Source organism: Variovorax sp. 05T418 (genome assembly GCF_056396385.1).
Genome location: NZ_JBFTLJ010000006.1, coordinates 1 through 115051 on the forward strand (window position 1 = coordinate 1; position 115051 = coordinate 115051).

91 protein-coding genes (1 of these 91 cut by a window edge) are annotated in these 115051 nt (G+C 68.4%); 41 read left to right on the forward strand and 50 right to left on the reverse strand.

Features of this window, described 5'->3' with window-relative positions; all coding sequences use genetic code 11:
• Positions 1-253 precede the first annotated feature (253 nt).
• A complete protein-coding gene (gene pdxR / locus AC1DMS_RS13840) occupies positions 254-1774 on the reverse strand; it encodes a MocR-like pyridoxine biosynthesis transcription factor PdxR (RefSeq protein ID WP_478181195.1) in 1521 nt (506 codons plus the stop codon).
• Between the two features lie 117 nt (positions 1775-1891).
• Between pdxR (AC1DMS_RS13840) and AC1DMS_RS13845 the strand changes: the two genes are divergently transcribed.
• The 3 genes from AC1DMS_RS13845 to AC1DMS_RS13855 all read left to right on the forward strand — a co-directional run bounded on the left by AC1DMS_RS13845 (position 1892) and on the right by AC1DMS_RS13855 (position 4346).
• The gene (locus tag AC1DMS_RS13845) at positions 1892-2314 is read left to right on the forward strand and encodes a nuclear transport factor 2 family protein (protein WP_478181196.1); all 423 of its coding nucleotides are present in this window, start codon (positions 1892-1894) and stop codon (positions 2312-2314) included.
• 26 nt (positions 2315-2340) lie between these two features.
• Complete coding sequence (locus AC1DMS_RS13850; protein ID WP_478181197.1) at positions 2341-3789, forward strand: NAD(P)/FAD-dependent oxidoreductase; 1449 nt, start codon at positions 2341-2343, stop codon at positions 3787-3789.
• A 92-nt stretch (positions 3790-3881) separates the two neighbouring features.
• Positions 3882-4346 (forward strand): N-acetyltransferase family protein, encoded by a 465-nt coding sequence (locus tag AC1DMS_RS13855; protein WP_478181198.1) that lies wholly within the window; start codon positions 3882-3884, stop codon positions 4344-4346.
• A gap of 17 nt (positions 4347-4363) precedes the next feature.
• Here the strand turns inward: AC1DMS_RS13855 and AC1DMS_RS13860 are convergent, their stop codons facing one another.
• Positions 4364-4714, reverse strand: coding sequence for a hypothetical protein (locus AC1DMS_RS13860; RefSeq protein WP_015866628.1), 351 nt, complete (start codon positions 4712-4714; stop codon positions 4364-4366).
• A gap of 254 nt (positions 4715-4968) precedes the next feature.
• Between AC1DMS_RS13860 and AC1DMS_RS13865 the strand changes: the two genes are divergently transcribed.
• Entirely contained in the window at positions 4969-8160 is a 3192-nt protein-coding gene (locus AC1DMS_RS13865; RefSeq protein WP_478181199.1) for an autotransporter outer membrane beta-barrel domain-containing protein, read from the forward strand.
• A gap of 30 nt (positions 8161-8190) precedes the next feature.
• On the opposite strand, the gene AC1DMS_RS13870 is transcribed toward AC1DMS_RS13865, so the two are convergent.
• On the reverse strand, positions 8191-8850 hold the full coding sequence (locus AC1DMS_RS13870; protein ID WP_018907427.1) for an FABP family protein: 660 nt from the start codon (positions 8848-8850) through the stop codon (positions 8191-8193).
• A 48-nt stretch (positions 8851-8898) separates the two neighbouring features.
• Entirely contained in the window at positions 8899-10212 is a 1314-nt protein-coding gene (locus AC1DMS_RS13875) for a hemolysin family protein (RefSeq protein WP_478181200.1), read from the reverse strand.
• A gap of 23 nt (positions 10213-10235) precedes the next feature.
• Here AC1DMS_RS13875 and AC1DMS_RS13880 point away from each other — a divergent pair, with 23 nt between their 5' ends.
• A complete protein-coding gene (locus AC1DMS_RS13880) occupies positions 10236-11087 on the forward strand; it encodes a symmetrical bis(5'-nucleosyl)-tetraphosphatase (protein WP_278881053.1) in 852 nt (283 codons plus the stop codon).
• A 6-nt stretch (positions 11088-11093) separates the two neighbouring features.
• Here AC1DMS_RS13880 and AC1DMS_RS13885 read toward each other — a convergent pair whose 3' ends face one another.
• The gene (locus tag AC1DMS_RS13885) at positions 11094-11810 is read right to left on the reverse strand and encodes a GNAT family N-acetyltransferase (protein WP_478181201.1); all 717 of its coding nucleotides are present in this window, start codon (positions 11808-11810) and stop codon (positions 11094-11096) included.
• A gap of 131 nt (positions 11811-11941) precedes the next feature.
• On the opposite strand from AC1DMS_RS13885, the gene pdxR (AC1DMS_RS13890) reads away from it, so the two are divergent.
• The 7 genes from pdxR (AC1DMS_RS13890) to AC1DMS_RS13920 all read left to right on the forward strand — a co-directional run bounded on the left by pdxR (AC1DMS_RS13890) (position 11942) and on the right by AC1DMS_RS13920 (position 23691).
• On the forward strand, positions 11942-13417 hold the full coding sequence (pdxR, locus tag AC1DMS_RS13890; RefSeq protein WP_478181202.1) for a MocR-like pyridoxine biosynthesis transcription factor PdxR: 1476 nt from the start codon (positions 11942-11944) through the stop codon (positions 13415-13417).
• A gap of 341 nt (positions 13418-13758) precedes the next feature.
• Positions 13759-16134, forward strand: coding sequence for a type VI secretion system Vgr family protein (locus tag AC1DMS_RS13895; RefSeq protein WP_478181203.1), 2376 nt, complete (start codon positions 13759-13761; stop codon positions 16132-16134).
• On the forward strand, positions 16134-17300 hold the full coding sequence (locus AC1DMS_RS13900) for a DUF4123 domain-containing protein (protein ID WP_478181204.1): 1167 nt from the start codon (positions 16134-16136) through the stop codon (positions 17298-17300). The genes AC1DMS_RS13895 and AC1DMS_RS13900 overlap by 1 nt, the downstream gene beginning before the upstream one ends.
• Before the next feature lie 5 nt (positions 17301-17305).
• On the forward strand, positions 17306-20188 hold the full coding sequence (locus tag AC1DMS_RS13905) for a T6SS effector BTH_I2691 family protein (RefSeq protein ID WP_478181205.1): 2883 nt from the start codon (positions 17306-17308) through the stop codon (positions 20186-20188).
• An 11-nt stretch (positions 20189-20199) separates the two neighbouring features.
• Positions 20200-21321, forward strand: coding sequence for an MFS transporter (locus tag AC1DMS_RS13910; protein ID WP_478181206.1), 1122 nt, complete (start codon positions 20200-20202; stop codon positions 21319-21321).
• Positions 21322-21391: 70 nt separating this feature from the next.
• A complete protein-coding gene (locus AC1DMS_RS13915) occupies positions 21392-22519 on the forward strand; it encodes an MFS transporter (protein ID WP_478181207.1) in 1128 nt (375 codons plus the stop codon).
• 47 nt (positions 22520-22566) lie between these two features.
• A complete protein-coding gene (locus AC1DMS_RS13920; RefSeq protein WP_478181208.1) occupies positions 22567-23691 on the forward strand; it encodes a hypothetical protein in 1125 nt (374 codons plus the stop codon).
• A gap of 68 nt (positions 23692-23759) precedes the next feature.
• Here AC1DMS_RS13920 and AC1DMS_RS13925 read toward each other — a convergent pair whose 3' ends face one another.
• The 8 genes from AC1DMS_RS13925 to AC1DMS_RS13960 all read right to left on the reverse strand — a co-directional run bounded on the left by AC1DMS_RS13925 (position 23760) and on the right by AC1DMS_RS13960 (position 31935).
• On the reverse strand, positions 23760-24725 hold the full coding sequence (locus AC1DMS_RS13925; RefSeq protein ID WP_478181209.1) for an ABC transporter substrate-binding protein: 966 nt from the start codon (positions 24723-24725) through the stop codon (positions 23760-23762).
• 29 nt (positions 24726-24754) lie between these two features.
• Complete coding sequence (locus tag AC1DMS_RS13930) at positions 24755-25921, reverse strand: c-type cytochrome (protein ID WP_018905397.1); 1167 nt, start codon at positions 25919-25921, stop codon at positions 24755-24757.
• A gap of 1 nt (position 25922) precedes the next feature.
• A complete protein-coding gene (locus AC1DMS_RS13935; protein ID WP_018905396.1) occupies positions 25923-26717 on the reverse strand; it encodes an ABC transporter ATP-binding protein in 795 nt (264 codons plus the stop codon).
• On the reverse strand, positions 26711-27793 hold the full coding sequence (locus tag AC1DMS_RS13940; RefSeq protein ID WP_478181210.1) for an ABC transporter permease: 1083 nt from the start codon (positions 27791-27793) through the stop codon (positions 26711-26713). The genes AC1DMS_RS13935 and AC1DMS_RS13940 overlap by 7 nt, the downstream gene beginning before the upstream one ends.
• Positions 27790-28803: an ABC transporter substrate-binding protein gene (locus AC1DMS_RS13945; RefSeq protein WP_478181211.1), complete on the reverse strand. Its 1014-nt coding sequence runs from the start codon at positions 28801-28803 to the stop codon at positions 27790-27792. Before AC1DMS_RS13945 ends, AC1DMS_RS13940 begins: the two co-directional genes overlap by 4 nt.
• Before the next feature lie 22 nt (positions 28804-28825).
• Positions 28826-29650: a class II aldolase/adducin family protein gene (locus AC1DMS_RS13950; protein WP_478181212.1), complete on the reverse strand. Its 825-nt coding sequence runs from the start codon at positions 29648-29650 to the stop codon at positions 28826-28828.
• Positions 29651-29799: 149 nt separating this feature from the next.
• Positions 29800-30909 (reverse strand): LLM class flavin-dependent oxidoreductase, encoded by a 1110-nt coding sequence (locus tag AC1DMS_RS13955; protein WP_478181213.1) that lies wholly within the window; start codon positions 30907-30909, stop codon positions 29800-29802.
• A gap of 36 nt (positions 30910-30945) precedes the next feature.
• The gene (locus AC1DMS_RS13960) at positions 30946-31935 is read right to left on the reverse strand and encodes an ABC transporter substrate-binding protein (RefSeq protein WP_478181214.1); all 990 of its coding nucleotides are present in this window, start codon (positions 31933-31935) and stop codon (positions 30946-30948) included.
• A gap of 109 nt (positions 31936-32044) precedes the next feature.
• Between AC1DMS_RS13960 and AC1DMS_RS13965 the strand changes: the two genes are divergently transcribed.
• From AC1DMS_RS13965 to AC1DMS_RS13985, 5 genes are all read left to right on the forward strand, one after another.
• Positions 32045-33280 (forward strand): acyl-CoA dehydrogenase family protein, encoded by a 1236-nt coding sequence (locus tag AC1DMS_RS13965; RefSeq protein ID WP_478181215.1) that lies wholly within the window; start codon positions 32045-32047, stop codon positions 33278-33280.
• Positions 33277-34257, forward strand: a complete 981-nt coding sequence (locus AC1DMS_RS13970) for an ABC transporter substrate-binding protein (protein ID WP_478181216.1) — start codon at positions 33277-33279, stop codon at positions 34255-34257. Before AC1DMS_RS13965 ends, AC1DMS_RS13970 begins: the two co-directional genes overlap by 4 nt.
• Positions 34254-34877, forward strand: a complete 624-nt coding sequence (locus tag AC1DMS_RS13975; protein WP_478181217.1) for a cysteine dioxygenase family protein — start codon at positions 34254-34256, stop codon at positions 34875-34877. Before AC1DMS_RS13970 ends, AC1DMS_RS13975 begins: the two co-directional genes overlap by 4 nt.
• Positions 34874-36499, forward strand: coding sequence for a rhodanese-related sulfurtransferase (locus AC1DMS_RS13980; RefSeq protein WP_478181218.1), 1626 nt, complete (start codon positions 34874-34876; stop codon positions 36497-36499). Before AC1DMS_RS13975 ends, AC1DMS_RS13980 begins: the two co-directional genes overlap by 4 nt.
• 128 nt (positions 36500-36627) lie before the next feature.
• Entirely contained in the window at positions 36628-36849 is a 222-nt protein-coding gene (locus AC1DMS_RS13985; RefSeq protein WP_015866653.1) for a hypothetical protein, read from the forward strand.
• Between the two features lie 15 nt (positions 36850-36864).
• On the opposite strand, the gene AC1DMS_RS13990 is transcribed toward AC1DMS_RS13985, so the two are convergent.
• The 8 genes from AC1DMS_RS13990 to AC1DMS_RS14025 all read right to left on the reverse strand — a co-directional run bounded on the left by AC1DMS_RS13990 (position 36865) and on the right by AC1DMS_RS14025 (position 47150).
• On the reverse strand, positions 36865-38325 hold the full coding sequence (locus tag AC1DMS_RS13990; protein ID WP_478181219.1) for a DEAD/DEAH box helicase: 1461 nt from the start codon (positions 38323-38325) through the stop codon (positions 36865-36867).
• A gap of 131 nt (positions 38326-38456) precedes the next feature.
• A complete protein-coding gene (gene ypfJ / locus AC1DMS_RS13995) occupies positions 38457-39344 on the reverse strand; it encodes a KPN_02809 family neutral zinc metallopeptidase (RefSeq protein ID WP_478181220.1) in 888 nt (295 codons plus the stop codon).
• A 99-nt stretch (positions 39345-39443) separates the two neighbouring features.
• The gene (gene dcd / locus AC1DMS_RS14000) at positions 39444-40010 is read right to left on the reverse strand and encodes a dCTP deaminase (RefSeq protein ID WP_018905384.1); all 567 of its coding nucleotides are present in this window, start codon (positions 40008-40010) and stop codon (positions 39444-39446) included.
• A gap of 82 nt (positions 40011-40092) precedes the next feature.
• Positions 40093-41379, reverse strand: coding sequence for a guanine deaminase (gene guaD / locus AC1DMS_RS14005; RefSeq protein WP_478181221.1), 1287 nt, complete (start codon positions 41377-41379; stop codon positions 40093-40095).
• A gap of 95 nt (positions 41380-41474) precedes the next feature.
• Positions 41475-42575 (reverse strand): BMP family ABC transporter substrate-binding protein, encoded by a 1101-nt coding sequence (locus AC1DMS_RS14010; protein ID WP_478181222.1) that lies wholly within the window; start codon positions 42573-42575, stop codon positions 41475-41477.
• A 108-nt stretch (positions 42576-42683) separates the two neighbouring features.
• Complete coding sequence (locus AC1DMS_RS14015; RefSeq protein ID WP_018905381.1) at positions 42684-45212, reverse strand: penicillin acylase family protein; 2529 nt, start codon at positions 45210-45212, stop codon at positions 42684-42686.
• A 96-nt stretch (positions 45213-45308) separates the two neighbouring features.
• Positions 45309-46115: a helix-turn-helix domain-containing protein gene (locus AC1DMS_RS14020; RefSeq protein ID WP_018905380.1), complete on the reverse strand. Its 807-nt coding sequence runs from the start codon at positions 46113-46115 to the stop codon at positions 45309-45311.
• Positions 46116-46202: 87 nt separating this feature from the next.
• The gene (locus AC1DMS_RS14025; RefSeq protein ID WP_418145864.1) at positions 46203-47150 is read right to left on the reverse strand and encodes a LysR substrate-binding domain-containing protein; all 948 of its coding nucleotides are present in this window, start codon (positions 47148-47150) and stop codon (positions 46203-46205) included.
• Between the two features lie 97 nt (positions 47151-47247).
• Here AC1DMS_RS14025 and AC1DMS_RS14030 point away from each other — a divergent pair, with 97 nt between their 5' ends.
• Entirely contained in the window at positions 47248-48561 is a 1314-nt protein-coding gene (locus AC1DMS_RS14030) for an MFS transporter (RefSeq protein ID WP_478181223.1), read from the forward strand.
• Here AC1DMS_RS14030 and AC1DMS_RS14035 read toward each other — a convergent pair.
• On the reverse strand, positions 48522-49583 hold the full coding sequence (locus tag AC1DMS_RS14035) for an adenosine deaminase (RefSeq protein ID WP_436300576.1): 1062 nt from the start codon (positions 49581-49583) through the stop codon (positions 48522-48524). The genes AC1DMS_RS14030 and AC1DMS_RS14035 overlap by 40 nt on opposite strands.
• A 126-nt stretch (positions 49584-49709) precedes the next feature.
• Between AC1DMS_RS14035 and AC1DMS_RS14040 the strand changes: the two genes are divergently transcribed.
• Entirely contained in the window at positions 49710-50027 is a 318-nt protein-coding gene (locus tag AC1DMS_RS14040; protein WP_478181224.1) for a c-type cytochrome, read from the forward strand.
• Positions 50028-50048: 21 nt separating this feature from the next.
• On the opposite strand, the gene AC1DMS_RS14045 is transcribed toward AC1DMS_RS14040, so the two are convergent.
• Positions 50049-50951 carry a LysR family transcriptional regulator gene (locus AC1DMS_RS14045; protein WP_478181225.1) on the reverse strand — a complete coding sequence of 301 codons (903 nt, stop codon included), beginning with the start codon at positions 50949-50951 and terminating at the stop codon, positions 50049-50051.
• A 138-nt stretch (positions 50952-51089) separates the two neighbouring features.
• Here AC1DMS_RS14045 and AC1DMS_RS14050 point away from each other — a divergent pair, with 138 nt between their 5' ends.
• Positions 51090-52103: a zinc-dependent alcohol dehydrogenase family protein gene (locus tag AC1DMS_RS14050; protein WP_478181226.1), complete on the forward strand. Its 1014-nt coding sequence runs from the start codon at positions 51090-51092 to the stop codon at positions 52101-52103.
• A gap of 26 nt (positions 52104-52129) precedes the next feature.
• Here the strand turns inward: AC1DMS_RS14050 and AC1DMS_RS14055 are convergent, their stop codons facing one another.
• Entirely contained in the window at positions 52130-53314 is a 1185-nt protein-coding gene (locus tag AC1DMS_RS14055) for an amylo-alpha-1,6-glucosidase (RefSeq protein WP_478181227.1), read from the reverse strand.
• Positions 53301-54299: a GlxA family transcriptional regulator gene (locus AC1DMS_RS14060; protein ID WP_478181228.1), complete on the reverse strand. Its 999-nt coding sequence runs from the start codon at positions 54297-54299 to the stop codon at positions 53301-53303. Before AC1DMS_RS14060 ends, AC1DMS_RS14055 begins: the two co-directional genes overlap by 14 nt.
• Positions 54300-54346: 47 nt before the next feature.
• On the opposite strand from AC1DMS_RS14060, the gene AC1DMS_RS14065 reads away from it, so the two are divergent.
• A complete protein-coding gene (locus AC1DMS_RS14065) occupies positions 54347-55504 on the forward strand; it encodes a DJ-1/PfpI family protein (RefSeq protein ID WP_478181229.1) in 1158 nt (385 codons plus the stop codon).
• A gap of 25 nt (positions 55505-55529) precedes the next feature.
• Here the strand turns inward: AC1DMS_RS14065 and AC1DMS_RS14070 are convergent, their stop codons facing one another.
• Genes AC1DMS_RS14070 through AC1DMS_RS14090 form a run of 5 tightly spaced genes read right to left on the reverse strand, consistent with a single transcriptional unit; the run spans position 55530 to position 60510 of the window.
• Complete coding sequence (locus AC1DMS_RS14070; RefSeq protein ID WP_478181230.1) at positions 55530-56495, reverse strand: Bug family tripartite tricarboxylate transporter substrate binding protein; 966 nt, start codon at positions 56493-56495, stop codon at positions 55530-55532.
• Entirely contained in the window at positions 56492-57385 is an 894-nt protein-coding gene (locus AC1DMS_RS14075) for an amidohydrolase family protein (RefSeq protein WP_478181231.1), read from the reverse strand. The genes AC1DMS_RS14070 and AC1DMS_RS14075 overlap by 4 nt, the downstream gene beginning before the upstream one ends.
• A 9-nt stretch (positions 57386-57394) precedes the next feature.
• Complete coding sequence (locus tag AC1DMS_RS14080) at positions 57395-58588, reverse strand: CaiB/BaiF CoA transferase family protein (protein ID WP_478181232.1); 1194 nt, start codon at positions 58586-58588, stop codon at positions 57395-57397.
• Positions 58589-58605: 17 nt separating this feature from the next.
• Positions 58606-59604, reverse strand: coding sequence for a tripartite tricarboxylate transporter substrate binding protein (locus AC1DMS_RS14085; protein WP_418145876.1), 999 nt, complete (start codon positions 59602-59604; stop codon positions 58606-58608).
• Between the two features lie 33 nt (positions 59605-59637).
• A complete protein-coding gene (locus AC1DMS_RS14090) occupies positions 59638-60510 on the reverse strand; it encodes an HpcH/HpaI aldolase/citrate lyase family protein (RefSeq protein WP_478181233.1) in 873 nt (290 codons plus the stop codon).
• A gap of 77 nt (positions 60511-60587) precedes the next feature.
• Here AC1DMS_RS14090 and AC1DMS_RS14095 point away from each other — a divergent pair, with 77 nt between their 5' ends.
• A complete protein-coding gene (locus AC1DMS_RS14095) occupies positions 60588-61484 on the forward strand; it encodes a LysR family transcriptional regulator (RefSeq protein WP_478181234.1) in 897 nt (298 codons plus the stop codon).
• Positions 61485-61532: 48 nt separating this feature from the next.
• Here AC1DMS_RS14095 and AC1DMS_RS14100 read toward each other — a convergent pair whose 3' ends face one another.
• The 13 genes from AC1DMS_RS14100 to AC1DMS_RS14160 form a co-directional block, all read right to left on the reverse strand.
• Complete coding sequence (locus tag AC1DMS_RS14100; RefSeq protein WP_018905366.1) at positions 61533-62705, reverse strand: BMP family ABC transporter substrate-binding protein; 1173 nt, start codon at positions 62703-62705, stop codon at positions 61533-61535.
• A gap of 49 nt (positions 62706-62754) precedes the next feature.
• On the reverse strand, positions 62755-63675 hold the full coding sequence (locus AC1DMS_RS14105; protein WP_478181235.1) for an ABC transporter permease: 921 nt from the start codon (positions 63673-63675) through the stop codon (positions 62755-62757).
• A gap of 347 nt (positions 63676-64022) precedes the next feature.
• Positions 64023-65168 carry an ABC transporter permease gene (locus AC1DMS_RS14110; protein WP_319438988.1) on the reverse strand — a complete coding sequence of 382 codons (1146 nt, stop codon included), beginning with the start codon at positions 65166-65168 and terminating at the stop codon, positions 64023-64025.
• A complete protein-coding gene (locus AC1DMS_RS14115; protein WP_062365911.1) occupies positions 65161-66696 on the reverse strand; it encodes an ABC transporter ATP-binding protein in 1536 nt (511 codons plus the stop codon). Before AC1DMS_RS14115 ends, AC1DMS_RS14110 begins: the two co-directional genes overlap by 8 nt.
• Before the next feature lie 100 nt (positions 66697-66796).
• The gene (locus AC1DMS_RS14120) at positions 66797-68080 is read right to left on the reverse strand and encodes an NCS2 family permease (protein WP_208856333.1); all 1284 of its coding nucleotides are present in this window, start codon (positions 68078-68080) and stop codon (positions 66797-66799) included.
• Positions 68081-68259: 179 nt separating this feature from the next.
• Positions 68260-69243 (reverse strand): LysR family transcriptional regulator, encoded by a 984-nt coding sequence (locus AC1DMS_RS14125; protein ID WP_015866681.1) that lies wholly within the window; start codon positions 69241-69243, stop codon positions 68260-68262.
• Between the two features lie 108 nt (positions 69244-69351).
• Positions 69352-71802: a xanthine dehydrogenase molybdopterin binding subunit gene (xdhB, locus tag AC1DMS_RS14130; RefSeq protein WP_478181236.1), complete on the reverse strand. Its 2451-nt coding sequence runs from the start codon at positions 71800-71802 to the stop codon at positions 69352-69354.
• A gap of 2 nt (positions 71803-71804) precedes the next feature.
• On the reverse strand, positions 71805-73430 hold the full coding sequence (gene xdhA, locus AC1DMS_RS14135) for a xanthine dehydrogenase small subunit (protein WP_478181237.1): 1626 nt from the start codon (positions 73428-73430) through the stop codon (positions 71805-71807).
• Positions 73431-73626: 196 nt separating this feature from the next.
• Positions 73627-73836: an MbtH family protein gene (locus AC1DMS_RS14140; protein ID WP_412511573.1), complete on the reverse strand. Its 210-nt coding sequence runs from the start codon at positions 73834-73836 to the stop codon at positions 73627-73629.
• 17 nt (positions 73837-73853) lie between these two features.
• Positions 73854-75179, reverse strand: a complete 1326-nt coding sequence (locus tag AC1DMS_RS14145) for a glycosyltransferase (protein WP_478181238.1) — start codon at positions 75177-75179, stop codon at positions 73854-73856.
• 17 nt (positions 75180-75196) lie between these two features.
• Positions 75197-82690: a non-ribosomal peptide synthetase gene (locus AC1DMS_RS14150; protein ID WP_478181239.1), complete on the reverse strand. Its 7494-nt coding sequence runs from the start codon at positions 82688-82690 to the stop codon at positions 75197-75199.
• 371 nt (positions 82691-83061) lie between these two features.
• Complete coding sequence (locus AC1DMS_RS14155; RefSeq protein ID WP_278877386.1) at positions 83062-84315, reverse strand: Nramp family divalent metal transporter; 1254 nt, start codon at positions 84313-84315, stop codon at positions 83062-83064.
• Between the two features lie 92 nt (positions 84316-84407).
• Positions 84408-85328 (reverse strand): LysR family transcriptional regulator, encoded by a 921-nt coding sequence (locus AC1DMS_RS14160; RefSeq protein ID WP_278877382.1) that lies wholly within the window; start codon positions 85326-85328, stop codon positions 84408-84410.
• Positions 85329-85406: 78 nt separating this feature from the next.
• Between AC1DMS_RS14160 and AC1DMS_RS14165 the strand changes: the two genes are divergently transcribed.
• The 10 genes from AC1DMS_RS14165 to mgtA all read left to right on the forward strand — a co-directional run bounded on the left by AC1DMS_RS14165 (position 85407) and on the right by mgtA (position 97479).
• Complete coding sequence (locus tag AC1DMS_RS14165) at positions 85407-87566, forward strand: thiamine pyrophosphate-dependent enzyme (protein WP_478181240.1); 2160 nt, start codon at positions 85407-85409, stop codon at positions 87564-87566.
• 11 nt (positions 87567-87577) lie between these two features.
• The gene (locus AC1DMS_RS14170) at positions 87578-89194 is read left to right on the forward strand and encodes an indolepyruvate oxidoreductase subunit beta family protein (protein WP_478181241.1); all 1617 of its coding nucleotides are present in this window, start codon (positions 87578-87580) and stop codon (positions 89192-89194) included.
• Between the two features lie 16 nt (positions 89195-89210).
• On the forward strand, positions 89211-90416 hold the full coding sequence (locus AC1DMS_RS14175; protein WP_478181242.1) for an alpha-hydroxy acid oxidase: 1206 nt from the start codon (positions 89211-89213) through the stop codon (positions 90414-90416).
• Positions 90417-90454: 38 nt separating this feature from the next.
• The gene (locus AC1DMS_RS14180) at positions 90455-91510 is read left to right on the forward strand and encodes a TRAP transporter substrate-binding protein (protein ID WP_478181243.1); all 1056 of its coding nucleotides are present in this window, start codon (positions 90455-90457) and stop codon (positions 91508-91510) included.
• 3 nt (positions 91511-91513) lie between these two features.
• Positions 91514-92038, forward strand: a complete 525-nt coding sequence (locus tag AC1DMS_RS14185) for a TRAP transporter small permease (RefSeq protein ID WP_015866690.1) — start codon at positions 91514-91516, stop codon at positions 92036-92038.
• Positions 92035-93336 (forward strand): TRAP transporter large permease, encoded by a 1302-nt coding sequence (locus AC1DMS_RS14190; RefSeq protein ID WP_015866691.1) that lies wholly within the window; start codon positions 92035-92037, stop codon positions 93334-93336. Before AC1DMS_RS14185 ends, AC1DMS_RS14190 begins: the two co-directional genes overlap by 4 nt.
• Complete coding sequence (locus AC1DMS_RS14195) at positions 93336-93767, forward strand: acyl-CoA thioesterase (protein ID WP_478181244.1); 432 nt, start codon at positions 93336-93338, stop codon at positions 93765-93767. Before AC1DMS_RS14190 ends, AC1DMS_RS14195 begins: the two co-directional genes overlap by 1 nt.
• A gap of 9 nt (positions 93768-93776) precedes the next feature.
• Entirely contained in the window at positions 93777-93980 is a 204-nt protein-coding gene (locus tag AC1DMS_RS14200; protein WP_018905350.1) for a hypothetical protein, read from the forward strand.
• Between the two features lie 350 nt (positions 93981-94330).
• Positions 94331-94537, forward strand: a complete 207-nt coding sequence (locus AC1DMS_RS14205; protein ID WP_015866694.1) for a hypothetical protein — start codon at positions 94331-94333, stop codon at positions 94535-94537.
• Positions 94538-94746: 209 nt separating this feature from the next.
• On the forward strand, positions 94747-97479 hold the full coding sequence (gene mgtA / locus AC1DMS_RS14210; RefSeq protein ID WP_478181245.1) for a magnesium-translocating P-type ATPase: 2733 nt from the start codon (positions 94747-94749) through the stop codon (positions 97477-97479).
• A 370-nt stretch (positions 97480-97849) separates the two neighbouring features.
• Here mgtA and AC1DMS_RS14215 read toward each other — a convergent pair whose 3' ends face one another.
• From AC1DMS_RS14215 to xdhC, 4 genes are all read right to left on the reverse strand, one after another.
• A complete protein-coding gene (locus AC1DMS_RS14215; RefSeq protein ID WP_015866696.1) occupies positions 97850-99292 on the reverse strand; it encodes an NAD-dependent succinate-semialdehyde dehydrogenase in 1443 nt (480 codons plus the stop codon).
• A 188-nt stretch (positions 99293-99480) separates the two neighbouring features.
• Complete coding sequence (locus AC1DMS_RS14220) at positions 99481-100821, reverse strand: glycerate kinase type-2 family protein (protein WP_478181246.1); 1341 nt, start codon at positions 100819-100821, stop codon at positions 99481-99483.
• A 78-nt stretch (positions 100822-100899) separates the two neighbouring features.
• Complete coding sequence (locus tag AC1DMS_RS14225; protein ID WP_015866698.1) at positions 100900-102105, reverse strand: urate hydroxylase PuuD; 1206 nt, start codon at positions 102103-102105, stop codon at positions 100900-100902.
• Positions 102106-102328: 223 nt separating this feature from the next.
• Positions 102329-103135, reverse strand: coding sequence for a xanthine dehydrogenase accessory protein XdhC (gene xdhC / locus AC1DMS_RS14230; RefSeq protein WP_478181247.1), 807 nt, complete (start codon positions 103133-103135; stop codon positions 102329-102331).
• A gap of 53 nt (positions 103136-103188) precedes the next feature.
• Between xdhC and AC1DMS_RS14235 the strand changes: the two genes are divergently transcribed.
• Positions 103189-103701 carry a hypothetical protein gene (locus AC1DMS_RS14235; protein WP_278875260.1) on the forward strand — a complete coding sequence of 171 codons (513 nt, stop codon included), beginning with the start codon at positions 103189-103191 and terminating at the stop codon, positions 103699-103701.
• A gap of 4 nt (positions 103702-103705) precedes the next feature.
• Here AC1DMS_RS14235 and uraH read toward each other — a convergent pair whose 3' ends face one another.
• On the reverse strand, positions 103706-104056 hold the full coding sequence (uraH, locus tag AC1DMS_RS14240; RefSeq protein ID WP_015866701.1) for a hydroxyisourate hydrolase: 351 nt from the start codon (positions 104054-104056) through the stop codon (positions 103706-103708).
• A gap of 90 nt (positions 104057-104146) precedes the next feature.
• Here uraH and AC1DMS_RS14245 point away from each other — a divergent pair, with 90 nt between their 5' ends.
• From AC1DMS_RS14245 to AC1DMS_RS14265, 5 genes are all read left to right on the forward strand, one after another.
• Positions 104147-104812 (forward strand): GntR family transcriptional regulator, encoded by a 666-nt coding sequence (locus tag AC1DMS_RS14245; RefSeq protein WP_230537845.1) that lies wholly within the window; start codon positions 104147-104149, stop codon positions 104810-104812.
• 10 nt (positions 104813-104822) lie between these two features.
• Complete coding sequence (puuE, locus tag AC1DMS_RS14250) at positions 104823-105794, forward strand: allantoinase PuuE (protein WP_478181248.1); 972 nt, start codon at positions 104823-104825, stop codon at positions 105792-105794.
• The gene (gene uraD, locus AC1DMS_RS14255) at positions 105791-107569 is read left to right on the forward strand and encodes a 2-oxo-4-hydroxy-4-carboxy-5-ureidoimidazoline decarboxylase (RefSeq protein WP_478181249.1); all 1779 of its coding nucleotides are present in this window, start codon (positions 105791-105793) and stop codon (positions 107567-107569) included. Before puuE ends, uraD begins: the two co-directional genes overlap by 4 nt.
• A gap of 11 nt (positions 107570-107580) precedes the next feature.
• Positions 107581-108816 (forward strand): M20 family metallopeptidase, encoded by a 1236-nt coding sequence (locus tag AC1DMS_RS14260; protein WP_478181250.1) that lies wholly within the window; start codon positions 107581-107583, stop codon positions 108814-108816.
• A gap of 99 nt (positions 108817-108915) precedes the next feature.
• Positions 108916-109827 carry an alpha/beta fold hydrolase gene (locus AC1DMS_RS14265; RefSeq protein WP_478181251.1) on the forward strand — a complete coding sequence of 304 codons (912 nt, stop codon included), beginning with the start codon at positions 108916-108918 and terminating at the stop codon, positions 109825-109827.
• Here AC1DMS_RS14265 and AC1DMS_RS14270 read toward each other — a convergent pair.
• Positions 109790-111106 (reverse strand): aminotransferase class V-fold PLP-dependent enzyme, encoded by a 1317-nt coding sequence (locus AC1DMS_RS14270; protein ID WP_478181252.1) that lies wholly within the window; start codon positions 111104-111106, stop codon positions 109790-109792. The two genes, AC1DMS_RS14265 and AC1DMS_RS14270, sit on opposite strands and share 38 nt — an antisense overlap.
• Positions 111107-111108: 2 nt before the next feature.
• On the reverse strand, positions 111109-112002 hold the full coding sequence (locus tag AC1DMS_RS14275) for an amino acid ABC transporter substrate-binding protein (protein ID WP_478181253.1): 894 nt from the start codon (positions 112000-112002) through the stop codon (positions 111109-111111).
• Positions 112003-112144: 142 nt separating this feature from the next.
• On the opposite strand from AC1DMS_RS14275, the gene AC1DMS_RS14280 reads away from it, so the two are divergent.
• From AC1DMS_RS14280 to AC1DMS_RS14290, 3 genes are all read left to right on the forward strand, one after another.
• A complete protein-coding gene (locus AC1DMS_RS14280; RefSeq protein ID WP_062365868.1) occupies positions 112145-113065 on the forward strand; it encodes a LysR family transcriptional regulator in 921 nt (306 codons plus the stop codon).
• Positions 113062-113541 (forward strand): SET domain-containing protein, encoded by a 480-nt coding sequence (locus AC1DMS_RS14285; protein WP_015866710.1) that lies wholly within the window; start codon positions 113062-113064, stop codon positions 113539-113541. Before AC1DMS_RS14280 ends, AC1DMS_RS14285 begins: the two co-directional genes overlap by 4 nt.
• Before the next feature lie 225 nt (positions 113542-113766).
• A protein-coding gene (locus AC1DMS_RS14290) for an NCS1 family nucleobase:cation symporter-1 (protein WP_478181254.1) crosses the window boundary here: on the forward strand, positions 113767-115051 show its 5' portion. Its footprint extends 209 nt past the window's final position; only the first 1285 of its 1494 coding nucleotides appear in the window; it begins with the start codon at positions 113767-113769; its stop codon lies off the right edge, out of view.

Below are 115051 nucleotides of genomic sequence, written 5' to 3' on the forward strand. Positions count from 1 at the left end.
GGCTGATGCCAAAGCGCCGGCACAGTTCGCGGCGGTTGGCTCCTTCTTGCAAGGCCAGTTCCAGGAATTCGCGTTTGGTGTCCATCAGGTCTCTCGGTTGCCAGGGCATGGGCCGCTTCCTCGGTCGTCTCGACCTCGAAAGTGTTTCCCATGTCCCCGCACACCTGTTACCCAGGTCCCCGGTCCATACAGCGAAGCAAAGAAAAGTAGGTCGCCCGCCGGGGCGAGACCCGGCCCCCGACCACAAAACAATTCAATGCGCCCTCACCTCCCCCCGAGCCAACGCCAACTCCCCAACAGCCATCCCCAAGGCCTGAATCCCCAAAGGAATTTGCGAAGCCGCAATAGACGACAACCGCAACCGAAAAAACGGACACGGATAAGGCGGCTTCGCAAAGAACACATCCCCCGCCTCGATCAGCACCCCATGGCTGCGCGCCATCAGCGACAGCTCGCCCGCGTCGACCCACGCCGGCGCCCGCACCCAGATCGACGCCCCGCCCTGCGGCAGCGTGAACTCGAACTCGGGCAGGTGCTCGCGCAGCGCCTTGGCCGCAAGCGCAAGCCGCTCCTGCATTGCATGGTTCACACGCCGCGCATGCGACTCGTGGTGCCCCAGCGAGAGAAACAGCGCATATGCATGCTGCAAAAAGGCGCTCGGATGCCGGACCATCGCATGCCGTATGCCGCGCAGCTCCCTGATCAGCGCGCGCGGCGCCACGATGAAGCCGAGCCGCAGCGCGGGCGAAAGGCTCTTGGACACCGAGCCCACGTAGATCACGCGCCCGGTCTTGTCCAGGCTCTTGAGCGCCGGCATCGGCGTGCCTTCGTACAGGTTCTCGGCCTCGTAGTCGTCCTCGATGATCACGAAGTCCTGCAGCTCGGCCTTGCGCAGCAGCCACTGCCTGCGCTCCAGGCTCAGCGTGGCGGTGGTCGGGCTCTGGTGCGAAGGGGTCACGAAGAGATAGTCGGCCGCGGGCAGCGCATCGACCACCAGGCCCTCCTCGTCCACCGCCACCTCGACCCACTTGGGGTTGCGCATCGAGAAGCTGTTGCGCGCATGCGGATGGCCGGGCTCTTCCAGGCCGACGCGGGTGTGCTCGTCGAACAGCGCATCGGCCAAGAGGTAGTACGCATGCTGCGCGCCGAGCGTCACCAGGATTTCTTCCTTCAGCGCGAACACGCCGCGCTTGGGCAGCAAGCGCGTGCGGATCTGCTCGATCAGGTCGGGCACGTCGTCGGTCTCGAAGTCGGGCGTCCAGTGCGGCAGCTGCGAGCGCGCCAGGCTGCGCGCGCAGCACTCGCGAAAATCCTCGGTCGGAAAAAGCTGCGGGTCGTAGTTGCCGTAGACAAACGGGAACGGATAGTCGCGCCAGCGGTCGGGCTTCGACAACGTGGGCTTGCCCTCCAGCGAGCGCAGCACGCGCCCCGACCAGTCGGGCGGCTGGCTGGCCTGGCCGCTGCGGCCCACCAGCGGCTCGGCATGCGCAGCGGACAGCGGCCGCGCGTTGTGCGCCACGAACACGCCGCTGCGCGGACGCGCTTCCAGGAAGCCTTCGTCGATCAACTGCAGGTAGGCCGAAGTGACGGTGTTGCGGCTCAGCCCGAGCAGAGCGGCAAGCTCGCGCGACGAGGGCATCGAGGCACCGGGGCTCAGGTGGTCCTCGAGGATGGCCTGCACCACGGCGGCGCGCAGACGGGCCTGCAGCGGCAAGGCGGGCTGGTCGGGCAGCGCGAAGAGCTGCGCCCATTGAGTGGCTCTGGGGTTGGCCATGGTGCGCCGCAGTTTAGGGCAAGCGCGGCGTTCTGGCTCGGTCGAATCCCCGCATCTGGCCCTATCGCGCGGGCGGCCGGCTGCCTACGCTTGCGCCATTCAATCCCGGAGCCCCGCGTGACCGCACAGCCTTCTTCTTCCTCTTCTTCTACTTCTTCCGTCAGCACCGAAACCCTGGCCGCGTTCAGCGATGCATGGAACCGCCACGACATCGACGCGCTGATGGGCTTCATGACCGAGGACTGCATCTTCCAGACCGCCGCCGGCCCCGACGCCTGCGGCACCCGCCACGTGGGCACCGAGGCGGTGCGAAAGGCCTTCGCGGCGGCATGGCAGGCGGTGCCCGATGCGCAGTGGATCAACGGCCGGCATTTCGTGCACGGCGATTTCGGCACCTCGCAGTGGACCTTCACGGGGACCGCTTCCGACGGCGGCCGCATCGAGGCCGATGGCATCGACGTCTTCACCTTCAGGGGCGGAAAGATCCACCTGAAGAACGTGTTCCGCAAGGCCCGCCCCAACCTGCCGGCGGCCCGCTAGGCCTGGCGTACCGGAGCCTCCGCATCATGACCCTGTCCGGCACTGCCTCCTTCTCCGCACCGCAGCCGCAGCCGCAACCCCCGAGCCGGCCCTACGACCCGCGCTACGACCCGCTGGTCGCGCCCGATCCCGGCGCCGGCCGCGCCTATGCGCCCACCTGGTGGGTGGCCAGCGCCGGCACGCCGCCCGAGGACGACGGGCCGCTCGTGCGCGACATCGATGTCGACGTGGCCATCATCGGCTCGGGCGCCACCGGCATGTCGACCGCGCTCTACCTGGCGCAGGAGCACGGCATCCAGGCCACGGTGCTCGAGGCCAACCAGGCGTCGTGGGGCTGTTCCAGCCGCAGCGGCGGCCAGGGGCAGAACGCCAGCGGCCGGCTCAAGCGCTCGCAGTGGATCCAGCGCTGGGGCCTGGACACCGCCCGGCGGCTCGACGCCGAGATCCGCGGCGGCTTCGAGAATTTCAAGCACCTGACCACGCAGATCGACTGCGACGCCTTCGATGGCGGCCATCTCTACCTGGCGCACCGGCCCGAAAAGCTCGCGGTGCTCGACGCCGAGGCCCGCGTGATGCGCGAGCAGTTCGGCTACGCCACGCGCATGCTGACGGCCGAAGAAGTGCGGCGCGACTACTGCGACGAGCGCGAGGCGGCCGGCGCCATGTTCGAGCCCGAAGGCGTGGGCATCCACCCGCTGAAGTTCACCTTCGGCCTGATGCGCAAGGCCCGCGCGCTGGGCGTGAAGGTGCACACCTCGAGCCCCGTGCAGGGCTGGCAGACCATCGACGGCGTGCACCACCTGCAGACGCCCGGCGGCGTGGTGCGCGCGCGCCGCGTGGCGGTGTGCACCGGCGGCTACACCGGGCAGGCGCTGAGCCCGCTCCTGAAGAACCGCATCATGCCGATCCTCTCCAACTCGGTGGTCACGCGCCCGCTCACCGAGGCCGAGCTGCAGGCCACCAACTTCAGGTCGCAGACCTTCCTGACCGACACGCGCACGCTGCGCTTCTACTACCGGCTGCTCAAGGGCAACCGGCTGCAGATCGGCAGCCGCAGCTCGGTGAGCGGCGCCGACGCCGAGCACCCGGTGCACCTGAAGCTGCTCACCGACGCCATCGCGCGCAAGTTCCCGCCGCTCGCGGGCATCCGCATCGACTACTCGTGGTGGGGCTGGGTCGACATGAGCCACGACATGATGCCGCGCATCATGCAGCCCGAGGCGGACCGGAAGATCTGGTATGCGGTGGGCTACGGCGGCAACGGCGTGTCCTTCTCGACCTGGGCCGGCAAGCGGCTGGCCGAGCGCGTGGCCGGCAAGGACACGGGCAAGGACGTGTTCGAGCTTCCGATCTACAAGTCGGCGCTGCCCTTTCCCAATGTGCTGGGGATGGTGGAATCGCCCGCCTTCGCGCCGTTCCGGCGCATCGGCCAGCGCATGCTCTACAAGTGGTATTGGCTGCGCGACGAGAAGTAGCGGTGCGGCGAGCAGGGCCTCGGGCCTTTTCTTCGCGCGCCAAGCCGGGCCGTGTTGCAATTGCATGTTTTCAACGTGCAAGCCACCGACGCATGACGACCTCTTCGCTCCTGATCCGCCCTCCGGCGCCCGACGACTACGCGGCATGGAAGCCGCTATGGGACGGCTACAACGCCTTCTACCAGCGCGAGGGCCCCACGGCCCTGACCGACGAGATCACGCAGGTGACGTGGCAGCGCTTCTTCGATGCCTACGAGCCGGTGCACGCGCTGGTGGCCGAGCGCGACGGCCAGCTGGTGGGCCTCACCCACTACCTCTTTCACCGCAGCACCACGCGCATCGAGCCGAACTGCTACCTGCAGGACCTGTTCACGCTGCCGTCGGAGCGCGGCCGCGGCGTGGGGCGGCAGCTGATCGAAGGCGTGTACGCGCATGTGAAGCGCGTGGGCGCGCACCGCGTCTACTGGCAGACGCACACGACCAACGTCGCCGGGCGCGCGCTCTACGACAAGGTGGCCACGCACGACGGCTTCATCGTGTACGGCACCATGGTCTAAACATCGCCCGGTAAAGCTCAGTACTTGATGGTCACACCGGCCTTCACGCCGTTGTTGGCCTTGCCATCCGTCAGCACGCCGCCCGTGAGCGACACATTGCCGCCCGTGCTCGCGCCCAGCGAGTAGGTGGGCCGCGGCGTGGAGGTGTCGGTGCCGATGTAGCTGCCGCTGCCGTCGGGCCGCTGCACGCCGACGGTCGCGCCCTTGGTGTAGGCCGAGGTTTCGGTGGAATTGATGTTGGGCGCCACGTAGACGGTGCCCTTGTCGTCGCTGTCCAGGGGCAGTTTCACCGGCTCCGCCATTGCGGCGGTGGCGATGGCGCAGCAGCACGCGGCCGCACTCGCCCACGCAAAGATCGATTTGCTCATGCCCTCGATCCTCGCGGCTGGGCCGCATCTTTCCTGTAGGACAAGAGGCAGCCCGGCCGGCAGGCGCTTTGTCATGGTTGGGGCGCGCACGGTCGGGACGCTTGTCTCCCCGCAGAAGGGACGCACCGCTCATGTGCGCGGGCGCCGCAATTCCTACAGTGATTTCACGGGAAAACGCTGGGTCCGCCATGGACCGCAGGCGTCGCCAGTTGGCAGATCACTTAGGGGAAACAAGCCGTGAAAAAGGTAAATCCATGAACAAGACCTTCCGAACCCTCTGGAATCCGGCGCTCGGCGCATGGGTGGCCGCGCCGGAAATCGCACGCGGCCATGTGCGCACGACCGGCCTGCATGCCGTTGCCATGGCGGTGCTGTGCCTGGGTGCCGGCCCGACCCTGGCCCAGGGCGGCGCAGGCGGCCAGCCGGTGGACAGCGCGCTGCACGCCGGCACCGGCGGCAGCAACGGCAGCGGCGGCGCGGGCGGACTCAATGACACCTCCGTTGCAGCGCATGGCGGCGACGGCGGATCGTCGACCGACGCCGCGGTCACGGCGGGCTCCGCCGCCGACGTCGGGAGTTTCAGCGGCGCCACCGCGGGCGCGGGCGGTGCGGCGGGCAGCTCCAGCACCGTCGTCTCCCCCGGCGTGCTGCAGGGAGCCAGCGGCGGCGCGGGCCAATCGCAGACCGGCGATTTCAGCAACGGCAATGGATACGGCGGCGGGGGCGGCGGCGGCTACTACGGCCTTTTGCTGGGCTCCAGCACCTTCGCGTCGTCCGGCAGCTACACCGGCGGCAGCGGAGGCGCGGGCGGCAACGGCTACTGGGCGGCCGGCGGCGGCGGCGCCGGCGGCTACGGCTCCGTGCTGATCGGCCCGCTCAGCAACTACGACGCCTTCGGCTCTTCCGTGGGCGGCACCGGCGGCAACGGTGGCAATGCTTATTCGCAGGGCGGCGGCGGCGGCAGTGGCGGCGGCGGATTCTTCATCAGCGCGGCAACGCCGGGCCTCGGCTTCGGCAACAGCGGCACGCTCGCGGGCGGTGCCGGCGGCGCGGGCGGGTCCGAACTTCTGCCGGCCCGAAGCAATGCCGCGGGCGGCGGCGGCGGCGCGGGCGGCGCCGGTGCCACGCTGGCCGGCAGCACCCTCGACGTGACCAACACCGGCCAGATCACCGGCGGCGCCGGCGGCGCTGGCGGTGCGGGCGGCGGCGGCGCGGGCGGCACCGGTGCGCCCGGCGGCGGCGGCGACGGCGGCGTGGGCCTTCTCTCCACCGGCAGCGGCGCGGCGATTGCCAACAGCGGCACCATCGCCGGCGGCGCGGGCGGCATCGGCGGGGCCAACAGCAACGGCGGCGCAAGCGGCGCGCCCGGCGCCGGCGGCGCCGGCATCGCGGGCGCCAACCTGAACATCAGCAACAGCGGCAGCATTTCAGGCGGCCTTGGCGGCGACGGCGCCACGCGCGCACCGGCCGTGTCGTTCACCGGCGGCAGCAACAGCCTGACCGTGAACACCGGCTCGTCGATGCTGGGCGCCATTGCCATCGGAAGCGGTGCCAGCGCCAGCGTGATCGCCGGCGCCGACGGCCTGAGCCTGGACAACGCACTGCTGCTGGGCGGCACGGGCACCATCGACACCAACGGCCACGGCATGGGCTGGTCGGGCCCGATCTCGGGCGCCGGCGACCTGGTGAAGGTCGGCGCTGGCACGCTGACCCTGAGCGGCACCAACACGAACACCGGCGCCACCAACGTCGCGGCCGGCACCCTGCGCGCCGGTGCGGCCGACACGCTCAGCAGCGCGAGCGCCTTCACCGTCAACGCGGGCGCCACGCTCGACCTGGCGGGCCATAGCCAGACGATCGCATCGATGGCCAACAGCGGCATCGTCTCCCTGCTGAGCGGCACGCCCGGTGCCACCCTCACGGTGCACGGCCCCTGGGTGGGCAACGACGGCACGCTGCGCCTGGGCACGGCGCTGGGCAACAGCGCCAGCCTGAGCGACCGGCTGATCCTCTGCGGCACCACCGCCATTGCCAGCGGCACCACCAACATACAGGTCACCAACCTGGGCGGCCTGGGCGCGCTGACCATCGGCAACGGCATCGAAGTGGTGACCGCGATGAACGGCGCCACCACCACGGCGCAGACCACCCGCGATGCCTTCCGCCTGGCAGGCGGCCACGTCGACGCCGGCGCCTACGAGTACCGGCTGCACGCCGCCGACGCGACCGGCGCGGGCGAGAACTGGTACCTGCGCTCCGGCGTCATCGTCGTGCCGCCGCCTCCTCCCCCACCGCCTCCGCCGCCTCCGCCGCCTCCGCCACCTGCACCACCGGCGCCGCCCGCGCCACCGGCACCGCCTGCACCGCCGGCACCGCCGGCACCACCAGCACCCCCTGCGCCTGCGCCTGCGCCGGGCGACGGCGGCACCCCGCGAAGCAGCGACGGCGGCTTCCCGCCTGGGGGCGTGACGGTGCCCACCTACCGTGCCGAAGTCCCGCTGTATGCGGCGCTGCCCGAGCAGTTCCGCCAGTCCAACCTGGCCATGGTGGGCAACCTCCACCAGCGCGTGGGCGACGACGGCACGGCCGGCCTTGCCACGGCCACGCCCGAGCAGGGCTACCGCCAGGGCTGGGCCCGCATCATCAGCATGGACCGCACCATCGGCCAGGCCGGCACCGTGAGCCCCACCAGCAAGGGGCGCCTCACAGGCTTCCAGGCCGGCAACGACCTGTGGGCCGATCCCAACTGGCGCGTCGGCATCTATGTCGGCCAGCTCGAGGGCGACATGCGCGTGAACGGCTTTGCCCGCGGCGTGCAGGGCTATGGGGTCGGCTCCAGCGACCTGCGCAGCCAGTACCTGGGCGCCTATGCCACCTGGAAGAACGACAGCGGCCTGTACGTGGACGGCGTGCTGCAGGCCGGGCGCCACCGCTACACCGCGGCCACCACGCTGGGTTCGGCCGGCTCGGGCAAGGGCCACAGCCTGCTGGCCTCCATCGAGGTGGGCCAGGGCTTCCACATCTCGCCGGAGTGGATCGTCGAGCCGCAATTGCAGCTGGTGCACCAGCACGTGAGCCTGGACGACGCCGGCATCATCGGCGCGGTGGTGCAGCAGCACAGCCACAGCGGCTGGCTGGTGCGCGCCGGCGTGCGGGTCAAGGGCGAGATGACCACCAGCGCCGGCCCGCTGCAGCCCTATGCGCGGCTGAACCTCTACCGCAGCAGCAGCGGCACGGACGTCACGCGCTTCATCGGCCCCGCGGCCTATACCGACATTGCCACCCGCACCGGCGGCAGGAGCACCGAACTGGCGGCCGGCGCCACGCTGCAGCTGACGCAGAGCATGAGCCTGTATGGCGAGGTCGGCAAGTTCTGGGCCTCGGGCGGCGACGCGCGCATGAAGAGCGGCGTGAATGCCAGCGTGGGCCTGAAGATCCGCTGGTGAATGCGAGGCGCCCGGCGGGCGCCTGCGCCGCTACTTTGGCCGCACCGCCACGGCGGCCGGCGCGTCGGGCATCGCGAGCGGATTGCGCCCCGGCCCCTCGACGCGCGTCAGCGTGTTGCGGTCGGTGTGGTGGAAGGGCTCGGCCTGGCCCTGGATCTGCATCACCGTGTCCTGGTCATAGGACCAGGTGCCGTCGGCGTTGATGGTCACCGTGATGTTCCATGCCAGCGTGGTGAACGCGTGCTCGATGAAGGGGTTGGACACGATGCCGTTCACCAGGCTGCCGCGCTCGGCGCTGAGCGTGAAGCGCGTGTCGTCCGCCTTGGCATGGCCGCTGGCCATGGCCACCTGCCCGCGCGGAATGGCCAGCGTGTGCAGCACCGTGCCGGTGGCCGGCTCCCAGAGCCAGTAGCCGACCTGGTCGTGGTACATCTTGGTGAGGCCGGGCTTGTGGATGTAGGTGTGGTAGCGCAGGCCGTACAGCAGCTGGGGGCCGTTGGTCTGCGGATCGATCGGCTGCAGCTCGTAGCGCTCGACATAGACCTGCGTCTTGGGGCCCTCGCGCTTGGGCTTGACGTCCACGCCGCGGCTGCCCTCCCAGATGCCGGCCATGGCGCGCAGCGGCCCGAGGTTGGCGAGCGTGTCGGGGTCGGCGTTGGGCTCGGTGTAGATGTCTTCGGTGGGGTTCATGGTGTGCGGACTTCTTCTGATTTCTGGTGGGGTGAACGGGCTGGTGCCCTAGTCGTTCGTCGACGATGCCGACTTGTCGGCCGTGGCCAGCACCCGGTCGATGCGGCGCCCCTCGAGCGCGGCAATCTCGAAATGCCAGCCCGCGCAGTCGATGACTTCGCCGGTCTTGGGCAGGTGGCCGGAGACGGCCATCAGCAGGCCGGCCACGGTGTTGTAGCGCCCGCGCTCTTCTTCCGGCAGCTCGCGGATACCGAGCCTCGCGCGCAGCTCCGACACCGGCATCAGCCCGTCGAGCTCCCACACGCCGTCGGGCCGCTCGCGCGCCCAGGCGTCGGTCAGCGTGCCGGGCTGCAGTTCGCCGGTGATGGCCTCGAGCATGTCGCGCGGCGTCATGAGGCCCTGCACCACGCCGTATTCGTCGACCACGAACACCAGCCGGCCGCCGCGTTCGCGGAATTGCTCGAGCAGCTCCATGCCGGTGAGCGTCTCGGGCACGAACACGGCCGGCGCCGCTTCCTGGCCCAGCACGCCGACATGGCCGGTGCCAAGGCGCAGCAGGTGCGCCACGCTGATCACGCCGACCACGTCGTCGAGCGAATTGCGGCACACCGGGTACCAGGAATGCACCAGGTTGAGCGCGCCGGCGTCGGCCACCTTCTGCAGCGCCTCGGCCACCGTGTCGGAGGCGTCGAGCCATTCGATGTCGGCGCGCGGGATCATCAGCGACGACAGCCGGCGGTCGTCCAGGTGGAACACGTTGCGCACCATCTGGTGCTCGTGCTGCTCGATCACGCCGGCGTCCACGCCCTCTTCCAGGCTGGCCGAGATTTCTTCCTCGGTCATGGAGCGCGCGGCATTGGCGTCGATGCGCAGCAGCTTCAGCACGGCGGCCGTGGCGCTCGCGAGCAGCCAGACGAACGGCTTGGCGCCCTTGGCAAGACTGCGCATCGGGCGCGACACCCAGCGCGCCACGGGTTCCGGGTAGAGCTGGCCGATCCGCTTGGGCACCAGCTCGCCGAAGATGATGGTGAAGAAGGTGATGCCGGTCACCACCACCGCGGTGGACACCACGCTGGCCGTGCCGCGGCCCATCCCCAGATTCTCCATCCAGACCGCGAGCGGCGCCGCGAAGGCGGCCTCGCCCACGATACCGCTGAGCATGCCGATCGAGGTGATGCCGATCTGCACGGTCGACAGGAAGTGGGTCGGCTCCTCCATCAGCCGGAGCGCGGCCTCCGCCCCGGTATCGCCCGTCTCGGCCAGTGCTGCCAGGCGCGCACGCCGGCTGGTTGAAAGGGCCATTTCGGACATCGCAAACAACGCATTCAGCGTGGTCAGCAAGGCCAGCAGGAGAACATCCATGAACGGGGGGTGAAAATGAGGACATGGCACTTTACTTGATCGGCGATATCCAGGGCTGCGACGCCGCCCTCCAGAAACTGCTCGACAAGATCGGTTTTTCACCCAGCCGCGACACCATCGTGCTGCTGGGCGACCTGGTCAACCGGGGTCCCGATTCGGCCGCCGTGCTGCGGCGCGTGCAGGGCTACGGCGCCTCGGCGCTGAGCCTGCTGGGCAACCACGACCTGCACCTGCTGGGCGTGGCGCACGGCGCGCGCAAGTCCAGCCGCAAGGACACGCTGGCCGGCCTGCTCGAAGCGCCCGACAGCGAAGCCATGCTCGAATGGGTGCGCCAGCAGCACATGGCGCTGCACATGCAGATCGATGGCGGCGACCTGCTCATGGTGCATGCCGGCGTGCTGCCGCAGTGGACGGTCGGCGACACGCTCGCGCTGGCGTCGGAGGTCGAATCGGTGCTGCGCGGCCCGGCGCTGGGCGAATTCCTGCTTGGCATGTACGGCAACGAGCCCGCGCAGTGGAGCGACACACTCAGCGGCAGCGCGCGGCTGCGCACCATCGTGAACGCGCTCACGCGGCTGCGCTTTTGCACCGCCGAGGGCGTGATGGAATTCGAGAGCAAGGACGGCATGCTGCCCGGCCCCGAGGGCTTCATGCCCTGGTTCGACGTGCCCGGCCGCAAGACCGCCAATGCCACCATCGCCTTCGGCCACTGGTCCACGCTGGGCTGGCTCTCGCGGCCCGACCTGCTCTCCACCGACACCGGCTGCGTCTGGGGCGGGTGCCTGAGCGCGGTGCGCATCGGCGCCACCTTGGACCAGCGCGAGCTGATCCAGGTGAAGTGCGAGCAGTCGCAAAAGCCCGGCAAGCCGGACTGAGCGGCCTCAGCCGCGCGGCAGCCTGAAGCGGTCGAGCGCCATGCGCTGCCGGCCCTCGGCATCGAAGTTCGCGGGCGCGAGCCAGCGCTCCAAGGCCGTGCGCAGCATCGGCCACTCGCCATCGGTGATCGAGAACCACGCGGTGTCGCGGCTGCGGCCCTTGTAGACCACCGCCTGCCGGAAGACACCTTCGAATCGGAACCCCAGGCGCATGGCTGCGCGCTTGGACGGTTCGTTGAAGTTGTCGCACTTCCATTCGTAGCGCCGGTAGCCGAGTTCTTCGAACGCGAGCTTCATCAGCAGGTACTGGGCTTCGGTCGACATCGGCGTGTGCTTGAGCAGCGGCGAGAAGTTGACGCTGCCGACCTCGATCGCGCCGTTCGCGGGGTCGATGCGCATCAGCGCGAGCGTACCTATGGCGCGGCCGCTCTGCCGCTCGACGACCGCGAAGTGCATCGGGTCGGTGCTTTGCGCGGCGCGCTCGATGTGGGCACGGGTGCCCGCGAGATCCGCGGGCCGTTCGAAGCCCAGGTAGGTCCAGTCGCGGCCGTCCGGTGCCTGCGCGTAGGCGGCATGGAGGTCGTCGGCATGCCTTGCGGCGTCGAGCGGTTCGAGCACGCAGTACCGGCCTTCGATGGCGCGGCGCGGCGGCAGCGGGCGCGCGGTCCAACCGGGCAGCAGCGGGCCGACCGGCTGACCGTATGCGTTGTGGCGATCTGGCATGGAGAAAAGCTTTCAGCGGAGGAGATGGATGAAGCGGCACGGCCGAGGGAACCGCTAAAGTACCTTTTGCGTGGCGCCACAGGAAGCGCCACGATCCATTCATTTCATGGTGCCACGCGCCCTCTTCGCTCATGAGCCCGCCACCCCGCAATGCCACCGCCACCGCATGGCTCGAATCCCCGCTCGCCAGGGAGCGCGAGGCCGGCCCGATGCAGCGCCAGCTGCACGAGCGCCTGAAGCGCGCCATTCTCGATGGCGGCTTGGCGCCGGGCAGCCGGCTGCCCGGTTCGCGCGCGCTGGCCGAGGCGCTCTCGATTTCCCGCAACACCGTCACCGCGGCCTACGAGCACCTGGCGGCCGAAGGCTATGTGCAGCCCGACCGGCAGGGCACGCGCGTGACCGAGCTGGCGCCCGCAAAGGTCATGCGTGCCGTCAAGACCGGTGTCGCACCGGCCACGGCACGGCGGCTCGCACGCATCCAGCCCGGCGCGCCGCGCGCCGAGATGGACGCCGCCCTGCGGCCCGGCATGCCCGCGCTCTCGCACTTTCCCGCGGCCGCATGGCGGCGCGCCATCGACCGCGCGATCCGCGGCGCCAGCCCCGCCACGCTCGGCTATGGCGATCCGCTCGGCGAACCGCCGCTGCGCGCAGCCATCGCGCGGCACCTGGCCATTGCGCGCGGCGTGCGCTGCGAGCCGCACCAGGTCGTGATCGCCGAGGGCGCGCAGGAAGCCATTGCGCTGTGCGTGCGGCTGCTGTCGAACCCCGGCGACACCGGCTGGATCGAAGACCCCGGCTACCGCGGCGCGAAGGCGGCCATGCATGCCGGCGACATGCGCATCGTGCCGATGCGCGTCGATGCCGAAGGCCTGTGCACGAGCGAACGCGACTGGCACAAACACCCGCCCCGGCTGGTCTACACCACGCCTTCGCACCAGTACCCGGCCGGTGCGGTGCTGAGCATCGCGCGCCGCCTGGCGCTGATCGCACAGGCGCGCCGCCACGGCGCCTGGATCATCGAGGACGACTACGACAGCGAGTTCCGCCACACCGGCGAGCCCATCGGCGCGATGCAGGGCCTGGTGGACGATGCGCCTGTGCTCTATGTGGGCACCTTCAGCAAGACCATGTTTCCATCGCTGCGCCTGGGCTTCGTGGTGCTGCCTGCGCCGCTCATGGCCACGGTGCAGAAGCCGCTCGAGGAAATGCTGCGCGGCGGGCACCGCCACGAGCAGCTCGCGATGGCCGACTTCATCGAGAGCGGCCAGTTCAGCCGGCACCTGGGCCGCATGCGGCGCCTCTACCGCGAGCGGCAACAGGCGCTGCGGGCGGCGCTCGCACGGCACTTCAAGGTGCCGCACGAGATCGACGGCGGCTACTGCGGACTGCACCTCACGGTGCGGCTGCCGCCGCGCTTCGACGACCAGCGCATCGCCGCCGATGCGCTGCGCCACCGGCTCGCGCCCACCGCGCTGTCGAGCTTTGCGATGCGGCCGCGGCCTTCGGACAACGGATTGGTGCTGGGCTATGGCAACACATCGGCGGAGCTCTTCGAGCCGCTGGTCAAAAGACTGTCGCAGCTGGCGCGTGCGGCAGAACGTGCTTAAGAGTTCTTTTGTTTGAATAAAAACTGGATCACGAATCCATTGACTACATACGTCGTACGAGTGCGTTTTTCCGGCAATTCAAATCGCTGCTGCAACTGCAACAAAATCCCCCAAATCGAAAGAGAACTTGCGCCTCGCCGCGCATTGAAATCGCATAATCGCGATCGCTTGAAACGTCTTGTCGCAGCGCACGACAACGACGCATCCAGAGCGGCCACGTCGCTCTCTTAAGCAAAAAGTAATCAACAAAAGCGACTGCAGGGAGTCCGCGTGAAACACGCCATTGCGACATCATCCGTCGCGTCCCCGGCGATCTTGCCGATCGCGTGGAGGCGCCATCCATGAAGCGCCGCGTCACCATCCAGACGCCGCTGGGCGAGGCACTGCAATTCCATCGGCTGGCGGGGCGCGAGGCGCTCAGCCAAGCCTATGCCTTCGACCTGGACCTGCTGGGCAGCAGCAATGCGCTGGACCCCAAGTCCATCCTGGGCAAGCCCGCCACCGTCGTGATGGAGACCGAGAGCGGTGCCCCGCGCTATCTGGCCGGCCTCGTCACCCGCTTCGGCCTGTCGCACGAAGACGACCGCCAGGCCTTCTACAGGATGCGGCTGCGCCCGTGGCTTTGGCTGGCCACGCGCCGAAGCGACTTCCGCATCTTCCAGGACCAGACCGTGCCCGAGATCGTTGCGGCCGTGCTGGGCCGCTACGGCCATCCTCTCGAGCAGAAGCTCAGCCGCAGCTACCGCTCCTGGACCTACTGCGTGCAGTACCACGAGAGCGACTTCGACTTCATCTCGCGCCTGTGCGAGCACGAAGGGATCTACTACCACTTCCGCCACGAAGCCGAGCAGCACGTATTGGTCTTCGCGGACGACATCGCCAGCTCGCACGCGCCGCTGCCCGGCGGAGAGACGGTTCGCTACCACCCGCACGAGAAGGCCGGCATGACCGGTGGGCTGGAGGCCAGCGAACGCATTTACGAATGGGCGTCCTCGGATGAAGTGCGCCCGGGCCACTACTTCAACAACGACTACGACTTCGAGAAACCAAGGGCCGAGTTGTCGCACCTGCGGCAAATGCCGCCCGGGCACGACCACGACGACTTCGAACGCTATGAATGGCCGGGCGGCTTCACCCAGCACGACGATGGCGAAAGCTATGCGCGCGTCCGCACCGAAGAACAGTTGAGCGAACGCAGCCGGGCCACAGGCCGCGCCAACCGGCGCGATCTGGCCCCGGGCTGCAACTTCACGCTCACGCACCATCCGCGTCAAGATCAGAACAGGGAGCATCTGCTGCTGGCCGTCGACTACGACCTTCAAGAGAACCTCCAAGCCAGCGAAGGCGCGAACGCCTCCGAAGGCTCGGTGCAGCGCTTCGCCTTCGAGGCCCAGCCCACCAGCTATGCGTGGCGTCCTCCGCGCACCACGCCCAAGCCGTGGACCGAGGGTCCGCAGACCGCGTTGGTGGTCGGCCCGGCCGGCGAGGAGATCTGGACTGACCAATATGGCCGCGTCAAGGTGCAGTTCTTCTGGGACCGCATCGGCGAGCGCAACGAGAACTCGAGCTGCTGGGTGCGCGTGTCCACGGCCTGGGCCGGCGCCACCTTCGGCGCGGCCGCGCTGCCGCGCATTGGACAGGAGGTGATCGTCGACTTCCTGAACGGCGATCCGGACCATCCGATCGTCACCGGCCGGGTGCACAACGCCGACGAGATGCCCGCATGGGAACTGCCGCATCAGAAGCACCTGTCAGGCCTGCGCAGCCGCGAGCTCGGCGGCAGCCGCTCCAACCACCTGGCGCTCGATGATTCGAGCGGCAAGGTGCAGGCCCAGCTCAAGAGCGACCACCAGAGCACCAGCCTGAGCCTGGGCCACGTCGGACGCATCGACGATGTCTCCGGCCGCCGGGACGACCGGGGCCAGGGCGCCGAACTGCGCACCGATGGCCACGGCGCCCTGCGGGCCGGCCAGGGCCTGCTGCTGAGCACCGAGGCGCGCCCCAACGCCCAGGCCCACATCACCGACATGCCCGAGACCGTCGCCCGCCTCACGCAAGGACGCGACCTCCACGAGAGCCTGAGCCAGGCCGCCCAAGCGGCCAAAGCCCATGAGCCCGGCGACCAGGACGAGGTGGCCAAGGCGCTGAAGGCACAGAACGACGCCATCAAGGGCAGCGGCGGAGACAAGGCGCATGGCCTCTTCCCCGAATTCCAGGAGCCGCACCTCACGCTGGCCAGTCCCGCGGGCATCCAGACGACCGCGCAGGGCTCGACCCACATCGTGAGCGGCGAGCACACCGCCATCACCAGCGGCGCGCACACCAGCGTGGCCACTGGCAACAGCTTCCTGGTGAGCGCCAAGGAGGCGGTGCGCCTGTCCGCGGCCAGGGCCGGCATCCGCGTGACCGCTGCGAAGGACGACATCGACATCACGGCCATGAAGGCCAGCATCAACGCCCTGGCCAAGCTCAACATCAAGCTGGAGGCCAACCGGATCACCATCACGGCCAGGGACGAGGTGCTGATCAACGGCGGCTCCAGCTACACCCGGTGGAATGCGAATGGCATCGAGAGCGGCACCAATGGGGTGTGGCGGGCGCATGCGGCTTCTCATTCGATGGTGGGACCGAAGAGCCTGCCGACGTCCAAGGGCTACGAGGCCAAGTGCGACCTGCAGGACAGCGGCGCCGCGGGCGGCGCGTCGGCCTCCCGTTAATGAACAGCGTGCTGCCCGTGCGCCCGGATGCCTCGCTTCTGCTGCGCAGCCTGCAAAAGGGCTTTGCCAGCGCGCGGACGCAGGCGCCACTGGCCCATGCCTCCGTCGCCCGACCGTTGTCGGCTTTCCTGGTGCTTGAACGCTGGCGAGACAACCCGCTCGCCGAGCACCTGCAGGAGCACCATCCGCTGTTGGCCGACGAACGTGTCGACGTGCCCGACGAGATCTACCGCGGACGCCCCGAAGCCGCGCCCACCCTCGTGCCGCTGCCCGAAGACTGGGCGGTCGATGCGCCCGGTGCCAGCACCCAGGCTGTCCTGCACACGATGGCGCTCGCGCTGGCCGCGGCACGGCTGCAGAGCGAGCGCCGCCTTGTAGAGCAGATGTTGTGCGCCATCGTCTTCAGTCCGGCAACGCCTGCGAGCATTGCAATGCACTGGGCCCGGCTCGGCTTTCAGACCTCGCCCGCTGACGGAAAAGACAAGCTGTTCCGCTATCAGGATGCACGCGTCATGCAGCGTGTGTGGCCGCTGCTCGACAACAAGCAGCGCTTGCAGTGGCTCGGGCCAGTGACGGAATGGTGGGCGTTGAGCCAACCCTGGCAGCCTTGGCCATACGCCGAAGCATTCGCCACCGGTGGAGAAGTTCCTGCCGGCAGTGGCGAAGACGCACCCGAATGGTTCATTGCCACCCGGCCGGTCTTGTCCCAGGCTGCGGCTCGAGAACCACGGCACGAAACCATGCGCCATCTTCTGCGCCTCGATCAATGGCATGCGGCACACGGCGCAACCACGGGTACACGGCTGTGGCTGAGCATGGCTTCGCGACGAATCCCCGTTCAACGCCAACCCGATGGAGAGACGATGACCCGGCTCCTTCGCCAAGGGGTTGAATTGGGATTGAGCCAGGAATCGGATCTGTCCGAATTCGTGGACGCGTCATGGCGGGCGCATCACTACGATGACCGACTCATCGTGCGCGACTGGTCGACACCCCGGGACGCGGCCGTGTTGCGGCAGACGCTCGCCGTGATGCATCCGACGCGCGATCGTACGAGCCAGCCTGCCAACAGCCATGTTGCTTCACCTGGCTTTGCCAGCGCGCTGCATGAAGCCGAGCAAGCCCTCTCGATCTCGACCAAACCAAACACTCCGCGGAGAGACTGAAGCCCATGCCTTGCGCCACCCCCTGCCGAAACTGCGATCGCAAGGGCCTGCCGATCCTGTTCACCCGCTATGCCGCCGCCTTCAGCGCGCAGGAGCAGGGGCTCGCTGCGCTCAAGCAGTTGCAGCCCACGGGAAATTTCCAGGCCCAGCCCGGCGGCGTGGCCATGCGCACGGCCCTCTACGGCGTGCGCATGCTGCGGCCAGGGTACCTGTACGTGCGAATCCAGAACGTGTGCAAGGCCCACCCCGAGTGGCTTGGCTACATCGTGCATCCCCATGGCTACCTGGCGCAGTTCGACGTCGGGTTTCCGGAGGCCGCCAAGTCGAATCCGGCCTGCGAAATGGAAGTGCGCGGCGCCAACGCCTCCATGGTATGGGTGGCGGACGCCAAGAACGTCACCGAACTGCACTACATGTTCCATCCGGACCCGATCGTGCCCAAGCACCTGTTCGAGCACATCGAGCCCCAGCGCGACACCTACATGCAGAAGTTCGATGTCGCAGGATGGCTGGGCGGTAACACGAGCCAGAAAGACACCTGCCAACCCGGACAGCTCAACAGCCAGGTGATGGAATTCTCGGCACTGAAGGACACCGCCGTACAGACCGTGGGCAGCGAACAGCACTACGGCCTCATGGGCGTACACGGCGCTGAGCGCGAGTGGGGCACCTATGAGGAGGCACGCACCGGCCGGCATTTCGAAAAGGTGCGCAACGAGACGCGCCGCGCCGACGGCAGCGTGGCCGTCACCGACACGGGGCCCGTCACCGGCATGGCCGTGGGGCCCTACATCGCACGCATCACCGGCCCGCTCTACAAGGACGCGCATGGCCCCCGGCTGCGGAAGATGGCCGAGTTCCTGACGCAGCACAAGGGCGCCGTCGTCGCATGCGACGACCCCATCGGCATTGCCCAGGAACTCAGCCTGCACCATCTCACCGCGGCCATGCCGTATGTGCAGTGGCTCAAGGAGGTCGATGCCTCGGACCCCGGCAACGCGACCGTGACGAATGCATGGAAGCACGCCGCCAGTGAGAGCATCAAGACCGTGCGCGGAGCCCTCTACAAGAAGGCCATGGGCATGTACGACGCCGAAACGGACCGCCTGAAGAGCGTCCATGACGTCCTGGGCCAGCGGCGCGCCTACCCCGTGAGCACGACGATGGTTCGGCAAAAGGACGGAACCTATGCCGAGATGTCCGTCGAGGCGATGCGGGCGCAGCGCCGGGAAGCGCTGGAGGGAGAAATTGCCGCGCGTGAATCGGACCGGCGGCTCATCAGCGATGCGGAATCCAAGTCCGCCCTCGAGACGACGCTTGCGCATGTCGATGAAACCCGGCTCAAGGACTTCGACGCCAATCACATGGCACAGATCGAGAAGCGCGACAAGTGCATGGACAAGATCAGCGAGGACCTGATCGCCTGGCTCCAGTGCGATACCTTCCTCGTCAAGACATTGGGCCGCTACGACCGCAAGCCGAGCGGCATCGAAACACGCGATGGTGCACGCTGCGCGGGCCAGTTGTGCGCCATTCTGGAAACCATGGACAGCAGCCCGCGCGGGCGCAAGTGGTATGCCGATCTCCAGTTGTTCAAGGACGAGCCGAAGAACCTCGTGTGGCGCATGGCGACCCTGAACAACGAGGCGATCTCGCAGGAGTTGCTGCGCGTGCTGGACACACTGAAGGACACGCTGCCACCGGCCACTGAGGTGACGGATGCTGAAACGGCCGAAGAAAGCGCGCGGCAGCAGCGCGCCTGGGCCGCAATGGCGGTGGCGCTGGAGAAGATACCGAAGACGCTCAAGGGTAGCCAGACGCTGATCAAGGAAGCGTCCAAGCTCGTCGACCCCGGAGCCGGCACGATGCAGAAGATTCAGTCGCTGCAGAAGATCGCCGAGACGGCCGCGAAGAATGTTCATTCGGTGTGGGGCATTGCTGTAGTGCGGGCGGCCCAGAAATTGGGTGCTTCGGCGATGGAGCTGAATCTCGCCAAAGGGCAGATCGTGTTGCTCTCGCACGGCCTGGGCGACAAGGCGATTGAGTTCGTGCGAGCGGAGCAGCGCCTGCTGGACGAGAAATTGCATGCCGAGGGAAGGCAGGTGGTCTACAGCAACAAGCACAATCCCAGGCCGGGCGGACGAGCGTGGAAGCGGCACTACGACCACAAGGGCGAGAAGATGCAGGCCCGGGTGGATCGGGCGTTGGCGCTCGGCGCGGACAACGCAGTGAAGAACATGCGCATTCCGTCGGTGGTCGGTGGCCTGGAGATCATGAGCCTGATCCCGACCTTCGGTCGCGCGGGCGAGCGCAGCGATGACCCGAGGGCCGGCAGCCAAAGCGCAGGAGCGCTGGCCGGCGCGATGGGAACCTGGAAGAGCTGGCGATCCGACTACTACGAAAAGAACGTCTACGAGGCGATCAAGGCCGAAGCGCCGCTGGCCGCGCGGGCAAATCTGGTGACGGCCTTGGACAATGAACTGCGCATGCTGAAGATCGGCGCGGCGCATTGGGTGGCGTCTGCTGCGGTGGTGGGGGTGGTTTGGGATGCGATTGACGCAAAAGCAGCAGCAAAGGAGGGGAACGACTTGCTGCGATGGGCATACGTCGGGAGAGCTATTTCGGGCGGTGCAACTCTCACCTCTGCACTGGTGAGTGCCTACAATTTCGACAAAGTACGCGTTGTACTTTGGTGTACTCGCGTCAATCTCGTTGCTGGTGTGATGACTCTTGCAGCGAGCTATGCAATCGAAAAAATCAAGGCAAAGGAGTGGATCGACTGGCTTCAAGCTCAGCCTTTCCGGAAGATGGATAGTAAGAAGACCCCACAAATCAGCGAGCAATTCATGCTCAGTCAGTTGGCCAATGCGATTGCAGACATGGACTGACGAGTAGACCTATGTTTTTTTCGGAGAACAGCTTTAGGCAAGAGCAACGCAGAGACGGCACAGAGAAAGCACTGGCGTACTACGCGGACATCAATTCGTACACGCGGCTGCACGAGATCCAGGAAGGCGTGCGACCTCGTCAGGAAAACGAGCCCAAGCTCAAGAGAAAGGAAAAGCTTGAGCAGCAGAAACTCGCACATCCTCGGCTCTATGGCATGCGCACCTTGTTCGACTTCAACGAGCATTTCGTTGAGTTGAGTAATGCGGGGGAGGAGAAACGGTCGTTGGGTTTAATGCTGTTCATTCTCTGTTTCTCAATTATTGCGTTACCTTTGTATTCCTTCTTGGATCAGGTGATGGGGCATGGACCACGCTCGACATCGTGGTTCATCGCATTGGCAATAGGTGGCGCCATGTGCGTTACGGTGCTTGTTCTCTGCTACTTCTTTGCGTGGCCATACCTACTTGCTCCGGCCTTCTTCACCAGCCTGCGTGCGCGGTACCGTTTCAATCGAACCACTCGAAAGGTCTACGCGCTGCGCCCAAAGAAGTACGGCGGCAATGTGGTGCTCGACTGGGATCGCGTTCAGGCGCATGTTCGATGGGCGCCGCCCAAAGCGTGGACGGCTGAGCAACTGGCAACGAGCGAGGCCGCGCGCGAAGAGCGCCAGCGCTCGGCGGGCCTGGACAGCAACCTGCTGTTGTACTGGCCACCGCTGGATGCCAACGATCCCGAGCGCAAGGGAGAAGATGTACTCTGGGTCGGGCCCACCGGCAGCGGCGAATCGTTGTGGCAGTACATCCGGACCTTCATGGAAGATGGAATGGACGCTGTGCCGAGGCCCTCCGAGCACGAGTGGCTGCGCAAAGGCTTCAGCGGCCCTGGCGAGCACTTGGAAGAAACCGTCATGCATGGCTCGCACATGCGTGACGACATCATCGGCAAAGGCACATCGGGTGCGACCTTCACCAACTACGCGACGAACTTCCTGTGGGCGCCGTTGCACAGCCTGGCCGAGCGGCTGTGCTACTGGCCCACGTTCCCCGAAGAATGGAACAGCGACTGCGGGCAGAAGCGTCGCGAGAGCGGCATCGGCCCCGAGGAGCCCATGCGATGGACCTGCAAACCTTGATGCCCAGAGGCACGCCAATCCTCCGAGGGTCGCTTGGTGAATGCAACGGCGAACTCAAAGTGAGTTGATCGTGTTCCTCTCGGAGAATGGTTATCAGAATGAGCGTCGCAGCCTGGACGCCGCAAAGGCTTTGGCGTACTACGCGGACGTCAACCAGCACACGCGGTTGTACGGAATCCATGAAGGGGAGACGCCTCGCCGAAACGGTGAGCCCAATCCTACGAGAAAGGAAAAGCTCAAGCAGCAGAAACTCGCACAGCCTCAACTCTCTGGAATGCGCACGTTGTTCGACTTCAACGAGCACTTCATTGAATTGAGTAATGCGGAAGAGGAAAAGCGTTCGCTTGGGTTCATGCTGCTTCTTCTCTTTGGTTTCATGTGCTGCATACCGCTATTTGGGTTGGCCTTGTCGCTCCCAGATGACCCAATGCTCTCTCGCGACTGGGTCATCAACTTCGCTATCGGCGGATGCATGCTGCTGGCTGCTTGTGCGTTGATCTATTTCCTGGTGTGGCCCTACATGCTTGCGCCCACTTTTCTCACCAGTTTGCGTGCGCGCTACCGCTTCAACCGAACAACCCGCAAGGTCTACGCACTGCGCCCGAATAACTACGGCGGCAATGTGGTGCTCGACTGGGACCGTGTGAACGCGCATGTCCGGTGGGCGCCACCAATATCCTGGACGGTCGAGCAGCTGGCAACGAGCGAGACCGCGCGCGAAGAGCGCCTGCGCTCGGCGGGCCTGGACAGCAATCTGCTTTTGTACTGGCCCCCGCTGGATACCAGCGATCCCGAGCGCAAAGGAGAAGACGTACTCTGGGTCGGGCCCACCGGCAGCGGTGAATCACTGTGGCAGTACATCCGCACCTTCATGGAGGACGGCATGCATGCCGTGCCCCCTCCTTCGAAGCATGAGTGGCTGCGCAAGGGCTTTAGTGGACCGAGCGAGCACCTGGAGGAAACCGTCATGCACGGCTCGCACATGCGCGACGACATCGTCGGCAAGGGAACCTCGGGGGCAACCTATGGGAACTACGCAGCGAATTTCCTCTGGGCGCCGCTGCACAGCCTGGCCGAGCGGTTGTGCTACTGGCCCACATTCCCCGAAGAATGGAACAGCGACTGCGGCCAGAGGCGTCGCGAGAGCGGCATCGGCCCCGAAGAGCCATTGCGCTGGCCGTGCAGGGCGTCGAGGTAGCACGGCATAGCGTGCAGGACGAACTGCAGCCTGGTTGAGGACCTTTCATGTTCGTTCGAGAAAACAGTTACCGGCTGGCCAGGCGCCGCTCCCCCGAAAAAGGCCGCGTCCACATCAACTTGGAAGGGCAAAAACACTGGCCCACCCAGCGTTCCGGTGCGCGCGGCGTCGAGATTCCGAGTCGGGCTGCCTACGCCCAGAACGATGCGTACTTGGAACTGTGCAACCCAGGATGGGATTTGCAGTGGCGTGCCGGAATGGGGAATCTCTATGTTGTGCTGCCGGCTCTCGTGCTGGTATGGATGTGGTACGGATTCGCGGTCCATCCTCTTCTCTTCGAAACGATCATCTTCTTCTGGCCGACCATGCCCTATGGGCAGGACGACTGGCCCTATGTCGCCTTTGGCTGGCTCCTGCTATTTCCCCTTGCGTTAGCCAGCGCCTTCATGATCTTCGCGTGGTTCCACTACATGGGCATGCGCACCTGCTTCTTCACCTTTGCCCGGGGGCGCATCCGCTTCAACCGGCTCACGCGCAAGGTGTATGTGCTGCGTCCTGGCTACTGCGGAGGCAACGTGGTGCTGGACTGGGAGCGCTTGGTGGCACTGTTCGAGCCCGAAGGCACCAGCGCGGGCGCCAAGCAGACCATCAAGGCGCTCGCGCTTTACCACCCGCCGTTCGACCGGACCGATCCGAGTGCCAAGGGTGAAGACTGCATCTTCGGGGGCCCAGGCTTGTCGGGTCCGCAGGAGGCGGCGTCTCTGTGGGAGTACATCCGCCAGTACATGGAAGCCGGCCCCACCGTCGATCACGTGCCCGCCGACGCTTCTTCCACCTACAAGGGCATCGCGCGCTATCTGCATCCGGACTACACCACCTATTGCGGCAAGCCGAGCCGACGCCAGTACCAGTTGGAGCAGAAGCCGGGCTTCATGGAGACGAGCTTCCACATGATCAGCCAGATCACCTGCTCGTGGCCGACATTCCCGAAGGAATGGCAAAGCGATTCAGGCATGGGCGAACCGGAAGACAAGCCGGTGCAGACGGGCGCCGTGACGACAGCGCTCGTCTACCGGGCACAAGGCAAGCTGAGCAAGGCCGATGACATCGAGTTCCTGCAGCACTGGGGAACCGCCGAGGCGGTGCAAGAAGCGATGCCGCGCAAGGAATGAATGCGCCTGCACATTACGGCGTGTGCACTGCACTCCAAGCGAAATGCTGAACCGCGCCGCGCCCCCACTCAACCCGCCACGCCAAACCCCGTGTCGAAGGTCCCCTTCACATCCAGCGGCTGCCTGATGAGCCCCACCTGCCGGTAGAAATCCGCCGTGCCCTGTTGGTCAGCGATGACCTGCGCATCGATGGGTATCCACCTCTGCTGGCGGCGCTCGAACTGCAGCTTGGCCGCTTCGGGGGGAATGCCGATGATGCGGGCCAGTGCGGCCGAGTAGGCATCGACGTTGCGGTACGACCAGAGCTGGGCCTTCACCACGCGCTGCAGAAAGTCCTGCAGCACCGGCCGCTTGGCGGCAATGGCGGCGTCGGTGGCCGCGAGGTAGCTTAGGCCGGGCAGCAGGCCGCGTCCGCTCACGAGCACGCGCGCGTGGCGGCTGACCTCGGCCAGCGCGGTGTAGGGCTCCCAGGTGGCCCAGGCATCGACCGAGCCCTGCGTGAGCGCGAGCTTGGCGTCGGCCGGCGCAAGGAAGCGGATGTTGACCTCCTCGGGCTTGAGTCCCGCCGCGGTGATGGCCTTGAGCGTCACGTAGTGGCCGATGGAGCCGCGGTTGGTCGCGATGCTCTTGCCCTTGAGATCGGCCGCGGTCTTGAGCGGCGAATCGGGCCGCACCAGCACAGCCGTGCCGTACGAATCCGAACGGTTCGCGCCGATGGCCTTGACGCGCGTGCCGGCCGCAAGCGCAAAGATGAGCGGCGCATCGCCGATGGGTCCGGAATCGACCGCCGCGGCGTTCAGCGCTTCGGCCAGCGGCGCAGCGGCGGGGAATTCCGACCACTGGATGTCATAGCCAAGGCCTTCGAGCCCGCCGGCCGCTTCGAGCAGCGCGCGCAGCCCGCCCTTCTGATCGCCGGCCTTGAGAACAGGGCGGCCCTGTGCGCGGGCCTGCAATGAGAAAACAGGCAAGGCCACGGCAGCGGCAAGGCCGCTTGCGAGGAGCTGTCGGCGCGATCGGTTGAGATGTGGGTTCATGGGTTCTCCGTGTTCAGTTAAAAAATAGGTCAATGGATGAAGCCGCCCTTGACGAAGCGCACCGGCTGCGCGTCCATGCGGGCGATCAGCGCGCCCAGGCCATCGGCGGGCGGTGCGGCAGCGCCCTGCCCCCACGCGACGGGCGCACGTTCGCTGCGGCACAGCAGGTCGTCGTCCGACCAGCCCGTCTTGCCGGGCGCACCGCGTGCGCGCAGCCAGCCGTCGCGATCGGCAATCAGCTGGGTGCCGGCGAGTTGATCGGTGCCGGCGATGAGCGACAGCGCCTCCCATGCGGCGGCGGAGTCGGCCACGCAATCGGCGGAAGTTGCAACTGCGCTCGAAGGCGGCCGCAGCAGCACGGTGACGAGGCGCGGGTCTTCGGTGAGCACCGCATCGCCCGCCACGATGCGCATGCGCTGCCCGCGCCAGCTCGCAAGCAAGCGCGGCGGCTGCGAACCGCAGCGCACCGCCATGTCGGGCAGGCCGATGGGTTGCGGCCAACTGCCGAGCGCGCGCAGGCTCTGGCCCGCGCCCTGCGCCTTCATGTAGTCGACCAGCGCCCAGGCCTCGGCCTCGCCGAGCTTTCCGGCAAAGCCTGGCATGGTGGGTTGGCCACCCCGCTGCGCATCGCGCGTGCCGTGGAGGATGCGCCAGAGCAGGTCGCCATCGGCGCGCCGCCACAGCAGCGGGCCGCTGAGGTCCGGCGGCCACACCGCCAGCGAGGCGGCGAGCGGGCCTTCGCCCTTGCCGTCTGCGCCGTGGCAGGCCACGCAGTTCTGCTGGTAGAGCACGCGGCCTTGCGCGATGGAAGCGGCCGTGAAGCCGGTCGGCGATGCGTGGAAGCTCGCGGGCGTCGCGGGCACCAGCACCACGTGCGACTCGGGCCAGGGCGCGGCGATCAGCAGCATCGGCACCAGCGCCAGCAGGTAGTAGCGCGGGCGCCGCCAGAACAGCGTGAGCAGCAACGCCAGTGCCGCCACGGCGACGAACACCAGCGTCCATGCGAGGCTGCGCGCCTGCCCCAGGTCGATCAGCAGGTTCTCGCCCGACAGCCGCCGTGCCCATGGCCACGCCGGCTGGCCGTGCACATGCTGCGTGAGGCCGAGCGCATCGAGCGCGCGCAGCAGTTGCAGCTGGGCGCCTTGCAGCAGGCCGATCAGCAGGTTGAGCCAATCGGCCTCGGGCGTGCTGTTCATCTCACCAGGTGGCGTCGAGCCCCAGGTGCCGCAACGCCTCGTGCCGCAATTGCGCCAAACGCGCATGGCCGCGATGCCGCGGATACGGCAGGTCGACCACGATCTCCGCCGCAATGCGCGCCGGCCGGTCGCTCAGCACGATCACGCGGTTGGCGAGGAACAGGGCCTCTTCCACATCGTGCGTCACCAGCAGCGCCGAGAAGCCCGCACGCTGCCACAGGTTGACCAGCTCGCTCTGCATCGCGATGCGCGTGAGCGAATCGAGCTTGCCGAGCGGCTCGTCGAGCACCAGCAGTTGCGGATCGTTGACCAGCGCACGCGCCAGCGCCACGCGCTGTGCCATGCCGCCCGAGAGCTGGTGCGGAAAGGCCTTGGCAAAGTCGCTGAGGCCGACAAGCTTCAGCGCCTCGTCGACGCGCCCGCGCTGCGCCTTGAGCACGCCGCGCGCCTGCAGGCCCAGCGCCACGTTGTCCCACACGCTGCGCCAGGGGTAGAGCGTCGGGTCCTGGAACACGACGATGCGCGAAGGGTCGGGCCGCGTGATGGGTGCATCGTCCTGCGTGATGCGACCGGCCGTGGCGGGCTCGAGCCCGGCCACGAGGCGCAGCAGCGTCGACTTGCCGCAGCCGCTCGGCCCCAGCAGCGCGACGAACTCGCCGGGCTTCACCGCAAGGTCGATGTCGTCGAGCACCTGCAGCGGCCCTGCGGGCACATCGAACCAGTGGCTCACGCCGCGGATGTCGATCTGCGCGCCGGCCTGGCGCACGCCTGCTTCGGCAACGGCGGCGGCTACCATTTCACGGTCCCCTTCTGCCACGACAGCACGCGGTCGCGCACCTTGAAGAGCAGCGTGATCAAGCCCGAGCACAGCCCGGCCATCACGATCAGCGCGGCATACATGTTCGAGTACGAGGCCCAGCCCTGCGCCCATGAAAGGTAGAAGCCCAGCCCCGCCTTCACGCCCATCATCTCGGCCGTGACGAGCACCGAGAACGCCGCGCCCAGCCCCATGAAAAGGCCCACGAACACCTGCGGCAAGGCAGCCGGAATGGCCACGCGCAGCACCAGGAAGCGCTCGCTCGCGCCCATGGTGCGCGCCACGTCGTAGTAGTTGCGGTTGACGCCCGCCACCCCCGACCAGGTGAGCACCGCCACCGGAAATCCGGTCGCCAGCGCGATCAAAAACACCGCGGCCGCATAGCTCGACGGAAAGAAGAAGAACGCCAGCGGCAGCAGCGCCGAAGCCGGCACCGGTCCCACGAAGCGCAGCACCGGATGCACCCAGTAGCCTGCGATGCGCGACCAGCCGATGGTCACGCCCGTGAGAAAGCCCGCGAGCGCGCCCAGCACGAAGCCATGCGCGAGCAGCCGGGTCGAATGCAGCAGGCTTTCTCCGAGGCGGCGCCAGTCGTCGATGTAGGTCTCGACCAGGCTTTGCGGCGGCGCAAAGAACGGCGTGGGCAGCAGCGCGAGCTTGGCGGTCGCGATCTCCCAGATCGCGAACAGCACGGGCAGCGCGACGAGCCATGGGCCCGCTGGCCGCAGTGCAATCGCGACGCGGCCGGCGCGCGGCCCGAGCGATGCGGCGGCCAGCAGCAGTGCGCCCACCGCGAGGGCGGCGATGCCGAACTCGTCGGTGTAGGCCCAGTCGCTGAAGCCGACGGCCTTGTTCGGCCAGTAGAGCGTGAGCAGGCCGAGGGCGAACCATGTGGCTGCGGCGGCGAAACCGATGCGCCATGGGGGCAGGGCCGCTTGGATACGGGGCGATGTCGAAATGGGAGCCGGCGTGCGTTCGGGCGCCGCTGCCCCCACCCTGGCCCTCCCCCGGAAGGGGAGGGATTCGAAGCCGAATGCGGGGTCGGGGGTGCTCATGCGAGTGGATCGAAAGAGACGTGTTCGGCAAAGCGCACCGGATCGGTGGTCTTCTTGAGCACGCCAACGCCGCGGAAATCGCGCGCATAGAACTCCACCTCGTCGCGCAGGTTCTTGCCAAGCGGATGGTGGTTGTGCGTGAGCGTGCCGAGCAGTGCGCGCAGGTCTTCGATCGGCACCTTGGGCGAATACTTCGCAAATAGCTTGGCGGATTCGTTCGGGTTCTCGGCCACGTAGTCGGACGCTTGCGCAATGGCGCGCACCAGCGCAGCCACGGCCGGCTTGTCCTTGCGCACGAGTTCGCCGCGCGCGCCGACGATGCAGCAGACCTTGTCTTTGTATTCGCCCGAGAGGTTGCTCGCAATCTCCACGAAGGCGCCCTTGTTGCGCTTCTCGATCAGGTAGACGTTCGGGTCGCCATCTGCAATCGCATGGATCTCGCCCTTCTGCACGGCAATGTCGAGCAGGTCGGCCGGGTACTGGCGCCAGGTCACGTCCTTGTCGGCATCGATGCCGTTCTTCGCGAGCAGGATCGAGAAGAAGTTCTTGCCCGGGCTCGCGATGTCCGACACGCCGATGATCTTGCCCTTGAGGTTTGCGATGCTGGTCGCACCTGCGCTCTTCGCGCCCACCAGCCGCACGCAGCCGCCGTGCGAGCTGCCGACGATCTTCACGTCGAAGCCCGACTCCAGCGGCTTGAGCCAGCGGTGGATCATGCCCACCGCCGCATCGGCCTTGGCCGTGGCCAGCGACTCCAGCAGCTGGTCGGTGGAACCGGTGTAGTTGATCAGGTCCACCTGCAGGCCGTTGCGCTCGAAGTAGCCGCGCTCTTGCGCGACGACGACGGGCGAGAGGCAGAACGCGGCGGCGTTCCATGCAAAGGTGAGCTTGCGCGCCTGCTGCGAGAAGGCCTGCGAGGCGATCAGGCCGCCAGAGGCGACCACGGCGGCGGCGGCGCCTCCGCGCAGGACACCCCGGCGCGATACGGGGCGTGAGAAAGAAGCGGTCATCGAGAACTCCAGTGGTTTTTCTTCAGAGCAGCAGTTCGGGCTCCGCCTCGACCAGGCCTTGGTAGAGGCTGTCGAAGGAATGAATGGCGCCCTCCGGCCCTCCGATCTGGCTGTGCGTGTGGCGCGCGGTTTCCTCGTCGATGGGCTGCGGCTTGCCGGCGGCCTCGGCGAGAAGTTGCGTGTGGCAGGCGTTGTCGAGCGCGATGTACCACCACGCGGCGGCCTCCACCGTCGGGCCCGCAGTCAGGATGCCGTGGTTCTTGAGGATCGCGCCCTTCTTGTCGCCCAGCGCCCGCGCGATGCGCTCGCCCTCGCTGGTGTCGACCACCATGCCGGTGAAGTCGTCGAACAGCGCCACGTCGCCATGGAACACGCAGCTGTCCTGCGTGATCGTGTCGAGCTTGCGGCCAAGCGTCGACCAAGCCTTGCCGTAGGTCGAATGCGTGTGGGCGGCGGCAACGATCTTCGGGTTGTGCTCGTGGATCGCGGCATGGATGGCGAAGGCGGCCTTGTTGAGCGGCCGGTCGCCGATCACCGTCTCTCCCTTCGAATTGACGAGCAGCAGGTCGGAGACCTTGATGCGCGAGAAGTGGATGCCCAGCGGGTTGACCCAGAAGTGGTCGCTGAGCTCCGGGTCGCGCGCGGTGATGTGGCCCGCGAGGCCTTGGGCGAAGCCAAAGCGCGCGAACAGGCGGAACGCGCCTGCCAAGCGCTCCTGCCGGTGGCGGCGCTCGGCCTGCACGCTGGTGCGCGGCGGGACTGGGTCGAACCAGTACTTCTGCTGCGGGTGGGGGTTGAGCTCGAGCGGCTGGGGGGCGTTGCGGTCGATGGAAAGAACGGCATTCATCGGAGATCTCTTGGGGTATTGGGTGTTGCTCCTTCCCCTTCCGGGGGAAGGCTGGGATGGGGGCACGACGGCTTCAAACGCCATGGCGGTGGTCAAGGCCGCTTGCCCCCACCCCTGCCCTCCCCCGGAAGGGGAGGGAGCAAGACAGATCAGGCGGCCTTGCGGATGGAAGCCGCACGCTGCGCCACCAGCTCGCGCACACGCGGAATCAGCTCGCGTCCATAGTCGACCGCGTCTTCCAGTGGATCGAAGCCGCGGATCAGGAAGGTGGTCACGCCCAGGTCGTAGTAGTCGAGCAGCGCATCGGCCACCTGTTCGGGCGTGCCGACCAGCGCGGTGCTGTTGGAACGGCCGCCGATCTCCTGCGCCACCGCCGTCCACAGGCGCTTGTCGAGCCGCGTGCCCTTCTCGGCCGCGGCGAGCAGGCGCTTCGCACCTTCGCTCTGCTGCGGCCCGCCGCGGTTGTAGCCCTGCACCACGCGCAGGCGCTTCGTCTCGGCCAGGATGTTCTCGGCGCGCGCCCATGCGGCCTCTTCGGTCTGCGCGAGGATCGGGCGGAACGACACCGAGAAGCGCACGCTGCGCCCGTGCTTGGCGGCCTCGGCACGCACGCGCGCCGTGAGCTCGCGCGCCTGCTCGAGCGACTCGCCCCACAGCGCATACACGTCGGCGTACTTGCCGGCCACCGGAATCGCCGCCTCCGAGGCACCGCCAAAGTACACCGGCACATGCGGCTTGCCGTTGCGCGTCTGCACCGGCTTCACTTCGGAGAAAGCGTTCTGGAAGCGGTAGAGCGCGCCTTCGTGGTCGAAGGGCTTGTCGGCGGTCCACACCTTGTGCAGCACGTCGAGGTATTCGTCGGTGCGCGCATAGCGCTGGTCATGGCCGAGCCAGTCGCCGTCGCGGCGCTGTTCCTCGTCGGAGCCGCCCGAGATGTAGTGCACCGCGAGCCGGCCGCCGCTGAACTGGTCGAGCGAGGCGAACTGCCGCGCCGCCAGCGTGGGCGCCACGAAACCCGGGCGGTGCGCAAGCATGAAGTGGATGCGCTCGGTGACCGATGCGGCATAGGCCACGGTCAGCGTGGCGTCGGGGCCAGTGGAATGGTGCGGCACCAGCACGCGGTCGAAGCCCGCGTTCTCGTGCGCCTGGGCAAAGGCGCGCACGTAGTCGCGGTCGATGGCCGGGCCCTTGGCCGCGTGGATCTCCGAGACCTTCTGGCCCTGGATCATGCCGATGAATTCAACGTCGTTCTGGCTCATGGTGTCCTCGTGTTTTCAGGGTGATGTGTGTGTTGTTCAGGCGGCGGGCAGGCGCAGCACGCTCTCGAAGCGACGGTCCCACAGGGGCTTCACGTCGGCGGGCCCGTCGAGCACGCCGATCTTCAGGAAGGTGTCGGCCACCTCCTGGTGGCTGCGCACCACTGCATCGGTGACCGGGCCCAGGCTGTAGTCGCCGCTGCGGCCGTTGAAGAGCTCGACCAGGTCGCCGACCGGAACGCGCGTCTCGGCCGACTGCGCACGCGCATAGGCCAGGAAGTTGCCGTTGATCCATGCGAAGGCGCGCTGCAGGCGCTGCAGCAGGTCGCCCAGCGCCGCGCGGCGCAGTTCATCGTCGAGCGCACGCGGGTTGGCGTAGATCGGGAAGTTGCCCGAGAGGTAGCCCACGCCGGTCTTGATGGTGCGCGCGCCGTACTGCGTGCGCGCCAGCTGGCCGTTGTAGCCGTAGATGGCCCAGGCATCGAGGTCGCCGCGCGCGAAGGCCGAGAGGCCGTCCGAGGGCGTGAGGCTCACGGCCTGGATGTCGCTGAACGAAAGCCCCGCCTCGGCCAGCTGCCTGGCCAGGTAGTAGTGCGAGGTGGTGGCGCGCACGTAGCCCACGCGCTTGCCCTTGAAGTCGGCGATGCGGCGGATCGGCGAATCCTTGCGCGCCAGCGTGGCCTGGTTGTTGAGGTCTTCATGCGTCACAGCCACCAGCCGCACGCTGGATTTCTGGCGCGCCGCGAACACCGGCGGAATCTCGCTGCCCGAGCCCAGGTCGAGCGCATCGCCGTTGATGGCCTCGATGTGCAGCACGCCGTTGTTGAGCTCGCGCCAGTCGATCTTGTAGGGCGTATTGGCCTGGCCGGAAGCCTGCAGCAGCGGCCGCCAGAGCCCCTTGTAGGTGCCCACGCGCAGTGTGACGCCAGAGAGGTCGCGCGCCGGCGCCGCGCCCACCGCGGCCAGGGCGCCCCAGCCTGCGGCGGCTTGGAGCAGGCGTCGCCTGTCGATGGGGAAGTCAGATGTCATGCACCGGACCGTACCGAGGCAGCCGGCAAAAGCGAACGCAGAAAAACGAGTTTGCATATGCGGGATGCGTCGTTTCCGGCCCGGCGCGGCCCCGGTACCGTGCGCAACCATGAGTGCACTCCCCTTGCGCCGCCCGCCGGCCACGAATGAAGACCACCCCACGCCTGCCACCGTCGATGCCGCATTGCTCGCGCATCTGTCGGCGCAGTTCGCCGCCACCGCGGCCGACCACGACCGCAGCGGCGCCTTTCCGCATCCGAACTTCGCGGCCTTGCAGTCGCACGGCCTCGTCGGCCTGGTGGCGCCCGCGGCGCACGGCGGCGGCGGCGCCACGCTGGCCACGGCGCGGCGCGTGATCGCGGCCGTGGCGCGCGGTGAGCCGGCCACAGCGCTGATCCTGACGATGACCTACCTGCAGCACCACGCGCTCGCACGCAGCGACAGCCGCTGGCCACCGCACCTGCGCGAGCGGGTGCTGCGCAGTGCGGTGGAACGCGGTGCGCTCATCAACGCGCTGCGCGTCGAGCCCGCGCTCGGCTCGCCCGCGCGCGGCGGGCTGCCCGCGACGATCGCACGCCGCGAAGGCAGCGGCTGGATGATCGACGGCCACAAGCTCTACACGACCGGCATCGAGGGCTTGTCGTGGCTCGCCGTATGGGCCCGCACCGACGAGGCCGTGCCGCGCACCGGCGTGTTCCTGGTGCCGCGCGATGCACCCGGCGTGCGCGTGATCGCAAGCTGGGACCATCTGGGCCTGCGCGCCTCGGGCAGCCACGAGGTGGTGTTCGAGAACGTGGCGATCGATCTCGACCACGCGGTCGACCTTCGCGCCCCGGCCGACTGGGCACCCGATGCCGGCAGCCAGACCGACATCGACGCCCACGCCGCGCAGCAGGCCTGGATGACGGTGCTGCTCGGCAGCCTCTACGACGCGGTGGCGCAGGCCGCGCGCGGCTGGCTGGTGAGCTTCCTGAACCATCGTGCGCCCGGCAGCCTGGGTGCGCCGCTCGCGAGCCTTGCGCGCGTGCAGGAGCATGTGGGAGAGATCGAGGCGCTGCTTCGCACCAACCGCGTGCTGCTCGACGATGCGACGCGCGCCGTCGACGAAGGCCGCGCGCAGCCGGCCACTGACAGCGGCCTGCTCAAGTACACCGTGACGGGCAACGCGGTCCGCGCGGTCGAACTCGCGCTGCAGCTCAGCGGCAACCACGGCCTCGCGCGGCAGAACCCGCTCGAGCGGCACTACCGCGACGTGCTGTGCAGCCGCATCCACACGCCGCAGAACGACGCGATCCTGGTTGCGGCCGGCAAGCGCGCATTGCTTTCCGAGGGGGCCGCCGCATGACCGACCTGCTGTTCTCCAAGGCCTCGCGCCGCCATTGGCTCAAGCAGGGCGCGGCGCTATCGTTCGCAGCCACCGCGCCGCTGGGCGCATGGGCGCAAGCGCAAACCACGCTGGTGCTTGGCGACCAGGCCGGCGGCCTGCGCGCGCTGTTCGAGGCCTCGAAGGCGCTCGAAGGCGCGCCCTTCGCCTACCGCTGGGCCAACTTCCAGGGCGCGGCGCCGCTGTTCGAGGCGCAGCGCAGCGCGGCCGTCGACACCGCAGTGGCGGGCGACCTGCCGGTGCTGGCAGCGGCGGTCGGCCGGACGCCGCTCAAGATCGTCGCCACGCGCGTCGGCAAGGCCGATGCCCTGGGCATCGTGGTGCAGCCCGATTCGCCGTTGCGCCAGGTGGCCGACCTGCGCGGCAAGACGGTGATCGTGTCGTCCGCGCGCGGCAGCATCTCGCAGTACCAGCTCTACGGCGCGCTCGAGGAAGCCGGTGTGCGGCGCGACGAGGTCACGGTGAAGTTCGTGCTGCCGACCGATGCGGCCGCGGCCTTCGCGTCGAAGCAGATCGACGCCTGGGCTGTCTTCGATCCCTACTACACCATCGCGCTGCAGCAGGGCGGGCGCATCCTGCGCGACGGGCGCGGCATCAACACGGCGCTGGGCTTCATCACCGCGAGCGAGCCTTCGCTGGCCGACCCTGCCAAGCGCGCCGCCATCGTGCAGTTTCTGGACCGGCTGGCGCGCGCGGGCGAATGGGCGCTGGCCAACCCCGAGGCCTATGCGCAGGCCTACAGCCAGCTCACGCGCCTGCCGATCGAATCGGCCCGCATCATCACGGCGCGCGCCTCGGTCACGGGCCGGCCGGTGTCCGAAGCCGACATTGCCGCGCTGCAGACGGTGGCCGACCGCTCGGCGCGCGACGGCATTCTGCCGCTGCGCGTGGAGGTGCGCGCCATCACCGATGCGCAGCTGTGGAAGCGTCCCGCGTGAGCCGCGCGTCTGGCGCCATCGCGCCGCTGCGTGAATTCGTCATCGCATTCGGCCGCCTGCTCGACAGCGGCCCCAACGAGCCGCGCATTCTTTCCGAAGGCGGCGCCCTGCTCCGCCAGCTGGTGGCGCAGGACGACTGGCTGCCCGATGCCTTTGCCCAGCCCGACCCGGCGCGCTACCAGCAGTTCTTGCTGCACGCCGACAGCACCGAGCGCTTCTCGGTCGTGAGCTTTGTCTGGGGACCGGGGCAGGCGACGCCGGTGCACGACCACACGGTGTGGGGCCTGATCGGCATGCTGCGCGGCGCCGAATACAGCCAGGCCTATGCCGTGGGCAGCGACGACCTGGCGCGGCCGCAAGGCGAAGCGGTGCGGCTCGACGCCGGCGACGTGGAGGCCGTGTCGCCCGCCCTCGGCGACCTGCATCGCGTGCACAACGCGCATGCAGACCGCGTATCCATCAGCATCCACGTGTACGGCGCCAACATCGGCGCCGTCCAGCGGCATACTTACCCGGCCGAGGGCGCACGCAAGCCCTTTGTCTCGGGCTACTCCAACACGCTGCTTCCCAACCTGTGGGACCGCTCATCCGAACCCAGATCGACGACGACATCCGCATGACGACCACCGCCTTCCCCCTGCTGCCCTTCGCCGCCGTGTGCGCGCGCCTGCTCGCACGCGACGAAACCGCGCTGCTCGACGTGCGCGAGGAAGACCCCTTCGCGCAGGAGCATCCGCTGTGGGCCGCGAACCTGCCGCTCTCGCGCATCGAGATCGAGGCCTGGCGGCGCATTCCGCGGCGGGACACCTTCATCGTGCTGTACGGCGCGCACAACGGCACCGACCTGGCGCCGCTCGCCGCGCGCACGCTGGCTGCAATCGGCTACACCAACCTGCACCTGCTCGAAGGCGGCCTCGAAGGCTGGCGCGCGGCCGGCGGCGAGCTGTTCCGCGACGTGAACGTGCCGAGCAAGTCCTTCGGCGAACTGGTCGAGCACGAACGGCACACGCCCTCGCTCTCCGCGCCCGAGGTGAAGGCGCTGGTCGAGGGCCAGGCCAACGTGGTGGTGCTCGACGCGCGCCGCTTCGACGAATACCGCACCATGAGCATTCCCTCGGCCACCAGCGTACCCGGCGCCGAGCTGGTGCTGCGCGTGCGCGAGCTGGCACCCGACCCGGCCACGCAGGTGATCGTCAATTGCGCGGGCCGCACGCGCAGCATCATCGGTACGCAGTCGCTGGTGAATGCGGGCATTCCGAACCCGGTGGCGGCGCTGCGCAACGGCACCATCGGCTGGAAGCTCGCGGGCCAGGTGCTCGACCATGGCGCGGACCGCAAGGCGCCGGCCGTGGTGTCCGATGCGCACCGCGTGCAGGCACAGGCCGATGCGCGGCGCGTGGCCGAGAGGGCCGGCGTGCGCCGCATCGGGCTCGATGCGCTGCACGCGCTGGAGGCCCCGGGGCGCACCGTGTACCGCTTCGACGTACGCACGCCCGAGGAATACGAGGCCGGCCACCTGCCCGGCTTTGCGAGCGCACCCGGCGGCCAGCTGGTGCAGGAAACCGATCACCAGGTGCCGGTGCGCGGCGCACGCATCGTGCTGGCCGACGACGACGGCGTGCGGGCATCGATGAGCGCGTCCTGGCTCGCGCAGATGGGCTGGGAGGTCTACGTGCCCGACGCGGTGCCGCCCGCCTCGGCCTTCACCGAGACCGCTGCGCCGCTGCCCGCCTACCCGCCCGCCGCGGCCGCCGTGGCGGAGATCTCGCCCGCGGAGCTGGCGGCCTTGCTGAAGCAGCAGATCGGCACCGCGGTGATCGACGTGACCACCAGCGCCAATTACGTGAAGCGCCACATCCCGGGTGCCTGGTACGCCATCCGCGCGCAGCTCGCGGGTGCGATCGACGCGGCCATTCCCGCATCGCAACGCTATGTGCTGACCTGCGGCAGCAGCCTGCTCGCACGTTACGCCGCGGCCGACCTGCGCCTGCTGCTCGATGCGCGCGGCCAGCGCGACGTGGAAGTTCTGGTGCTGGCCGGCGGCAACGCGGCATGGTTTGCGGCAGGCCTGGAGGCGGAAACCGGCGAGACGCGGCTTGCGACGCCGCGCACCGACCGCTACCGCAGGCCCTACGAAGGCACCGATGCACCGGCGGAGGCCATGCAGGCCTACCTGGACTGGGAATACGGCCTGGTCGCGCAGCTGGCGCGCGACGGCACGCACCATTTCCACGTGATCTGAGGCGCGGTGCGACGGCCGGCTTGCAACCGGCCGGTCACATTATTTCGCGGGGGTAAAGGAGGTCATCCGCCGTTCGCGCGGGGCGTTTTCTGGGAATACCCATCACAACTCGTCCCAGGAGCATCGCCATGAGACTGCCTGTTCTCGCCCTCTCGGCCGCCGCGCTGGCGGCCACCCTGACCGGCTGCGTGGTCGCGCCGGCGCAGCCTGTCTACACGGCGCCACCGGGCGTTGCCTACGTGGCCCCGACCTATGTGTCGCCGGGCGTGGGTTTCGTCTGGAGCTACCACCCGCGCTACGGCTATGGCTGGCACCACCCGCGCTACGGCTGGCACCGCGGATGGAGGTGAGCCCCGGGCGGGGCCTCAGCTGGTTTCGGCGCTCTTGAAGAGGGCCGCGACCTTGCGCTTGGTCTTGATGTTGCTCGAGATGCCGCGCGAAGGCGTTGCCTTGGCGGCGGCTTCCCAGGCCGGCGTGGCGTCGGCCTGGCCCGGTTCGTAGGGCTTGTCGAAGAACGGATCGCGCGGCGCGGAAGGTGCGCGGTGCGGGCGTCCGCCGCCGCGCCGGGCTTCGGTCTCGCGGCGCTCGCGCGGCTGGTCGAGCACGTCGCGCGCATCGCCGGCTTCGCCTTCTTCGCGCCAGTGGCGGCGTCCGTCGTTGATGCGGCCGCGCGGGCGGTCTTCCTCGAACTCGACGGGTTCGAGCTCGATCTTCTTCTTGATCAGCTTCTCGATGTCGGCCACCAGGCGCGCGTCGTTGCCGCCGCTCGCAAAGCTCACGGCCAGGCCCGAGGCGCCGGCGCGGCCGGTGCGGCCGATGCGGTGCACGTAGTCTTCGGCGTTGAACGGAATGTCGAAGTTGAAGACCGCGGGCACGTCCTTGATGTCGAGGCCGCGGGCCGCGACGTCGGTGCACACCAGCAGGTCGACCTCGCCGGCCTTGAACGAGGCGAGCGCCTTCAGGCGTTCGTCCTGGCTCTTGTCGCCGTGCAGCGCGGTGGTGCGAAGGCCGTCGCGCTCGAGCGAACGCGCCAGGCGCGCACAGCCGAGCTTGCTGTTGACGAACACGAAGGCCTGCGTGATGCCGCGCTGCTTCACGATCTGCTTGAGCGCGCGGCGCTTGTCGTCGTCGGTCACGCTGTAGAAGTGCTGCTCGACGGTGGAGGCCGTTTCGTTCGGCCGCGCCACCTCGATGGTGACCGGGTTCTGCAGGTAGCTGCCCGCAAGCCGCTTGATCTCGGGCGAGAAGGTGGCCGAGAACAGGAGCGTGGTGCGCTGCTTGGGCAGGTAGCTCAGGATGCGCTGCAGGTCGGGCAGGAAGCCGATGTCCAGCATGCGGTCGGCCTCGTCGAGCACCACGTACTCCACCTGGTTGAGCACCGCGTTCTTGGCCTCGATGTGATCGAGCAGCCGGCCCGGCGTGGCCACCAGCACTTCGACGCCCTTCTTGAGCTCGAGCGTCTGCGGCTTCATGTCGATGCCGCCGAACACCACCGTGCTGCGCAGGTTGGTGTACTTGGCGTACAGCTTGACCTGCTGGGCCACCTGGTCGGCCAGTTCGCGCGTGGGCAACAGCACCAGCGCACGCACCGGATGCCGCGCGGGCGAGGTGGAGGCGTTCTCGTGCTTGAGCATGCGCTGCAGCAGCGGCAGCGAAAACGCCGCGGTCTTGCCGGTGCCGGTCTGCGCGGCCCCCATCACGTCCTGCCCCGAAAGCACGACCGGAATGGCCTGTTCCTGGATGGGAGTCATGGTTTCGTAGCCCATTTCGGCTACGGCGCGCGCCAGCGGTTCCGCCAGCGATAGATTGGAGAAGGAGCTTGTCATTAAGCCTTCTATTGTCGCACTGCCGCAAAAAATGGCAGTGACAGCCGCGCGACAAACTCCGCGCCGGCTGTATTGCTACTTATTTCATAGCAACAAACTCAGTGCCTGCGCGGCCTTTCCGGCATCAATGCTCAAAGATTGCGTGCATTGAAGGTGTCGCAGGACTTGACATCGCCGCTTTGATAGCCCGCGCCGAACCAGCGCTGGCGCTGCGCGCTCGATCCGTGGGTGAAGCTGTCGGGCACCACGGCGCGGCCCGCGGAACGCTGCAGCGCGTCGTCGCCGATCTTCTGCGCGGCATTCATCGCGGCCTCGATGTCGCCCGGGTCGAGCCACTTCTTCGACTCCTGCGAATGGTGCGCCCAGATGCCGGCAAAGCAGTCGGCCTGCAGCTCGACGCGAACGCTCAGCGCGTTGTTCTGCGACTGGCTCAGGCGCCCGCGCATGCCGTCGACCTTGGCGGTCACGCCGAGCTCGTCCTGCACGTGGTGGCCGACCTCGTGCGCAATGACGTAGGCCTGCGCGAATTCGCCGGGCGCGCCGAGCTGGTTCTTGAGCGTGTCGTAGAAGCCCAGGTCGATGTAGACCTTCTTGTCGCCGGGGCAGTAGAACGGCCCCATCGCCGCCTGGCCGGTGCCGCATGCCGTGGGCGTGGCGCCGCGGAACAGCACGAGCCGCGGCGGCTGGTAGCTGCCGCCGTTCTGCCGGAAGATGTTCGTCCAGACCACCTCGGTGTTGCGCAGCACGGTCGAGACGAAGGCTGCTTCGCGGTCGTTCGAGGGCGGCTTGGGCGCAGGGCCTTGCTGTTGCTGCACCTGCACCTGTTCGCCACCGCCGCCGCTCAGCAGGCTGAGCACGGTCAGCGGATTGATGCCGAAGATCCAGCCTGCGATCAGCGCCACGGCAATGGTGCCGATGCCGATGCTGCGCCCGCCGATGAAGCCGCCTCCACCGCCGCCGCCGTCTTCACCGCGGCGGTCTTCCACGTTCTCGGATTGTTCGTTGCCTTCCCATCTCATCGCAGTCTCCTTGCCGGCCTTGCAGGGTTTTGCCGGATCGCCTCTGGATGGTACTTGGCCCGGCCGCCGGCTGCGTAACCGGCGGTCAGAATGCGCGGATCAGGTCTTGGGCAGCGTGACGCCGCGCTGTCCCTGGTATTTGCCGCCGCGGTCCTTGTAGCTGGTTTCGCAGACTTCGTCGCTCTCGAAGAACAGCACCTGCGCGCAGCCCTCGCCCGCGTAGATCTTGGCGGGCAGCGGCGTGGTGTTGCTGAATTCGAGCGTCACGTAGCCTTCCCATTCGGGCTCGAAGGGCGTCACGTTGACGATGATGCCGCAGCGCGCATAGGTGCTCTTGCCCAGGCAGATGGTGAGCACGTTGCGCGGGATGCGGAAGTACTCGACCGTACGCGCCAGCGCGAAGCTGTTGGGCGGGATGATGCAGTAGTCGCCGTGCATGTCGACGAAGCTCTTCTCGTCGAAGTTCTTCGGGTCGACCACGGTGCTGTGGATGTTGGTGAAAACCTTGAATTCAGGCGCGCACCGGATGTCGTAGCCGTAGCTCGAAGTGCCATAGCTGATGATCTTGTGGCCGGCGGCTTCGCGCACCTGGCCGGGCTCGAAGGGCTCGATCATGCCGGTCTGCTCGGCCATGCGCCGGATCCATTTGTCGCTCTTGATGCTCATATGCGGTCGCTGATGCTGCTGCGGGGAGGAATGGCGCGAATTGTGGCATGCGCCATGCCTCGGCCCTGCGGCGAGCTTGCGGCTATCCCGCCTGCGAGATCACCGTGCGCTCCACCAGCCGGTCGTCGCCCAGCACGATCATCGCGAACAGCAGCTCCTCGAGGCCGTTCGCGCGCGCGGCCTTGCGGGCCAGCAGCGGCGTGGCCTGGGGGTTGAGCACGAGGAAGTCGGCCTCGCAGCCGGGCTGCAGGTTGCCGACCACGCCATCCAGCCCCAGCGCGCGCGCCGCGCCGCCGGTGTGGCGCCACCAGAGCTCGGAAGGCGCGATGCTCAGGCCGGCCTTGGTCTGGCCCTCGCGGCCCACGTAGTAGGCGGCCAGCATCGTGTGGAAGGGGCTGAAGCTGGTGCCGCCGCCCACGTCGCTGGCCAGGCCGTAGGGGTAGCCCACGCGGTCGGCCGCGCCAAAGTCGAAGAAGCCGCTGCCCAAAAACAGGTTGCTGGTCGGGCTCACGGCCGCGGCCGTCTTCGTGTCGCGCAGCAGCGCGCGGTCGGTGTCGTCCAGGTAGATGCAGTGCGCGTACACGGCGCGCTCGCGCATCAGCCCGAAGCCGGCGTACACGTCGAGGTAGGAGCGCGCCTGGGGATAGAGCTCGCGCACCCAGGCCACCTCGTCGCGGTTCTCGGCCACGTGCGACTGGATCCAGGTGTCGGGGTACTTTGCGGCCAGCTCTCCCGCGCCGCGCATCTGGGCGTCGGTGCTCGCGGGCGCGAAGCGCGGGGTGATGGCGTAGCCCAGCCGGCCGGTGTTGTGCCACTTGCGGATCAGCGCCTCGGTGTCGATGAGGCTCTGCTCGGTTTCGTCGCGCACGCCGTCGGGCGAATGCCGGTCCTGCAGCACCTTGCCGCTGATCATGCGCAGGCCGCGGCGCTGGGCGCCCTCGAAGAACGCATCGACCGAGGCCACGTGCGAAGTCGCAAAGGCCAGCGCGGTGGTGACGCCGTTGCGCAGCAGTTCGCCGAAGAACACGTCGGCCACCTCGTTCGAATGCGCAGGGTCGGCAAACCTGGCTTCCGCCGGGAAGGTGTAGTTCTCGAGCCAGGGCAAGAGCCCCGGCGAGGGCGAACCGATGATGTCGGTCTGCGGAAAGTGGATGTGCATGTCCACGAAGCCCGGCGCGAGGATGCGGCCCGGCAGGTGCGTCAGCTCGGCATCGGGGTGGCGCGGCGACACGGCGGCATGGCTGCCGGCATCGAGCACGCGCTGGCGGCCGGCGCTGTCGGGCGCGACGACCAGCAGGCCGTCTTCATCGAAAACGGGCAGGCCGGCATCGTCGAATCGCAGGAGGGAGGCGCGGTAGGCTTTTTTCATCGTGGCTGCCGAGGGTAATCCAGGCCCGGGCCGCTGCAATTTCCATGTGCGTATGAGTGCTATACGGCAAAGCCACTCGGCGGGCGCCCGGCCGGTCAGCGCGTCACGCGCCCCTGCACGCCTTCCACCAGCCAGTTCATCTTCAGGATCTGCTCGTCGTTCAGCTGCGCACCCCTGGCGATGACGACGTGGCCCTCGTTGTCGCGCACATCGGCCGCCACCGCGCGGAAGGGCTGCAGCCTGCCTTCCGCGATGTCCTTCTGCCGCGCCAGCACTTCCTGCTGCACCGCCTTGGGCACCTTGCTGCCGAAGTCGCCGACGCGGATCATTCCCTCCTTCACGCCGCCCCACACGTTGCCGCTCTTCCAGCTGCCGTCGAGCACCGCGCGCGCACGCTCGGTGTAGTAGCCGCCCCACTGGTGCGTGACGGCGACGATCTGCGCGTCGGGCGCGATCTTGCGCATGTCGGAGTGGTAGGCCACGGCCAGCTTGCCGCGCTCCTGCGCCGCGGCCATGACCGCCGTGGAGCCGGTGTGGAAGGCGATGACGTCGGCGTTCTGGTTGAACAGCGCCATGGCCGCGTCGCGCTCCTTCGGCGGATCGAACCATTCGTTGAGCCACACCACGGCCACCTTGGCATTCGGGTTCACCGAGCGCATGCCGAGCGTGAAGGCGTTGATGCCCTGCAGCACTTCGGGGATCGGAAAGCCCGCCACGTAGCCGGCCATGTTCGTCTTCGTCATGCGGCCGGCCGCAATGCCCGCGAGATAGCGGCCTTCGTAGTAGCGCGCATTGGCGGTGGCGACATTGGGCGCGGTCTTGTAGCCGGTGATCGATTCGAACTTCACCCCAGGGAAGTCTCGCGCCACCTTGAGCGTCGGCTCCATGTAGCCGAAGCTGGGCGTGAAGATCAGCTGGTTGCCCTGCTGCGCGAGGTCGCGGATCACGCGCTCGGCGTCGGCGCCTTCGGGCACGTTCTCGACGAAGGTGGTACTGACCTTGCCGCCGAGCGCCGCATCGACGGCCTTGCGGCCCTCTTCGTGCTGGCGCACCCAGCCGGCATCGGTGACCGGCGTGACGTAGACGAAGCCGATCTTCAGCGGCTCCTTGGAAGCCTGCGGCTGCGAAAAGGCGGGGGATAGAAAACAAGCGGCTGCCCACGCCAGAACGGCGCGGCCCGCGAGGTTTTTGTACATGGTGGTCCTCTACATGGCCCCGGAAACGACAAACCCCGCAACAGGCCGGGGCGCCTGATGCGGGGTCGGGATTTTAGTGCGGTGCCGCCGGCGCGCCGCGCGCAGGGCCTATTCGCTCACCACCGCGCTGCGGTAGGCCGCGTCGGCCTTGATCTCGGCTTCGGAGAACGGCACCCTCCGCCACTGCCCCGCGCTGTAGGCGCGCGTGTAGTCGGCGTTGTGCGCCGAGGCCGGGTCGTCCGACAGCGAGAACGTGAGGAAGGTATGCGCCTCCACGCCGCCTTCGGGGAAGCGCACGACCTGCATGTAGCTGTTGCCGTTCGGGTTGCCGTCCATCGTGTAGCCGCCCTTGTCGAGCCGGTTCTCCGAGCAGGCGATGGTGAAGTAGCCCGGGCCGTGGCAGCCGCCATACAGCGGAATCTTCTGGCCGCTGCGCGTGGCGAACAGGTAGTCGCCGCGCTGCGCATCGAGCGCGAAGCCGCTGGCTTCCACGCGCGCGATGGCTGCGCCGAAGGCCTGCTGCAGCGCGGCCTGCGCACCGGGCTTCAGGTCGCGCGGCGTGTGGATCGGATCGCTCGCGCTGAACGGCACGTTGTAGAGCGTGGCCGCGGACTGCAACGATGCGCGGTTCCAGAACTCGTCCCAGATGTGGGCGCCGCGCGCACCGGTCACGCCGGTGTTGTTCCAGGCCTGGAGCGCCGCGCAGGCCGGGCCGGTGTCCACGTCGCGCCCGATGGCGGCGCTGCCTTGCGGATCGGTTGCCACGTTGATCGTTGGCGTTGCGCACACCATGGCCAGCGCCTGGTCCTTGAACAGTTCGGCCGTCAGCACGCGGCTGTTGAGCACCATCTGCTTGACGGTGTCGGCCGTGGCCGCCTTGCCGGCGTAGTTGTCGCTGCCGTCGATCCGACCCTGCGCCAGCAGGTTGCCCAGGCGCGTGCGGAAGCTCACGGCCTCCGTGCCGGCCGGACCCATGATGTCCGGATAGCCGGTCATCGGCGCCTTCGGGTTCGCGAGCCAGTAGCTGTCGTTCGAATTCTCGACGTAGTCCTCGCGCATCAGGCTCGGCATGCGGGAGGCGCCGAGCGCGCCCTTCTGGGCGGAATCGGCATCGGTCTGCCAGTCGCAGGCACTCCTGGAGCCATCGAAGACCGGCACGCGCGGCAGCGAAGCGCCGATCGCCGCGCCCAGCGGCGTCGTGCAGCTCGCCACCTGGGCGGGCGACACATTGGGGATCGCGCCGATGTCGGCATACCAGGCCTTGGGCGCGCCGCGGCCCACGGCCACGGTGTTGACCCACGGAATGGCCGACTCCTCGCGCTGGATGGCGATGAATTCGTCGAGCGACTTCGCCTGGTTCCAGCGCAGCCAGTTGCGGAAGGTGCGGTAGTTCTCGCCGTTGATGTCGCGGATCGCGAAGGCCGTGGTCTGGCTCCATGCCAGCGCGGCGTTCAGCGGCGCCAGGTTGACCATCGGCCCGTACTCCGACTTGTAGAGCGTGCGCGTCACCGGCGCCATGCTGCCGTCGGCCTGCTTCACGTTGACCGTGATCTCGTGCGCCTGCATCTTCACGGCGCTGCCGTCGCGCATGTAGCGGGTCGGGTCGCCCGCCGCCAGCTTGAGTTCGAAGAAGCCGAAGCGGCGCGCGGTCGACACCGTGTGGCTCCATGCGATGTTGTCGTTGAAGCCGATCAGGATCACCGGAATGCCCAGGAAGGAGGTGCCGCTGATGTTGAGCTGGCCCGGGATCGTGAGCTGCGCCTGGTAGAAGCGGTCGGGCCCGCGCCAGTACCAGTGCGGATTGCCGAAGAGCAGCGGGCTCGCGTCGCCGGTGGCCGCGGTGCCGAAGCCGATCATGTTGCTGCCGACGCCTTCGTGCCCGCCCACCTGCAGCTCGGGCAGGCGCATGCCGGCTGCCGCGAGTTGCAGCCTGGCCTTGTCGAGCCTGCCGCGTGCGGCGGTCTTGGCGGGCGCAGCCGGTGCCGGAGCGATCGCGTTGGCGATGTTCGGCAGGAAGTTGCTGTAGCCGCCCGCGAGGTTGGCCGCGTACATGCGGCGGTAGATGTCCTCGGCCGCGATCGGCTTCACCCAGGCTTCGCTCCGGCAGGCCTCGTGCGCCGCGCCGCCGGCCTTCAGGTCGCGCAGATAGCGGTTGTAGCCCGCGGCAAAGCCCTCGACCAGTTGCCGGAGGTTGTCGGGCTGCGCGGCGATCATCTTCTCGAGCACGTCGGCCGAGATCACGTGCTTGTGGAAGAAGTCGGAATCGATGTTCTTCGGCCGCCCGATGGTGCTGCCGGCCACGAGCTGCGCGTCGCCGCCAAGGTACTGCGAACGCTCGCCGCGGTAGGTGAGGAACGAGTCGGCCATGGTGCAGAGGTTGTCCTCGGCCTGCGCATAACCGTAGCCGTAGCCCGCGCCGGACCAGGTGTCGGCCTTGATGTGCGGCACACCCATCGCGGTACGACGGATCTCGGCCTTGTAGGCGCCTTCGGCCGGCGGGCTGCCGGGCGGGTTGCCAGCGACGGGCGGGAACGAGAACCCGTTGCCTCCACCGCCGCCGCAGGCGGTGAGTACGGCCGCGGTTGCCAACGCGAGCAGGGACAGCGGCATGGCGCCGCGCGAGGATGTCTGTCTCATGGATGTCTCCGGTTGATGCTCTCTTGATGGAGCACCTTGCAGCCTACGCATGGAGACAGGCCGCGGCTTGAACGCAGCCGCTGTCATGCGGGCGACTCAGTGGGCGGTCGCGTGGCCCCAGGCGTGCGACGCCTGCGCGTCCGCCGTCACATGCACCCGGCTCGCGAGAAACGACGGCGGGAGCCCGAAGTAACGCTGGAAGGTACGGCTCATGTGCGCCGCATCGGTGAAGCCGCTGACCAGCGCCACGTCGGTGAGCGGCCGGTGGCCGGTGAACTGCTGCACCGTGCGCCGCACCTTGGTCCACAACGCATAGCGCTTGACCGACACACCCACCTGCTCGGCGAAGAGATGCGTCAGCCGGTCGGGCGATAGGCAGGCCACGGCCGAGAGTTTCTTCAGCGGGATCTGGCCGGCGTGTTCGCGGATGGCCTGCAGCACGCGTTCGATGCGCCGGTCGATCGGCGGCGCGAGTTCCGGGCATCCGGTGATCGCCTCGACCATCTTTGCGCTGAGCGACTGCAGCCGGGCGTCGCCGAGCAGCCCGCGCTGCGCGGGTTCGAAGTCGTCGCGCAGCTTGCCGAAGCAGCGCGCATCGATCGGCTCGATGCCGTGGCCGCCCATGCAGCGCGCGAGCATGCGGTAGGCGCTCGATGCCGGATCGAGGTTGAGCGACAGCAGCCCGCAACCATCGACGTCGAGCCGGCGCGACACATGCGGAGCCACCAGCGCGGCGGTACAGTGCACGCGCGTGCCATCGAGCGCCTCGAGCATGAACGGATGGCCGCTGACCGACGCCAGCAGCGTCGCCGACGAGCGCGCCGTGAGCCCCGACTGGATCGCCGGCGTGATGTAGAGAAACCTGTCGTCCCAGAGGTGCAGGAAGTTTTGCTGCGTGGTCATGCCGTGTCTCTTTTTTGTCTTGTCTCCGGCGACGGATTCTCATGCATCGGCACGGCGCAAGGGCTACGGGATTGTGCCCGGTGCGGCTCAATGAAGCTGCGCCGGCTCCGCCTGCACATGCTCGCGCACGGCCTCCAGCAGCAGCGTGGCAAGGCGCGCCACCGGGGCCTCGGCCGCGGCCTGCGCGCGATAGAGCATCAGCGACATCTGCGGCAGCGCCGGCAGGCCGATGGCCGCGCGGTCGATGGCACGCACATGCGCGGGCAGGCCGAAGGGCGTGCGCACCGACAGGCCCAGCCCGGCCGAGGTGGCGGCCCACAGCGCGGCCAGGCTGGCGCTCGTGAACGCATGCCGCCACGGCGTGCCGGCGCGGTCGAGCGCGGCCACCACGATCTCGCGCAGCGGACATGGCGCATCGAGCAGCACCAGCGGCAGCGGCTCCTTCGACTTGCGCACGCTGCTGCCGCGGCGCTCTCGCTCCTTCCACCAGGCCGCGTCGAGCGCATCGGGCGACCTCGGGCCGATCCATTGCAGCGGCAGCCGCGCCACGCGCTCGCCGTGCGGCGTCATCTGCTCGCCGGTGTCCCACACCAGCGCCAGGTCGAGCTGCCGAAGTTCGAGCCGTTCGCGCAGTTCGGCGCTGCGCGCCACACAGGCCTCGATGCGCACCTTGGGATGCGCGCGCGCAAAGCGGCCGAGCACCGCGGGCAGCAGGGTTTCGCCTAAGTCTTCCTGCAGGCCGAGCCGCACCCAGCCCTGCAGGTCCGCACCGCGCATGGCGGCGCCCGCTTCCTCGTTGAGTTCGAGCATGCGGTGGGCGTAGGCCAGCAGCGTCTCGCCCGCGTCGGTGAGCTCCAGCCCGCGGCCGGCCTTGCGGAACAGCGCGGTGCCGGCCTGCGCCTCCAGCTTCTTCAATTGCGCGCTCACCGCCGATGTGGAGCGGCCCAGCCGGTCGGCCGCGCGCGCATAGCTGCCCAGCGCGATGCCAGTGGAAAAACTGCGCAGCACATCGAGATCGAACATCACCTGGGACATGGATCCACCCTTCGTTGATCGTCCTGATTTTTGGGACGATTGGCTCATTATTTTCTGATTTTCAGAATCTTTGCAACGGCGGACACTGCGCCGCAACATGATCCATTCGCCCTCCTCCCCTTCCTGTTCCCCGCGCCACCGCTGGAAGGTGCTGGCCGCCGGCGTGGCCGCCAACGCGGCGTTTTCCGTGGCCTTCAGCGGCATCCCGATGACTGCGGTGCTGATGCGCACCGGCTACCAGCTCGACAACGCCACGCTCGGCCTGGTGCTCGGCCTCATGGGCCTGGGCATCGCGGTCAGCGAGCTGCCGTGGGGACTGCTGACCGACCGCTGGGGCGACCGGCCGGTGCTGCTCACGGGTCTTGGCAGCACCGCCATCGCACTCGTGGCGATGGCGCTCTGGGCCGCGCCCAGCGCGCAGCACATCCCCGGCCTCGGCTGGCTCGGCGCCGGCCTGCTGCTGGTAGGCCTGCTGGGCGGCAGCGTCAACGGCGCGAGCGGCCGCGCGGTGATGACGTGGTTCGACGCCGGCGAGCGCGGGCTCGCGATGAGCATCCGCCAGACCGCGGTGCCGCTGGGCGGCGGCATTGGGGCGCTGGTGCTGCCGTTCGTCGCATTGCACTTCGGCTTTGCCGCGCTCTACGGCCTGCTGGCGGTGCTGTGCGCGCTGAGCGCAGCCATGAGCTGGGCCTGGGTGCACGAGCCCCCTGTTGCGCCCGACGCGCCGCGCACCAGGGCCGGTGTTGCCGAAGCCGCGGCCATGCCGAAGAAGAGCGGCCCGCTGCGCGATGCCCGCGTCTGGCGCATCGTGCTGGGCATCGGCATCCTGTGCGCGCCGCAGTTCGCGGTGCTGTCCTTCGGCACGGTGTTCCTGCACGACTTCGGCCATGCGGGCCTCGCGGCCATCACGGCCACCATGGTCTTCGTGCAGGTCGGCGCGATGGCGATGCGCGTATGGAGCGGCCGCTGGACCGACCGCCGCCGCAACCGCCCCGCCTACCTGCGCGCCTGCAGTGCGCTCAGCGTGCTGCTGTTCGCAGGGCTCGCAGTACTGGTGATGGCGGCGGGCACGCACGCGGCCGATTCAGCGGCGCTGCGCATCGCACTGGTGGGGCTGCTCGCGGCCAGCGGCGTCTGCGTATCAGCCTGGCACGGCGTGGCCTACACGGAACTGGCCACGCTGGCCGGCGCGGCCCGCGCGGGCACCGCGCTCGGCATGGCGAACACCAGCGTGTTCCTGGTGTGCTTCATCACGCCCTTCTCCATCCCGCATCTGCTCGCGCTGCAGGGCTGGCCGCTGGTGTGGCTTGCGGCCAGCGCCTGCGCATTGGTGGCGATGCCGCTGCTGGTGCCGCGGGCCGCCGCGGCCGATCAGAAGCTCGCGAAGACGGCGTTGAGCCGGTCGACGTAGGCGCGCTTGGCGGCGGCGTCGATGAAGCTGCCTTCGAAGCTGTTGGCCGCGAGCTGCCAGGCCTGCTGCACGCCGAGGCCGGTGGCCCCGAAGGTCTGCGTGAAGTTCTGGTTCATGTAGCCGCCGAAGTAGGCCGGGTCGTCCGAATTGACGGTGGCCACCAGCCCCGCGTCGAGCAGCGCGCCGAGGTTGTGCTGCGCCAGGTCGGGGAACACGCAGAGCTTGAGGTTGGAAAGCGGACACACGGTGAGCGGAATGCGGTCCTGCGCGAGCCGCTTCATCAGCGCCGGGTCCTTTGCGCTCTGCACGCCGTGGTCGACGCGCTCGACCTTGAGCACGTCGAGCGCGCTCCACACGTAGGCCGGCGGCCCCTCCTCGCCCGCATGCGCGACGAGGTGGAAGCCCAGCTCGCGGCAGCGCGCGAACACGCGCGCGAACTTCTCGGGCGGATGGCCGACCTCGCTCGAATCGAGGCCCACGCCGATGAACTTGTCGCGGAACGGCAGCGCCTGCTCCAGCGTTTCGAAGGCCTCTTCCTCGCTCAGGTGGCGCAGGAAGCACAGGATCAGCGCCGCGCTCACGCCGAGCTTCGCCTCTGCATCCGCGCATGCGCGGTGCAGGCCGTGGACGACCGTCTCCATCGGCACGCCGCGCGCGGTGTGCGTCTGCGGGTCGAAGAACATCTCGGTGCGCACCACGTTGTCGGCCGCGGCACGCTCCAGGTAGGCCCAGGCCATGTCGTAGAAGTCCTGCTCCTTCAGCAGCACGCTCGCGCCGGCGTAGTAGATGTCGAGAAAGCTCTGCAGGTTGGTGAAGGCGTAGGCGCGGCGCAGCGCTTCGACGCTGGCGTACGGCAGGGCCACGCCGTTGCGCTGCGCGAGCGCGAAGATCAGCTCGGGTTCGAGCGAGCCTTCGATGTGCATGTGCAGCTCGGCCTTGGGCATGGCGCGCAGCAGTTCGGGCAGGCGCTCGGCGGCGATCTTGCCGAAGCTCTGGTCGAAGACGGGGCGGTAGTCGGTCATGGTGGGAAAATCGGCGTTGTGATTTCCGCACAGCATAAGCGCAGCCGCCCCGTGGGAGATGCGCCAGAACGTATAGGGCCCATGCCTCTCATTTCAAAACGGCCATCGCGCAACAGGCGGAAACTTATGTCGCTCACGCTGCTGGTTTCGCTGCTGATGTCCGCGCCGGCATTCGCCGGCACCGTCGACGGGGCGCAGGCACTGGCCCGCGACCACGGCTGCCTCGCCTGCCACGGCATGCTCCGAAAGCAGGTCGGCCCCGGCTTCGCGCAGATCGCCGAGCGCTACCGCGGCGACGCGGCGGCGCCCTCCCGGCTGGCCGCAAAGATCCAGGGCGGCAGCGTAGGCACCTGGGGGCGCGTCATCATGCCCCGCCAGCCGCAGCTGAGCGATGAAGAGGCGAAGGCGCTGGCCGGGTGGGTTCTTTCGCAGCCGCCGCCATGAAGCGCGGCCGCGGTCAGCGCGTCAGTCGTTGAACGCCCGCAGCATCGCCCTGCGCAGCCATGTCTCCGCCGCGTCCTTGTCGGTCACGGCGCGCCAGGCCAGCTTGATCTGGTAGCTCGGACTCTCGAACGGCAGCGCCTCGCAGCGAAGCCCGCCCTGCGCCGACAGCGCCAGCGCCACATGCTCCGGCACCGTGGCCAGGAGCTCGGTGCCCGCGAGCACGGCCGGCAGGCTGCCGAACTGCGGCACCGAGAAGGCCACCTCGCGCTGCCGGCCGAGTTCGTTCAGTGTCTCGTCGACGGTGCCGCACAGGTCGCCCGCGTAGGTCACGAGCACGTGCCGCCGCCGGCAATAGTCGTCGAGCGTCAGTCTTGCGGCCGCGGTGTCGGCGCGCAGCAGCGCAAAGCGTGCCGTGCGGACCCTGCGTATCTTGGCACCCGCCGGCAAATCCTTCAGGAAGGTCATGACCGCGCTGACCTGCCCTTCGTCGAGATAGCGCGCGGCGTTGCGGTAGCAGACCGTCAGGGTCACCAGCCTGGCGCGGGGTGCTTCCACGCTGAGCGCGCGAAGCAGCCGCGGCAGCATCGCGATCTGCAGGTCGTCGGTGAGCCCGATGCGAAACACCGGCGCGGCGCGCGCGGGCTCGAAATCCGCCTGCGCGCGGAACGTGGCCTCGATCTGCTCGAGCGCCGGACCCAGTCCCTGCATCAGCGCCAGTGCCCGTTCGGTCGGCTCCATCACCCGCCCCTGGCGCACCAGCAGCGGATCGCCCGTGAGCTCGCGCAGCCGCGCCAGCGCGTGGCTCACGGCCGGCTGTCCCAGGTGCAGCCGCTGCGCAGCCCGGCTGACGTGCCGCTCGCGCATGAGGGCCGCCAGCACGGTGAGCAGGTTGAGGTCAATCCGGCTGAGTTCGATCGGTTTCATCCAGGCGCCTTGAAGTCATCGATTCCATGCATAGCGAATATCGTATGAATCGATTTCCTTGATGGCCCTGCGGCTTCTAGATTGATGCCTTCGGCCGCTTCATTCGGGGCTGCCGGCTTTTTTCAAGGAGATTCTTGTATGGGCAGGATGGTTCGCTTTCACCGCTTCGGCGGCGCCGATGTTCTGAAGGTCGAACAGGTTGCGACGCCAGAGCCTGGCGGCGGCGAAGTGCGCATCGCGGTGCAGGCGATCGGCCTGAATTGGGCCGACGCGCTGTGGCGCCAGAACCAGTACATCGAGGACCCGATCCTGCCGGCCGGTCTCGGCAACGAGGCCGCCGGCCTCATCGAAGCAGTGGGCGCGGGTGTCGATGGCCTGAGCGTGGGCGACCGCGTCGCGCTGCTGCCCGGAGCCAACCAGGGCTTGTATCCCACCTATGGCGAGCGCATTCTTTTTCCGGCCTCGCATGTGGTGCGCTACCCCGGCAAGCTCTCGGCCGAGCAGGCCGCCGGTGCCTACATGGCCTACCTGACGGGCTATTTCCCGATGTTCGAGATGGCCCGCCTGCAGCGCGGCCAGACGGTGCTGGTGACGGGTGCGTCATCCAGCACGGGCATTGCGGCGCTGCAGATGGCGCGCGCGGCGGGCCTCCTCGCCATCGCGACCACGCGCACGGCGGCCAAGCGCCAGGCATTGCGGGATGCTGGCGCGGCCCACGTGGTGGTGACGCAAGACGAAGACGTGGTGGAGCGCGTCCTGGCGCTGACCGGTGGCCGCGGGGCCGACCTGGTGTACGACGGCGTGGGCGGTCCGCAGCTGGAACGGCTCGGCGGCGCCGTCGCACAGCGCGGCTGGTACGTGCTGTACGGGCTCTCCGGCGGCGCGGAGTTCAGCTACCCCGTTCTTGCGCAGTTCCGCAAGAGCTGGCGGTTCCACGTCTACACGGTGCTGGAATTCACCGGCTCGGCCACCATGGGCTTGCCGCGCGACGAAGCTGCGCTGGGCCGCGCGCTGGTCTTCGTCGATGAAGGCCTGGCCAGCGGCGCTCTGCAGATGCGCATCGACCGCCGCTTTGCGTTCGACGAGGTGGTGCAGGCCCATGAGTACCTCGAACGCGCCGGACACATCGGCAAGGTCGTGCTCACGGTCTGATCGACCGGGCCGGAGAGCGCAAGCCGTCACCAGGCCGCCCCGCTGCCCTCCAGCGCACGCCGGGCGAGCAGAAAGGCCGCGGCATTCCAGCTCTGGCCCGCCATGCCCATCGGCACCAGCGTGCGGCCGTGGAACCACTCGGTGAAGCGCCAGCCGCCGAGTTGGTTCACATGCGCAAGGCGTGCGAGCTCGGGCCAGGCCATGTCGTGCAGCCCGAGCCGCGCGAGCGCCATCACCCAGAAGCCGCCCACGAATGGCCAGATGCCGCCGTTGTGGTACTGGTGCACCACGTTCTGCTGGTGGCGCGCCATGTAGGGCCGCCACAGCGCATGCTCGCGCGTCAGCGGATGCAGCACCACGCGCACCGGGTACGGCTCGCAGGCGCGCGCCGCGGCAATGGTGCGGACGATGCGGTGCGCCATCTCCGAATCGGCCAGCCCGCCCTGGATGGCCAGCACGTTGCCGAACACGTCGCCCTCGTTGCCGACGAAGGACAGGTTGACGAAGCTCAGGTACAGGCCCGGGTCGGTCCGGCCGCGGCGCGCATAGTGCCGCAGCAGCCGGGCGCGGTGGTATTCGGGCAGGTCCTGCTGGAACGGATTGAACAGGTGGTTGAAGTGGTGCTGCGTCGCCTCGGCATGGTCCAGCGCGAAGCGGCGCTTCACCTCGTACCAGAGCGCGTTGGTGTAGAGCACATAGCCCGAGCGCGGCATGATGTCGGCCCAGTCGCTGGCCTCGTTCTGCTGCAGCAGCCGGAAGTGCTGGTGCTCCTGCGCCAGCAGCCAGCCGATCGCGCGCTGCACCTCGGCGTGCCAGTGCGTGGCGCCGACCTGGCCGTGGCGGCGCACGTGGTCGACCGCGATCAGCCACCACAGCGTGGCGTCGATGCAGCCCAGGTACCAGAAGTCGGCATCCTGGCCATCGGGGTCGACGTACTTGGGAATCTGGCCGTTGGCCGCCTGCTGCGCGACCAGCGCGTCGAGGCTGGCGACGGCGCCCTGCTCCAGCGCGGGCACGCCGCTGCCGCACATGGCCATCACGCAGATGGCCGCGTCGCGCCCGAAGATGCGCGTGTAGCGCCGCGCCACGGCCGCCTCGGTGCGGGTGGCGGCCAGGATGCCGTGCGGCGCGAGGTTGCGTTCGAGCAGTTGCAGCGAAGCTTGGGAACAGTCGTCGATCAGTGCAAGGGAAGTGGCGTCAGGTGTCGTCATGGGTTCGATAGGCTTGCGGCGTGAGGCCGTGCTGCCGCGCGAAGGCGCGCTGCAGCGCGTCCACCGAGCGGAAGCCGCAGCGGCTCGCGATGCGGTCCTGCGGCCACCGCGTCTGGCGCAGCAGCTGCGCGGCGGCGGCCACGCGGACCTGTTCGACAAAGCGCGCCGGCGTGCAGCCGGTCTCGGCCGCGAAGGCGCGCGCGAAGTTTCTCGGGCTCATCTGCACGCGCTCGGCCAGGGCCTCGACCGACAGGTCGTCCTGCGGATGCGTGCCGATCCACGCCACCAGTTCGCGCAGGCGGTGGCTGGCCGAGGCCTGCGCCTGGAGCGCCTGCGTCAGCTGCGGCTGCGCCCCGCCGCGCAGCATCGGCAGCGCCAGCGTGCGGGCGATTTCCATCGACACGGCATGGCCGAGGTCGTCCTCGACCAGCGCAAGCGCAAGCTCGATGCCGGTGGTGACGCCGGCCGAGGTCCACACCGGCCCGTCGTGCACGTAGATGCGCTCGCGCTGCACCCGCACCTGCGGCCGCAGCGCCTGGAGCTGGTCGCACACGCGCCAGTGCGTGGTGGCCTCGCGGCCGTCGAGCAGGCCCGCCGCGGCCAGCGCGAAGGCGCCGCTGCACACGCTCGCCATGCGGCGCGTGCGCGGCGCCACTTGGCGTAGCCAGGCGCCGATGCGCTGCTCGAGGATGGCCGCGCGCACCGCCGGCTCGTCCCCGCCGGCGACGATCAGCGTGTCGATCGACGCGGGCAGCTGCTGCAGGCTGCAGGTGCCGGAAAAGCTCAGGCCGCCGTTCGTCGACACGGTGCCGCCGGCCGGCGATGCGATGTGCAGGCGGTAGCTGCCCGGATGCATCTGCTCGGCCTTGCTGAACACGCTGGCCGGGCCGGCGACGTCGATTACCTCGACGCCGTCGAACACCACCAGCACCACGTCGCTGGCAGAAACCGCGGTTTCTTCGTCCTTGCGGGTCAGGGTGGGCATTCGTAATCTCTGGGCATCGTCATCATCAAGTCGACAGGGGAATGGCCATGTGGAGATCGATAGGAGCGCTGATCGGTGCAAGTATTGCAGCCTTTGCGCTGGCGGGCTGCACGGGGGGCGCGCCGCCGCTGCCGCCCGCGCAGGCCGATGCGGCGCGCAGCGAGCGCGAGAAGCAGGCCTTCGTCGAGGCGCTGAAGCCGCATCGCGCCGGCCGGCCCGTGGTGGCCGTGCTCGCGCTGAACGAAGGCACCGAGATGACCGACCTGCTGCTGCCGCATGCGGTGCTCCGGCGCGCCGATGTGGCCGAGGTGCGGATCGTGGCGCCGCGCGCGGGGCGCGTGAGCCTGTATCCCGCACTCGAGGTCGACGGCGCGCAGGACTTCGCCGCATTCGACCGGCTTCATCCCGCAGGGCCCGACTACGTGATCGTGCCGGCGATGATCGCCGACGACAACCCTGAGGTGGCGGCCTGGCTCCGGCAGCAGGCGGCGCGCGGTGCCCGGGTGATCGGCGTCTGCTCGGGGGCACGCGTGGTCGGCCGCGCCGGCCTGCTCGACGGCCGGCGCTTCGCGGGCCACTGGTACGACCGCGGCACGCTGCTCGAACGCCACCCCGGCGCCAGCTACGTGCCGCACCAGCGCTACGTGGTGGACCGCGGGGTTGCCACCACCACCGGCATCACCGCCTCGGTGCCGGCCATGCTGGCGCTGGTGGAGGCGATCGGCGGGCCAGAGAAAGCCAGGGCCCTTGCAACGGAACTCGGCGTGGCTTCATGGACGCCGGTGCACGACAGTTCGCCGTTCTACCTGGACACCGGGCGCAGGGTGGATTTTCTGCTCAACAAGGCCGCGTTCTGGCGCGGCGAGCGCTGGCGCGTGGACGTGCAGGACGGCGCCGACGACATCGCCCTGGCGCTGGCCGTCGATGCGTGGACGCGCACCGGGCACATCGGCGTCGATGCCGCATCGGCCGCGGGCCCGGTCCGGCTGCGCAGCGGGCTGGTGCTGCTGGCGCAGCCACCCCGCGAAGGGACAGGGCGCCTGCCGCTCTCTTCGTCGCTGAAGCCGGTGCCGCAGCTGGACCGCACGCTGTGCGAGATCGGCGAGCGCTATGGCGCGGCGCGGCGCGACTGGGTCATGCTGGAGATGGAATACCCGGCGGCCTCGGTTGCAGCAGCCTGCGGGGGTGGGCGGCCGGCTGCATGAAGAGAAGAAGGGAAGAAGGCCGGATTCAATCGACCCGGATGTTGCGCGCCTTCACCAGCGCGCCCACGCGCCCCGTCTCGTTCTGCACGAACTTCGCGAAGGCCTCCGGCGTGGTGCCGGCGGGTTCCAGGCCAAGCTGCAGCAGCTTCTGCTTGACCTGCGGCTCGTTGACGGCAGCCTGCACCGCCTTGCCGAGCCGCTGCACGACGTCGGGCGGCGTGCCCTTGGGAAGAAACACGCCGTTCCACTCGACCACGTTGTAGCCCGGAAGGCCCGACTCGGCGAGCGTCGGCGTGTCGGGCAGGCCAGGCACGCGCTTGGCAGAACTCACGGCCAGCGCGCGCAGCTTGCCCGACTGCACGTAGCCGAGCGTCGACGCCACGTTGCCGAAGTAGGCCGACACCTGCTCGCCCATCACGTCGGTCAGCGCGGGTGCGCCGCCCTTGTAGGGCACGTGCATCAGGCTGAGCTTGGCCTGTTCGTTCAGCGCCTCGCCGGCCAGGTGCGAGCCGGTGCCGCCGCCCGCCGAGGCAAAGCTCAGCTTGCCGGGGTTCTTGCGCACGAAGTCGAGGAACTGCGCCACCGTCTGGTACGGCGCCGTGGCGGGCACGACGAGGATCTGCGGCGCGGTCGCCACCAGCGACACCGGAATGAAATCCTTCGCCGCATCGAAAGGCAGCTTGCGCAGCGACGGGTTCACCGAGAACGCCGAGGCGTCGTAGAGCACGGTGTAGCCGTCGGCGGGCGCCTTGGCCACGTTGTCCTCGCCGATCACGCCGCCCGCGCCCGGCCGGTTGTCGATGACGATCTGCTGGCCGAGCGCGATGCTCATCTGCTGTGCGACGACGCGCGCGGTGTTGTCGGCGCCGCCGCCCGCGGCATACGGCACCACCATGCGGATCGGCTTCTCGGGCCATGCGGCCCAGCCCAGCAGCGGAACGCAGGCGGCCAGTGCGGCCAGCGATTTCAGGATGCGTTTCTTCTTCGTCATTCGGTCGTCTCGGTCTTCGTCGTTTCAGGAAAGTCGTACAGCAGCGCGGGGTTGTCGACGAGCACGCGGCGGCGCTGGGCCTCGTCCGGAACCCATTGGCCCAGCAGGTCGAACAGCAGCGCGTCGTCGGGCTTGGCGGCCGCAGGCTCGGTCGGATGCGGCCAGTCGCTGCCCCACACCACGCGCTCCGGCGCCTGGCGGAACCAGGCCTGTGCAATGGCGCTCGTGTCTGCATAGCCGCCAGCGGCGCCGGCCTTCGAATCGAGGTAGGCGCCCGAGAGCTTGATCCAGGTGCGGCCGTTGTCGCGCAGCCGGCTCACCACGCCGAATGCAGGATGCGCCGTCGCATCGGCCAGCGGCAGCCGCGCAAGGTGGTCGAACACGATCGTGCAGGGCAGCCGCGCCAGCAGGGCCGCATGCCCGGCAATCTGGTCGGCGTTCCAGTGCAGCTGCACATGCCAGCCCAGCGCATGCACGCGCTGCGCGAGCGGCTCGACCATTTCGAAGCCGGTCATCGCATTGGCGGCCGTGTAGAGCGTGAAGCGGATGCCGCGAATGCCGCCCGCATGCAGGCGCTCGAGCTCGGCATCGCTCACGTCGGGCCGGACCACGGCCACGCCGCGGGTGTGCGCCGTGCCCAATGTGCGAATGGCATCTAGCGTCACGCTGTTGTCGGTGCCGTGCACGCGCGGCTGCACGACGACTGTGCGCTCGGTGCCGATGCGCTGCTGCAGCAGGCGGTAGTCGGCGGCCGTGGCGTCGTCGACCATCGCATCGGGCGAGCCGTGCAGCGCGAAGCGGCGGTCGTAGACGTGCATGTGCGCATCGCAGGCGCCCGCCGGCGCGGTGCAGGCGGGCTTGCGCGTGCCGCTGCTGTGGGGGACTTGCATGCGCGTCGTTCAGCCGGCCGCGTCCGCGGCCTTGCGCGCCGCCAGCACCGCCTGCGTATGCTGCCCCAGCGTGGGTGCCGCAAAGGGCTCCGGGCCGGGCGTGCGGCCGAACTGCACAGGCCGTGTGAAGCCGCGGTAGGAGCCGAGCGTGGGATGCGCGAAAGTCGCCACCATGTCCTCGGCCAGCACCTGCTCGTTGTCGAACATGTCCTCGACCGTGCGCGCTGCGGCGCAGGGCACCTCCTCGCCGAACAGTTCCTCCCACTCGAGCGCGCTGCGCGCGGCCAGCGCCTCGCGCAACCGCGGCACGATCTCGGCAAAATGCTGCGCGCGCTTGCGCACCGAGTCGTAGCGCTCGTCGGCCGCGAGTTCGGGCAGGCCCACCTTGTCGCACAGCGCGCGCCAGAAATGCGGCGTGTTGGCCGAGATGTAGAGATGCCCCTCGCGCGTCGGATGGATGCCGGTGATGCCGCCCGAGCGCATGTCGCGCCCCACGTCCTTGGGCTCGCCCTCGGCCCACACCATGCGCGCCGACTGCATCGTGAGCGCGGAGCGCAGCAGCGACACGCCGACGAACTGGCCCTGGCCGCTTTTCTCGCGCTCGTACAGCGCCGAGGCCACGCCCGCGGCCACCAGCGCGGCCGCGTAATAGTCGACCACCGAGCCATAGATGATCTCTGGCGGCTCGCCGCGCTTGCCCTGCAGCGCGCACATGCCGGTCATGGTCTGCAGCACCTGGTCATAGCCCGCCTTCTCGCGCAGCGGACCGGTTTCGCCATAGCCCGTGAGGCTGCAATAGATCAGGCGCGGATTGACGGCCTTCAACTGCTCGTAGGCGATGCCCAGCCGCGGCGGCACGCTGGGCCTGAAGTTGTGCACCAGCACGTCGGCCGTGCGCACCAGCGCCATCAGCGCGGCAAGGCCGTCGGGCGCCTTCAGGTCGAGCACCACGCCGAGCTTGCTGCGGTTCACGCCGATGAAGGCGCGGCTCTCGGCTTCGAGCGTCGACGGGTACTTGCGCAGGTTGTCGCCCGTGGGCGGCTCGATCTTGATGACTTCGGCCCCCTGGTCCGCCAGCAGCGAGCAGCCGTACGGGCCCGCGATGTAGGCACTGAGGTCGAGCACGCGCAGGCCGCTGAGCGGACCGGTGGGGCCGCTGCGTGCGGGCAGGCGTGCGTCGTCTTGGGGGGCGTCGAAGCTCATGGATCTTTCTTTCTTCCTCAGTCGGCGGTGATGTTCTGCTGTTTGGCGAGCTTCTTCCAGCGCTCGACGTCCTCGGCGATCACCGCGCCGAACTGCTTCGGCGTGAGCGGCGTGGCAATGGCGCCTTCGCGCAGGAAGTTGGCCGCGATCTCGGGCTTGGCCAGGATCCTGTTGACGGCGGCGTTGAGCTTGGCGACCACGTCGGCCGGCGTGCCGGCCGGTGCCAGCAGGCCCCACCAGAGTTCGAACTCGTAGCCCGGCACGGCGGTGGACATCGGGATGAGCTCGGGCGCGATCGGGCTCGGCTTCAGGCTCGTGATGCCCACGGCGCGCAGCTTGCCCGCGCGCACCATCGGCAGCAGCGAAGGGCCGCTGGAGATCAGCAGCTGCGTCTGGTTGCCGACCAGGTCGGTCACGGCCGGGCCCATGCCCTTGTAGGGGATGTGCGTGATCTGCATGTCGCCGACCTTGGCCTTGAGCAGCTCGGTGCCGAACTGGTTGACGCTGCCCGAACCCGAGGACGCATAGTTGTACTGCCCCGGCCTGGCCTTGATGGCGGCGATCAGCTCGGTGGGCGTCTTGGCGGGAAACTCGTTGTTCACCGCAACGATGAAGGGGCCCTTGGCGAACATGGCCACGGGCGCCAGCCCGTTGATCGGATCGAAGGGCAGCTTGGACTGCACGGCCGCGTTGGTCGTCATGCTCGAGGACACGGCCACCAGCGTGTAGCCGTCGGGCGCGGCCTTGGCGACCTGGCCGGTGCCGGTGTTGCCGCTCGCGCCGGGACGGTTGTCGATGATCACCGGCTGCTTGAGCTCGTCGCCCAGTTCCTTGGCCACCTGGCGCGCGAAAGTGTCGTTCGAGCCCCCCGCCGGATAGGGCACCACGATGGTGACGGGCTTGCCGGGGTAGGCCGCGGCCTGCGCGAACGCGCCGCCGCTCAACAGCAAGCCGCCGGCGAAGGCGGCCACAGCGAGCGAACGCAGGCGAAGGGGCAAGTGAGAGTGAATGTGCATCTGTCTTGTCTCCTGGTCTTGTTTGAAAAAGGCTCAGCCCGGCAGCAGGCCGAGGCTGCGCGCGCTCGCAACGATGGCGCGCGCGCGGATCACGAAAGGCATGTCGATCATCTTTCCGTCCACCACATAGGCGCCCACGCCGCCGGCGTCGGCTGCGCGGGCGGCCTCGAGCACCTTGCATGCGTGCGCGATCTCCTCGTCGGTGGGACGGAACACCTCGTTGGCGATCGCGATCTGGCTCGGGTGGATGCAGGTCTTGCCGAGGAAGCCGAGGTTGCGCGCGAGCATGGCTTCGGCGCGGAATCCGTCGGCGTCGCGGATGTCCGCGAACGCGCCGTCGTAGGCATAGACGCCCGCCTCGCCCGCCGCCATGCGCACCGCGAACATCGCCTGCTGGATCGCGGCCGGCTCGCGCCGCGCAATGCCCAGCGGCTCGAACAGGTCGCCCAGGCCCAGCTGCAGGCCCGCCACGCGCGGATGCGCGAGCGCAAGCTCGGCGGCGGTGCGCAAGGCCGCGGGCGCCTCGATGTTCAGCAGCAGGCCGATCGGCGTGGCCACGCCATTGGTGCGCTCGGCGCGTTCGATCGCCTCGACCGCGCTGCGCACATGGGCCGCGCTCTCGGGCTTCGGGATGTTGATCAGGTGCACGCCGGGCTGGGCCACGGCCACAACGTCCTCCGCGAAGTGCGGCGTGTCCATCGCGTTGACGCGAACGATCACCGTCTTGCCCGACGCGGCCGTGCCGCCGCCTTGCAGCAGCAGCTGCCGCACGGCGTCGCGCGCCTCGCCCTTGCGCGGCTCGGACACCGCGTCTTCCAGGTCGAAACAGACGCCGTCCGCTGCGCTGCCCAGCGCCTTGGCGAACAGCTCGGGGCGCGTGCCGGGAACGAAGAGTTTGCTTCTCATGCGCCGCAGTGTGTGCGGTTCACGAGGTCGAAAAAACACAGGCTCCCTATGATCAGATGATAGAAAATCTATCGTTCATGGAAACAGCCTATCTGCAAAGCTTTCTTCTGGTGGTGGAGTCGGGCTCCATGTCGGAAGCCGCGCGCCGCCTCGACCTGACGCCCGCGGCCGTGGCGCAGCAGATCCGCACGCTGGAGCGCGAACTCGGCGCGCCGCTGCTGGCGCGCGCCGGCCGCACGGTGCAGCCCACCGAGGCCGGGCACCAGCTGGTGCAGCGGGCCCGCAACCTGCTGCGCGAGGTGAACGACATCAAGGCGCTGCTCGGCAGCGACGCGGCCGGCGGCGAGTTGCTGGTCGGCACCATCAACACGGCCATCCACAGCCTGCTGCCGGACATCCTTGCGCGCTTCGTGAAGACGCATCCGGGCGTCAAGGTGTTCCTGCAGTCGGGCACCACGGCCACGCTCTACAAGGCAGTGCAGCAGGGCGATCTCGATGCGGCCGTGTGCCTCTATCCACCGTATGTGCTTGCCAAGACTTTCGACTGGTCGCTGCTGCGCGAGGAGCCGCTGGTGCTGCTGGCGCCCAGCCGCCTCGCGCGGCGCGATCCGCACGAGCTGCTGCGCACCTCGCCGCTGATCCGCTACGACCGCAACCTGGGCGGCGGCAAGCAGGCCGACCGCTACCTGCGCGCCGCGGGCATCGTGCCGCAGGAGCGCTTCGAACTCAGCTCGCTGCTGGCCATTGCCATGATGGTCGACCGCGGCCTGGGCGTCTCGCTGGTGCCCGACATCGCCTCGCCGCTGCTCGACCGCCAGCGCGTGGCGAAGATCGCGCTGCCGCTGCCTTCGGAGCCGCGGCGCTTCGGCGTCCTGTGGCAGCGCGCATCGCCGCGCCTGCGGTTGATCCAGGGCTTTGTCGACAGCGCGCGGAGGGTGGCCGAAGTGAAGCCGCGCGGCACGGCCCACAAATGAAAAGGGCCGCCCGCAGGCGACCCTTTCATGCAAAGCGCGCGCAGCGCTTTACTTCTTGTCCCCGCCCGGCACCTTGCCTTCCACGCCCTTGACGTAGAAGTTCACGCCCGACAGGAACTTGTCGTCGGCCACCGCATCCTTGGCGACCACTTCCTTGCCGTCCTGGCCCAGGATCGGGCCCTTCCAGATCGCGAAGCTGCCGTCCTTCAGGCCCTTCTTCACTTCCTCGACCTTGGCCTTGGTTTCGGCCGGCACGTCCTCGGCGATCGAGACGAGGTCGATGGCGCCTTCCTTCACGCCCCACCAGGCCTGGCCCGTGGCCCACTTGCCGTCGAGTGCGTCCTGCGTGGCCTTGATGTAGTACGGCGCCCAGTTGATGGTGGCCGAGGCCAGGTGGGCCTTGGGGCCGTAGGCGGTCATGTCCGAATCCCAGCCGAAGGCGCGCTTGCCCTTTTCCTGCGCGGTCTTGAGCACGGCCGGCGAGTCGGTGTTCTGGAACAGCACGTCGGCGCCGCCGTTGATGAGGGCGGTGGCGGCTTCGGTTTCCTTGGGTGGGCTGAACCATTCGTTCACCCACACCACCTTGGTCGTGATCTTCGGGTTGACCGACTGCGCGCCCAGCGTGAAGCTGTTGATGTTGCGCAGCACCTCGGGAATCGGCACCGAGCCGACCACGCCGAGCGTGTTGCTCTTGGTCATGGCGCCGGCAATGACGCCGGCCATGTAGGCGCCTTCGTAGGTGCGGCTGTCGTAGGTGCGCATGTTCTCGGCGGTCTTGTAGCCGGTGGCATGCTCGAACTTCACGTCCTTGCTGTCGGCGGCCACCTTGAGCATCGGCTCCATGTAGCCGAAGGTGGTGCCGAAGATCAGTTTGTTGCCTTGGCCGACCATGTCGCGGAACACGCGCTCGGCGTCGGCGCCCTCGGGCACGCTCTCGACGAAGGTGGTCTTGATCTTGTCGCCGAATTCCTTCTCGAGCGCCTTGCGGCCGTTGTCGTGCGCGAAGGTCCAGCCGCCGTCGCCCACCGGGCCGATGTATGCGAATGCGATGTTGAGCGGCGCTGCCGGTGCCGGAGCGGCGGCAGCGGGTGCCGGCGCCGGTGCGGGGGTCGCAGCCGGTGCAGCCGCTTCCTCTTTCTTGCCGCAGCCGATCAGGGCCGCCGAAGCGACCGCCGTGAGGGCGGCCAGCTTGAGCAGGGAGCGCTTGTTCAGATCATTCATTGTCGGAAATCCTCAAAAAGGACAGGTTGGCGGAAATCGAGAAGCGAGATTATGAGCCGGGGTAGAACGGTTTTCCGATCGAAGCGGGCATGTTGATGCGGATGAAGGCCGGGTTGCGCGAGATCAGCGCCAGCACCACGATGGGCGCGATGTACTGCAGCATGCTGAGGAACTGCGGCGGCACGTCGACGCCGCTGCTCTGCAGGTGGAAGCCCAGCATCGAGACGCCGCCGAACAGGTAGGCGCCCAGCAACACGCGGATCGGCCGCCAGGTGGCGAAGGTGGTGAGCGCCAGCGCGATCCAGCCGCGGCCCGCGACCATGCCCTCGACCCAGAGTGGCGTATAGACGGTGGAGAGGTACGCCCCCGCCAGGCCGCAGAGTGCGCCGCCCGCGATCACCGCCATGAAGCGGATGCGCCGCACCGGATAGCCGAGCGCATGCGCCGACTCGGGCGACTCGCCCACCGAGCGCAGCACGAGCCCGGCGCGGGTGCGGTAGAGAAACCAGATGAGGCCGAAGGTCAGGACGACCGCGAAATACACCATGGGGTGGTGGCGGAAAAGCGCGGGGCCGACGAGCGGAATGTCGCCGAGCACCGGCACGGCGTAAGACACGCTTTCGGGCAGCTTGGCCTGCACGAAGTTGATGCCCACGAAGGCCGAGAAGCCGACGCCGAACAGGCTGAGCGCGAGGCCGGTGGCGTACTGGTTGGTGTTGAGCCAGATCACCAGCACGCCGAAGAAGCCGGCGAGCAGTGCACCAGCCGCCATGCCGGCCAGGAAGCCGAGCCAGGGGTTATGGGTGATGACGACCGTCGCAAAGCCGGCGATGGCGGCGCAGAGCATCATGCCCTCGGCGCCGAGGTTGACGATGCCGGCTTTCTCGTTGATCAGGAGGCCCAGTGCGGCGATCGCGAGCACGGTGCCGGCGCTCAGCGTGGAGCCTAGGAGGAGTGCGTAGCTGTCCATGTCAGTGGCTTCCCCGTGCGTTTCGTTGTTCGGCTGTTTTCGGGCGCTCTTGTTCAGGGCGCGTGCCCAGGCCACCGGGTACTCCCCTCCGCGAATGTCCCCCGGCTTCGCCTCCTCCTCGATTTCGCTGCGGGGAGCACCCGATGCCCTGTGCACGAGGGCACGCTCGTGGTGTACCGCTGATCAACGACCGCTCTGAATCACGCTTCCGCCGATGGGGTGCCTTGCGCAGCGAAATAAAGGAGGAGGCCGCAGACCGGGGGACATTCGCGGAGCAAGGTACCCCGTCGGCGGGAGCGCGCCCTGAATGCCGAACGGCGCGGCGCACAGAAAAGCAAGGCTTCATGCTAGAGCGCTCCTTCGTTCGATCGCGCAACGGGCGCAGTCAACGGCGTGCTGACCTGGAGCGAACTCGTCGAGAGAGTGGTGGCCTTGGCAGCGGCCTTGCGGCGGATGCGGTAGGCGATGAGCGTGTCGCAGGCCAGCAGCGTGAAGAGCAGCAAACCCTGGAACACACCGGTCAGCGACTTGGGCAGGCCCAGGCGCGACTGCGCGAGCTCGCCGCCGATGTAGAACATGCTCATGAGGATGGCCGAGAACACCATGCCCACCGGATGCAGCCGGCCGACGAAGGCCACGATGATCGCCGCGAAGCCGTAGCCCGCCGGCACGTAGGGCGTGAGCTGGCCGAGCGGGCCGGCGACTTCGAGCGCACCGGCCAGGCCCGCCGCGCCGCCCGAAGTCAGCAGCGCGATCCAGATGGCACGCCGCGCCGAGAAGCCCGCATAGCGCGCGGCCGCGGGTGCGAGCCCGCCGACCTGCTGCGCAAAGCCCGCGCGCGTGCGGAACAGGAACACCCAGAGCGCGCCCACGCCCAGCAGCGCGATGATCAGCCCGATGCTCACGCGCGAGCCCTTGAAGAGCCGCGGGATCTGCGTCACGGCCTCGAAGGTCTTCGATTGCGGAAAGTTGTAGCCCTGCGGATCCTTCCAGGGGCCGAACACCATGTAGCCCAGCAGCAGCGTGGCCACGTACACCAGCATCAGGCTCACGAGGATCTCGTTGGCGTTGAACCGGTCGCGCAGGAAGGCCACGATGCCGGCCCACACCATGCCGCCGACCGTGCCCGCGACCAGGATGGCCACCACGATCCACGAGCCCGTGGTCTTGTCGGCCATCAGCGCGACGCCGCCCGCGGCAATGGCGCCGAACACGAACTGGCCCTCGGCGCCGATGTTCCAGACGTTGGAGCGAAAGCACACCGCCAGCCCGAGCGCGATGATGAGCAGCGGCGTCGCCTTGATCGTGAGCTCGCCGATCGCGTAGCCGCTCTTGATCGGCTCGTAGAAGAACACCAGCAGGCCCTTGACCGGGTCCTTGCCGAGCGCGGCGAACAGCGCCACGCCGATCAGCACGGTGATCAGCAGCGCGAGGATCGGCGAGGCAAAGGTCCAGAAGCGCGACAGCTCCGGGCGCGGTTCGAGCTTAAGCATGGGTCGCCTCCTTGATGTTGTTGTTCTTTTTCTTCTCCCAGAGGCCGCTCATCCATTCGCCGATCTGCGGCAGCGTGGCGGCCGCGCGGTCGACGGAAGGCGACAGCCGGCCCTTGGCGATCACGTGCAGCCGGTCGCTGATGTCGAACAGCTCGTCGAGCTCTTCGCTCACCACCAGCACCGCGCAGCCGGCGTCGCGCAGCGCAAGGATCTCGCCGCGGATCAGCGCGGCCGCGCCCACGTCCACGCCCCAGGTCGGCTGCGACACGATGAAGAGCTTGGGGTTGGCGTCGATCTCGCGGCCGACGATGTATTTCTGCAGGTTGCCGCCCGAGAGCGATCGCGCCGCGGCATTCGGCCCGCCGGCCTTGACGTTGAAGCGCTCGATGATGGCCTTTGCATGCTTTTCGAGCGCCCCGGTGCGGATCCAGCCGCCCTTGCCCACCGCATTGCCGCGCGTGAGCAGCAGGTTGTGCGCAAGGCCGAGCGTGGGCACGGCGCCGCGGCCCAGCCGCTCCTCGGGCACGAAGTGCAGGCCCATCGCGCGCCGCGCACGCGGCCGCAGCCGGCCGGCCGGCTTGCCGAACACCTGCACCATGGCGGACTCGGCGCGCACGTCCTCGCCCGAGAGCGTGTAGAGCAGTTCCTTCTGCCCGTTGCCGGACACGCCCGCAATGCCGACCACCTCGCCGGCGCGCACCTCGAACGAGATGCCGTCGAGATCGACGCCGAACTGGTCCTCGCGCGCGAGCGTGAGCCCGTTCACGCGCAGCGCCACCGCGCCCGCATGCACCGGCCGGTGCTGCAGCGGCGGCGGCTCGCTGCCGATCATCAGCCGCGAGAGCGATTCGTTGCTTTCGTCCTGCGGATTGCACACGCCCGTGACCTTGCCGCCGCGCAGCACCGTGCAGGCCGTGCACAGCTCGCGGATCTCGTGCAGCTTGTGGCTGATGTAGAGGATGCTGCAGCCCTCCGACGCCAGCTTGTTGAGCACGCCGAAGAGCTTGATGACCGCCTGCGGCGTGAGCACCGAGGTCGGTTCGTCGAGGATCAGCAGCTTGGGGTTGGTGAGCAGCGCGCGGATGATCTCCACCCGCTGCATCTCGCCCACCGACAGCGTGTGCACCGGCCGCGAGGGATCGATGTCCAGGCCGTATTCGCTGGCCTTGGCCGTGATGCTGCGCGCCACCTCGGCCAGCTGCAGCGACTTGTCCAGGCCCAGCCACACGTTCTCGGCCACGGTCAGCGTGTCGAACAGGCTGAAGTGCTGGAACACCATGCTGATGCCCAGCGCCCTCGCCTGCTGCGGGTTGCGCAGGCTCACGGCCTGGCCGTCGAAGACCACCGTGCCTTCGTCGGGCTTGACCGAGCCGTAGATGATCTTCATCAGCGTCGATTTGCCGGCGCCGTTCTCGCCGAGCACGGCATGGATCTCGCCGGGCGCCACGGCCAGCGAGATGTCGCTGTTCGCCACCACCGCGGGGTAGCGCTTGGTGATGTTCGCGAGCTGGAGTCTGGGGGTTGTCATGCCGGGTTCGTGGGTTTGTCTCGTTCAACAGCAACAAAGCGGAAGCAGCTATAAGTTTAATAGCAGCTTCCGCGTCCATCGGCGCCCGACGGCGCGCCCCTCAGTGTCCGCCGATGTAGGCGAACTTGAACAGGAAAATCGCCGCGATCACCCAGACCATCGCATGCACTTCCCGTGCCCGGCCGGTGCAGAGCTTGAGCACCGCGTAGGTGATGAAGCCGAAGGCCAGGCCATTGGCGATCGAGTAGGTGAAAGGCATGGCCAGCGCGGTCACGGCCGCGGGGATCACCTCGGTGGTGTCTTCCCAGTCGAGCTCGACGAGGTCGCGCAGCATCAGGCAGCCCACGAAGAGCAGCGCCGGGGCGGTGGCATAGGCCGGCACCGATCCCGCGAGCGGCGAGATCATCAGGCAGGCGAGGAACAGCACCGCCACCACCACCGCCGTGAGGCCGGTGCGCCCGCCGGCCTGCACGCCGGCCGCGCTTTCCACGTAGGCCGTGGTGCTCGAGGTGCCGAGCAGCGAGCCCGCGAAGATCGCGCCGCTGTCGGCCAGGAGCGCCTTGTTCATGCGCTCCATCTTGCCGGGCACCAGGAGGCCCGCGCGCTTGGCCACGCCCATCAGCGTGCCGGTGGCGTCGAACATCTCGACCAGGAAGAACACCAGCACCACGTTCAGGATGCCGCCCTTGAGCGCGCCCAGGATGTCGAGCTGCATGAAGGTGGGCGCAATGGACGGCGGCGCATCGAACACGCCATGGAACTTGTTGCCGCCGAAGAAGAACGACAGCACCGTCACCAGCATGATGCCGATGAGGATGGCGCCGCGCACCTTGAGCCGGTCGAGCGTCACGATCACGAGGAAGCCCAGCGTCGCCAGCACCACCGGCGCCGAGTGCAGGTCGCCCAGCGTGACGAAGGTGGCCGGCGATGCCGCGACCACGCCCGCGCTCTTGAGCGCGATGAGCGCGAGGAACATGCCGATGCCCACGGTGATTGCCGTTCGCAGCGACTGCGGTATGCCCTGTATGAACAGCTCCCGCAGCCCCGTGACCGTGACGATCAGGAACAGCGTCCCCGAGATGAACACCGCGCCCAGCGCCACCTGCCACGTGTAGCCCATGCCCAGCACCACCACGTAGGCGAAGTAGGCGTTCAGTCCCATGCCCGGCGCCATCGCGATCGGGTAGTTGGCATACAGGCCCATGATCAGCGTGCCCAGCGCCGCGATCAGGCAGGTGGCCACGAACACCGCGCCCTTGGGCATGCCCGCATCGCCGAGGATCGAGGGGTTCACGAAGATGATGTAGGCCATCGTCAGGAAGGTGGTGAGCCCTGCGATGACTTCGGTGCGCACGGTGGTGTTGTGCTCGGTCAGCTTGAACATGCGTTCAAGCCAGTTCGCGCCCTGCGGCGCGCTGCGCGCGGCTGTCCCCGAGGCGTGGGGATCGGTGACCTTGGGCACCTCTTCAAACCTGTTCATGTCGCTTGTCTCCAGCTGTTGTATGTGGCGGTTCGTTCAAACATGCCTCGGCCGCGACGCCGGCGCGGCCAGAGGAAGAATCGTCAGGGCGGATCGGGGGCTTCGGCCGCGAAGGCGCGCGAGGCCGGCGTGGTGAAGGCGGGCCGCAGCGACGCCGCCACGTCCTTGATGCATTCGCGCAGCCAGCGCGCGGAACTCGAAGAATGGGTGCGCTCGTGCCAGAGCTGGTAGTACATGAGGCGCGGCAGCGCCACCGGGCACTCGAGGATCTTCACCGGCAGGCGCGCGGCAAAGCGCTCGCAGTACTGGCGGCCGGTGGTGAGCACCAGGAGGCTCGACGCGACCATGTCCGGGATCAGGCTGAAGTGCGCGCAGCGCGCCGTGATGTTGCGCTGCCGGCCCAGCTCGTCGAGCATCTGGTCGATGATGCCGCGCCCGCCCGGGTGCATGGGCGTGGGGGCGATGTGCTCGGCCGCGAGCCAGGTCTCCAGATCCCAGCCGCGGCGCACGGCCGGGTGGTCCTGGTTGACCAGCGACACCACCTCGTCGCCGAAGAGCCGCGCCATGTGCAGGTCTTCCGGCGGCTTGAGCCAGTTGCCGATCACCAGGTCGACCTGGCCGAGCGCGAGGTGGCCGTGGTAGTCGGAATCGGGCGTGAGCGCATGGATCTCGATCTGGCACAGCGGCGCCTCGCGCTTCACGTGCGCCACCAGCATCGGCAGGAACAGCGGGTCCATGTAGTCGCTTGCGGCGATGCGGAAGGTGGTGGCCGCCGACTGCGGCTCGAAGCCGCGCGCATCGGAAAAAAGCATTTCGGCGGCGCGCAGGATGCTTGCGGCCGGCTCGATCATCCGCAGCCCCGCATCGGTCGGCACCATGCCCGAGCCCGATCGCACCAGCAGCGGATCGCCCGAGAGTTCGCGCAGCCGCTTCAGCGCGGCCGAGACGGCCGGCTGGTACATGCCCAGGCGAATGGCGGCGCGCGAGACGCTGCGGTCGGTCAGCACGGTGTGAAGCACCCGGATCAGATGAAGATCGATCTTGTCGAACAATGCCTGGTCACGCATGGCGTTCTCCCGCCACGGCGGCAAAGCCGGTTCCGCGGTGTTTCGCGAAGAGGACGAGGGCGTGGGGCATGGGGATGACTTTGGACATGCGCCAAAGTCTACGAGTGGCTAGGCGGACTGCACGGCCGTGATGGCGCGAAGGATCGATTCGCTCGTGGCCGGCGCCTTCAGCGGCGGATCGATCTTGTGCCCACCCGCCGCCGACACCGCATCGCGGATCGCGAAGAACACCGAGAACGGCAGCAAGAGCGGCGGCTCGCCCACGGCCTTGCTGCGGTGGATCGAGTCCTCGAAGTTCTGGCCTTCGAACAGGCGCACGTTGAAGACGGGCGGGCAGTCGTTGGCGGTCGGGATCTTGTAGGTGCTGGGCGCGTGCGTGGTGAGCTTGCCGCTTTGCGGATGCCACACCAGTTCCTCGGTGGTGAGCCAGCCCATGCCCTGGATGAAGGCGCCTTCGACCTGGCCGATGTCCACGGCCGGGTTCAGCGACTTGCCCGCGTCGTGCAGGATGTCGGCGCGCAAGAGCTTCCATTCGCCGGTGAGCGTGTCGACGATCACCTCGCTCACCGCCGCGCCGTAGGCGTAGTAGTAGAACGGGCGGCCCTGCATCCTGTCCTTGTCCCAGCTGAGGCCGGGCGTGGCGTAGAAGCCGTCGGACCAGAGCTGCTTGCGGTCGAGATACGCCTCGCCCACCACGGTGCTGAAGGCCAGCGAGCGGCCGTTGACCTCGACCTTGTCGTTGGCAAAGCGCACCTCGCTCGCCTTGCCGCCATGGCGCTCCGCCGCGCTCTCGGCCAGGCGCTCGCGGATCTGGCGCGCGGCGTCCTGTGCGGCCTTGCCGTTCAGGTCGGCGCCGGTCGATGCGGCCGTGGCCGAGGTGTTGGCCACCTTGGTGGTGTCGGTTGCCGTGACGCGCACGCGCTCGAAGCTCACGCCCAGCTCGTGCGCCACCACCTGCGCCACCTTGGTGTTGAGGCCCTGCCCCATCTCGGTTCCGCCGTGGTTCACGAGGATCGAGCCGTCGGTGTACACATGCACCAGCGCGCCCGCCTGGTTGAAATGCTTGACGTTGAACGAGATGCCGAACTTGAGCGGCGCGAGCGCGAGGCCGCGCTTGAGCACCACGCTCTTTGCGTTGAACGCCGCAATCTCTTCGCGCCGCGCGCGGTAGCCGCTGCTGGCTTCGAGGTCGGCCACCAGTTCATGGACGATGTTGTCGGTCACGGTCTGGCGGTAGGGCGTGACGTTGTTCTGCGTCGTGCCGTAGAAGTTGACGCGCCGCACGTCGAGCGGATCGCGGCCCAGCGCGCGCGCCACCGAGTCCATGATGTTCTCGACGGCAATCGCGCCCTGCGGCCCGCCGAAGCCCCGGAACGCGGTGTTGCTCTGCGTGTTGGTCTTGCCCGAGTAGCCGTGCATGGCCACGTTGGGCAGCCAGTAGGCGTTGTCGAAGTGGCACAGCGCGCGCGTCATCACCGGGCCCGAGAGGTCGGCCGAGTGGCCGGCGCGCGACACCATGGTGATCTCCGCGCCGAGGATGCGGCCCTCGTCGTCGTAGCCGACGTCGTATTCGTACCAGAAGCAGTGGCGGCGGCCGGTGATCATGAAGTCGTCGTCGCGGTCGAGCCTGAGCTTGACCGGGCGCTGCAGCTGCCGCGCCGCAATGGCCGCCACGCAGGCGAACAGCGCCGACTGCGATTCCTTGCCGCCGAAGCCGCCGCCCATGCGCCGGCATTCCACATGCACTTCGTTCGACTGCAAATGCAGCGCATGCGCCACCAGGTGCTGCATCTCGCTCGGGTGCTGCGTCGAGCAGTGGATGTGCAGCGCACCGCCCTCCTTCGGAATGGCGTAGCTGATCTGGCCTTCGAGGTAGAACTGCTCCTGCCCGCCCACCTCGAGCGTGGACTTGTGGCGGTGCGGTGCCTTGGCGATGGCGGCGCGCACGGCGGCCTCGTCGCCTTCGTTGGCCACGCCGCCGCTGCGCACGATGTGCATCGGCGGCACCACGTACTGGCCGCGCGCATGCGCCTCCTGCGGCGTGAGCACGGGCGGCTCGGCCTCGATGGTCATCGCCTCCTTGGCCTTGGAAGCGGCGCGGCGCGCGGCCTCGCGCGTTTCGGCGATCACCGCGAACACCGGCTGGCCGAGGTAGCGGATCTCGCCGCCCTCGTTCACGGGCAGGAGGATCGGATCGTCGTGGACGATCGAGCCGCAGTCGTTGGTGCCCGGAATGTCGTCGGCCGTGAGCACCGCGACCACGCCGGGCATCGTGCGGATCGCGTCGAGCGACAGCGCCGTGACACGGCCGTTCGCTGCGGGCGACAGGCCCAGCGCGCAATGCAGCGTGCCGGTGATTTCGGGAATGTCGTCGATGTAGGTCGCTTCGCCGGCCACGTGCAGGTGCGCCGATTCGTGCGGCCGGCTGATGCCGACACGCGCGCCAAGGTCGTGCGCGATCGCCTCGGCCACGGGGTCGATGCGCGCGGCGGTGTTCTTCAGGTAGTCGGCAAAGGCCTCGGCGGGCTGCAGCAGGCGGGCGTCGATGGGTTTGTTCATGGTCAGGCTCCTTCGGCCGCGGCTTTGACGACGGCATGGGGCATCACGCTCCAGACACTGGTCTCTTCGAGCGACAGCGCGTCTTCGGTGCGCGTTTCGAGCCAGAGGCGCTGGACAAGGTTCTGCGCCACCTGCAGCCGGTAGTCGGCCGAGGCGCGCATGTCCGACAGCGGCTTGAAGTCCTGCGCGAGCGCGAGCTTGGCGGCGGCGACGCTGGCCTGGGTCCACGGCTTGCCGACGAGTGCCGCTTCGGCATTTGCGGCGCGCTTGACGATGGCCGCCATGCCGCCGAAGGCCAGGCGCACGGCCTTCACGGTGTCGCTGCCCTCTTCGAGCTCGATCGCGAAGCCTGCGCACAGGGCAGAGATGTCGCAGTCGAAGCGCTTGCTGATCTTGTAGGCGCGCACCTGGCGGCGCATGGCGGCCAGCGGCACCGCGAGCCCCTGCACGAACTCGCCGGGCTGCAGCTGGTTCTTCATGTAGTCGACGTAGAAATCGGGCAGCGGCATGCGGCGTACCGCGTCGCCGCGGCGCAGCTCGATCTCGGCATCGAGCGACATCAGCACCGGCGGCGAATCGCCGATGGGCGAACCGTTGGCCACGTTGCCGCCCATGGTGCCGGCGTGGCGGATCGGCGGCGAGGCAAAGCGCAGCCACACGTCCGAGAGACTCGGCACGCGCTGCACCAGGGCTTCGAAGGCGGCTTCGAGCGAGGCGCCCGCGCCGATGTAGAGCTCGCCGCCTTGGTCGTTCTGCCGGGTCTCGATGGTCTTCATCTCGGCCACGTCGCCCACGTAGATGATGTCGCCAAGGTCGCGGAACTGCTTGTTGACCCAGAGGCCGACGTCGGTCGAGCCGGCCAGCAGCTGGGCGCCCGGCTTCTGTTCGCGCAGCGCGGCGAGCTGTGCCAGCGTCCGCGGCGCATGGAAGTGGTCGATGCGGGCGCCGAGCGGCGCGGCGTATTCCAGGCCGTCGTTCTGCAAGGCGGTGAGCGCCGCCACCACGGGCTTCGTGTCGAGCCGCACGGCCGGCAGATCGAACATGCGCTGCCCGGCATCGAGGATCGGCCGGTAGCCGGTGCAGCGGCACAGGTTGCCCGAGAGCTCGTCGGCCAGCTGCTGGCGCGTGGGCTGCGTGCCCTCGGCCTGGTGGTGCTCGTAGGCGGACCACAGCGACATCACGAAGCCCGGCGTGCAGAAGCCGCACTGCGAGCCGTGGCAGTCGACCATCGCCTGCTGCACCGGGTGCAGCGTGTGGACGGCGTGCTTCTTGCCGTTGTCCTGCGGCTGGGCCGCCGCGCACTGCGCCTTCAGGTCTTCGACCGTGAACAGCGCCTTGCCGTGCAGCGTGGGCAGGAACTGGATGCAGGCATTGACCGTCTGCAGCTGCAGCCCGCCGACCGTGCCCGGCGCGTTGGCGTCGCTGGCCAGCTCGCCGATCACCACGGTGCAGGCGCCGCAGTCGCCCTCGTTGCAGCCTTCCTTGGTGCCGGTGCAGTGCGCGTCCTCGCGCAGCCAGTCGAGCACCGAGCGGGTCGGATGGACGCCGCTGACGTCGACGATCCTGCCGCGGTGGAAGAAGCGGACGGGTTGCGTGCTGTTGTTGTTGCTGCTGCTCTCTGTGCTCATGCTCTTTGGCCTCGTGGGCGGCTCGGTTTCCCGGCCAAGCCTGGACGTTAGCCGCTTGTGCCCCTGCCCACATACCGCAGGCGCCATATTGCGTATGTGGACGCGGGTATGCGGCCTAGGGGGAAACCCTGGAGAGCGAGAGCAATTCCCGGGCCATGGGCCTGAGCGCGCCCATGGTGGCGAGCGCCGGGTACCGTCAGCCGCCGCCCGCCGCCGCCAGCGAGCGCGGCCGCATGTCGACCCAGTTCGCATCGATGAAGGCATTGCAGGCGGCCCGGTCGGTCGCTGCCAGCGCCACCTGCCAGCCGGCGGGCACGGCGATGAAGGCGGGCCACAGCGAGTGCTGGCCCTCGTGGTTCAGCAGCACCAGGAAGCTGGCGCTCTTGTCGTCGAACGGGTTGCTCATGTCGATTTCCTCGGGGTTCAGGCCATGGCCGCGGATGCGGGGGTTGTGGTGGTGCGGCGCAGCGCCGCCAGCGCCTCGGCGATGCCGGCGAGCGCCTGGTGGCGCGCGAAATCCTCGCGCAATGCGGCCGCGCGCTGCCGATAGTTGGACTCGCCCAGCACCTTGCGCACGGCGTCGCCGATCTGGCGCGCGCCCGGCTGGCCGCTGCCCAGGTTGATGCCCGCGCCCGACCAGGCCACGCGCGCGGCGATCTCGGGTTTCTCTTCGCTGGTGCCGGCCACCACCAGCGGCACGCCGAGGCTCAGTGCATGGTTGACCGAGCCGTAGCCGCCGTTGGTGACCATCGCATGCACCTTGGGCAGCAGCCGGTCGTAGGGCAAGAACGGCAGCACGCGCGCATTGGCGGGCAGGTTCGCAGCCAGCGCAGGCGGCACCGGGCCGCCGGTGGTGGCGATGGCGAGGACGTTGCTGTCGCCTGCCAGCGCCTGCAGCGCCGGGCCGATCAGTTGCGCCGGGTTCTGGTTGGCCAGCGTGCCCTGCGTCACCAGCACGACCGAGCGGCCGTCGTCCAGTTCGTGCCACCAATCGGGCGGCGTGAAGCCGCGGCTCGCGGGCGCGAGCAGCGGGCCGACGAAGCGCACCGATGCGGGCAGGTCGCTGCGCGGGTATTCGAAGGAAGGCGCCGTGAGCTGCAGGTACAGGTCCGGCAGCTTGACCATCGCATCGACGAAGAATTCCGGCAGCGCGGGCGAACCCGAGCGCGCCAGCAAGCCGTCGAAGTGGCACTGCACTTCGCCGAACATCGCCTGCTTGAGGTTGGCATTCATCGCCCGGTTGCGCGCGCGCCCTTCCGGCGTGCTCGACGGCGGCAGCGCGGTGCCGAAGAAGGCAGTGTCGCAGCTGGACAGCGGCAGCGCCGAGATGCCGATGGCGACGACGGCCGGACGCCTGTCGCGCGGCCCGAGCAGCAGCGGGAAGGTGCCGCAGAACATCGTGTCGACCACGATGGCATCGGCCTCGAACTCCTCGAGGATCGAACGCAGCCCCACGTGCTGCGCGGCCATGGCATCGGCAAAGAAATGCTTGAGGCCGAAGCACAGCTGCGCATGCGCGGACGACAGGCGCTGGCGCTCGGGAAAGCGCTTGTCGAGGTCGCGGTAGTCGTGGTCGATCGCGGGTGCGAACGGCGTGAAGCCTGCGCCGGTGGCCTCGGCCTGTGCCCTGAACTGGCTCGCGGTGTGCACCCGCACCTCGTGGCCGAGGCCCACGAGATGCTGCGCGATCGCGAGCATCGGCAGCACGTGGCCCGGCAAGGCGGTGGCTGCGATGAGATAGCTTGCCATTGCGTTCTTGCTCCTTCCTATGAAGTGGTGGTTTCCGCGGCGCGGCGCGCCTTGGTGTCGATGCCCAGGTCGACGAAGTAGCGCTGCAGCAGCTCGCGGTCCACCGGGCGGATCGGCGCGCCGATGGCTTCGAGCTGCGCATGCGTGGCGGCGCCGCTCACCTGCGGCGGCGTGGCCGAGGTGTCGTAGCGGTCGAGGATCGCGAGCACCGCGGCCAGGTCGCGGTCCTGCACGGTGGCCAGCCTCTGGTGCGCGCGCTGCAGCCAGGACTCGAGCCCCACCGGCTCCAGCCGCATGCCCATGCGCTCGAAGACCGGCGGAATGTCGCGCACCCGCAGCGCCTCCTGGCTCGTCAGGTGGAACACCTGGCCCCACGAGGCCTGCTGCGCCGCCAGGCCGAGGATGGCGCGCGCCACATCGTCCACCGGCGTGAGGTTGAGCGGCAGGTCCATGTCGGGAATCGCTTCCAGGTCGGCGTAGAGGTGCGCCACGCGCCAGATCAGGTCGTCGGCATTGCAGATCGCATGCGCGTGGTCGCCGGTGACTGCGCCCAACCGGTAGATCGCCACCGGCATGCCGCGCGCCTGCGCCTCGCGGGCCAGCGCATCGCCGACCCACTTGCTCTGGCTGTAGCCGTCGACCAGCCCGCTCCACGAGGCCAGCGCCGATTGCTCGGTGATGGTGTCTTCCTTGTTGTTCTGATCGATCACCGCGAGCGTGGAGACGTAGTGCATGCTCTTCGCGCGGCCTTGCGCCGTCCATTCGAGCAGCGTGACCACGCTGTCGACGTTCGCGGGCTTGAGGCTCGCGTAGGGATGCAAAAAGTCGACCTGCGCGGCGCAGTGGTAGATGGCGTCGCAGCCGTCCTGCACCAGCTGCACGGCGTGCTCCTCCAGGCCCAGGCTCGGCTTGCCGAGGTCGCCGGTCACGACCTGGATGCGCGCCTCGTCCCACACCGCGCCCAGCCGGCGCTGGGCCAGCGTGCGCTTGAGGCGAAGCTCGCCGGCCTGCACGTCCTCGGCGCGCACGTGGCACACCACGCAGGCCGCGGTGTCGCGCAGCAATGCGGCCAGCAGGTGGCTGCCGACGAAGCCGCTCGCACCGGTGAGGAACACGCGCTTGGGTTTCAGCGCCGGTGCAGCAATGCCCTGCGGGCGGATGTGCGCGGGCAATTCGAGTTCGCGCGACAGGTCCAGCGCCTCGGCCCCACCGCCGGCGTTGTCGTCGATCCATGCGGCCAGCTCGGCAATCGAGGGGCGGTTGTAGACCTCGGCATGCGGGAAGTCCGCGCGCAGCTGCTGGCGAATGCGCATGCCGAGCTGGATCGCCATCAGCGAATGGCCGCCGATCTCGAAGAAGTTGTCGTGGATGCCGATGCGCTGCAGCTGCAGCGTCTCGGCCCACAGGCCCGCAAGCAGCTTCTCGGTGGCCGTGCGCGGTGCCACGTACTGCGCGCCGGCCTGCTGCTGCTCGGGTGCGGGCAGCGCCTTGCGGTCGAGCTTGCCGCTCGGTGTCAGCGGCAGCGACGGCAGGTGCACGAAGGCCGAGGGCACCATGTAGTCGGGCAGCGCCTTTGCCATGTGCGCGCGCAGCTCGACCGGCTGCGGATCGGGGGCGGCGGCAAAGTAGGCCACCAGGCGCTTGTCGCCCGGGATGTCCTCGCGCACGACCACGGCGGCCTGCGTCACCTGCGGATGCTTCAGCAGCACCGACTCGATCTCCCCGGGCTCGATGCGGAAGCCGCGGATCTTCACCTGCTGGTCGGCGCGGCCCAGGAAGTCGAGGCTGCCGTCGCTGCGCCAGCGCGCGAGATCGCCGCTGCGGTACATGCGGCTGCCGGGCTCGCCATACGGATTGGCAATGAAGCGTTCGGCGCTCAGCACGGGCCGCTTGAGGTAGCCGCGCGCCACGCCGCTGCCGGCGATGTACAGCTCGCCCGCGACACCGGGCGGCACCGGGCGCAGGCTGTCGTCGAGCACGTACATGCGCGTGTTCCAGACCGGCTGGCCGATGGAGGGAAGTTCCGTCGCATCCATCGGCGCGCTCATGCTCGCGCAGATGGTGATCTCGGTCGGGCCGTAGGCGTTGACCATGCGGCGGCCCTGCGACCAGCGCGCGGCCAGCGCCGCGGGGCAGGCGTCGCCGCCCACCACCAGCGTCTGCAACCGCGGAAATTCGCCTGGCGGCAAGGTAGCCAGCGCGGCAGGCGGAATCAGCGCGTGGCTGATGGCCTGCCTCTCGAGCAGCTCGGCCAAGTCCGTGCCCAGCAGCGGCTGCGCCGCGGGAAGCACCAGCGCGGCGCCGGCGTGGAAGGCCATCAGCTGGTCCATCACGGAAGCATCGAAGCCGCTGGAGGAGAACTGCAGCACGCGCGAATCGGGCGTGATCGCAAGCCGCTCCATCATCGCGGCGCCCAGGCTGGCGAGACCCGCATGCGGCACCACCACGCCCTTGGGCACGCCGGTGGAGCCCGAGGTGTAGATGACGTAGGCGGCCTGCTGCGAATCGGCAGCTTGCGCCGGCAGGCCGTCGGGCTGGATTGCCAGCGCGGCGGCCGTCTCGTCGCCATCGAGCGCCATGCAGTGCGGCACGCCGGCCAGCTGCGGCAGGAGCGCGGCATGGGTCAACACGGCGGCGGGCGCCGCTTCCTCGAACACGAAGGCGCTGCGCCCGGCCATGTGGGCCGGATCGATCGGCAGGTAGGCCGCGCCGGCCTTGACGATGGCCAGGTGCGCGACCACGAGGTCGAGCGAACGCGGCAGCACCGTCGCCACGATGGCGCCGGCGCCGATGCCCCGGTTGCGCAGCAGGTGCGCGAGCCGGTTGGCGCGCAGGTCGAGCTCGGCATAGCTCACGGTCGCATCGTCGCGCACCACCGCCGCCGCATGCGGGCGCTCGGCGGCATGGGCCTGCACCATGGCGGCCAGCGTGAGCGGCGCCAGCTCGCGCGTGCGGCCGCTCCAGTCCTCCAGCACACGGCGGTTTTCCTCGGCGCTCAGGATGAGCAGGCTGCCGATGGGTTCGTCGGGTGCATCGCAGGCCTCTTCGAGCAGGCGCGCGAGCCGCGCCGCAATGGCCTCGACCGTGCCGCGGTCGAACAGGTCGGTGCTGTACTGGATGCCGCCGGCAATGCCGCCGGGCAGGCCGTCGGCGCCGCGCTGCTCGTCGAGGATGAAGGACAGGTCGAACTTTGCGGTGTCCACGGCCACCGGCTGCGGCGTGATCGACAGGCCCGGCAGGCTGAAGGACAGCCGGTTGCTGCCCTGCTGGAATCCCAGCATGACCTGGAACAGCGGCAGGTTGGCGCCCGAGCGGCCCGGCCGCAGCAGCTCCACGATGCGGTCGTACGGCAGCTCCTGGTTGGCGTAGGCCGCCAGGTTGGTGGTGCGCACGCGCGCGATCAGCTCGCGCAGGCTCGGCTGCCCCGAGAGGTCGGTGCGCAGCACCAGCGCATTGACGAAGCAGCCGATCAGCTCGTCCAGCGCGTGGTCGCTGCGCCCGGCCACCGGCGTGCCGATGGCGATGTCGTCGCCGGCGCCGAGCCGGTGCAGCAGCCCCGCGAGTGCGGCCTGCAGCACCATGAAGACGCTGGCCTGGCCGTCGCGCGCCAGCTGCAGCATGCGCTCGTGCACGCGCGGCGCGATCTGCATCGGCACCACGTCGCCGCGGTAGCTGGGCACCGCCGGATGCGGGCGGTCGACGGGCAGGCTCAGCCGCTCGGGCAAGTCGCTCAAGGTCTCACGCCAGAACTCGCGCTGGCGGCCGGCCATGCTGTCGGGGTTGTCTTCGCTGCCGAGCAGTTCCTGCTGCCACAGCGCGTAGTCGGCATATTGCAGCGGCAGCGGCGCCCAGCCCGGCGCCTTGCCTTCGCAGCGCGCCGCATAGGCCACGCTCAGGTCGCGCGCCAGCGGCAGCAGCGAGGCGCCGTCGCCGACGATGTGGTGCGTCAAGAGCAGCAGCACGTGCTCGTCGGCGGCCAGTTTGAACAGGTGCGTGCGCAGGGGCGGTGTGGTGCCGAGCGCGAAGCCGCGGTGCGCCGCGGCATGCAGCTGCGCGGCAATCTCGTCCTCGCTGCTGTCGGCTTCGATCACCGCCGGCCGCGCCTCGGCACCGTCCAGGATGTGCTGGTAGGGCAGCCCGTTGTCGTTCGGATAGATGGTGCGCAGGCTCTCGTGGCGCTGCACCAGGTCGCCCAGCGCCTCGTGCAGCGCTGCGCGGTCCAGCACACCGGAAAGCCTCAGGGCCAGCGGCATGTTGTAGGCCGGGTTGCCTTCCTCGAGCTGGTTCATCAGCCACAGGCGGCGCTGCGCGAACGACAGCGGAATGCGGGCCGGGCGCGGCATCGGCACGAGGCTGGGGCGCGCCACCGTCTCCTGGTCGAGCAGCTCCGCGAGGCCGGCGATGGTGGAGACCTGGAACAGCGTGTCCAGCGGCAGGTCGATCATGAACTGCTGACGGATCATCGAGATCAGCTGCACGATCATCAGCGAGTGCCCGCCGAGCTCGAAGAAGTTGTCGTGGATGCCCACGCGCGGCAGGTGCAGCGTCTCGGCCCAGAGCCCGGCCAATATTCTTTCGGTGGGCGTGCGCGGTGCCGCATATGGCGTGGCGGCCTGCAGCTCGGGCGCCGGCAGCGCCTTGCGGTCGAGCTTGCCGCTCGGGCCCAGCGGCAGCGCCGGCAGGCTCACGAAGGCCGAGGGCACCATGTACTCGGGCAAGGCCTGCGCCAGGTGCGTGCGCAGCTCGGCGGCCTGCAGATCGGCCGCATCGGCAGCCACCACGTAGGCGACCAGGCGCTTCTCGCCCGGCACATCCTCGCGCGCAAGCACCGCGGCCTGCGCCACCTGCGGATGCCGCAGCAGCACCGATTCGATCTCGCCGGGCTCGATGCGCAGGCCGCGGATCTTCACCTGCTGGTCGGCGCGGCCCAGGAAGTCGAGGCTGCCGTCGCTGCGCCAGCGCGCAAGATCGCCGCTGCGGTACATGCGGCTGCCGGGCTCGCCGTACGGGTTGGCAATGAAGCGTTCGGCGCTCAGCAGCGGCCGCCCGAGGTAGCCGCGCGCCAGGCCGATACCCGCGATGTAGAGCTCGCCGGTCACGCCCGGCGGCACGGGCTGCAGGCCGCTGTCCAGCACATGCATCTGCGTGTTCCAGATCGGGCGGCCGATCGGAACGCTCGCCAGTGCCGCTGCGGCTTGCGGCTCGCGCGGGCATTCCCACGAGGTCACGTCGACGGCGGCCTCGGTCGGGCCGTAGAGGTTGTGCAGCTCGCAGGACAGGCGCTGCTGGAACTGCGACACCAGCGCGGGCGACAGGGCTTCGCCGCTGCAGATCACGCGCCGCAGCGTGCTGCAGGCGGACGCGGCGGGCTCGCGCAGGAAGACCTCGAGCATCGACGGCACGAAGTGGATCGTGGTGATGGCTTCGCTGGCAATCAGATCGGCCAGGTAGGCCGCATCCTTGTGGCCGCCCGGCTTTGCGAGCACCAGCGTGGCGCCGTCGATCAGCGGCCAGAAGAATTCCCAGACCGACACGTCGAAGCTCGAAGGCGTCTTTTGCAGCACGCGGTCGTCGGCCCGCAGGCCGTGGCGGTGCTGCATCCAGCGCAGGCGGTTGACGATGGCTCGGTGCGACACCACCGCGCCCTTCGGCGTTCCGGTGGAGCCCGAGGTGTAGATCACATAGGCCGGATGGTCGGGGTCGATCGCCACGGCGGGATCGGTGTCGGCGCAAGTCCCCAGTTCGGCAATCGTTTGCGGCAGGTCGAGCAGCAATTGCGCTGCGCCGCCCGGCAGCGTCTCCGCAAGCGCCATGGTCGTGACCAGGCACACCGGCTGCGCGTCGCCGAGCATGAAGGCGATGCGGTCCTGCGGAAAGTCGGGGTCGACCGGCAGGTAGGCGGCGCCCGTCTTCAGCGTGGCGAGCAGCGCCACCATCAACTCCATCGAGCGCGGAATGGCCAGCGCCACGGTGCGCTCCGGCCCCGCGCCGCGTGCGCGCAGCAGGTGCGCGAGGCGGTTGGCGCGGCGGTTCAGTTCGCCGTTGCGCATCGCCTCGCCTTCGAAGCGCAGCGCAATGCCTTGCGGGTCGGCTGCAAGCTGCGCCTCGATCAATGCGGTGAGATGGCTGGCGGGCACCGGGTGCGCCGTGCCGTTCCACTCCACCAGCAGTTGCGTGCGCTCATGCATGCTCAGCAGGTCGACATGGCCGATGGCCTGGTCCGGCTCGCGGATCACCGCGGCCATGAAGGCGAGCAGCCGGCGCTGATGGTCGACCAGCCCTTGCGCGCTGTGCACCGCGGGGTTGGCGTCGAAGTCGATCTGCAGGTCCTGCCCGTTGCCGCGTTCGTACAGGAAGATGCCCAGGTCCTCGGCCGTGCCGTTCGACAGGTTGCGCGGCCTGGCGGCATGGCCCGCAAAGCGGAAGTCGTAGTCGAAGGGCTCGACGTTGACCACCGTGGTGAACAGCTGCCGGTTGGCAACCAGCATGTTGAGATCGCTGCGCAGGTGCTCGTAGCGGTAGCTCTGGTGCCTGAGGATCTGCCGCATCTGCCGGCCGACCTCGCGGATCAGTTCCGGGATCGGCAGGTCCGCGCGCATCGCCAGGCGCAGCGGCAGCGCGTTGGCCACCATCGCCGGCACGCGCCGCATGCGGTCGTTGTGGCGCGCCGTCACGGGGATGCCGATCACCATGTCCTCGATGCCGGTGGCGCGGTACAGGTAGGCCGCGGTGGTGGCGATGAGGATCTGCGGCAGCGTGGTCCCGAGCTCTTGCGCAATGGCCTGCAGGGCCTGCACGCTGGCGGCCGGCAGATGCACCGTCTGGCGCAGCAGGCCGCCGATGTTGACCGAACGCTGCGAGGCCAGGCTCAGCGGATCCGGTGCATCGCCGAAGCGCTCGACCCAGTACTGGCGGTCGCGCGGAAAGCGGCCCGACGCGCGGTAGGCGTTGTCTTCCTCGGCCAGCTGCGAGATCGGCGCGAGGCGCGATTCATCAGGCACTGCCGCGCTGCCTTCGGCCATGGCGCTGTAGACGTCCGCGAAGCGGCGCGCAATGAGCCCGCCGCCAAAGCCGTCGAGCACGATGTGGTGGCTTCGGTGATACCAGATGTGGCGCGCGGGCGAGAGGCGGATCAGCGCCGAGAGCCACAGCGGCCCCGTCGCCAGGTCGATGTTGCGCGTGAAGTCGGCGCGCATCCAGCGCTCGGCCTCGGCCTGCGGATCGCGCTCGTCACTCAAGTCGAGGTACGGAATCTCGCCGGTGAAGGTGGGCGCCACGACCTGGCGCGGCCCTTCGTCGGTATCGACAAAACTCAGCCGCGTGGCTTCGGCTTCATCGGCCACCTGGCGCATGGCGGCAACGAAGATGGCGGGGTCGATGGGGCCATCGATCTCGATGGCTTCGGCAAGATTGAAATTGGTGTCGGGCGACGCGAACTTTGCGCCGAGCCACATCGCCATCTGACCCGAGGTAAGGGGCGCGGTGCGGCCCAGGTGATCGGCGGTAGTCATGCACTTCTCCAGCTCTTGAATGAAATCGGCAACGCAACGCTGCATGGGCGCGTGGAATGGACGCGCCAAACCACTCTACAAGTGGTTGCAACAATTTCAGTGACGCTTTTCCGGGCACGAAAATTTCACGCGCGGCCTTGAGCGAGAAAGGTTTCACCGGGAAGTGAACATTCGATCGGCGATGGTCGAATGCGAAGGCTTTCATCGTATTTCCGGGGCCCAACACCCGGAAAACCGTTGTTGCAACGCAGCAACTTGGTACAGATTCCGTAGGGGCATCCGTCGGCGTGCGAACGGCCGGGCAAAAAAATACGCGCCCCGCGGCGCGTACTTTCGATGGATGCCCGGGCTGCGGGCGCGGTCCCGCGTGGTCAGCGCACCATGTCCCAGCCCATCATCAGCGCCGCGAAGCCCATCAGGGCCGTGCCGCCCCACCCGAGCCAGCGCGTGCGGCGCCCCGAGGTGAACAGGCCCATCACCTTCTCGCGCGACACCAGCACCATCATCGCGGCCATGATCGGCACGGCGACCACGCCGTTGATCACGGCGCTCCAGTAGAGCGCCTTCATCGGATCGATCGGCGTGAAGTCGAGCGCAGTGCCCACCAGCGTGGCCACCGCGATGATCCCGTAGAACTCCTTGGCTTCGCGCCAGTGCCGCTCCAGCCCTTCTTCCCAGCCGAAGGCCTCGGCCACCGCATAGGCAGCCGACGAGGCCAGCACGGGCACCGCCAGCAAGCCGGTGGCGATGATGCCGCCCGCGAAGAGCCAGAACGCGAAGTCGCCCGCCAGCGGCCGCAGCGCCTCGGCCGCCTGCGCCGCCGAAGACACGTCGTGCACCCCCGCCGCAAACAGCACCGCCGCGCCCACCACCATCACGAAGAAGGCGATCAGGTTCGAGAAGGTCATGCCCAGCCAGGTGTCGAGCCGCACGCGCCGCAGGTCGCGCCACACCTCCTGGTCGGTGCCGCGCCGCCCGCCCCTGAGCCGGAGCTCCTCGACTTCCTGCGATGCCTGCCAGAAGAACAGGTACGGCGAGATGGTGGTGCCCAGCAGCGCCACGATCATCATCCAGTAGCTGCCGTTCCACTGCAGCCGGGGCACGACGAGGTCGTGCAGCACGCGGCCCCAATCCACCTGCACCGCGAACACCGCCGCCACGTAGGCAAACAGCGTGAGCGTCAGCCACTTGAGGATGTGGGCCAGCTTGCGGTAGGGCACGAACACCTGCAGCAGCACCGTGACCACGCCGAACATCAGCGAATGGAAGTGCGCGCCGCCGCCCACCACCAACTGCAGCGCCTCGCCCATGGCCGCGATGTCGGCCGCGATGTTGATGGTGTTGGCCACCACCAGCAGCGACACCAGGGCGAACAGGAAGCCGCGCGGCATGTGCTCGCGCAGGTTGGCCGCCACGCCCTTGCCCGTGACCCGGCCGATGCGCGCCGACACCAGCTGGATCGCCACCATGAACGGCAGCGACAGGAACACCGTCCAGAGCAGGCCGGTGCCGAACTGGGCGCCGGCCTGGGTGTAGGTGGCGATGCCGGAGGGGTCGTCGTCGGCCGCACCGGTGACGACGCCAGGCCCCACGTGGCGCAGGAACGACGGAATACGTTTCTTCATGTGGCCCGATCGTGGCATGCCGAGCCTGACCGCCAGATGATCTTGCGCAGGCTTTTCACCGAAAAGATGCGCGAAGATCCTGCGCCTTTCCCCTACCCCGCCCGCTCGGAGAACAGCGCCGTGATCACCTGGCGCAGCCAGCGGTTCGCCGGATCGGCCTCGAAGCGCCTGCTCCAGTGCAGCGACACCGTGAAGTCGCGCAGCGGAAACGGCGGCTCGACGATGGCGTAGCCGCCTTCCTCGGCAAAGCCGCGCGCGATGTTGCGCGGCATCACCACCGCCAGGTCGGTGGCGCGCACGATGGCCGGCAGCACCATGAAGTGCTCGGTGGTCAGGCGCAGCCGGTCTTCGAGGTTCAGCAGCTGCAGGATGCGCAGCGTCTCGGCGTGCGTGCGCACCGCCACGTAGTCGAGCTCCTGCAGCGCCTCGAGCAGCGCCTGCCCGCTGCGGCGCCGCTTCGTCACGAACGGGTGGCCCTTGCGCAGCAGCACGATGTAGCGGTCCTTCAGCAGCTGGGCGCGCTGCGTGTCCTTCACCTTGGGCAAAAAGCCGAAGGCGAAGTCGATCCGGCCGCTGTCGAGCGCGGCGGCAATGTCGCCGGTGGCCAGCGGCATGGTCTCGACGCGCACGCCCGGCGCCAGCTCGCGCAGCCGCGCCATCAGCGCGGGCAGGAAGCGGCCTTCGCCGATGTCGCTCATGTGGATGCGGAACAGCTTGCGCGAAGCGGCCGGGTCGAAGCGCTCGGGCTCGGCCAGCGCCTGCTGCAGCATGGCCAGCGCCGCCTGCACCGGCACCGCCAGCCGCTCCGCCCGCGGCGTGGGCGCCACGCCGCCGGGGGTGCGCGTGAAGAGCGCATCGCCCAGCAACAGGCGCAGCCGCGTGAGGCCATGGCTGGCCGCCGGCTGCGTGAGGCCCAGCGCATCGGCCGCACGGCTCACGCTGCGGGCGCGGAAGACCGCATCGAAGAGCCGCAGCAGGTTGAGGTCGAGCTTTTCGATATGCATGGCATTCATGTTGGATAGCTGGCTTATTTTATTGATGTATGGCGGCGCGCCGACCACACTGCGAGACCCCCAGAAAAAAGAGACACGATGGAAGTTTCATTCAGCAAGGAAGTCGAGCTGCTGCGCCTGGGCGCCGGCGACACCTTCCACGGCGAGGGCATCCTCGCCATCACCAAGGGCCTGCTGCAGTCCGGCGTGGCCTACGTGGGCGGCTACCAGGGCGCGCCGGTGTCGCACCTGCTCGACGTCATGGTGCAGGGCAAGGCCTACATGGACGAGCTCGGCGTGCATGTGGAAGCCTGCTCCAACGAAGCCTCGGCCGCGGCCATGCTCGGCGCATCCATCCACTATCCGCTGCGCGGCGCCGTCACCTGGAAGTCGATAGTCGGCACCAACGTGGCGGCCGATGCGCTTTCCAACCTGTCGTCGCCGGGCGTGACCGGCGGCGTGCTGGTGGTGGTGGGCGAGGACTACGGCGAAGGCGCCAGCGTGATCCAGGAGCGCACGCATGCCTACGCGCTCAAGTCGAGCATGTGCCTGCTCGATCCGCGGCCCGACCTCGGCGTGATGGTGCGCATGGTGGAAGAAGGCTTTCGCCTGTCCGAGACCTCGAACATGCCCTGCCTGATGGAGCTGCGCATCCGCACCTGCCACGTGCGCGGCAGCTTCGAGTGCAAGGACAACATCGCGCCCGCCGTGTCGACGCGCGCGCTGATGAGCGAGCCCGCGGGCTTCGACTACATGCGGCTCGCGCATCCGCCCGTCACCTTCCGCCATGAAAAACTCAAGGGCGACGAGCGCATTCCGGCCGCGCGGCGCTACATCGTGGAGCACCGGCTCAACGAGCTGGTGCCGGGCGGCCGGCATGCCGACCTGGGCATCGTGGTGCAGGGCGGGCTCTACAACGCGCTCGTCCGCAGCCTGCAGCAGCAGGGCCTGGCCGATGCCTTCGGCGAAACCGACATCCCGATCCTGGTGCTCAACGTGACCTACCCGCTGGTGCCCGAGCAGGTCGCCGACTTCTGCCTGGGCAAGCGCGCAGTGCTCGTGGTGGAGGAAGGCCAGCCCGAATACATCGAGCAGGACATCGCCACCCTCTTGCGCCGGCGCGACATCCAGACGCCGCTGCATGGCAAGGACATGCTGCCTTCGGCCGGCGAATACGGCGTGGAGGTGCTCGCGGGCGGCCTTGGCGCCTTCGCCGCGAAATACATCGAGAGCGGCGAGGCTTCGTCTTCCGCCAAGGCCTGGCTGGCCGGCAACCGCGAGCGCCGCGAGGCGGTGGCGCGCCAGCTCGAGACGCTGCTGCCCAACCGGCCGCCGAGCTTCTGCGTCGGCTGCCCCGAGCGGCCGGTGTTCTCGGCGCTCAAGCTCGCGCAGCAGGAGACCGGGCCGGTGCACATCGCGGCCGACATCGGCTGCCATGCCTTCGGCACCTTCGAGCCCTTCTCGATGGGGCATTCGATCCTCGGCTACGGCATGAGCCTGGCAAGCCGCGCGGGCGTGGCGCCCATGATGAACCGCCGCACCCTGTCGATCATGGGCGACGGCGGCTTCTGGCACAACGGATTGCTCACCGGCGTGCAGAGCGCACTCTTCAACGGCGACGACGCGGTGCTCTTGATCTTCAAGAACGGCTACACCTCGGCCACCGGCACGCAGGACATCATCTCCACGCCCGACGACGAGACGAAGGAGCGCGCCGTCGACAAGCAGCAGAGCCTGGTCGACAAGAACCAGACCATCGAGGCCACGCTCACGGGCCTGGGCGTCAAGTGGATGCGCACCGTCACCACCTACGACGTGGAGCGCATGCGCAAGACGCTGACCGAGGCGCTCACCAGCGACTTCAACGGCCTCAAGGTGGTGATTGCCGAGGGTGAATGCCAGCTCGAGCGGCAGCGCCGCATCAAGCCCTGGATTGCCGGCCTGCTCAAGAAGGGCGAGCGCGTGGTGCGCGTGAAGTACGGCGTGGACGAGGACGTGTGCAACGGCGACCACGCCTGCATCCGCCTGTCGGGCTGCCCCACGCTCACGCTCAAGGACAACCCCGATCCGCTCAAGGTCGACCCCGTGGCCACCGTGATCGACGGCTGCGTGGGCTGCGGCCTGTGCGGCGAGAACGCGCATGCGGCCACGCTGTGCCCGAGCTTCTACCGCGCCGAGGTGGTGCAGAACCCGAAGTGGCACGAGCGCCTGCTGCACGCACTGCGCGGCGCCGTGGTGCGCGTGCTGCAACCCGCATGAGAGACGACCACATGGAACAGAACCGCCCCATCTCCCTGCTCGTCTGCGCCCTGGGCGGCGAAGGCGGCGGCGTGCTCACCGAATGGCTGGTCGACATCGCGCGCCGTGCCGGCCATGCCGCGCAGAGCACGTCGATTCCCGGCGTGGCGCAGCGCACCGGCGCCACCACCTACTACATCGAGGTGTTCCCGGTGCCGCTCGCGCAGCTGGCCGGCCGGCGCCCGGTGTTCAGCCTGAGCCCGGTGCCGGGAGCGCTCGACGCCATCGTGTCGTCGGAGCTGCTCGAGACCGCGCGCCAGATCGGCAACGGCATGAGCGCGCCGCTGCGCACGCTGGTCATCAGTTCGTCGGCGCGCATCTTCACCACCGCCGAGCGCATGCAGCCCGGTGACGGCCGCGCCGATGCGCAGCGCCTCGTCGATGTGGTGAAAGCCTTCAGCCGCGAGCACCATGTGTTCGACATGAATGCGATGGCGCGCGAAACGGGCACGGTGGTCAGCGCGGTGATGCTCGGCGCCATCGCGGGCAGCGGCCTGTTTCCGTTTCCGCGCGAGGCCTACGAACACGTGGTGCGCGGCGGCGACGCCCGCGCGCCCGAGAAGCTGGGGAAGATGGCCGCGGCCAGCCTGCGCGGCTTTGCGGCCGGCTTCGAGGCCGTGGGCACGCCGCGCGCGCAGGCCGCCTTCGTGAGCAGCGTGCTGGCCGCCGACACGCGCGACGCGCCGCCACCGCCGCGCGCCCTGCCGGACGAACTCGCGCGGCGCTTTCCGCCGGCCGTGCACGACATGCTCGTGCTCGGCCATGCGCGCGTGCTCGACTACCAGGACGCCGCCTACGCCGCGCTCTACGCCGAGCGGCTGGGCCGGGTGCTCGATGCCGAACGCGCGGCCGACCCGGCCGGCGCGCAGGGCTTTGCCACCACCCGCGAAGCCGCGCGCTGGCTCGCGCTGTGGATGGCCTTCGACGACATCGTGCGCGTGGCCGCGCTCAAGGGCCGCGCGAGCCGTGCGCAGCGCGTGCGGCATGAAGTGCGCGCGGCCGAGGAAGACATCGTGAAGGTCTACGACCATTTCAAGCCCGGCGCGGCCGAGTTCGCCGCGCTGCTGCCGCCGGGCCTGGCGCGCCGCGTCACCGCATGGGACCGCGGCAGGCAGGCCCGCGGCCTCGCGCCCTGGGCGTTGCCGTTGAAGGTGGGCAGCCATTCGGTGGCCGGCATGGCGTCGCTGCGCCTCTTGTCATCGCTGAAGTGGCTGCGCCGCCGCGGCCAGCGCTTTGCCGAGGAACAGGCACTGATCGAGCGCTGGCTCGCGGCGGTGGAGGCCGGCACGCGCGAGGCCTGGGCACTGGGCCACGAGCTTGCGCTGTGCGGCCGGCTCATCAAGGGCTATGGCAGCACCAACGAGCGCGGCAAGGAAAACCTGCTGCACCTGGCCGGCCATCTCGCGGCGCAGCCCGGCGTGGCGCCGGCCGAGCGCGCGCAATCGGTGGCGGCGGCGCGCAACGCCGCGCTGGCCGACGATGCCGGCCTCGCGCTCGATGCCGCGCTGGTGGCGCACGGCGCGCCCGCCCGCCCGGTCAAGGCCCAGCCGATCCGCTGGATGAAGCGCAAGCCCGCGGGCAGCGCCTGAGGCCGAGGCACCCACGATGCCGCTGCTCAATGTCGAAGACCACCGGTGCCATGCGCGCCGGGTGTTGCCGCGCCTCGTGTTCGACTATGTCGATGGCGGTGCCGAGGACGAGCGCTGCCTGCAGCGCAACCGCGATGCGCTCGAACAGCTGCCGCTGATTCCCGAATGCCTGCGCGACACCAGCACGGTGGACATCGGCATCGAACTGTTCGGCCGCCGCTGGCGCGCGCCTTTCGCGGTCGCGCCCATCGGCCTGGCCGGCCTGGTGCGCCCCGGCGCCGACGCCCTGCTGGCCCGCGCGGCCCAGGGCGCGGGCGTGCCCTTCGTTCTCTCGACCGCATCGAACACGCGCATCGAGGACGTGCGCGCGGCCGCGCCCGACGCCACGCTGTGGATGCAGCTGTACGTGATGGGCGAACGCGCCATTGCCGAGCGCATCGTGCGGCGCGCACGCGCGGCCGGCTTCGAGACGCTGGTGCTCACGGTCGACGTGCCGGTCAGCGGGCTGCGTGAGCGCGACCTGCGGCACGGCTTCCGGTTGCCGATGCGCCTCACGCCCGCCACCGTGCTCGACATGGCGCGCCATCCGGCGTGGCTGATGCGGCTCGCACGCAGCGGCATGCCGCAGTTCGCGAACCTGCTGCCGGACGACGACGGCACGCCCGTGTCCGCGCAGGCGCAGGCCGCGCTGCTCTCGCGCACCATGGACCGCCGGCTCACCTGGGAAAGCCTCGCCTGGCTGCGCAAGCTGTGGGACGGCCCGCTGCTGGTCAAGGGCCTGCTCGGCGCCGAGGACGCGCGGCGCGCCGTGCGCCACGGCGCGGACGGCATCGTGGTGTCGAACCACGGCGGCCGCCAGCTCGATGCGGCGCCCGCGAGCATCGCCGTGCTGCCCGCGATGGTGGATGCCGCCGGCGGGCGCATTCCGGTGCTGATGGACGGCGGCATCCGGCGCGGCAGCGACGTGGTGAAGGCGCTGGCACTGGGCGCGCGCGGCGTGCTGGCCGGACGTGCGCCGCTCTACGGCCTGGCCTGCGGCGGCGAGCAAGGCGCGTTGTCGGTGCTGCAGCTGCTGGCACAGGAAACCGAACGCACCATGACGCTGCTCGGCGCCACGCACGCGGCCGAGCTCGGGCTGCGCCACGTCGGCCGGCCCGAGCCGCCGCCCAAGGAAACCCTGCAAGGGAAACCCGCCATTTACGCGGCGCGCGCCGCTGCCTAGATTGCACGGATTAGTTCAGAAACATAACGAAGGAGACCATGAAAACCCACCGCCACCCCCATCATCCGAAGCGCCCCGCTGCGCCGGCCCTGATCGCCATCTGCGCCGCCCTTGCACTCGGCACGCCCGCCGTGCAGGCGCAGGACAAGGCCGTGCAGATCAAGCTCTCGAGCTGGGTGCCCGCGCAGCATCCGCTCAACCCCGCGCTGCAGGCCTGGGCCGACGACATCAAGAAGGCGTCGAACGGCAGCATCAGCGCGATCCTGTTTCCATCGGAGCAGCTCGGCAAGGCCTTCGACCACTACGACATGGCGCGCGACGGCATCGCCGATTTCGCCTACGTGAACCCCGGCTACCAGCCCGGCCGCTTTCCGGTGATGGCGGGTGCGTCGCTGCCCTTCCTGTTCGCCAACGGCAAGGAGGGCTCGGCCGCCATCGACGCCTGGTACCGCAACTACGCGGCCAAGGAAATGAAGGACGTGAAGTACTGCTTCGCGTTCGTGCACGACCCCGGCACCTTCCACTCGCGCAAGAAGATCACGCTGCCCACCGACATCAAGGGCATGAAGGTGCGGCCCGCCACCAGCACCGTGGGCCAGCTGATCACCTCGCTGGGCGGCACCAACGTGCAGGCCTCGGCGCCCGAGTCGCGCGACATGCTGGAGCGCGGCGTGGCCGATGCCATCACCTTCCCCTGGGGATCGATCGGCCTGTTCGGCATCGACAAGGTGGTCAAGTACCACATGGACGCGCCGCTCTACGTCACGCCCTTCGTCTGGGTGATGAACAAGGGCAAGTACGACGCCATGTCCGCCGGCCAGAAGAAGGTGATCGACGAGCACTGCACCAGCGAGTGGGCCCAGAAGGTGGCCGGGCCGTGGGCCGACTTCGAGTTCGGCGGGCGCGCGAAGATCGCCGCGCAGCCGGGCCACGAGGTCTACAAGCTCACGCCGGAGCAGCTCGATGCCTGGCGCAAGGCCGCAGCGCCTTCCGAGGCGCAGTGGGCCGACACCGTGAAGAAGGCGGGCGAGGATCCAAAGGCCGTGATGGATGCGCTCAAGGCCAGCCTCGCCAAGTACAAGTCGGCGCTCTGAGCGATGGCTGCCCGGTCCGTCCGCTACATGGACCGCGCGATCAACACGATCGAATGGCTTGCCGCCATCTTCGTGGGGATCGTCGCGCTCAACATCTTCGTGGCCGTGGTGCTGCGCAAGTTCTTCGACACCTCGATCCCCGACGCCTACGACTTCGGCCGCATGCTGCTGGGCATCCTGATCTTCTGGGGCATCGCGGCCACCAGCTACCGCGGCGGCCACATCACGGTCGACCTCGTGTGGACGGCCGCGGGCCCGCGCATGAAGCGCGTGATCGACGTGTTCGCCACGCTGGTGCTGCTGTTCGTGGTGGCGGTGCAGACGGCCATGCTGTTCGACAAGGTGCGCGGCACCTACGTGGACAACGTGCTGACCTACGACATGAACATTCCGACCTGGCCGTTCTATGCCGTGGCCTGGGCCGGCGACGTCTGCGCGGTGCTGCTGATCGCCATCCGCACCTATCGGCTGATCTTCCATCCCGAGCAGCTGGAAGAAGTCCACGCTGAACAGAAAGCCGATGAATGAGCCCCGATGCAGTCGCGATTCTTGGCTTCGTGGTCCTCTTCGCGCTGATGCTCTTGCGGGTGCCGGTGGGCATGGCGATGGGCCTCGTGGGCGTGGCGGGCTACAGCTATCTCGTGGGCCCCGGGCCCGCGCTCAAGCTGGTCGGCCAGACCTCCATGCGCACCGTGACCGACTACACCTTCGGCGTGATCCCGATGTTCATGCTGATGGGCGCGCTGGTGTCGGTGTCGGGCGTGAGCCGCGAACTCTTCAAGGCCGCCAACTCGATGATCGGCCACATGCGCGGCGGGCTCGGCGTGGCCACCGTGGTGGCCTGCGGCGGCTTCGCGGCGATCTGCGGCTCCTCGGTGGCCACGGCCGCCACCTTCTCGGCGGTGGCCTATCCGGAGATGCGGCGCTTCAACTACCCGCAGTCGTTCTCCACCGGCGTGATCGCCGCGGGCGGCACGCTGGGCGCCATTCTTCCGCCTTCGACCGTGCTCGCGGTCTACGCCATCCTCACGCAGCAGGACATCGGCAAGCTCTTCATGGCGGGCATCGTGCCCGGCATCCTGGCCATGGCGATGTACGTGCTGACCATCGCGATCATCGTGAAGGCGCGGCCCGGCTGGCTGCCCGGCGGCGAGGTCAAGCCGTGGTCGGAACGCCTCAATGACCTGAAGAACGTGTGGGCGCCGCTGGTGCTGTTCGTGTTCGTGATCGGCGGGCTCTACGGCGGCTTCTTCACGCCCACCGAGGCCGGCGGCGTGGGCGCGAGCGGCGCCTTCATCCTCGGGCTGCTGCGGCGCAAGCTCGACGGCCCGAAGATCCGCGAGGCGCTGCTGTCGGCCACGCGCACGGCGGCGGCGGTGTTCACGGTGCTGATCGGCGCGCTGCTCTTTGGCTACTTCCTCACCATCACGCAGAGCCCGCAGAAGCTCACGGAATTCCTCACCGGCCTGGGCATCGGCCGCTACGGCGTGCTTGCGCTCATCATGCTGATGTACCTGGTGCTCGGCTGCCTGATGGACGCGATGGCCATGATCATCCTCACGGTGCCGATCATCTTTCCGGTGATCGTGCACCTGGGCTTCGACCCGATCTGGTTCGGCGTGATCATCGTGATGACGGTGGAACTGGGGCTGATCCATCCGCCGGTGGGGATGAACGTGTTCGTGATCAAGAGCGTGGTGAAGGACGTGAGCTTCACCACCATCTTCAAGGGCGTGCTGCCGTTCATCGTGACGGACATCGTGCGCCTGGTGATCCTGATCGCGTTTCCCATCATCGCCTTGTGGCTGCCGACGAGAATGAACTGATGAGCATGGCCAAGGAAATCATCTACACCGCACGCGTCGAGTTCGGCGACTGCGATCCCGCCGGCATCGTCTGGTTCCCCAACTTCTTCCGCTGGATCGATGCGGCGTCGCGCCACTTTTTTGCCGAATGCGGCGTGCCGCGCTGGGAAGAAACGGCCGAGACGCTGGGCGTGATCGGCACGCCGCTGGTCGACACGCACACGCGCTTCGTCAAGGCCGCGAGCTACGGCGATACGCTGCAGATCGCGGTGCGCGTCACCAAGTGGCGCGACAAGAGCTTCGTGCAGGCCTACCGCGTGCTGCGCGGCGACGAGCTGATCCTCGAATGCGAGGAGGTGCGCATCTTCGCGGCCAGGCGCGAAGGCGGCGGCATCCGCGCGGTGCCGATTCCGCCGTCCATCCGGGCGCTCTGCGACGAGGCCGCGTCTTAGAATGGCCCGATGAACTGGCGCACTCTTCTTCCGCTCGCTTTGCTCGTCACCGGCTGCTCGACGCTCCCCAACGAGGTGGTGCCCGTGCGCGAAGGCGTGCTGCGCGCACCCACGTACACGCAGGCCGCCGACCATTGCAGCGCCAAGGGCCAGACGCCGCGCTGGCTCGGCAAGGCGCCCGCGGAGGCCGGCGTGCTGTTCCAGTGCTACTGAGCCAGTTCGCCCGCGGCCCGGCAACGACCCGGCTGCGCCACGGGACATAGCCAAAAAGGTTGACGCTCGTTGTGGTGCGGTGCAACAATCCCGCATCTTTATTTCGGAGCCCCGTGCGTGGACAGTGCCAGTTGGATCAGTGACAAGACGCGTGCCTCGGCAGGCGTGACACATCCGGCCCTCTAGCGCAGGCTCTTTTGCGCTGCGGCCGCCGTGCACGCAGCCTGACCCGTTCGCCATCCGAGGCGGGCGGTTCCCTCTTCCGAATCCCGCCGTTCTTCGTCACTGACTTTTTCAGTCAGCTTGCGTGTGTCCGTGCACGGGGCCCTTCATTGCGAAGGAGCCTTGCCATGCGCCAATTCCAGTCTCGTCAGCAACAGCTAAAGCAGCCGGTGCAGGAAACCGCTCGCCCGTCTGCGTCTGCGCCTGCGCGCGCGGTCACGGCGCAGGACATCGACAACGAAATGCTGGATCGCGCCGCCGCGCTCTGGACCACGCGGCGCATCCGCAGCTTCTTCCTGCTGCTCGAGCGGCCGCCCCGCGCCGGGCAGCGCTGACGCGCCGCACTGCCACCTCCCGCCGCACGACACGCAAGAAACAAGGAGGCCTGATGGACCCCGCTTCTCATGGGCGCCCTTGCGCGCCACCCCTCTTCCGCCCGACCGGCCACACCGAAATGCAGCGCGCCGCGCCGCAAGGGGATTCCCACGCCTGATTGACGCGGGAGGTTCTTCCCTTCGCGGCCGGCGCCGTGAAGGAATAAAAAATGAAGAACGTCCTGAAGTCCCTTTTCGAGAGCTTCCTGCGCAGCCGCCGCATGCTGCATCACTTCGAGCGCTGGCAGGCACTGCTGGGCCCGAAGCCCGCGGGCACCGCCTCGGCGGCCATGCCGCCCGGCATCGCCCAGGCACTGTCCGCCGCATCGCGCGCCGATGCCGCCGCACTGCTCGCAAGCCTCCACAGTTCGCCGCAAGGCATGGCCGAAGACGAGGCCCTGGCGCTGCGCAGGCAGTTCGGCGGCAACGAGGTGCGCCACGAGCAGCCGCTGCCGTGGTGGACGCACCTGTGGCAGTGCTACCGCAATCCGTTCAACCTGCTGCTGACCGTGCTGGCGCTGGTCTCCTACGTGACCGAGGACATGAAGGCCGCGCTCGTGATCGGCAGCATGGTGGTGCTGTCGACCGTGCTGCGCTTCCTGCAGGAATCGCGCTCCGGCAAGGCCGCCGAGCGGCTCAAGGCAATGGTGAGCAACACCGCCACCGTGCTGCGGCCCACGCCCGGCGCTGCGGGCGCGCTGCGCATCGAAGTGCCGATGCGCGACCTGGTGCCGGGCGACGTGATCGCACTCTCGGCCGGCGACATGATCCCGGCCGACTGCCGGCTGCTCGCGGCCAAGGACCTGTTCATCAGCCAGTCGGCGCTGACCGGCGAAGCGATGCCCGTGGAGAAGTTCTGCATCGACCGCGGCAGCCATGAAGCCGGCGTGCTCGAGCGCGACAACCTGCTCTTCATGGGCACCAGCGTGGTCAGTGGCACCGCCTCCGCGCTCATCGTGCACACGGGCAACCGCACCTTCTTCGGCGCGCTGGCGCAGCGCGTGACCGCCGCCGACCAGGGCACCAGCGCGTTCCAGGCCGGCATCAACCGCGTGAGCTGGGTGCTGATCCGCTTCATGCTGGTGATGGCGCCGCTGGTGCTGGTGATCAACGGCCTGGCCAAGGGCGACTGGTGGGAGGCGGCGCTGTTCGCGCTGTCGATCGCGGTGGGCCTCACGCCCGAAATGCTGCCGATGATCGTGACCGCTGCGCTGGCCAAGGGCGCGGTCGTGATGTCGCGGCAGAAGGTGATCGTGAAGCGGCTCGAAGCGATCCACAACTTCGGCGCCATGGACGTGCTGTGCACCGACAAGACCGGCACGCTGACGCAGGACCGCATCGTGCTGGAGCGCCACACCAACGCCTGGGGCGAGGCCTCGGACCACGTGCTGCAGATGGCCTACCTGAACAGCTTCCACCAGACGGGCCTGAAGAACCTGCTCGACAAGGCGGTGCTGAACCATGCCGAGGTGCGGCTGGAAACGCGGCTGCAGACGGCCTGGCGCAAGATCGACGAGGTGCCCTTCGACTTCGCGCGCCGGCGCATGTCGGTGGTGGTCGAGAACGGCGGCAGCGAGCACCTGCTGGTCTGCAAGGGCGCACTGGAAGAGATCCTCTCGGTCTGCAGCTCGGTCGAGCGCGGCGACGAGGTGCTGCCGCTCGACGCCGGCCTGCTCGCACGCATCCACGCCATCGCGTCGGAGCTCAACACCCAGGGCCTGCGCGTGGTGGCCGTGGCCAGCCGCGTGCTGGCCGCCGGGACGCAACGGCAGGCCCAAGTGGCCTATGGCGTGGCCGACGAAACGGCGCTCACGCTGCTGGGTTATGTCGCGTTTCTCGATCCGCCGAAGGAGTCGACCGCACCCGCGCTGCGCGCGCTGGCCGAGCACGGCGTGGCCGTGAAGGTGCTGACGGGCGACAACGAGCTGGTGGCGCGCAAGGTCTGCGGCGACGTGGGCATCGAGGTTGGCCGGGTCGTGCCGGGCCGCGAGATCGAAGAGTTGGACGACGCCGGCCTGTGCGCGCTGGTCGAGCGGCACCAGGTGTTCGCCAAGCTCACGCCCGCGCACAAGGAGCGCATCGTGCGTGCGCTGCATGCAAACGGGCACGTGGTGGGCTTCATGGGCGACGGCATCAACGACGCGCCCGCGCTGCGTGCGGCCGACATCGGCATTTCGGTGGACGGCGCGGTGGACGTGGCCAAGGAATCGGCCGACATCATCCTGCTCGAGAAGAGCCTGATGGTGCTGGAGCAGGGCGTGGTGGAAGGCCGCCGCACCTTTGCCAACATGCTGAAGTACATCAAGCTCACGGCGAGCTCGAATTTCGGCAACGTGTTCTCGGTGCTGGTGGCGAGCGCGTTCCTCCCCTTCCTGCCGATGCTGCCGCTGCATCTGCTGGTGCAGAACCTGCTGTACGACGTGTCGCAGATCGCGATTCCGTTCGACAACGTGGACGCCGAGTTCCTGCGCAAGCCACAGAGCTGGAACCCGGCCGACCTGGGCCGCTTCATGCTGTTCTTCGGGCCGCTGAGCTCGGTGTTCGACATCCTGACCTACGCCGTGATGTGGTTCGCGTTCTCGGCCAACACGGTGGCGCACCAGGCGCTGTTCCAGTCGGGCTGGTTCATCGAAGGCCTGTTGTCGCAGACGCTGGTCGTGCACCTGATCCGCACGCGCAAGATCCCGTTCCTGCAAAGCCGCGCAGCCTGGCCGCTGCTGGCGATGGGCGCGGCGATTGCGGCGGCGGGCATCTGGCTGCCGATGGGGCGGCTCGCGCACTACTTCAGGCTGCAGGCGCTTCCGCTGGCCTACTTTCCGTGGCTCGCAGCGATGCTGGCGGGGTATGCGATGCTCACGCAGGCGGTCAAGGGGTGGTATGCGCGGCGGTTCGGATGGCAGTGATTTTTTGTTTTGGGGCGCTGCTGTTCAGGGCGCTCTTGTTCGGGGCGCGTGCACAGGCCACCGGGTACTCCCCTCCGCGAATGTCCCCCGGCCTTCGGCCTCCTCCTTGATTTCGCTGCGGGGAGCACCCGATGCTCTGTGCACCTGGGCACGTCGCTGGTGTACCGCTGATCAACCGGTGCTCCGATCACGCTCCCGTCGATGGGGTGCCTTGCGCAGCGAAATAAAGGAGGAGCGCGAAGCGCGGGGGACATTCGCGGAGCAAGGTACCCCGTCGGCGGGAGCGCGCCCTGAAAAACAAGGGCATAAAAAAAACGGCACCGCAGTGAAGCGATGCCGTTTTCTGGAACAAGGCAAGTGGATAGCAGGCTTACACGCTCATGATCGAAACAGCCTTGGTGTTCAGGTAAGCCTCGAGCGCCTCCGGGCCGCCTTCCGAGCCGTAGCCCGAATCCTTCACGCCGCCGAAGGGCATTTCGGGCGAGGGCGCGGCGGGCTGGTTGATCCACAGCATGCCGAGCTCGAGCTTCTGGCTCAGCAGGTGCGCGTTCTTGATCGACCGGGTGAAGGCATAGCCGGCCAGGCCGAACGGCAGGCGGTTGGCTTCGGCAATCGCTTCTTCCAGCGTATCGAAGCCGCGGATCGCCGCGATCGGGCCGAAGGGCTCGTTGTTGAACACGTCGGCATCGAGCGGCACGTCGGTCAGCACGGTGGGCGCGAAGAAGTTGCCGGTGTCGCCGACGCGTTCGCCGCCGGCCGCCACGGTGGCGCCCTTCTTGCGCGCATCGTCCAGCACATGGGCCATGGCCGTGAGGCGGCGCGCGTTGGCGAGCGGGCCCAGGGTCGTGCCTTCGGCCAGGCCGTCGCCGAGCTTCAGGCCTTCGGTGTACTTGACCAGCGTGCGGGCGAATTCCTCGCGCAGGCTGTTGTGCACCAGGAAGCGGGTCGGCGAAATGCAGACCTGGCCCGCATTGCGGAACTTGGCGGCACCCGCGGCCTTCACGGCCAGGGCCACGTCGGCGTCCTCGGCCACGATGACCGGCGCATGGCCGCCCAGCTCCATGGTGACGCGCTTCATGTGCGAGCCGGCCAGCGCGGCCAACTGTTTGCCGACCGGCGTGGAGCCCGTGAAGGTCACCTTGCGGATGATCGGATGCGAGATCAGGTAGTTCGAGATTTCGGCCGGGTTGCCGAACACCAGGCCCACGGTGCCAGGCGGAATGCCGGCATCGACGAAAGCCTGCAGCAGCGCGGCCGGCGAAGCCGGAGTTTCTTCGGGTGCCTTCACCAGGAACGAGCAGCCGGTGGCCAGTGCGGCGCCGAGCTTGCGCACGATCTGGTTGATGGGGAAGTTCCACGGCGTGAACGCGGCGACCGGGCCCAGCGGCTCCTTGATCACCAGCTGCTGCGCGGCCAGGTTGCGCGAGGGCACGATGCGGCCGTAGACGCGGCGGCCTTCGTCGGCGAACCACTCGATGATGTCGGCGGCGGCCAGCGTCTCGCCCTTGGCTTCGGCCAGCGGCTTGCCCTGCTCCTGTGTGAGCAGCTTGGCGATTTCAGGGGCGCGTTCGCGGATCAGGCCGGCGGCGCGGCGCATGACGGCGGCGCGCTCGTTGGCGGGCGTGTTGCGCCACTTTTCGAAGCCGCGCTGGGCGGCGGCCAGGGCGCGGTCGAGGTCGGCGATGCTGGCATGCGCCACCTTGCCGATGGCCTTGCCGGTGGCGGGGTTCACGACGTCCAGCGTCTTGCCGCCGGTGGCGTCGACCCATTCGTTGTCGATCAGCAGGCGGGTGTCGGTGTAGGTGGCGGTCATGGCGAACTTTTCCTTCGAGGACTGGATGATGGTGAAAAGGGGAAATCTGGGAGCGCGGCGCGGCACCCGGAAGGTGCGCTTGCGACAACGGCGGCAAATTGCCGCCGGGTGCATAGATTAACCCGAGTTCGCCAAACCCGCCGGAGCCGGGAAACCGGCCCCTTTTGCCGTTGCCGCCGTGACGGCCGCTACAGGATCAGCAGCGCGCGGAAGTCGTTGACGTTGGTGTTGGTGGGGCCGGTCACGAACAGGTCGCCGATCGCGTCGAAGTAGCCGTACGCGTCGTTGCGGTCGAGGTGGTCCGACAGCTTCCGGCCGGCCGCGCTGGCACGCGCCAGCGTGTCGGGCGTGACGAAGGCGCCGGCGTTGTCTTCCACGCCGTCGATGCCGTCGGTGTCGGCCGCCAGCGCCCACACCTGCGGCTGGCCCATGAGCGCGCCGGCCAGGCCCATGCACAGCTCGCCGGCCCGCCCGCCGCGGCCCTTGGCCTGGCCAGGCTGGCGCGGGCGAATGGTCACCGTGGTCTCGCCGCCCGAAAGAATCACGCAGGGCCGCGCAAACGGCTGGCCGCGGTGCGCCACGGCGCGCGCCAGGGCCGCATGCATCTTGCCGACCTCGCGCGATTCGCCTTCGATCTCGTCGCTGAGGATATGCGCCTCGATGCCGGCCGCGCGCGCCGCCTTGGCCGCCGCTTCGAGCGATTGCTGGGGCGTGGCGATCAGGTGGACTTCATGGCCCTTGAACACCGCGTCGTCCGGCTTCGGGGTTTCGAGCTCGCCGCTCTCGAGCTGCGCGCGCACCGGCGCCGGCACCTCGATGCCGTAGCGGTCGAGGATGGCCAGCGCATCGGCGCAGGTGGTGGCGTCAGGCACCGTGGGACCGCTCGCGATGACGGCCGGATCGTCGCCCGGCACGTCGCTGATGGTGAGCGTGACCACGCGCGCCGGCGCGCAGGCCGCCGCCAGACGGCCGCCCTTGATGCGCGAGAGGTGCTTGCGCACGCAGTTCATCTCGCCGATGCCGGCCCCGCTGTCGAGCAGCTGCTTGTTGATGCGCTGCTTGTCCTCGAGCGTGAGGCCTTCGGCCGGCAGCACCAGCAGCGAGGAGCCGCCGCCCGAGATCAGGCACAGCACGAGGTCGTCGGCCGTGAGGCCTTGCGCGAGTGCGAGGATGCGCGCCGCCGCCTGCTGCCCGGCCGCATCGGGCACCGGATGCGCGGCCTCGACGAGCTCGATGCGCTGCGGCACGCCCTCGGGGCGCGGCGGGATGTGGTCGTAGCGCGTGACGACCAGGCCCGACAGCGGCGCATCGGCCGGCCACAGGGCCTCGAGCGCCTGCACCATCGAGCCGCCCGCCTTGCCCGCGCCCAACACCAGCGTGCGGCCCTTGGGCGGCTTGGGCAGGTGCGCGCCCAGCGTGGACAACGGCAGCGCGCGGTCCACCGCCACGCGGTAGAGATGTTCGAGGAAGGCGCGCGGGGTTTCGCGCGGATCGGGTGCGGGGCCGAAGGAAGGGTTCGATGCGGTCATGGCTTGCTTTGTCTCCATCGGGCGATTGTGCGGCGAACGGCGGCCGGCTCTCTTGACCGCGGTCACTGTCCAATCCAGCTAGTTGGTCTTGGCGCCGGCCTGGAACCAGCGGCCAATCAGCGCGCGTTCTTCGTCGGTGATGCCGGTGGCGTTGTTCATCGGCATGATCTTCGTGACCACCACCTGCTGGTAGATGGCCTGCGCATGCGCCGCCACCTGCTCGGGCGAATCGACGCGCACGTTCTTCATCTGCACGGCCTCGCCATGGCACATGAAGCAGCGCTGCTCGAGCACCTTCTGCACGTCCTTGAATGCCACGGCGGGCGCTGCTGCCGCAGCCACAGGCGCGGCCGCCGGCTCGGGCTTCATCCAGACGATGGTGAGCCCCAGCACCACGATGCCGATCAGCGCATAGGGCAGCGGGTTGCCCGCGTTGCCGAGCTTGAAGCGGTGCCGCACCACGAAGAACTGGCGAATGGCCGCGCCGCCGAGCATGATCAGCAGCAGCACGATCCAGTTGTACTTGTGCGTGTAGGTGAAGCTGTAGTGGTTGCTCAGCATCGCGAACAGCACCGGCAGCGTGAAGTAGGTGTTGTGCACGCTGCGCTGCTTGCCGCGCTGGCCGTGCACCGGATCGACCGGCCGGCCTTCGCGCAGGGCCTGCACGTTCTTGCGCTGGCCCGGAATGATCCAGAAGAACACGTTGCCGCTCATCGTGGTGGCCATCATCGCGCCCACCAGCAGGAAGGCCGCGCGCCCCGCGAACCACTGGCAGGCGAGCCAGGTCGCAAACACGATGAAGAGCGCGATCAGCACGCCCACGATGGTGTCGCCGTTCTTGCGGCGGCCGAAGATCTGGCAGATGCCGTCGTAGACCATCCAGAACACCACGAAGAAGGCCAGCGCCACGCCAATGGCGGCGCCGGGCTGCCAGTCCATCTTCGACTTGTCGATCAGGTAGGTGCTGGCGTTCCAGAGGTACGACATGGTGAACAGCGCAAAGCCCGTGAGCCAGGTGCTGTAGCTCTCCCAGTACGACCAGTGCAGGTGGTCCGGCAGCCGCTTGGGCGCCAGCGCGTACTTCTGCATGTTGTAGAAGCCGCCGCCGTGCACGGCCCATTGCTCGCCGCCCACGCCCTTGTCGAGCGACTCGGGGTCTTGCGGCTTCTCGAGGCTGTTGTCCAGCATCACGAAGTAGAAGGAGGCGCCGATCCAGGCGATGGCGGTGATGACGTGGACCCAGCGCAGCAGCAGGTTGGCCCAGTCGAGGTAATAGCTTTCCATGTGTGGTGCTCTCTCTCAACCCCGTCGGCGCGTGGGGGCGCCGCGAAGGGGTTTCTTCAGCCTGCTCACCACTGCGGGCGCTGTAAGCAGAGAAAGTGCCGCGAACGCAGGCTCCATGAAATGGGCCTCGCTCCGCTGCGGCTTGTTGTGGACCGAAAGTGTATACAGTTTTGGCAAGTGGCGGGATGCTTTTTTGAAGGCGTCGCCGCCGGGAAAACCCTGTTCAGCCCAGTGATTGCAACAACTGTGCCGCCACTGCCACCGCGATCACCTCGGGCTCCTTGCCGGTGATGCCGGGCACGCCGATCGGGCAGGTGATGCGCGCCAGTTCCTCAGGCCTGAAGCCGCGCGCCTCGAGCCGGTGGCTGAAGGTGGCCCACTTGGTCTTGCTGCCGATCAGGCCGATGTAGGGCAGGTCGCCATGCGTGCGCAGGCGCTTGAGGCAGGCGATGACGATGTCCAGGTCTTCGGCGTGGCTGAAGCTCATGATCAGCACGCGGCTGCCCGGCGCAAGCGCGGCCACGGCGTCCTGCACGGGCTCGGAATGCTCGGTCTCGATCTGCGCCGGCAGCGCACCGGGAAACACGCCGTCGCGGCTGTCGATCCAGCGCACCGAAAACGGCAGGCTGGCCAGCAGACGCGCAAGCGCAGCGCCCACGTGCCCGCCGCCGAACAGCGCCACGGGCTGGAGCTGTGCAACCAGTTCACGCTGCAAGGCCGGCGCATCGGCCGCCGTGATGCGGCGGTAAGAGAGAAACATCACGCCGCCGCAGCACTGGCCCAGGCTCGGGCCGAGCGGGTAGCGCTCGACGCCGTCGATGGCGCGCCGCCCCGCGAGCAGTTCGCGCGCTTCCCGCGTGGCCTGGAACTCGAGCTGGCCGCCGCCGATGGTGCCCGTGAGCCCTTTGGCCCACACCGCCATCCAGGTGCCCGCCTCGCGCGGCGCCGAGCCCTGCGTGGATTCGACGCGCACCAGCACCGCGTCTTCGCGGGCCAGGCCCGCCAGCAGCTGATCGACCAAGCCGTTCATTCTCGATACCTTCGGTTGCGGCGATGCGCGTGACTCACTGTATAAACCCGGCGATGAACCGTCAGCTTACGCCGCGCCGCCTCGCCCTCCTCGCCTCTTCCCTCTGCGCCCTCTGGATCGCCGGATGCGGCACCACCGGCCCCGGCGCCGGTTCTGTGCCCGGCCAGCTGAGCGGGGCCACGGCCGACCGCAGCGCCAGCGGCCCCGCGCCGCGCGCATCGAACGCGGCCACCGCGCGCGACTACCGGCGCGATGCCGCGCGCCACATCTACGAGATCAACCGCTCGCGCATCTACGGCGGCCAGCTGCCGCCGCTGCTCTATGCCGTGGGCACGCTGCAGGTGAATCTCGATGCCGGCGGCCGCGTGGTGTCGATGCACTGGATGCGCGCGCCCAAGCATGCGCCCGAGGTCATCGCCGAGATCGAACGCGCCGTGCTGCAGGCCGCGCCCTTCCCCGCCGCCACCCGCCTCGGCCCGGTCACCTGGACCGACACCTGGCTGTGGGACAAGAGCGGGCGCTTCCAGCTCGACACCCTGACCGAAGGGCAGTCCCAGGGGGATTGACACCTCAGGACCCGCGGTAGGTCGAGTAGCTCCACGGGCTCACGAGCAGCGGCACGTGGTAGTGCTGGTCGGTGTGGGCCACGCCGAAGTCCAGCGACACCTTGTTGAGGAAGTTCGGCTCGGGCAGCTTCACGCCGCGCGCCTTGAAGTAGCCCGCCACGTCGAACACCAGCCGATAGGTGCCGGCCTTGAGCGAGTGGTTGTCGTAGAGCGGCCCGTCGCTGCGGCCGTCCGAATTCAGCGTGAAGCGCTTCACCAGCGTGGCGTCGTCGCCTTGGGTGGTGTACAGCGCCACCTCCATGCCGGCCGCGGGGCCGCCGTGCATCGTGTCCAGTACGTGAGTGCTCAAGCCCATGGGGCGCTCCTTCGAAGGTCGATCAGCTGCGGGAAATTCCGGTGGACAAAAGTGTATACAGTTACCGGCTTTGGGTCTATCATGAAAAACATGGAGTCCTCCACCACCCGCTCGATCGTCGACGCGCTCACCAAGGCGATCGTCGACCACCGGCTGCAGCCCGGCACCAAGCTGGCCGAGCAGAAGCTGGCCGACCACTTCGGCGTGTCGCGCACGCTGGTGCGCCAGGCGCTGTTCCAGCTGTCGCAGAACAAGCTCATTCGCCTGGAGCCCGCGCGCGGCGCCTTCGTGGCGGCGCCGGCCGTCGACGAGGCCAGGCAGGTGTTCGCGGTGCGCCGCATGCTCGAGGCCGAGATGACGCGCGAGTTCGTGCGCACCGTCACGCCGGCCAAGATCAAGGCGCTCAAGGAGCACGTGGCGCTCGAAAAATCCGCGGTGTCGGGCGAGGACATCTCGGGCCGCACCGAGCTGCTCGGCGACTTCCACGTGCGCATGGCCGAGCTCATGGGCAACCAGGTGCTGGCGCAGATCCTCGGCGAGCTGATCTCGCGCTGCGCCCTCATCACGCTCATGTACCAGAGCACCAGCGCGGCCGAGCACTCGAACGACGAGCACGCCGACATCGTGAAGGCGCTGGCCGCGCGCGACGAGGAGCGCGCCGTGCGCCTCATGACCGAACACCTGGAACACGTCGAAGCCAACCTCACCTTCGACCGCAAGGTGCCCACCAACGACATCTCGCTCGCCCTGTCCTGAACGAACGCCCATGACCGTCTACGACACCACCCTGCCCTACCCGCGCGACCTCGTCGGGTACGGCCGCAATCCGCCCCATGCCCAGTGGCCCGGCGGCGCGCGCATCGCGGTGCAGTTCGTCCTCAACTACGAAGAGGGCGGCGAGAACGCCACGCTGCACGGCGACGCGGGCTCCGAGCAGTTCCTTTCCGAGATGTTCAATCCGGCGAGCTTTCCGGACCGGCACATCAGCATGGAAGGCATCTACGAGTACGGCTCGCGCGCCGGCGTCTGGCGCATCCTGCGCGAGTTCGAGAAGCGCGGCCTGCCGCTCACCGTGTTCGGCGTGGGCATGGCGCTCGAGCGCTACCCCGAACTGGCCGCGGCCTTCAAGGAACTGGGCCACGAGATCGCCTGCCACGGCTGGCGCTGGATCCACTACCAGAACCTCGACGAGGCCACCGAGCGCGAGCACATGCGCCTGGGCATGGAAGCGATTGAAAAGCTCACGGGCGAACGCGCCCTGGGCTGGTACACCGGCCGCGACAGCCCGCGCACGCGCCGCCTCGTGGCCGACTACGGCGGCTTCGAATACGACAGCGACTACTACGGCGACGACCTGCCCTTCTGGATGAAGGTGCAGAAGACCGACGGCACCGTGGTGCCGCAGCTCATCGTGCCCTACACGCTCGATTGCAACGACATGCGCTTTGCGCTGCCGCAGGGCTACTCGCACGCCGACCCGTTCTTCCAGTACATGAAGGACAGCTTCGACGCGCTCTATGCCGAAGGCGACCCGCAGGGCGACAACAGCCCCAAGATGATGAGCATCGGCATGCACTGCCGCCTGCTCGGGCGGCCCGGCCGCATCACCGCGCTGCAGCGCTTTCTCGATCACATCGGCCAGCACGAGGACGTGTGGGTCTGCCGGCGCCTGGACATCGCGCGCCACTGGAAGCAGGCCCATCCCTTCGAAGCGGCCGCCACAGGAGACCTCTCATGAGCCTGACCCTCGACCAACTGAACGCAGCAACGCCGGGCGATGCCCTGGTACTGCTCGACGGCACCTACGAACATTCGCCGTGGATCGCCGAGCGCGCGCTCGCGGCGCGCCCGTTCCGCTCGCTCGCGCACCTGAAGCATGCGCTCGTGCAGGCGGTGGCCGCGGCCTCGGCCGACGAAAAGCTGGGCCTGATCCGCGCCCACCCCGAGCTCGCGGGCAAGGCCATGGTCAGCAAGACGCTCACGGCCGAGTCGACCCATGAGCAAGGCAAGGCCGGCCTCACCGACTGCACGCCAGAAGAGTTCGCGAAGATCCAGCAGCTCAATGCCGACTACAACGCGAAGTTCGGCTTCCCGTTCATCCTGGCGGTGCGCGGGCCGCGCGGCACCGGGCTTTCCAAGCGCGAGATCATCGACACCTTCGAGCGCCGGCTGCACCATCACCCGGACTTCGAGCTGGGCGAGGCGCTGCGCAACATCCATCGCATTGCCGAGATCCGGCTCAATGACAAGTTCGGCGCCGACGTCTCGCTCGGCAACGACGTGTGGGACTGGCACGAAGCGCTCTCGGCGCACACCGACCCGGGCTATGCCGAGAAAGGCCAGCTCACCGTCACCTACCTGACCGATGCGCACCGCGCCTGCGCCGCGCAAATTTCTAGCCTGATGCGCGATTGCGGCTTCGACTCGGTGCACATCGATGCGGTCGGCAACGTGGTCGGCCGTTATGAAGGCGCCACGCCCGGTGCCAAGGCGCTGCTCACCGGCTCGCACTACGACACCGTGCGCAACGGCGGCAAGTACGACGGCCGCCTGGGCATCTTCGTGGCCGTAGCCTGCGTGCGCGAACTCAAGCGCCAGGGTCGGCGCCTGCCGTTCGCATTCGAGGTGGTGGGCTTTGCCGAAGAAGAAGGCCAGCGCTACAAGGCCACCTTTTTGGGATCGGGCGCGCTCATCGGCCACTTCGATCAGCGCTGGCTCGACCAGAAGGACGCCGACGGCATCACGATGCGCGAGGCCATGCGGCACGCGGGCCTGAAGGAAGAAGAAATTCCGAAGATCCAGCGCGATCCGGCGCGCTACCTCGGCTTCGTCGAGGTGCACATCGAGCAGGGCCCGGTGCTCACCGAACTCGACATTCCCCTGGGCATCGTCACCTCCATCAACGGCGGCGTGCGCTACGTGGGCGAGATGATCGGCATGGCCAGCCATGCCGGCACCACGCCGATGGGCCGGCGCCGCGACGCCGCCGCCGCGGTGGCCGAGCTGATCCTCTTCGCCGAGCAGCGCGCGGCAAAGGACGGCGACTCCGTCGCGACCGTGGGCATGCTCGAAGTGCCGAGCGGCTCGATCAACGTGGTGCCCGGACGCTGCAAGTTCAGCCTGGACATCCGCGCGCCCAACGATCCGCAGCGCGACGCCGTGGTGCGCGACGTGCTGGCCGCGCTGCAGGAGATTGCCGACCGCCGCGGCGTGCGCTTCGTCATCGAGGAAGCCATGCGCGCGGCCGCTGCGCCGAGCGCGCCCGCATGGCAGCAGCGCTGGGAAAAGGCCGTCGATTCGCTCGGCGTGCCGCTCTTTCGCATGCCCAGTGGCGCCGGCCACGACGCGATGAAGCTGCACGAGGTGATGCCGCAGGCCATGCTCTTCGTGCGCGGCATCAACTCGGGCATCAGCCACAACCCGCTCGAATCGAGCACCAACGACGACATTCAATTGGCTGTGCAGGCCTTCCAGCTGTTGCTGGACAACCTCGCCGCCGAACAAGCCCACTGAAAAGAAAAACCATGACCGACTACGCCAAGCTCGACGCCTGGATCGACGCCCACTTCGACGAGGAAGTGCGGTTCCTGCAGCAACTGGTGCAGGTGCCCACCGACACGCCGCCCGGCAACAACGCGCCGCACGCCGAGCGCACGGCCGAGCTGCTGAAGGACTTCGGCCTGGACGCCGAGAAGCACGCCGTACCCGCGCAGGAAGTGAAGGACTACGGCCTCGAGTCGATCACCAACCTGATCGTGCGCCGCAAGTACGGCAAGGACGGCGACGGTGGCCGCACCGTGGCCCTGAACGCCCACGGCGACGTGGTGCCTCCCGGCGAAGGCTGGACGCACGACCCCTACGGCGGCGAGATTGCCGACGGCAGCCTCTACGGCCGCGCGGCCGCCGTGAGCAAGAGCGACTTCGCGAGCTTCACCTTCGCGCTGCGCGCGCTCGAAGCCGTAGCGAAACCCGCCAAGGGCAGCGTCGAGCTGCACTTCACCTACGACGAGGAATTCGGCGGCATCCTCGGCCCGGGCTGGCTGCTCAAGCAAGGCCTGACCAGGCCCGACCTGATGATCGCGGCCGGCTTCAGCTACGAAGTGGTCACCGCGCACAACGGCTGCCTGCAGATGGAAGTGACGGTGCACGGCAAGATGGCCCACGCCGCCATTCCCACCAGCGGTATCGATGCGCTGCAGGGCGCAGTGAAGATCCTCAACGCGCTCTATGCGCAGAACACGCTCTACCAGCAGGTCACGTCGAAGGTCGAGGGCATCACGCACCCGTACCTCAACGTGGGCCGCATCGAAGGCGGCACCAACACCAACGTGGTGCCCGGCAAGGTGGCGTTCAAGCTCGACCGTCGCATGATCCCCGAGGAGAACCCGGTCGAGGTCGAGGCCACGATCCGCAAGGTCATCGCGGATGCGGCTGCGGAAAGCACCGGCATCACCGTCGAGATCAAGCGCCTGCTGCTCGCCAATTCGATGAAGCCGCTGGCCGGCAACAAGCCGCTGGTCGATGCGATCCAGAAGCACGGCCAGCAAGTGTTCGGCGAGCCCATCAAGGCCATGGGCACGCCGCTGTACACCGACGTGCGCCTCTACGGCGAAGCCGGCATTCCGGGCGTGATCTACGGCGCCGGCCCGCGCACCGTGCTCGAATCGCACGCCAAGCGCAGCGACGAACGCGTGGTGCTCGAAGACCTGCGCCGCGCCACCAAGGTGATCGCGCGCACGCTGAGCGACCTGCTGGCCTGATCCGAAGCAGCAGGCGGCGCCCGCATTGCGGGCGTCCGACGCCGCGCATCAGTCGCCGCCTACAACCGCCCGTGCGCGTCGGCGCGCAGCATGGGCTGCATGACCGAACGCAGTTCCACGCCCACCCTCACGGCCGATGCCCATGCGGTCGCGCATCGCTTCGTCGAGCTCGACGGGATGCAGGTCTTCTACCGCGAAGCCGGCCCGCGCGACGCGCCGGTGCTGCTGCTGCCGCACGGCTATCCGTGCTCGTCGTTCCAGTACCGCCGGCTCATGCCTTTGCTGGCGGACCGGTGGCGCCTGCTGGCGCCGGACTACCCGGGCTTCGGCCTCAGCGACACGCCGCCCGCCGAGGCCTTCGGCTTCGACTTCGATGCCTATGCGGGCTTTCTGGAGGCCTTCTGCCGCCAGCTGGGCCTTGATCGCTATGCGCTCTACCTGCACGACTACGGTTCGCAGATCGGCCTGCGGCTGGCCATCCGCCATCCGGAGCGCGTGGCCGCGGTGATCATCCAGAACGGCGACATCTACGAAGACACGCTCGGCCCCAAGTACCGCGCCATCCAGGCCTTCTGGCGCGATCCGTCGGCCAGCAACCGCGCGGTGCTCGAGAAGGCGGTGAACGAAGAAGGCTTTCGCGCCGAGTTCATCGGCGAGGTTCCCGAGGCCCAGGCGGCGCAGATTCCACCCGACCTCTGGAAGCTCCACTGGCCATTGATGAACACGCCGCAGCGCCGGGAACTCGCACGCCAACTGATGGAGGGCCTGAAAGAAAACCTCGAATGGTTTCCTCGCTACCAGGCCTTTCTGCGCGAGCACCAGCCGCCCGCGCTCATCGTCTGGGGGCCGAACGACGGCTACATGCCCGAGGCGTCCGCGCGCGCCTACCTGCGCGACCTGCCGAAGGCCGAGCTGGTGCTGACCGACGGCGGCCACTGGCTGCTCGAGACGCACCTCGAACAGGTGGTGCCGGTCATCCGGCGCTTCCTGTCCGCGGCCCATTCGCACTGAGCGCAATCTCCCGCGTCACGCGCAGGAACTTCTCCATGTCGGCCGCCGAGTGGCAGTGCAGCGGCGAGACCCGCACGGTGCCTTCGAGGCCGAAGGAGTCGAGCATGCGCTTCGAATAGATGCTGCTCGCCACGCGCTCGTAGACGGTCACGCCGCGCTTGCCGTACTCGACCACGGCCTGCGTGCAGTCAATGTGCTCGAAGCCGATGCCGATGATCAGGTCGCGCTTCGTCAGGTCCGGATGGTCGAGGAAGACCTTCACGCCCTCGATGCTGCGCAGGCCGGGCACGCCGCCGCTTCCGTCCAGCAGCGCCGACAGCAGGGCCCGCTCGTGCAGCTCGATGTGCGTGATGCCGGCTTCGAACAGCGCGCGGCGCCCGGTGGCCTGCGTGAAATGGCCGCCGAGCCAGCACACGTAGTCGACGATTTCGGTGAGCACGGCAAACTGCCACGGCGCGGAGCTGCCCAGGTCCCAGAAGTCGGGCTTCTTGCCCGCGAGCTTGTGGTGCGGCAGCTGCGCCGCGCGGTCCGACACCCACGACAGGCCCGAGCCGCGGCAGCCGAAGAACTTGTAGGGCGCCATGTTGATGCCGTCCACCGGTGTCTTCTGCAGGTCGATCAGGCCGTGCGGTGCGTGCTGCACGGCATCCACCACGATGTAGAGATCGGGCTTGATCTCGCGCGCGCGCCGCACGATCTGCTCCAGGTCGAGCTTGGCGCCCGAGATGTTCGAGGCATGGATCACGTTGAGCAGGCAGGTGTCCTTGTCCACCAGCCGCACGATCTCATCGGCATCGACGCCGCCGGTCTCGCGGTTGCTTTTCGCCACCCGCAGCTCGCGGCCGGCCTTCTGGGCATAGAGGCTCATCGCGTCGAACGACGAGGGATGCTCGAGCACGGTGGTGACCATGTTGGTGCCCGGCACGTTCTCGGCCACCGCGCGCACCATGTCGAACATCGCGCCCGATGCCGTCAGCGACGCATAGACGCTGCCGCCCTGCGCGTTGAGGATGGTGCGCACGTCGTCGCTGCCCCGGGCCTGGATCTGCTGCAGCTCCACGGCGGTGGCGTGGATGCGCTCGGCGTTGTCGGGAATGGCGTCGACCTGCGCGAAGCGCTCGGCCGCCGCCTTCAGCCGGAACGAGCCGCCCGCGTTGTCGAAGTACAGGCGCTCGCGCCCGTGGTGGTCGTGGTCGACGTTGAGAAAGCGCTGCTTCACCTCGCGCATCAGCGCGTCGGGGAATGCCAGGCCATTGGCGTGTGGTGTGTTTGCCGGCATTCTCAGACGCCCTTGTTGTTCGGGTTCTTGTAGGCCTCGCGCACGGCGTCGGACATCGGGAAGTTGAGGTTCACGTTGCGCGGCGGAATGGGCGACATGAACCACTTCGCATAGAGCTTGTCGATGGCGCCCGACTTCATCATCTCGGTCACGGCCTGGTCGACGATCGCCTTGAACTCGGGGTCGTCCTTGCGCATCATGATGCCGTAGGGTTCCTGGCGCAGCACGTCCTTCAGCAGCTTGTAGTCGGCGGCGTTGGGCTGGTTGGCAATGAGGCCGGCCAGCTGCACGTCGTCCAGCACGTAGGCCACGGCGCGGTCGCTCGCGAGCAGCAGGAAGGCATCGGCCGTGTCCTTGCCCGCGATCTCCTGCACCTCGATGTTCTCGGTCTTGCGGAAGCCGCGCAGCAGCTGCATCGAGGTGCTGCCCGCCACGGTGGCCACGGTCTTGCCCTGCAGGTCGGCGATCGAGTTGATGCCCGAGTTCTTTTTCACCGCGGCCGTGATGTTGGTGAGGAAATGGCTCGGCGCAAAGTCGACCTGCTGCTGGCGCTGCACGGTGTTGGTGGTGGTCGCGCAGTCGAGGTCGACCGTGCCGTTCTGCACCAGCGGAATGCGGTTGGTCGAATTGAGGAGCGTGTAGCGCACCTCGATCTTCGAAAGGCCGAGCTTGGCCTTGATGGCGTCCACCACCTTCAGGCAGATCTCGTTGGTGAAGCCGATGGGCGCGCTCTCGCCGCCGGTCTTGTAGGAGAACGGGATCTGCGTGTCGCGGCTGCCGATCTGCACCGTGCCCGTTTCCTTGATCTTGCGCAGCGTGGGGCTCTCCTGCGCGGCCGCGGCGCCGCACAGCAGCGCCATGCTGGCGCCGAGAGCGAGGGACAGTTTGAAGTTCATGGAATGTTCCTTTGAAGATGAGGCCGGAAGTACGCGGGACTGCACGGGGCGAATCTTCGGCTCCGCCTCAAATTTCCAAAAGCGATTTTTTGTGATTGAATAAGATGAATAAAAGTATTCAATTCAAGGCGCGTGCACCGTGATGACCTTCAAGCAGCTCGAGGCCCTGTACTGGATCGCCAAGCTCGGCGGCTTCGCGCAGGCGGCCAACCAGCTGCATACCTCGCAGTCGGCCGTGTCCAAGCGGGTGCATGAACTCGAGCTGCTGTTCGACACCGAGCTGTTCGACCGCAGCCAGCGCACCGCGCGGCTCACCGAAAAGGGCGAGGAGATGTTCGTGCTCGCGTCCCGGCTGCTCGAGCAGCGCGATGCCGCGGTCGAGCAGTTCAGCAAGCCCGGCGTGGTGCAGCGGCGGCTGCGCATCGGCGTGACCGAGCTCACGGCGATGACTTGGCTGCCGCGGCTGGTCGGCGTGATCCAGCGGCACTACCCCAAGGTCGTCCTCGAGCCCGACGTGGACGACAGCCTGCAGCTGCGCGACAAGCTGCTGGCCGACGAGCTCGACCTGGTGATCGTGCCCGACACCTTTGCCGATTCGCGCATGCAGAGCAAGGCCATCGGCAAGGTGCAAAGCGCCTGGATGTGCAAGCCCGGCGTGGTGGCCGCCACCGGCACCGTGCGGCTGCACGAGCTCGCGCGCCACCGCATGCTGGTGCAGGGCAAGAACTCGGGCACGGGGCGCGCCTACGACGCCTGGATGAAGGACCAGGGCGTGCAGCCCGCCGACACCATCGTGGTGAGCAACCTGGTGGCGCTGACCGGGCTCACGGTGTCGGGCCTGGGCGTGAGCTATCTTCCGCGCCGCTGCCTGGACCCGCTGGTTTCGGCCGGCATGCTCGCGGTGATCGACGTGCAGCCCGCGCTGCCGGTGGTGCGCTACGTGGCCATGCACAAGGGCGAGCACCGCAGCGCGCTGACGTCGTCGATCGTGATGCTGGCGCAGGAATGCTGCGATTTCACGCGCATGTTCCAGGCGCAGCAGGACGAAGAGCCTGCAGAATGAGCGGCATGAAAACCCGCAAGCAGACCTCGTCCACGCCCTTCATCCGTGTCGGCCCCAGCGGCGTGCACGGGCTCGGCGCCTTCGCGACGCGCGACCTGCCCGCCCAGGCCTTCCTCGGCCTCTACGAAGGCCGGCGCTACACGCAGCAGGAGATCGCCGCCAGGACGTGGAACGACCAGCTCACCTACCTGTTCACGCTCTCCAACCAGGAAACGATCGACGGCGCCAAGGGCGGCAACGGCACGCGCCACCTGAACCACGCCTGCGACCCCAACTGCGAAGCCGTCGAGGAATACGACGAGGCGGGCGAGCTGATGCTCAAGTTCCAGACCCTGGTTGCCGTGGATGCCGGCGACGAGCTGTTCATCGACTACTCGCTGACCGCGGACGACGGCTCGACCGCCGACAAATACCCCTGCCATTGCGGCTCGCCCCACTGCCGCGGAACGATGCTGTCCCCGGCCGAGGCCGACTGACCGCCCACCGGCTCCGCTCGCCCTCGAAAGGCGCCACGGCCACGGGCCAGGGCGCCTTTTTTCGTTGGCGCTGCCGGCCGCCATCTCAGGGAATCTACGGATATATGATTTGCCGGATGGGCTTGATTGCACACGGTTTTTGTATACAAATAACGCACCCGATCACCGGTGCGGAATCTGCGCTGGAAACGGTCCTCCATCCACCCATTCGCACGAGGAAAGACCATGAGCACAGTCGTCAGCCAGGCTCCCGCGGGGGCAAGCGAAGCCAGCCATGCGCCGCATGCCGAATCCAATGCACTGATCAAGCCCGGCTACCACCCGCGGCTGACCAACGAAGACCTGGCCCCGCTGCGCAAGCAGACCTGGGGCCAATACAACATCTTTGCGTTCTGGATGTCCGACGTGCACAGCGTGGGCGGCTACATCACGGCCGGCAGCCTGTTTGCGCTGGGCCTGTCGAGCTGGCAGGTGCTGGTGTCGCTGCTGGTGGGCATCGTGATCGTGCAGTTCTTCTGCAACCTGGTGGCCAAGCCGAGCCAGGTGACGGGCGTGCCCTACCCCGTGGTGTGCCGCGCGCCCTTCGGCGTGCTGGGCGCCAACATCCCGGCCATCATCCGCGGGCTGATCGCGGTGGCCTGGTACGGCGTGCAGACCTACCTGGCCTCGGCCGCTTTCATGGTGCTGGCGCTGCACTTGTTCCCGAACCTCGCGCCGTATGCCGACGTGGCGCAGCACGGCTTCGTGGGGCTCTCGGCGCTGGGCTGGGTGGCGTTCATGGTCATGTGGGTGCTGCAGGCCTTCGTGTTCTGGCACGGCATGGAAGCGATCCGCAAGTTCATCGACTGGGCCGGCCCGGCCGTGTACGTGGTGATGGCCGTGCTTTGCGGCTGGCTGGTGTGGAAGGCCGGCTGGAGCAAGATCGACCTGAACCTGGGCGGCATCAAGTTCCAGGGCTGGGACGCGCTGCCGGTGATGCTCTCGGCCATTGCGCTGGTGGTGAGTTACTTCAGCGGCCCGATGCTCAACTTCGGCGACTTCTCGCGCTACGGCAAGAGCTTCGACGCGGTGAAGAAGGGCAACTTCTGGGGCCTGCCGATCAACTTCGTGTTCTTCTCGCTGCTGACGGTGATCACCACCGCGGCCACGCTGCCGGTGTTCGGCGAGCTGATCACCGATCCGGTGCACACCGTGGGCAAGATCGACAGCACCACCGCCGTGGTGCTGGGCGCGCTGACCTTCATGATCGCCACCATCGGCATCAACATCGTCGCCAATTTCGTCTCGCCGGCCTTCGACTTTTCGAACGTGGCGCCGCAGCACATCAGCTGGCGCACGGGCGGCATGATCGCGGCGGTGGGCTCGGTGTTCCTCACGCCGTGGAACCTCTACAACAGCCCCGAGGTCATCCACTACACGCTCGACGTGCTGGGCTCCTTCATCGGCCCGCTGTTCGGCATCCTGATTGCCGATTACTACATCGTGCGCAAGCAGCGCATCGACGTGGACG

Coding starts and splice junctions, on each gene's coding strand:
- pdxR (WP_478181195.1), bottom strand. CDS start 1,774: ATGGCCAACCCCAGAGCCACTCAATGGGCGCAGCTCTTCGCGCTGCCC.
- AC1DMS_RS13850 (WP_478181197.1), top strand. CDS start 2,341: ATGACCCTGTCCGGCACTGCCTCCTTCTCCGCACCGCAGCCGCAGCCG.
- AC1DMS_RS13855 (WP_478181198.1), top strand. CDS start 3,882: ATGACGACCTCTTCGCTCCTGATCCGCCCTCCGGCGCCCGACGACTAC.
- AC1DMS_RS13860 (WP_015866628.1), bottom strand. CDS start 4,714: ATGAGCAAATCGATCTTTGCGTGGGCGAGTGCGGCCGCGTGCTGCTGC.
- AC1DMS_RS13865 (WP_478181199.1), top strand. CDS start 4,969: ATGAACAAGACCTTCCGAACCCTCTGGAATCCGGCGCTCGGCGCATGG.
- AC1DMS_RS13870 (WP_018907427.1), bottom strand. CDS start 8,850: ATGAACCCCACCGAAGACATCTACACCGAGCCCAACGCCGACCCCGAC.
- AC1DMS_RS13875 (WP_478181200.1), bottom strand. CDS start 10,212: ATGGATGTTCTCCTGCTGGCCTTGCTGACCACGCTGAATGCGTTGTTT.
- AC1DMS_RS13880 (WP_278881053.1), top strand. CDS start 10,236: ATGGCACTTTACTTGATCGGCGATATCCAGGGCTGCGACGCCGCCCTC.
- AC1DMS_RS13885 (WP_478181201.1), bottom strand. CDS start 11,810: ATGCCAGATCGCCACAACGCATACGGTCAGCCGGTCGGCCCGCTGCTG.
- pdxR (WP_478181202.1), top strand. CDS start 11,942: ATGAGCCCGCCACCCCGCAATGCCACCGCCACCGCATGGCTCGAATCC.
- AC1DMS_RS13895 (WP_478181203.1), top strand. CDS start 13,759: ATGAAGCGCCGCGTCACCATCCAGACGCCGCTGGGCGAGGCACTGCAA.
- AC1DMS_RS13900 (WP_478181204.1), top strand. CDS start 16,134: ATGAACAGCGTGCTGCCCGTGCGCCCGGATGCCTCGCTTCTGCTGCGC.
- AC1DMS_RS13905 (WP_478181205.1), top strand. CDS start 17,306: ATGCCTTGCGCCACCCCCTGCCGAAACTGCGATCGCAAGGGCCTGCCG.
- AC1DMS_RS13910 (WP_478181206.1), top strand. CDS start 20,200: ATGTTTTTTTCGGAGAACAGCTTTAGGCAAGAGCAACGCAGAGACGGC.
- AC1DMS_RS13920 (WP_478181208.1), top strand. CDS start 22,567: ATGTTCGTTCGAGAAAACAGTTACCGGCTGGCCAGGCGCCGCTCCCCC.
- AC1DMS_RS13925 (WP_478181209.1), bottom strand. CDS start 24,725: ATGAACCCACATCTCAACCGATCGCGCCGACAGCTCCTCGCAAGCGGC.
- AC1DMS_RS13930 (WP_018905397.1), bottom strand. CDS start 25,921: ATGAACAGCACGCCCGAGGCCGATTGGCTCAACCTGCTGATCGGCCTG.
- AC1DMS_RS13935 (WP_018905396.1), bottom strand. CDS start 26,717: ATGGTAGCCGCCGCCGTTGCCGAAGCAGGCGTGCGCCAGGCCGGCGCG.
- AC1DMS_RS13940 (WP_478181210.1), bottom strand. CDS start 27,793: ATGAGCACCCCCGACCCCGCATTCGGCTTCGAATCCCTCCCCTTCCGG.
- AC1DMS_RS13945 (WP_478181211.1), bottom strand. CDS start 28,803: ATGACCGCTTCTTTCTCACGCCCCGTATCGCGCCGGGGTGTCCTGCGC.
- AC1DMS_RS13950 (WP_478181212.1), bottom strand. CDS start 29,650: ATGAATGCCGTTCTTTCCATCGACCGCAACGCCCCCCAGCCGCTCGAG.
- AC1DMS_RS13955 (WP_478181213.1), bottom strand. CDS start 30,909: ATGAGCCAGAACGACGTTGAATTCATCGGCATGATCCAGGGCCAGAAG.
- AC1DMS_RS13960 (WP_478181214.1), bottom strand. CDS start 31,935: ATGACATCTGACTTCCCCATCGACAGGCGACGCCTGCTCCAAGCCGCC.
- AC1DMS_RS13965 (WP_478181215.1), top strand. CDS start 32,045: ATGAGTGCACTCCCCTTGCGCCGCCCGCCGGCCACGAATGAAGACCAC.
- AC1DMS_RS13970 (WP_478181216.1), top strand. CDS start 33,277: ATGACCGACCTGCTGTTCTCCAAGGCCTCGCGCCGCCATTGGCTCAAG.
- AC1DMS_RS13980 (WP_478181218.1), top strand. CDS start 34,874: ATGACGACCACCGCCTTCCCCCTGCTGCCCTTCGCCGCCGTGTGCGCG.
- AC1DMS_RS13985 (WP_015866653.1), top strand. CDS start 36,628: ATGAGACTGCCTGTTCTCGCCCTCTCGGCCGCCGCGCTGGCGGCCACC.
- AC1DMS_RS13990 (WP_478181219.1), bottom strand. CDS start 38,325: ATGACAAGCTCCTTCTCCAATCTATCGCTGGCGGAACCGCTGGCGCGC.
- ypfJ (WP_478181220.1), bottom strand. CDS start 39,344: ATGAGATGGGAAGGCAACGAACAATCCGAGAACGTGGAAGACCGCCGC.
- dcd (WP_018905384.1), bottom strand. CDS start 40,010: ATGAGCATCAAGAGCGACAAATGGATCCGGCGCATGGCCGAGCAGACC.
- guaD (WP_478181221.1), bottom strand. CDS start 41,379: ATGAAAAAAGCCTACCGCGCCTCCCTCCTGCGATTCGACGATGCCGGC.
- AC1DMS_RS14010 (WP_478181222.1), bottom strand. CDS start 42,575: ATGTACAAAAACCTCGCGGGCCGCGCCGTTCTGGCGTGGGCAGCCGCT.
- AC1DMS_RS14015 (WP_018905381.1), bottom strand. CDS start 45,212: ATGAGACAGACATCCTCGCGCGGCGCCATGCCGCTGTCCCTGCTCGCG.
- AC1DMS_RS14020 (WP_018905380.1), bottom strand. CDS start 46,115: ATGACCACGCAGCAAAACTTCCTGCACCTCTGGGACGACAGGTTTCTC.
- AC1DMS_RS14025 (WP_418145864.1), bottom strand. CDS start 47,150: ATGTCCCAGGTGATGTTCGATCTCGATGTGCTGCGCAGTTTTTCCACT.
- AC1DMS_RS14030 (WP_478181223.1), top strand. CDS start 47,248: ATGATCCATTCGCCCTCCTCCCCTTCCTGTTCCCCGCGCCACCGCTGG.
- AC1DMS_RS14035 (WP_436300576.1), bottom strand. CDS start 49,583: ATGACCGACTACCGCCCCGTCTTCGACCAGAGCTTCGGCAAGATCGCC.
- AC1DMS_RS14040 (WP_478181224.1), top strand. CDS start 49,710: ATGTCGCTCACGCTGCTGGTTTCGCTGCTGATGTCCGCGCCGGCATTC.
- AC1DMS_RS14045 (WP_478181225.1), bottom strand. CDS start 50,951: ATGAAACCGATCGAACTCAGCCGGATTGACCTCAACCTGCTCACCGTG.
- AC1DMS_RS14050 (WP_478181226.1), top strand. CDS start 51,090: ATGGGCAGGATGGTTCGCTTTCACCGCTTCGGCGGCGCCGATGTTCTG.
- AC1DMS_RS14055 (WP_478181227.1), bottom strand. CDS start 53,314: ATGACGACACCTGACGCCACTTCCCTTGCACTGATCGACGACTGTTCC.
- AC1DMS_RS14060 (WP_478181228.1), bottom strand. CDS start 54,299: ATGCCCACCCTGACCCGCAAGGACGAAGAAACCGCGGTTTCTGCCAGC.
- AC1DMS_RS14065 (WP_478181229.1), top strand. CDS start 54,347: ATGTGGAGATCGATAGGAGCGCTGATCGGTGCAAGTATTGCAGCCTTT.
- AC1DMS_RS14070 (WP_478181230.1), bottom strand. CDS start 56,495: ATGACGAAGAAGAAACGCATCCTGAAATCGCTGGCCGCACTGGCCGCC.
- AC1DMS_RS14075 (WP_478181231.1), bottom strand. CDS start 57,385: ATGCAAGTCCCCCACAGCAGCGGCACGCGCAAGCCCGCCTGCACCGCG.
- AC1DMS_RS14080 (WP_478181232.1), bottom strand. CDS start 58,588: ATGAGCTTCGACGCCCCCCAAGACGACGCACGCCTGCCCGCACGCAGC.
- AC1DMS_RS14085 (WP_418145876.1), bottom strand. CDS start 59,604: ATGCACATTCACTCTCACTTGCCCCTTCGCCTGCGTTCGCTCGCTGTG.
- AC1DMS_RS14090 (WP_478181233.1), bottom strand. CDS start 60,510: ATGAGAAGCAAACTCTTCGTTCCCGGCACGCGCCCCGAGCTGTTCGCC.
- AC1DMS_RS14095 (WP_478181234.1), top strand. CDS start 60,588: ATGGAAACAGCCTATCTGCAAAGCTTTCTTCTGGTGGTGGAGTCGGGC.
- AC1DMS_RS14100 (WP_018905366.1), bottom strand. CDS start 62,705: ATGAATGATCTGAACAAGCGCTCCCTGCTCAAGCTGGCCGCCCTCACG.
- AC1DMS_RS14105 (WP_478181235.1), bottom strand. CDS start 63,675: ATGGACAGCTACGCACTCCTCCTAGGCTCCACGCTGAGCGCCGGCACC.
- AC1DMS_RS14110 (WP_319438988.1), bottom strand. CDS start 65,168: ATGCTTAAGCTCGAACCGCGCCCGGAGCTGTCGCGCTTCTGGACCTTT.
- AC1DMS_RS14115 (WP_062365911.1), bottom strand. CDS start 66,696: ATGACAACCCCCAGACTCCAGCTCGCGAACATCACCAAGCGCTACCCC.
- AC1DMS_RS14120 (WP_208856333.1), bottom strand. CDS start 68,080: ATGTTCAAGCTGACCGAGCACAACACCACCGTGCGCACCGAAGTCATC.
- AC1DMS_RS14125 (WP_015866681.1), bottom strand. CDS start 69,243: ATGCGTGACCAGGCATTGTTCGACAAGATCGATCTTCATCTGATCCGG.
- xdhB (WP_478181236.1), bottom strand. CDS start 71,802: ATGAACAAACCCATCGACGCCCGCCTGCTGCAGCCCGCCGAGGCCTTT.
- xdhA (WP_478181237.1), bottom strand. CDS start 73,430: ATGAGCACAGAGAGCAGCAGCAACAACAACAGCACGCAACCCGTCCGC.
- AC1DMS_RS14140 (WP_412511573.1), bottom strand. CDS start 73,836: ATGAGCAACCCGTTCGACGACAAGAGCGCCAGCTTCCTGGTGCTGCTG.
- AC1DMS_RS14145 (WP_478181238.1), bottom strand. CDS start 75,179: ATGGCAAGCTATCTCATCGCAGCCACCGCCTTGCCGGGCCACGTGCTG.
- AC1DMS_RS14150 (WP_478181239.1), bottom strand. CDS start 82,690: ATGACTACCGCCGATCACCTGGGCCGCACCGCGCCCCTTACCTCGGGT.
- AC1DMS_RS14155 (WP_278877386.1), bottom strand. CDS start 84,315: ATGAAGAAACGTATTCCGTCGTTCCTGCGCCACGTGGGGCCTGGCGTC.
- AC1DMS_RS14160 (WP_278877382.1), bottom strand. CDS start 85,328: ATGAATGCCATGCATATCGAAAAGCTCGACCTCAACCTGCTGCGGCTC.
- AC1DMS_RS14165 (WP_478181240.1), top strand. CDS start 85,407: ATGGAAGTTTCATTCAGCAAGGAAGTCGAGCTGCTGCGCCTGGGCGCC.
- AC1DMS_RS14170 (WP_478181241.1), top strand. CDS start 87,578: ATGGAACAGAACCGCCCCATCTCCCTGCTCGTCTGCGCCCTGGGCGGC.
- AC1DMS_RS14175 (WP_478181242.1), top strand. CDS start 89,211: ATGCCGCTGCTCAATGTCGAAGACCACCGGTGCCATGCGCGCCGGGTG.
- AC1DMS_RS14180 (WP_478181243.1), top strand. CDS start 90,455: ATGAAAACCCACCGCCACCCCCATCATCCGAAGCGCCCCGCTGCGCCG.
- AC1DMS_RS14185 (WP_015866690.1), top strand. CDS start 91,514: ATGGCTGCCCGGTCCGTCCGCTACATGGACCGCGCGATCAACACGATC.
- AC1DMS_RS14190 (WP_015866691.1), top strand. CDS start 92,035: ATGAGCCCCGATGCAGTCGCGATTCTTGGCTTCGTGGTCCTCTTCGCG.
- AC1DMS_RS14195 (WP_478181244.1), top strand. CDS start 93,336: ATGAGCATGGCCAAGGAAATCATCTACACCGCACGCGTCGAGTTCGGC.
- AC1DMS_RS14200 (WP_018905350.1), top strand. CDS start 93,777: ATGAACTGGCGCACTCTTCTTCCGCTCGCTTTGCTCGTCACCGGCTGC.
- AC1DMS_RS14205 (WP_015866694.1), top strand. CDS start 94,331: ATGCGCCAATTCCAGTCTCGTCAGCAACAGCTAAAGCAGCCGGTGCAG.
- mgtA (WP_478181245.1), top strand. CDS start 94,747: ATGAAGAACGTCCTGAAGTCCCTTTTCGAGAGCTTCCTGCGCAGCCGC.
- AC1DMS_RS14215 (WP_015866696.1), bottom strand. CDS start 99,292: ATGACCGCCACCTACACCGACACCCGCCTGCTGATCGACAACGAATGG.
- AC1DMS_RS14220 (WP_478181246.1), bottom strand. CDS start 100,821: ATGACCGCATCGAACCCTTCCTTCGGCCCCGCACCCGATCCGCGCGAA.
- AC1DMS_RS14225 (WP_015866698.1), bottom strand. CDS start 102,105: ATGGAAAGCTATTACCTCGACTGGGCCAACCTGCTGCTGCGCTGGGTC.
- xdhC (WP_478181247.1), bottom strand. CDS start 103,135: ATGAACGGCTTGGTCGATCAGCTGCTGGCGGGCCTGGCCCGCGAAGAC.
- AC1DMS_RS14235 (WP_278875260.1), top strand. CDS start 103,189: ATGAACCGTCAGCTTACGCCGCGCCGCCTCGCCCTCCTCGCCTCTTCC.
- uraH (WP_015866701.1), bottom strand. CDS start 104,056: ATGGGCTTGAGCACTCACGTACTGGACACGATGCACGGCGGCCCCGCG.
- AC1DMS_RS14245 (WP_230537845.1), top strand. CDS start 104,147: ATGGAGTCCTCCACCACCCGCTCGATCGTCGACGCGCTCACCAAGGCG.
- puuE (WP_478181248.1), top strand. CDS start 104,823: ATGACCGTCTACGACACCACCCTGCCCTACCCGCGCGACCTCGTCGGG.
- uraD (WP_478181249.1), top strand. CDS start 105,791: ATGAGCCTGACCCTCGACCAACTGAACGCAGCAACGCCGGGCGATGCC.
- AC1DMS_RS14260 (WP_478181250.1), top strand. CDS start 107,581: ATGACCGACTACGCCAAGCTCGACGCCTGGATCGACGCCCACTTCGAC.
- AC1DMS_RS14265 (WP_478181251.1), top strand. CDS start 108,916: ATGACCGAACGCAGTTCCACGCCCACCCTCACGGCCGATGCCCATGCG.
- AC1DMS_RS14270 (WP_478181252.1), bottom strand. CDS start 111,106: ATGCCGGCAAACACACCACACGCCAATGGCCTGGCATTCCCCGACGCG.
- AC1DMS_RS14275 (WP_478181253.1), bottom strand. CDS start 112,002: ATGAACTTCAAACTGTCCCTCGCTCTCGGCGCCAGCATGGCGCTGCTG.
- AC1DMS_RS14280 (WP_062365868.1), top strand. CDS start 112,145: ATGACCTTCAAGCAGCTCGAGGCCCTGTACTGGATCGCCAAGCTCGGC.
- AC1DMS_RS14285 (WP_015866710.1), top strand. CDS start 113,062: ATGAGCGGCATGAAAACCCGCAAGCAGACCTCGTCCACGCCCTTCATC.